At 69.8% G+C, this 88,544-nt stretch carries 83 protein-coding genes and 3 pseudogenes (1 of these 86 running past the window's edge); 43 read left to right on the forward strand and 43 right to left on the reverse strand.

Going from position 1 to position 88,544, the window contains the following annotated elements:
* Positions 1 to 462 carry the 5' portion of a hypothetical protein gene (locus AB0K21_RS08840; protein WP_343969780.1) on the reverse strand. The gene continues 165 nt to the left of window position 1, outside the view, so 462 of the gene's 627 nt are visible here — the first part of the coding sequence; it begins with the start codon at positions 460 to 462; its stop codon lies off the left edge, out of view.
* 187 nt (positions 463 to 649) lie between these two features.
* On the opposite strand from AB0K21_RS08840, the gene AB0K21_RS08845 reads away from it, so the two are divergent.
* A complete protein-coding gene (locus tag AB0K21_RS08845; protein WP_343969783.1) occupies positions 650 to 1,459 on the forward strand; it encodes a DUF4184 family protein in 810 nt (269 codons plus the stop codon).
* Complete coding sequence (locus AB0K21_RS08850) at positions 1,452 to 2,309, forward strand: RNA methyltransferase (protein ID WP_343969786.1); 858 nt, start codon at positions 1,452 to 1,454, stop codon at positions 2,307 to 2,309. Before AB0K21_RS08845 ends, AB0K21_RS08850 begins: the two co-directional genes overlap by 8 nt.
* A 71-nt stretch (positions 2,310 to 2,380) precedes the next feature.
* Here AB0K21_RS08850 and AB0K21_RS08855 read toward each other — a convergent pair whose 3' ends face one another.
* The 5 genes from AB0K21_RS08855 to AB0K21_RS08875 form a co-directional block, all read right to left on the reverse strand.
* A complete protein-coding gene (locus AB0K21_RS08855; RefSeq protein WP_364148884.1) occupies positions 2,381 to 3,124 on the reverse strand; it encodes a hypothetical protein in 744 nt (247 codons plus the stop codon).
* A 295-nt stretch (positions 3,125 to 3,419) separates the two neighbouring features.
* Positions 3,420 to 4,274, reverse strand: a complete 855-nt coding sequence (locus tag AB0K21_RS08860) for a hypothetical protein (protein WP_364148886.1) — start codon at positions 4,272 to 4,274, stop codon at positions 3,420 to 3,422.
* Positions 4,275 to 4,758: 484 nt separating this feature from the next.
* The gene (locus tag AB0K21_RS08865; protein WP_343969795.1) at positions 4,759 to 5,205 is read right to left on the reverse strand and encodes a RidA family protein; all 447 of its coding nucleotides are present in this window, start codon (positions 5,203 to 5,205) and stop codon (positions 4,759 to 4,761) included.
* A 95-nt stretch (positions 5,206 to 5,300) separates the two neighbouring features.
* Complete coding sequence (locus AB0K21_RS08870; RefSeq protein ID WP_343969798.1) at positions 5,301 to 6,227, reverse strand: serine hydrolase; 927 nt, start codon at positions 6,225 to 6,227, stop codon at positions 5,301 to 5,303.
* 154 nt (positions 6,228 to 6,381) lie between these two features.
* On the reverse strand, positions 6,382 to 6,933 hold the full coding sequence (locus tag AB0K21_RS08875) for a VTT domain-containing protein (RefSeq protein WP_364148888.1): 552 nt from the start codon (positions 6,931 to 6,933) through the stop codon (positions 6,382 to 6,384).
* A gap of 150 nt (positions 6,934 to 7,083) precedes the next feature.
* Here AB0K21_RS08875 and AB0K21_RS08880 point away from each other — a divergent pair, with 150 nt between their 5' ends.
* Positions 7,084 to 7,629 (forward strand): hypothetical protein, encoded by a 546-nt coding sequence (locus tag AB0K21_RS08880; RefSeq protein ID WP_343969805.1) that lies wholly within the window; start codon positions 7,084 to 7,086, stop codon positions 7,627 to 7,629.
* Between the two features lie 6 nt (positions 7,630 to 7,635).
* Here AB0K21_RS08880 and AB0K21_RS08885 read toward each other — a convergent pair whose 3' ends face one another.
* Genes AB0K21_RS08885 through AB0K21_RS08895 form a run of 3 tightly spaced genes read right to left on the reverse strand, consistent with a single transcriptional unit; the run spans position 7,636 to position 12,948 of the window.
* Positions 7,636 to 11,019: a BTAD domain-containing putative transcriptional regulator gene (locus AB0K21_RS08885; protein ID WP_343969808.1), complete on the reverse strand. Its 3,384-nt coding sequence runs from the start codon at positions 11,017 to 11,019 to the stop codon at positions 7,636 to 7,638.
* Positions 11,020 to 11,060: 41 nt separating this feature from the next.
* Positions 11,061 to 12,122 carry a lysylphosphatidylglycerol synthase transmembrane domain-containing protein gene (locus AB0K21_RS08890; RefSeq protein ID WP_343969810.1) on the reverse strand — a complete coding sequence of 354 codons (1,062 nt, stop codon included), beginning with the start codon at positions 12,120 to 12,122 and terminating at the stop codon, positions 11,061 to 11,063.
* Between the two features lie 34 nt (positions 12,123 to 12,156).
* On the reverse strand, positions 12,157 to 12,948 hold the full coding sequence (locus tag AB0K21_RS08895; protein ID WP_364148891.1) for a PIG-L family deacetylase: 792 nt from the start codon (positions 12,946 to 12,948) through the stop codon (positions 12,157 to 12,159).
* Positions 12,949 to 13,050: 102 nt separating this feature from the next.
* Here AB0K21_RS08895 and AB0K21_RS08900 point away from each other — a divergent pair, with 102 nt between their 5' ends.
* A complete protein-coding gene (locus tag AB0K21_RS08900) occupies positions 13,051 to 14,166 on the forward strand; it encodes a glycosyltransferase family 4 protein (protein ID WP_343969816.1) in 1,116 nt (371 codons plus the stop codon).
* Between the two features lie 209 nt (positions 14,167 to 14,375).
* Here AB0K21_RS08900 and AB0K21_RS08905 read toward each other — a convergent pair whose 3' ends face one another.
* Positions 14,376 to 14,771, reverse strand: a complete 396-nt coding sequence (locus tag AB0K21_RS08905) for a hypothetical protein (RefSeq protein ID WP_364148893.1) — start codon at positions 14,769 to 14,771, stop codon at positions 14,376 to 14,378.
* A 133-nt stretch (positions 14,772 to 14,904) separates the two neighbouring features.
* Here AB0K21_RS08905 and AB0K21_RS08910 point away from each other — a divergent pair, with 133 nt between their 5' ends.
* On the forward strand, positions 14,905 to 16,245 hold the full coding sequence (locus AB0K21_RS08910) for an APC family permease (protein ID WP_364148895.1): 1,341 nt from the start codon (positions 14,905 to 14,907) through the stop codon (positions 16,243 to 16,245).
* Between the two features lie 334 nt (positions 16,246 to 16,579).
* On the opposite strand, the gene AB0K21_RS08915 is transcribed toward AB0K21_RS08910, so the two are convergent.
* The gene (locus tag AB0K21_RS08915; protein WP_364148897.1) at positions 16,580 to 17,818 is read right to left on the reverse strand and encodes a hypothetical protein; all 1,239 of its coding nucleotides are present in this window, start codon (positions 17,816 to 17,818) and stop codon (positions 16,580 to 16,582) included.
* A gap of 99 nt (positions 17,819 to 17,917) precedes the next feature.
* On the opposite strand from AB0K21_RS08915, the gene AB0K21_RS08920 reads away from it, so the two are divergent.
* Positions 17,918 to 18,292, forward strand: a complete 375-nt coding sequence (locus AB0K21_RS08920) for an STAS domain-containing protein (RefSeq protein ID WP_364148899.1) — start codon at positions 17,918 to 17,920, stop codon at positions 18,290 to 18,292.
* Positions 18,293 to 18,391: 99 nt separating this feature from the next.
* On the forward strand, positions 18,392 to 18,757 hold the full coding sequence (locus AB0K21_RS08925) for an STAS domain-containing protein (protein WP_343969832.1): 366 nt from the start codon (positions 18,392 to 18,394) through the stop codon (positions 18,755 to 18,757).
* Between the two features lie 37 nt (positions 18,758 to 18,794).
* Here the strand turns inward: AB0K21_RS08925 and AB0K21_RS08930 are convergent, their stop codons facing one another.
* Positions 18,795 to 19,685 (reverse strand): nucleoside hydrolase, encoded by an 891-nt coding sequence (locus AB0K21_RS08930; RefSeq protein ID WP_364148900.1) that lies wholly within the window; start codon positions 19,683 to 19,685, stop codon positions 18,795 to 18,797.
* Positions 19,686 to 19,929: 244 nt separating this feature from the next.
* Between AB0K21_RS08930 and AB0K21_RS08935 the strand changes: the two genes are divergently transcribed.
* A complete protein-coding gene (locus AB0K21_RS08935) occupies positions 19,930 to 20,514 on the forward strand; it encodes an HD domain-containing protein (protein ID WP_364148902.1) in 585 nt (194 codons plus the stop codon).
* Here AB0K21_RS08935 and AB0K21_RS08940 read toward each other — a convergent pair.
* From AB0K21_RS08940 to AB0K21_RS08950, 3 genes are all read right to left on the reverse strand, one after another.
* Positions 20,492 to 20,734 (reverse strand): hypothetical protein, encoded by a 243-nt coding sequence (locus tag AB0K21_RS08940; protein ID WP_364148904.1) that lies wholly within the window; start codon positions 20,732 to 20,734, stop codon positions 20,492 to 20,494. The two genes, AB0K21_RS08935 and AB0K21_RS08940, sit on opposite strands and share 23 nt — an antisense overlap.
* A gap of 36 nt (positions 20,735 to 20,770) precedes the next feature.
* Complete coding sequence (locus AB0K21_RS08945) at positions 20,771 to 21,499, reverse strand: glycosyltransferase family 2 protein (protein ID WP_364148906.1); 729 nt, start codon at positions 21,497 to 21,499, stop codon at positions 20,771 to 20,773.
* A 267-nt stretch (positions 21,500 to 21,766) separates the two neighbouring features.
* Entirely contained in the window at positions 21,767 to 22,051 is a 285-nt protein-coding gene (locus AB0K21_RS08950; RefSeq protein WP_030912059.1) for a hypothetical protein, read from the reverse strand.
* A 232-nt stretch (positions 22,052 to 22,283) separates the two neighbouring features.
* Between AB0K21_RS08950 and AB0K21_RS08955 the strand changes: the two genes are divergently transcribed.
* From AB0K21_RS08955 to AB0K21_RS08985, 7 genes are all read left to right on the forward strand, one after another.
* Positions 22,284 to 23,732 carry a helix-turn-helix transcriptional regulator gene (locus AB0K21_RS08955; RefSeq protein WP_343969848.1) on the forward strand — a complete coding sequence of 483 codons (1,449 nt, stop codon included), beginning with the start codon at positions 22,284 to 22,286 and terminating at the stop codon, positions 23,730 to 23,732.
* On the forward strand, positions 23,732 to 24,637 hold the full coding sequence (locus tag AB0K21_RS08960) for an aminoglycoside phosphotransferase family protein (protein WP_063766221.1): 906 nt from the start codon (positions 23,732 to 23,734) through the stop codon (positions 24,635 to 24,637). The genes AB0K21_RS08955 and AB0K21_RS08960 overlap by 1 nt, the downstream gene beginning before the upstream one ends.
* A gap of 23 nt (positions 24,638 to 24,660) precedes the next feature.
* Entirely contained in the window at positions 24,661 to 25,104 is a 444-nt protein-coding gene (locus AB0K21_RS08965) for an SRPBCC family protein (RefSeq protein ID WP_364148909.1), read from the forward strand.
* 24 nt (positions 25,105 to 25,128) lie between these two features.
* Positions 25,129 to 25,875, forward strand: a complete 747-nt coding sequence (locus tag AB0K21_RS08970) for an IclR family transcriptional regulator (protein ID WP_364148911.1) — start codon at positions 25,129 to 25,131, stop codon at positions 25,873 to 25,875.
* 62 nt (positions 25,876 to 25,937) lie between these two features.
* The gene (locus AB0K21_RS08975) at positions 25,938 to 27,113 is read left to right on the forward strand and encodes a 4-hydroxybenzoate 3-monooxygenase (protein WP_343969858.1); all 1,176 of its coding nucleotides are present in this window, start codon (positions 25,938 to 25,940) and stop codon (positions 27,111 to 27,113) included.
* On the forward strand, positions 27,110 to 27,790 hold the full coding sequence (gene pcaH / locus AB0K21_RS08980) for a protocatechuate 3,4-dioxygenase subunit beta (protein WP_343969861.1): 681 nt from the start codon (positions 27,110 to 27,112) through the stop codon (positions 27,788 to 27,790). Before AB0K21_RS08975 ends, pcaH begins: the two co-directional genes overlap by 4 nt.
* On the forward strand, positions 27,790 to 28,233 hold the full coding sequence (locus AB0K21_RS08985) for a protocatechuate 3,4-dioxygenase subunit alpha (protein ID WP_343969864.1): 444 nt from the start codon (positions 27,790 to 27,792) through the stop codon (positions 28,231 to 28,233). The genes pcaH and AB0K21_RS08985 overlap by 1 nt, the downstream gene beginning before the upstream one ends.
* Here AB0K21_RS08985 and AB0K21_RS08990 read toward each other — a convergent pair.
* Together AB0K21_RS08990 and AB0K21_RS08995 are read right to left on the reverse strand one after the other, a co-directional pair.
* Positions 28,227 to 28,877, reverse strand: a complete 651-nt coding sequence (locus AB0K21_RS08990) for a response regulator transcription factor (RefSeq protein ID WP_364148914.1) — start codon at positions 28,875 to 28,877, stop codon at positions 28,227 to 28,229. The genes AB0K21_RS08985 and AB0K21_RS08990 overlap by 7 nt on opposite strands.
* Before the next feature lie 25 nt (positions 28,878 to 28,902).
* Positions 28,903 to 30,066: a sensor histidine kinase gene (locus tag AB0K21_RS08995; RefSeq protein ID WP_364148916.1), complete on the reverse strand. Its 1,164-nt coding sequence runs from the start codon at positions 30,064 to 30,066 to the stop codon at positions 28,903 to 28,905.
* Between the two features lie 136 nt (positions 30,067 to 30,202).
* Here AB0K21_RS08995 and AB0K21_RS09000 point away from each other — a divergent pair, with 136 nt between their 5' ends.
* The 3 genes from AB0K21_RS09000 to AB0K21_RS09010 all read left to right on the forward strand — a co-directional run bounded on the left by AB0K21_RS09000 (position 30,203) and on the right by AB0K21_RS09010 (position 33,375).
* Positions 30,203 to 30,877, forward strand: coding sequence for a hypothetical protein (locus AB0K21_RS09000; protein WP_364148918.1), 675 nt, complete (start codon positions 30,203 to 30,205; stop codon positions 30,875 to 30,877).
* Positions 30,878 to 31,136: 259 nt separating this feature from the next.
* A complete protein-coding gene (locus AB0K21_RS09005; RefSeq protein WP_343969877.1) occupies positions 31,137 to 31,763 on the forward strand; it encodes a DUF998 domain-containing protein in 627 nt (208 codons plus the stop codon).
* 169 nt (positions 31,764 to 31,932) lie between these two features.
* Positions 31,933 to 33,375, forward strand: coding sequence for a WGR domain-containing protein (locus AB0K21_RS09010; RefSeq protein ID WP_343969880.1), 1,443 nt, complete (start codon positions 31,933 to 31,935; stop codon positions 33,373 to 33,375).
* Between the two features lie 70 nt (positions 33,376 to 33,445).
* On the opposite strand, the gene AB0K21_RS09015 is transcribed toward AB0K21_RS09010, so the two are convergent.
* From AB0K21_RS09015 to AB0K21_RS09040, 6 genes and pseudogenes are all read right to left on the reverse strand, one after another.
* Positions 33,446 to 33,799, reverse strand: a complete 354-nt coding sequence (locus AB0K21_RS09015; protein WP_364148920.1) for a ricin-type beta-trefoil lectin domain protein — start codon at positions 33,797 to 33,799, stop codon at positions 33,446 to 33,448.
* A gap of 125 nt (positions 33,800 to 33,924) precedes the next feature.
* A pseudogene (locus AB0K21_RS09020) lies at positions 33,925 to 34,806 on the reverse strand (glycoside hydrolase family 16 protein); the annotation flags it as partial.
* 602 nt (positions 34,807 to 35,408) lie between these two features.
* Positions 35,409 to 37,781 carry a Tex family protein gene (locus AB0K21_RS09025; protein ID WP_364148922.1) on the reverse strand — a complete coding sequence of 791 codons (2,373 nt, stop codon included), beginning with the start codon at positions 37,779 to 37,781 and terminating at the stop codon, positions 35,409 to 35,411.
* Positions 37,782 to 38,070: 289 nt separating this feature from the next.
* Positions 38,071 to 38,580 (reverse strand): cellulose binding domain-containing protein, encoded by a 510-nt coding sequence (locus AB0K21_RS09030; RefSeq protein WP_343966928.1) that lies wholly within the window; start codon positions 38,578 to 38,580, stop codon positions 38,071 to 38,073.
* Positions 38,581 to 38,691: 111 nt separating this feature from the next.
* Entirely contained in the window at positions 38,692 to 39,732 is a 1,041-nt protein-coding gene (locus tag AB0K21_RS09035; protein WP_343966926.1) for a lytic polysaccharide monooxygenase, read from the reverse strand.
* A gap of 333 nt (positions 39,733 to 40,065) precedes the next feature.
* On the reverse strand, positions 40,066 to 40,548 hold the full coding sequence (locus AB0K21_RS09040) for a GNAT family N-acetyltransferase (protein WP_343966924.1): 483 nt from the start codon (positions 40,546 to 40,548) through the stop codon (positions 40,066 to 40,068).
* A 156-nt stretch (positions 40,549 to 40,704) separates the two neighbouring features.
* Here AB0K21_RS09040 and AB0K21_RS09045 point away from each other — a divergent pair, with 156 nt between their 5' ends.
* Positions 40,705 to 40,923, forward strand: a complete 219-nt coding sequence (locus AB0K21_RS09045) for an EF-hand domain-containing protein (protein ID WP_343966922.1) — start codon at positions 40,705 to 40,707, stop codon at positions 40,921 to 40,923.
* A gap of 66 nt (positions 40,924 to 40,989) precedes the next feature.
* Here the strand turns inward: AB0K21_RS09045 and AB0K21_RS09050 are convergent, their stop codons facing one another.
* A complete protein-coding gene (locus tag AB0K21_RS09050) occupies positions 40,990 to 41,358 on the reverse strand; it encodes an STAS domain-containing protein (RefSeq protein ID WP_343966919.1) in 369 nt (122 codons plus the stop codon).
* A 207-nt stretch (positions 41,359 to 41,565) separates the two neighbouring features.
* Here AB0K21_RS09050 and AB0K21_RS09055 point away from each other — a divergent pair, with 207 nt between their 5' ends.
* Entirely contained in the window at positions 41,566 to 42,678 is a 1,113-nt protein-coding gene (locus AB0K21_RS09055) for an acetate/propionate family kinase (RefSeq protein WP_364148926.1), read from the forward strand.
* 150 nt (positions 42,679 to 42,828) lie between these two features.
* On the opposite strand, the gene AB0K21_RS09060 is transcribed toward AB0K21_RS09055, so the two are convergent.
* On the reverse strand, positions 42,829 to 43,221 hold the full coding sequence (locus tag AB0K21_RS09060; RefSeq protein ID WP_364148928.1) for an isoamylase early set domain-containing protein: 393 nt from the start codon (positions 43,219 to 43,221) through the stop codon (positions 42,829 to 42,831).
* Positions 43,222 to 43,515: 294 nt separating this feature from the next.
* Here AB0K21_RS09060 and AB0K21_RS09065 point away from each other — a divergent pair, with 294 nt between their 5' ends.
* Complete coding sequence (locus AB0K21_RS09065; RefSeq protein WP_364148930.1) at positions 43,516 to 44,145, forward strand: uridine kinase; 630 nt, start codon at positions 43,516 to 43,518, stop codon at positions 44,143 to 44,145.
* 98 nt (positions 44,146 to 44,243) lie between these two features.
* Here the strand turns inward: AB0K21_RS09065 and AB0K21_RS09070 are convergent, their stop codons facing one another.
* The gene (locus AB0K21_RS09070) at positions 44,244 to 44,516 is read right to left on the reverse strand and encodes a hypothetical protein (protein ID WP_343966910.1); all 273 of its coding nucleotides are present in this window, start codon (positions 44,514 to 44,516) and stop codon (positions 44,244 to 44,246) included.
* Between the two features lie 133 nt (positions 44,517 to 44,649).
* Entirely contained in the window at positions 44,650 to 44,862 is a 213-nt protein-coding gene (locus AB0K21_RS09075) for a hypothetical protein (RefSeq protein WP_343966907.1), read from the reverse strand.
* A gap of 125 nt (positions 44,863 to 44,987) precedes the next feature.
* Between AB0K21_RS09075 and AB0K21_RS09080 the strand changes: the two genes are divergently transcribed.
* Positions 44,988 to 45,650, forward strand: coding sequence for a hypothetical protein (locus AB0K21_RS09080; RefSeq protein ID WP_343966905.1), 663 nt, complete (start codon positions 44,988 to 44,990; stop codon positions 45,648 to 45,650).
* 160 nt (positions 45,651 to 45,810) lie between these two features.
* Here AB0K21_RS09080 and AB0K21_RS09085 read toward each other — a convergent pair whose 3' ends face one another.
* The 10 genes from AB0K21_RS09085 to AB0K21_RS09130 form a co-directional block, all read right to left on the reverse strand.
* Entirely contained in the window at positions 45,811 to 46,269 is a 459-nt protein-coding gene (locus tag AB0K21_RS09085) for a PepSY domain-containing protein (protein WP_364148932.1), read from the reverse strand.
* Between the two features lie 77 nt (positions 46,270 to 46,346).
* Positions 46,347 to 47,351, reverse strand: a complete 1,005-nt coding sequence (locus AB0K21_RS09090) for a sugar kinase (protein WP_343966901.1) — start codon at positions 47,349 to 47,351, stop codon at positions 46,347 to 46,349.
* A 41-nt stretch (positions 47,352 to 47,392) separates the two neighbouring features.
* The gene (locus AB0K21_RS09095) at positions 47,393 to 48,031 is read right to left on the reverse strand and encodes a bifunctional 4-hydroxy-2-oxoglutarate aldolase/2-dehydro-3-deoxy-phosphogluconate aldolase (protein ID WP_343966899.1); all 639 of its coding nucleotides are present in this window, start codon (positions 48,029 to 48,031) and stop codon (positions 47,393 to 47,395) included.
* A 2-nt stretch (positions 48,032 to 48,033) separates the two neighbouring features.
* Complete coding sequence (gene dgoD, locus AB0K21_RS09100) at positions 48,034 to 49,179, reverse strand: galactonate dehydratase (RefSeq protein ID WP_343966897.1); 1,146 nt, start codon at positions 49,177 to 49,179, stop codon at positions 48,034 to 48,036.
* Positions 49,176 to 49,889, reverse strand: a complete 714-nt coding sequence (locus AB0K21_RS09105) for a FadR/GntR family transcriptional regulator (protein WP_343966895.1) — start codon at positions 49,887 to 49,889, stop codon at positions 49,176 to 49,178. The genes dgoD and AB0K21_RS09105 overlap by 4 nt, the downstream gene beginning before the upstream one ends.
* Complete coding sequence (locus AB0K21_RS09110; protein WP_343966893.1) at positions 49,886 to 50,623, reverse strand: SDR family NAD(P)-dependent oxidoreductase; 738 nt, start codon at positions 50,621 to 50,623, stop codon at positions 49,886 to 49,888. Before AB0K21_RS09110 ends, AB0K21_RS09105 begins: the two co-directional genes overlap by 4 nt.
* Positions 50,620 to 52,629 carry a beta-galactosidase gene (locus AB0K21_RS09115; protein WP_343966891.1) on the reverse strand — a complete coding sequence of 670 codons (2,010 nt, stop codon included), beginning with the start codon at positions 52,627 to 52,629 and terminating at the stop codon, positions 50,620 to 50,622. The genes AB0K21_RS09110 and AB0K21_RS09115 overlap by 4 nt, the downstream gene beginning before the upstream one ends.
* Entirely contained in the window at positions 52,626 to 53,471 is an 846-nt protein-coding gene (locus AB0K21_RS09120) for a carbohydrate ABC transporter permease (protein WP_364148936.1), read from the reverse strand. Before AB0K21_RS09120 ends, AB0K21_RS09115 begins: the two co-directional genes overlap by 4 nt.
* Positions 53,465 to 54,421 carry a sugar ABC transporter permease gene (locus tag AB0K21_RS09125; protein WP_343966886.1) on the reverse strand — a complete coding sequence of 319 codons (957 nt, stop codon included), beginning with the start codon at positions 54,419 to 54,421 and terminating at the stop codon, positions 53,465 to 53,467. Before AB0K21_RS09125 ends, AB0K21_RS09120 begins: the two co-directional genes overlap by 7 nt.
* Before the next feature lie 2 nt (positions 54,422 to 54,423).
* Positions 54,424 to 55,776, reverse strand: a complete 1,353-nt coding sequence (locus tag AB0K21_RS09130; RefSeq protein ID WP_364148938.1) for a sugar ABC transporter substrate-binding protein — start codon at positions 55,774 to 55,776, stop codon at positions 54,424 to 54,426.
* A 364-nt stretch (positions 55,777 to 56,140) separates the two neighbouring features.
* On the opposite strand from AB0K21_RS09130, the gene AB0K21_RS09135 reads away from it, so the two are divergent.
* On the forward strand, positions 56,141 to 56,866 hold the full coding sequence (locus AB0K21_RS09135) for a hypothetical protein (RefSeq protein ID WP_343966882.1): 726 nt from the start codon (positions 56,141 to 56,143) through the stop codon (positions 56,864 to 56,866).
* On the opposite strand, the gene AB0K21_RS09140 is transcribed toward AB0K21_RS09135, so the two are convergent.
* Positions 56,805 to 58,037 (reverse strand): MFS transporter, encoded by a 1,233-nt coding sequence (locus AB0K21_RS09140; RefSeq protein WP_343966880.1) that lies wholly within the window; start codon positions 58,035 to 58,037, stop codon positions 56,805 to 56,807. The genes AB0K21_RS09135 and AB0K21_RS09140 overlap by 62 nt on opposite strands.
* A 67-nt stretch (positions 58,038 to 58,104) precedes the next feature.
* Between AB0K21_RS09140 and AB0K21_RS09145 the strand changes: the two genes are divergently transcribed.
* The 5 genes from AB0K21_RS09145 to AB0K21_RS09165 all read left to right on the forward strand — a co-directional run bounded on the left by AB0K21_RS09145 (position 58,105) and on the right by AB0K21_RS09165 (position 62,214).
* Positions 58,105 to 59,013, forward strand: coding sequence for a LysR family transcriptional regulator (locus AB0K21_RS09145; RefSeq protein WP_364148941.1), 909 nt, complete (start codon positions 58,105 to 58,107; stop codon positions 59,011 to 59,013).
* A gap of 148 nt (positions 59,014 to 59,161) precedes the next feature.
* A complete protein-coding gene (locus AB0K21_RS09150; RefSeq protein ID WP_343966876.1) occupies positions 59,162 to 60,076 on the forward strand; it encodes a helix-turn-helix transcriptional regulator in 915 nt (304 codons plus the stop codon).
* A 157-nt stretch (positions 60,077 to 60,233) separates the two neighbouring features.
* Positions 60,234 to 61,046 (forward strand): SAM-dependent methyltransferase, encoded by an 813-nt coding sequence (locus AB0K21_RS09155; protein WP_343966874.1) that lies wholly within the window; start codon positions 60,234 to 60,236, stop codon positions 61,044 to 61,046.
* Between the two features lie 77 nt (positions 61,047 to 61,123).
* Entirely contained in the window at positions 61,124 to 61,588 is a 465-nt protein-coding gene (locus AB0K21_RS09160; RefSeq protein ID WP_364148943.1) for a hypothetical protein, read from the forward strand.
* A gap of 401 nt (positions 61,589 to 61,989) precedes the next feature.
* The gene (locus AB0K21_RS09165) at positions 61,990 to 62,214 is read left to right on the forward strand and encodes a hypothetical protein (protein ID WP_030912140.1); all 225 of its coding nucleotides are present in this window, start codon (positions 61,990 to 61,992) and stop codon (positions 62,212 to 62,214) included.
* Here AB0K21_RS09165 and AB0K21_RS09170 read toward each other — a convergent pair.
* The 4 genes from AB0K21_RS09170 to AB0K21_RS09185 all read right to left on the reverse strand — a co-directional run bounded on the left by AB0K21_RS09170 (position 62,189) and on the right by AB0K21_RS09185 (position 68,984).
* Positions 62,189 to 63,406, reverse strand: a complete 1,218-nt coding sequence (locus AB0K21_RS09170; protein ID WP_364148945.1) for an XRE family transcriptional regulator — start codon at positions 63,404 to 63,406, stop codon at positions 62,189 to 62,191. The genes AB0K21_RS09165 and AB0K21_RS09170 overlap by 26 nt on opposite strands.
* Complete coding sequence (locus tag AB0K21_RS09175; RefSeq protein WP_364148947.1) at positions 63,393 to 64,295, reverse strand: hypothetical protein; 903 nt, start codon at positions 64,293 to 64,295, stop codon at positions 63,393 to 63,395. Before AB0K21_RS09175 ends, AB0K21_RS09170 begins: the two co-directional genes overlap by 14 nt.
* A gap of 225 nt (positions 64,296 to 64,520) precedes the next feature.
* Positions 64,521 to 66,875 (reverse strand): putative Ig domain-containing protein, encoded by a 2,355-nt coding sequence (locus AB0K21_RS09180; RefSeq protein ID WP_343966864.1) that lies wholly within the window; start codon positions 66,873 to 66,875, stop codon positions 64,521 to 64,523.
* 237 nt (positions 66,876 to 67,112) lie between these two features.
* The gene (locus AB0K21_RS09185) at positions 67,113 to 68,984 is read right to left on the reverse strand and encodes an N-6 DNA methylase (RefSeq protein ID WP_364148949.1); all 1,872 of its coding nucleotides are present in this window, start codon (positions 68,982 to 68,984) and stop codon (positions 67,113 to 67,115) included.
* Between the two features lie 178 nt (positions 68,985 to 69,162).
* Between AB0K21_RS09185 and AB0K21_RS09190 the strand changes: the two genes are divergently transcribed.
* From AB0K21_RS09190 to AB0K21_RS09220, 7 genes are all read left to right on the forward strand, one after another.
* A complete protein-coding gene (locus AB0K21_RS09190; protein WP_343966860.1) occupies positions 69,163 to 69,384 on the forward strand; it encodes a hypothetical protein in 222 nt (73 codons plus the stop codon).
* A 148-nt stretch (positions 69,385 to 69,532) separates the two neighbouring features.
* On the forward strand, positions 69,533 to 71,746 hold the full coding sequence (locus AB0K21_RS09195) for a family 2 encapsulin nanocompartment cargo protein terpene cyclase (RefSeq protein ID WP_343966858.1): 2,214 nt from the start codon (positions 69,533 to 69,535) through the stop codon (positions 71,744 to 71,746).
* Between the two features lie 883 nt (positions 71,747 to 72,629).
* On the forward strand, positions 72,630 to 74,234 hold the full coding sequence (locus tag AB0K21_RS09200; RefSeq protein WP_364148951.1) for a protein kinase: 1,605 nt from the start codon (positions 72,630 to 72,632) through the stop codon (positions 74,232 to 74,234).
* Positions 74,235 to 74,680: 446 nt separating this feature from the next.
* The gene (locus AB0K21_RS09205; protein ID WP_343966855.1) at positions 74,681 to 75,253 is read left to right on the forward strand and encodes a histidine phosphatase family protein; all 573 of its coding nucleotides are present in this window, start codon (positions 74,681 to 74,683) and stop codon (positions 75,251 to 75,253) included.
* Between the two features lie 340 nt (positions 75,254 to 75,593).
* The gene (locus tag AB0K21_RS09210; RefSeq protein ID WP_343966853.1) at positions 75,594 to 76,259 is read left to right on the forward strand and encodes a YoaK family protein; all 666 of its coding nucleotides are present in this window, start codon (positions 75,594 to 75,596) and stop codon (positions 76,257 to 76,259) included.
* Between the two features lie 664 nt (positions 76,260 to 76,923).
* A complete protein-coding gene (locus AB0K21_RS09215) occupies positions 76,924 to 78,381 on the forward strand; it encodes a family 43 glycosylhydrolase (RefSeq protein WP_343966851.1) in 1,458 nt (485 codons plus the stop codon).
* A 182-nt stretch (positions 78,382 to 78,563) separates the two neighbouring features.
* The gene (locus AB0K21_RS09220; protein ID WP_364148954.1) at positions 78,564 to 80,363 is read left to right on the forward strand and encodes an RICIN domain-containing protein; all 1,800 of its coding nucleotides are present in this window, start codon (positions 78,564 to 78,566) and stop codon (positions 80,361 to 80,363) included.
* Positions 80,364 to 80,878: 515 nt separating this feature from the next.
* On the opposite strand, the gene AB0K21_RS09225 is transcribed toward AB0K21_RS09220, so the two are convergent.
* Positions 80,879 to 81,073 (reverse strand): hypothetical protein, encoded by a 195-nt coding sequence (locus AB0K21_RS09225; RefSeq protein WP_364148956.1) that lies wholly within the window; start codon positions 81,071 to 81,073, stop codon positions 80,879 to 80,881.
* Between the two features lie 429 nt (positions 81,074 to 81,502).
* On the opposite strand from AB0K21_RS09225, the gene AB0K21_RS09230 reads away from it, so the two are divergent.
* The 8 genes and pseudogenes from AB0K21_RS09230 to AB0K21_RS09265 all read left to right on the forward strand — a co-directional run bounded on the left by AB0K21_RS09230 (position 81,503) and on the right by AB0K21_RS09265 (position 88,144).
* Positions 81,503 to 82,168: a helix-turn-helix domain-containing protein gene (locus AB0K21_RS09230; protein WP_364148958.1), complete on the forward strand. Its 666-nt coding sequence runs from the start codon at positions 81,503 to 81,505 to the stop codon at positions 82,166 to 82,168.
* A gap of 74 nt (positions 82,169 to 82,242) precedes the next feature.
* The gene (locus tag AB0K21_RS09235; protein WP_364148960.1) at positions 82,243 to 83,559 is read left to right on the forward strand and encodes an MFS transporter; all 1,317 of its coding nucleotides are present in this window, start codon (positions 82,243 to 82,245) and stop codon (positions 83,557 to 83,559) included.
* Between the two features lie 372 nt (positions 83,560 to 83,931).
* Positions 83,932 to 84,294 (forward strand): hypothetical protein, encoded by a 363-nt coding sequence (locus AB0K21_RS09240; RefSeq protein ID WP_343966840.1) that lies wholly within the window; start codon positions 83,932 to 83,934, stop codon positions 84,292 to 84,294.
* Positions 84,295 to 84,416: 122 nt separating this feature from the next.
* Positions 84,417 to 85,343, forward strand: coding sequence for an ADP-ribosylglycohydrolase family protein (locus tag AB0K21_RS09245; protein WP_364148962.1), 927 nt, complete (start codon positions 84,417 to 84,419; stop codon positions 85,341 to 85,343).
* Positions 85,344 to 85,440: 97 nt separating this feature from the next.
* Positions 85,441 to 85,611 (forward strand): annotated as a pseudogene (locus tag AB0K21_RS09250) (tyrosine-type recombinase/integrase); the annotation flags it as partial.
* 335 nt (positions 85,612 to 85,946) lie between these two features.
* On the forward strand, positions 85,947 to 86,480 hold the full coding sequence (locus tag AB0K21_RS09255; RefSeq protein WP_343966834.1) for a hypothetical protein: 534 nt from the start codon (positions 85,947 to 85,949) through the stop codon (positions 86,478 to 86,480).
* A gap of 362 nt (positions 86,481 to 86,842) precedes the next feature.
* Positions 86,843 to 86,968 (forward strand): annotated as a pseudogene (locus AB0K21_RS09260) (alkene reductase); the annotation flags it as partial.
* Between the two features lie 294 nt (positions 86,969 to 87,262).
* Positions 87,263 to 88,144: a haloalkane dehalogenase gene (locus AB0K21_RS09265; RefSeq protein ID WP_343966832.1), complete on the forward strand. Its 882-nt coding sequence runs from the start codon at positions 87,263 to 87,265 to the stop codon at positions 88,142 to 88,144.
* The last annotated feature ends 400 nt before the right edge of the window (positions 88,145 to 88,544 follow it).

Raw genomic sequence — 88,544 nt, forward strand, 5'->3', positions numbered from 1 at the left:
CCCCTCGCCGGCGGTCGCCGCCGAGCGCAGCCGGATGGCCAGCCGTCGTTTGGCCACCCCCAGGAACGGCATGCCGATCGCGCTGGTCGCCGTCACAGCGATCCCGAGCAGGCTCGGCAGGGGCCGGTGCCCCGCGTCCAGGTCGTGTGCCACATGCAGCACCAGGTAGGGGGCCAGCAGCCAGAAGCTGACCGCCACCGCCTTGCGTGCCCGCTCCTCGGCGTGCGCGGAACCGGTCCTCGAACCGGTGAACCGCCAGACCACGATCAGGCTGGCCGCCGCCTCCACCAGGGCCGATGTGCCCCAGCCGATGAGGGCGACGGAGTGCGCTCCCAGCCCCGCGGCGATGCCGAGCACGCTCTCCGCGCCCAGCCAGAGGAGGGTGACCACGGAGAGCAGGCGGGCCCTGCGGGCGTCGCGCAGCCACTCGACGCTGGGCACCAGCACAGTTTGGTCGGTCACGACAACCTCCGAATCCCCGATCAACGGCGTCCGGTAATCTAGTCGTCACAGAGTGTTCGCATGTGGGGAAGTGGCAAGGCTCCCCGCCGCGCCGGCCACTCCCCTCCCGGGGGGACGGCCTCTCGCCTCCCTCGGCCAAGCCCCGGCCGCACGGCGGCGTGCCCGCGCGCTGTGTTCGTGTCACAGGATGGATCTGCCCCAGTGGATCGTCGAAGGGAAACCCGTGCCGTTCACGCCCAGTCATGTGGCCGCCGTGCTGCCGCTGGTCTCCTCGGAGCGGATGCGCCGCCTGCTTGATCCCTGGGCACTCGCTCTGGGGGCCATGGTGCCCGATCTGCCGATCTTCTTCCCGTTCCTGCCCGACTACACGATCTGGCACTCCTACGAGGGCGTCCTCACGATCGACCCGTTCGCCGTGGCCGTGCTGCTGGCGGTCTTCCACCTGGTGCTCCGCGACCCGCTGACCGCGCTACTGCCCCCCGGCCTCGCCGGGCGCGCCGCAGCCCTGACTCCCGGCATGTACGGGGTGCGGCGGCTGCCCGCCGTGATCGCCGGAGGCGCGGTGGGCGCCCTCACCCACAAGCTCTGGGACTCCTTCACCCACTCCTACAGCTCCGCGATGTGGGGCTGGAGCTGGCTGGACACCCGGGTGGCGGACGTGATTCCGCTGTTCCGCCTGCTGCAGTACACCTCCACGGTGGTCGGCCTGGCGGTCGTGTTCTGGTGGGCCTGGCGCGGGCTGTCCGGGATGGAGCCCCGGCCGGTCCCCGAGCGGCTGATCATCTCCGCCCGCGGGCGGATGGCCGTGTTCCTGGCCACCGCCCTGTCCGTCCTGCTGGGCGCGATCGCCTGGCCGATCGCCTTCCCGCCACGCGGCATGGCGGAACTCGTGACAAGGCTGGGCGCGGGAGTAATCGTCGGCTGCTCCGCCATGCTCCTGGTCCACGCGCTGATATGGCAGCTCAGGCGGGTCGTGACAGTATTCGAGGGTGCCTGAAGCCATCGACCCCCACCTGGCCGGCCCCTTGGCCGACTACGCCGACCTGCGCGACGTCGAGCTGCGCAAGAGCCTGGAGGCCGAGCACGGCCTCTTCATAGCCGAGGGGGAGAAGGTCATCCGCCGCGCCGTCGCGGCGGGCTACCCCGTGCGCTCCGTGCTGCTCACCCCCCGCTGGGCCGAGCCCCTCGCCGACCTCCTCGACACCCTCGAAGGCCGGGTCCACATCGTGGACGACGCCGTCGTGGAGGGCCTCACCGGCTTTCAGGTCCACCGGGGTGCCCTCGCCGCGATGGAACGTCTCCCACTGCCCTCCGTCGAGGAGATCCTGTCCGGCAGGGCCTCCTTTCCGGAGAGAGCGGCTCCGGAGCCGGGCATCCGGCCCCGGCGTGTCCTGGTCCTGGAGGACCTCGTCGACCACGGCAACGTCGGCGCCATCTTCCGCTGCGCCGCCGCGCTGGGAGTCGAGGCGGTCGTCCTCTCGCCGCGCTGCGCCGACCCGCTGTACAGAAGATCGGTGAAGGTCTCCATGGGCGCGGTCTTCGCGATCCCGTACGCGCGGATGACCGACTGGTACGCGGGTCTGGCCGAGCTGCGCGAAGCGGGCTTCCAGACGCTGGCCCTCACCCCCGACCAGTCCGCCACGCCTCTGGACAGGGTCGACATGGCCGACCGGGTGGCGCTGCTGCTCGGCTCGGAAGGGGACGGGCTCTCCTCCCGCTGGTTGCGTGAGGCCGACGAGCCGGTCTGCATCCCGATGAGCCCGACGGCCATGGGTCTCGGCGTCGACTCCCTCAACGTGGTCGCCGCCGCCGCCATCGCCTGCCACGGCCTGATGCGCGCGGGCTGAGCTCTACCGGCCCGGCTCCACGGTACATCCGCTCCTTTCCAGCCGGAGGTCGCCTGCGCGGCGGTCGTGGCTCAGTTTCCCGCCCCGGGAGTCGGCCACGATGAGGGCAGCGCCGTAGGAACGGGCGGCGGGGTGGCATAGGTCTCCTGGGTGACCGAGGAGACCTCCTGGATGATGACGCTGTTGCTGGTGTTGCGCACCTTGAAGGAGTCGTCGACGAAGGAGCCCCCCTTGCAGTTCATGATGAGGAACCCGGGATCGGAGAAGGTGAACGCGTAACGGAGTGCCAGGGACGTCCAGTCCTCGTCCGTGTAACCGGTCGAGAAGGAGCCACCCGGATCGGCGTGGGGCTGGGCGGCGAGGACGGTGCACTCGGCGAAGTAGGCCTTTCGGGTCTGGGTGACATTGGCCGCGAACGTCAGTTGGGCGTCGATCACATACGATCCCGCGTCCATCGGGATCCAGAGCACGTTTGTGTCGCGAAAGTTTTTGAGCTCCGGTCCACTGGTGATGTTCAGGTATCTCGTCCGCCCGCCGAGCGCGGGGCCCTGGGGGCCGGCCGGTCCCTGCCGGTTCCAGGTGAGCGGCTGTTCCCCCGCCAGGCACGAGCCCGAGGGCAGGGGGCTGGGCGTGGCCGAACCCACCGTCTCCGGGTCCGAGGCGCTCTGCACGGGGATCCTGACGGAGCCCCTGGCGTTGACGCAGGCGGTGATCGTCGTGTCGTCGCCGGCCACGTTGGCGATCGCCATCCCCGAACCGCCGACGAGCAACCCGGCCAGCACGCCGACCGCCAGCGTGCTCTTTTTCCCGCTCATGGTTCTCCCGTTCAGGCGACACCACGTCGCCGCTGGCAGGAACCTTGCAAGACAGGCTTGGTGTTCTCTTGGAAACGACCGCATCCGCTGGGCCGGGCCCTTCGCCGACCTCCGGGAAGGCCGGGTCCACGTCATGGGTTCCACCGCGATGGCCGCGGGCGTGGACTCGCTCAACGTGGTGGCCGCCGCCGCGATCGCGTGCCACGGGTTGACGCGCGGTGCCTTCGCGTGAGAGGAGCGAAGGTGGTGGCGGCCGCCCCGCACCGCTGATCTCAGCGTGCGAGGCGGTCCCGGGTCAGAGCCAGGGGTCATCCTCGTCGGGTTCACGGTGAGGGGTCGCGGACTTGGTTTCCTCAGCGGCGGGAGGCCGGACCTCCGACGCCATCTCCAGGGTGACGGCGGTGGTGGCGGCCAGGGTCGTGATGAAGACGGTCCACAGGAAGGGCGGCCAACCGGGAAAGGCGTGGCTGTTTCGCATGAGCTGAACGGACCACGCGGCTATCTCCGAGATAACGCCGAGAACGATCGCGCCCCCGAGAACAAAGGTAAGGAATCGCGTCGCGTCCAGCAGGTCCATCTCGTCTGTGATCAGTCCTCCGGCCATACGGATGACCTGGTGGCCGGTGAAAAGGAAGGCCAAAAGGCAACCGGCCGCCAGCAGCAGGCCGAGAACCGCTGTCGTCCAGGGGCTCAGGGCGGCCTTGACGAGCCACGGCCATGCCGTCTGAATCCACCAGGTCCACGCCGAGACGACCGCGGCGCGGGTGGATCCGCGGCTGATCGGTGCTATCAGCGCTATGCCGAATACGACGAGAAGATAAATCGTCACCTTCAGCAGGCTGTGCGGGCCGATCGCCCAGAACAGGATCAGGAGCATCACGGCCAGAAACGACAGGTCCATCCACGAGGACAGGTCCGCCTTGAGCAGGGGCGGCGGGAGATAGAGGAGCGGCAGGAGGTCCTGTTCGCCGCGGAGGTAGGTCGTGAAGCCCTGCGGATTGCCCTGGTAGGTCTCCCACATGTTCCAGAGCACATTGGTGGCATAGAAAAGTATGACCCATCGCGCCAGTTGTCTCCGCCGTGATGGACGGCTCGCCGTGATGGTGGACCATCCCCTTCGAATCCAGATGAATTCAAACGGCCATGTCACAGAACCGGCCAGCGACTTTGGTCGCCGCCGTCTCTGGGGTTCGACGCGATAACGCCTGGCCGCGCCTCCCCATGCCGTCCCCCTCCGCGAGGAATACCCCCGGTCGCGCAGTCTCGACTTCAGCACGGTTTCCCTCCGGGCGCGTCTCCGGGGCCTCGATACCACGTGCTTCAGTTCCTACCAGGGTATTGCCCCGGATGTGAGGGTGGGAAGAAATATCGGGCGCGCGGCCATTTCTCCATTCGGAAGATCTTGGGGACAGCGGTCACCGCCCTCCGTGCGGCCGTACCCGGAGGGGAGCCCAAGAAGATCATCCGTCAATTCGGCGACTTATTTAGGCAGTAATTGCGGAAATCTATTATTTAATGCTATTTTGTCGCATTCACGTCAGTGATCTTTTTCCGGCGGCCGGCGGGAATCTCCACACCCGGCTGACGGCGTCGTTCGGCGGCCGGACAGGTCGAGGGCCACGCGCGTTCGACGATCACGATTCCGCCGCGGGCGCCGTATCGGGCGCGACGTCATCGGCCTCAACGGCGGCCGGTGCCGCGGGGCGGCGCGCGTCCACCTCGATCTCGATCTTCATGCGGGGGTCGGCGAGGCCGCACACGAGCATCGTCGCCGCGGGGCGGACCCCGCCGAAGCGGTCGCGCAGGGTCGGCCAGCAGGGCTCGAAGTCCTCGCGGTCGGGCAGCAGGTAGCGCACCCGGACGACGTCGGCGAACGAGCAGCCCGCCTCGCTCAGCGCCGCCTCGATGTTGCGCAGGCACTGCCCGGCCTGCTCGACCACGTCGTCGGAGATCGTCATGGTCGCGTAGTCGAAGCCGGTCGTCCCGGACACGTGCACCCGGTCGCCGTCGACCACCGCCCGCGCGTACCCGATCTGCTCCTCGAAGGTCGAACCACTCAGGATCGCGAACCGCTCTGTCATGCGGCAAACCGTAGGCACTCGGCGCCGGTACGTCCAATCCTTCGTGTTCTCGCGGTACGCACGGATCGTCGGCGAGTTCGGGTCGTACCGCCTGATCACAGCTCGGGCGGCGTCTGCTCGCTCGCCCAGTCCAGGAGCCGCCTCGCGGTCTGGAAGCGCCGGTCGGCGCTGGACTCGCCGAGGATGACGCCGACGAGGCGGTGGCCGTCGCGGTCGGCGGCGAACGACAGGCAGTATCCGGCGGCGCCGGTGTAGCCGGTCTTGAGGCCCAGGACCCCGGGAGTCTTGCCGAGCAGCTTGTTGGAGTTGGTCCAGGAGTGCGCCCGATGGACCTTGGAGCTGGCCACCACGTGGCGCCTGCTGGAGGCGATGGTCCGCAGCACCGGGTCGCGCAGCGCGATCTCGGCCAGCTTCGCCTGGTCCAGGGCCGTGGAATGGCCGGGGGCCGGTTTCGGCAGGCCGTCGGCGCTGGCGTAGGCGGTGTCGACCAGGCCCATGGAGCGGGCGGTGGCGTTCATCTTCGCCACGAACCTCGTGTTGCCCGGCCCGTAGACGCGGGCCAGGGCATGGGAGGCGTCCGCGGCCGAGGGGAGCATGACCGCGTAAAGCAGGTCCCTGACGGTCAACCGCTCTCCGGCGCGCAGCGAGGCGTGGGTCGCGCCGTTCGAGGCCGCGTGCCGCACGTCCGCCGCCTGGATCGTGACGGTGTCGTCCAGCCTCGCCTCCCTGAGCACGACGTACGCCGTCATGACCTTGGTCAGGCTGGCCACCGGCATCCGCTTGCCGGCCTGCTTGCTCAGGTGGACCGCTCCGGTGCCGGTGTCGTACAGGTACGCGGCCCGCCCCGGCGCCGAGGGCACGGAGGCACGCCCTCGGCCGGCGGGTGCGGCGCTGAAAACCGGTGCGGCCGGGGCGGATGTCGGGGGTCCGGCGGCCAGGGCCGGTGCCTGCGGCGCGGTGACCAGGGCGGCCGTGGCGACCAGGGCCGCGCGGGTGATGAGGCGGATTCCCCCGTGATGCATGCGAGCCATGCTGACAGAGGCCACCGTCGATATGCGGAAGTTGGCTGTTTGGCTATGGAAAAGTTGACATCGGCGTCGGGCGGGCGAGACCGGGAGAGGCGACTCTCGGTGCCGACGCGCCGAACGGCCCGAAGGCCTCGGAGCGAACGGAGACTCAGGGAGCGGCGGCCGGGCTCTCCACCTCGCTGCGGGCGACCCGGCGCCGGCGCCGGTGGACGAACCAGGCGATCACCGCGATCGCCGCCACCGCCGCCAGGCCCGCCAGGAGCGGCGACCGCACGGCCAACTCCAGCCAGCCCCAGATCACCGAGTACAGGCCGAACGACGTCACCGGCACCCAGGTCAGGCAGCCGAGCGCGCTGGCCACGACGTACCAGGGATAGGAGATCCGCAGCACTCCGGCCACCCAGGGCAGCGTGTGGCGCAGCCCGGGCACCCAGAAGCAGGCGTAGACGGCGAGCGCGCCCCGTTTCCTGACGACCTTCTCGACCCGCAGGATGTTCTCCTGGCCGATCTTGACGCCCAGCCGGGAGGTGTAGAGCCTGGAGCCCAGGACGTGGCCGACCCAGTAGTAGACCTGGAACGCGCCGAACAGGGCCACGCCGCCGACGATCACCCAGAGCCACAGGGGCATGCCCAGAAAGGCCGCGGAAGCCGGGTCAGGGATACCCGCCGCAACAGATCGCACTCTGAACATCACCGCCATGGTTGTTCCGCCTGCTTGACTCGATATTAGGCCAGGCTTACCTCATCCGTTATGGCGGAGCCCTCTCAGGCACACAGACTGCAAGCGGACGTCAACTCCAGAGCAACCGCCCTGGCATACACCTGGGAGTAACGGAGGAAGGTGTCTGTGATGGGTTCGCGTAGCAGTGTGGCGCCGGTGGTGGCGAGTGGAACCGCGAGTGTCGCCAAGCTGCTCGTCGCCACCCTTGCCTTTACCGGAGCCTACCTGGGGGTGGAGACCGCGTACGGCACCGGCGCCCGGACCCCGGCCGGCACGGCGAGCACGGCCGGCACGGCGACGGGGGAACCGGTGCGGACCGTGGTGCTCTCCTCGCAGTCGATGCCGGCCATCACGGAGCAGGCCCCGGTGGCCGGTGAGGTCACCGTCAGCGAGATCGACGCGTTCGGTCCCTGCGACAGGCCCTACCGGGCCCAGAGCGTGGTCGGCAACGACGACCCCCGGGCCACCGTCTCCTACGGCTGGCGCCTGGAGCGCTGGAGCTCGAAGACCCACCGCTGGCACGCCTACCTGGGCACCGGCTCCGGCTTCACCGGCGAGGCCCAGGTCGTCGAGTGGCAGCCCAGGATCGTCAACAACCCCGGCTGGTACCGCGTCGTGCTCTCGGTCCCCGGCGACGCCCCGCTGCGCAGCGAGAAGTTCATGGTCGCCTGCTGAGGCCGGTCAGCCGCCGAGGGAGCGCCGCGCCGCCTCCACCCACCGGCTCACGCCGACCCGCTCGGCCACCGCGAGGGCGTTCTCGTAGTGCGGCCGCACCGCGTCGGTGAAGCCCAGCCGCAACGCCAGGTCGCCCAGGGTCAGGGCGACCGGCCAGAGTGCCACCACGCCGGTGCCGGCGCCCGCGATCCGGTCGGCGAACGGCTTCAGCGTGTCGTACGCCTCGATCATCCGCTCCCGGTCGTCCAGCAGCATGCCCGCCAGGGCCCGCCAGATCATCGCCAGCTCGTAGAGGAAGTCCGGGCGCACCGGCGTCTTCACCGCGATGACGGCTCTCGCGTCGCGATGATGACCCGCGGAGGCGAGGGCCACCGCGTAGGCGTCGAGTGTCCATTTGGCCCCGCGCTGGTGCGCCTCGGCCAGCGGCCCGACCATCTCCGCGGCCTGCCCGTTGACCAGGTTCAGGCAGAACGTGGTGATCAGCGGCAGGTCCTGGCGGCCCTCCAGCATGCCGGCCCTGGCGGTCAGCCGGGCGGCGTCGCGGTAGGCGCGCTCGGCCCCGGCGAAGTCACCGGCGATCATCAGGCGCTGCCCGGCGTACCAGGCGACCACGGCGGCCGGCGCGGACAGGCCGTACTGCCTGGCCAGCTTCTCGGTGGCGGCCACGTGCGCGTCGGCCTCGGCGAACGCGCCCGAGGCGGCCGCGCACTCCATCAGCACGAGGTGGGCCAGTGCCTGCACCGAGATCTGCCCGGTCGCCCTGCCGACCTCCAGCAGTTCCCTGCCGATGACCTCGCGCTCGCCCACCGGCGTGATGCCGTACGACTGGCGCAGCCGCCCGCTCAGCGCGGTCGCGAGCAGGGCGGGGTCACCGGACCGCCTGGCCAGTTCCTCGGCCTCCAGCGAGGCCTGCTCGCCCCGGGGGGTGGCCGACCCCTCCAACTCCAGGGCGAGCGTGGCCAGCAGGCTCGCCCGCAGCGACTGCTCACCGGCGGGCAACTCGACCAGTGCCTGCTCGGCGACGTCGACGATCTCCCAGGCGGTACGGGTGAAGTCGCGGGCCATGCCCTTGTGCGGCACCGCCAGCGAGGCGGCCACCCGGGCGGTGAGCTCCAGGTTGCCCAGCGGCAGTGCGGCGTCCATCGCCTCACGTCGCCGCCTGCGGGCCGCGGCCATGTCGCCGCAGAGCGCCAATGCCTTGATCAGCCGCAGGGTCAGCAGCAGGCGCTCCCTGGTGCTGTCGGGGGTGTGGGTGATGCCCGACCTGTCGAAGGCGGCGATGGCCTGCTCCCACAGGGTGGCGGCCTCGCGGTGGGCGAAGCGGCGCTCGGCCTGTTCGGCGGCGAGCTGGGCGTAGTGCACCGCCTTGATGGCGGTCTCGCTGGTGCCCGCCGAGTCGTAGTGGTGGGCCAGCGCGGCCACGTCACCGGGATTCCTGCGCTCGATCACCGCGGCCACCGTGGCGTGCATCCGGGAGCGGCGCAGGCGGGAGGCGTCGGAGTAAAGCGTGTCGCGGACCAGGTCGTGGTCGAACCGGAGCATGCCGGGGCCCGGCTCGGTGACCAGCCCGGCGAGCAGCGCCGCCTCCACCGCGTCGACCACGGCGTCCTCGTCGCCGGAGACGTCGACCAGCACGTCCACGTCGACATCGCGGCCGATCACCGCGGCCTGCAGCAGGATCTGCTGGGCGGCCGCGGGCAGCCGGGAGATCCGCCTCCGCAGCACGTCACGGACGCCGGACGGGACGCCGGAGATCACCTCGGCGGCCGTCGCGCGGTCGCTCACCGCTTCGGCGTCGAGCAGGCGCACCGTTTCGCGGACGAAGAAGGGATTGCCGCCGGTGCGCTCGACGATGCTGTTGACCGCGTCCTCGTCCACCTCGCGCACGCAGGTCGCCCGGACCAGCTCGGCCACCGCCTTGGTGTCGAGCCCGGTGAGACCGACCCGGACGGGACCAAGCCTGGCCAGCGCGGCCAGCACGTCGGCCTGCTGGTCACTCAGCTCGCTGTCGCGGCAGGTCACCACCAGCAGCACCCGGCTGGTGGCCAGCAGGCTCGGCAGCGCGCGGAGCAGCGCCAGCGTCTGGTCGTCGGCCCAGTGCAGGTCCTCCAGGGTCAGCAGGATCGGCGTCTCCTTGGCGACGGCGGCGAGGTAGCCGCCCACCGCCCGGTGCAGCCGGAATCCGCCGGAGGCCTGGTCGTCGTCGGGCTCGGGGGCCGCGTCGTCCAGCAGCGGGGCCAGCAGCGCGGCGTACTCGCCGGGACCGGCCGCGCTCACCAGGGTGCGCAGGATCTCGACCCAGGCCCAGCCAGGGGGGGTGGCACTGCTGTCGGGGCAGGCCCCGGAGGAGATGCCCCACCCGTCCTCGGACAGCCGCCTGTTGAGCTGGCGGACCAGGGTGGTCTTGCCCGCGCCCGCGTCACCACTGATGATCGCGACCGTGAAACGGCCGGTCCTGGCCGCGGCGGTGGTCAGCCTGCTCAGCTCCGCGTCGCGGCCGACGAACGGCTCGGGCTCCAGTGGGGGAAGCTCCACCTGGGCCACCGCCGGCCTGGGCGGCCAGGTGTCGGCGGTCACCTGCTGGCGCTGCCTGGCCGGCGGCGGGGTGGCGAGCTGCAGGCCGGGGTCCTGGGACAGGATGTCGGACTCCAGCTTGCGCAGCGCCGGGCCGGGGTCGATCCCGAGCTCCTCGGAGAGGATCGTGCGCGCCCTGCGCAGCGCCGCCAGCGCCTCGCCCTGCCGCCCGCAGCGGTACAGGCCCAGGGCCAGCAGCCGCCAGCCCTCCTCACGGAGCGGATGCTCGGTGGTCAGCGCCTCCAGGTCGGGCACCGCCTCCGCGGGCATGCCCATCCGCAGGCCGCTGTCGGCGTGCCGCTCACGGGCCACCAGACGCAGCTCGGCGAGCCGGTTGACCTCGGCCTCGGCCCACGGCTGGTCGGCGAAGTCGGAGTACGGGGTGCCGCGCCACAGGCCCAGGGCCTTCTCCAGGCGAGGCCGCGCGGAGGCGGGGTCGTCGCCCTCCAGGTGCTCTCCGGCGGTGCGGACCAGCGTCTCGAAGCGGAGCGCGTCGACCTGCTCGGGGGCGGCGCGCAGCGCGTAGCCCGAGGCCACGGTCACCAGCAGCCGGTTGGGACCTCCGCGTGGCCGGCCGGGCTCCAGCACCCTGCGCAGCCGGGAGATGTAGACCTGAAGGCCCGACTGCGCGCCCTTGGCCGCGTCGTCGTCCCACAGGTCGTACAGCAGGGAGTCGACGGGGACGACCTGTCCGCGCGCGACGAGCAGGCGTGCCAGGACCGCACGTTGCCGGAGCCCGCCCAGGTCGAGCTGGTCCTCACCGGAATGCGCCTCGACCGGGCCGAGAACTCGGAACGCCACCATGTCAGCCGCCACGCTATGTGGGCCTTCCAATCGCACACAAGGTATTTCCCAATCTAGCGGCTGATCGACTCCTTTTCAGGGGCCGGTGCGGCGTTCTCACGCCGGCGCAGGAACGACCACGCGCCGAGCGCCAGTCCACCGAAGGGGATTTCGACAGTGTAGGTCCAGAACCCGAAAAGCAGTGCGGCGGCGGTGGCGGAGTCCAGCGGCGCACCGAAGAAGACCAGCGCGCCGATGGTTCCGGCCTCCATTATCCCCGTACCGCTGGGAGTCACCAAGGCCGTGGTCAGCACCCGGGACAGGGCGAAGGCGGCGATCGACTGGGCCAGACCCGGGTAGGCGCCGGTCGCGTGCAGGCAGACGACCAGGATCAGCCACTGGAAGCCGAGGAAGAAGATCATGCCCAGGGTCAGCCCGGCCCAGCGGTTCCGCACGATCTCGGAGGTGTCGGCCCGCAGCTTGGCCAGCGCCTCGGAGGCGGCGTGGTCGCCGGGGCGGATCCGGTGGGGGAGCAGGCGGGTGAGGGCGTCGAGGACCCGGCCCAGGACGTCGGCGGCGCGGTCCCAGTAGAGCGCGACGGTCACCACGGCGACCAGTACCAGGATGGACATCGCGCCCGCCCAGCCGGCACTGGCCACCGCGGGGCTGAGCGGCTGCCCGCTGAACAGCAGGGCCACGATTCCCGCCGCGGGCAGCAGGAACCGGAACAGGGTGTTCCAGATGCCGCTGGTCAGCGTGGAGACCACGACGGCCCGGACGGAGAAACCCCAGCCCTTGGTCATCGCGAACGTCATCGCCACCCCGGCCGCGCCGCCGAAGGGGAGCAGGTTGCTCACCGCGCTGCCGCCCGCGTTCAGCGTCAGGGCCTGCAGGTGGGTCAGGCCGGGAAGGGAGGCGGTCAGCACGAACGTGTAGGCCAGCAGGCTGAGCAGCCAGACGCCGGCCATCAGCGCGACCTCTCCGGGCCCCAGCCCGGCGAACTGGGCGCCGATCTGTGACCAGGAGACGTGCTTGCCCGTCAGGGCCGCCACTATCTGGGGTAGGAAGATCACAAGCGTGGCGGCCAGCGCCAGCGACGCGACCGACAACCCGACCTGGAGCAATCTGCTCTTCACGTAACACCCCTGCCCCAGTGTGCCGCTTCCGGACTCATCCTCGGGGAGGAGTTTCGAACGGGTGCCTCAGGCGGGAACCCAGGGGGACATCCCGCCTGACGTACCACTCGGTGCCGAAGACCAGACGGTAGAGGGGCTGGGGGATCTTGAGCATGACTCCGAGCGTGCGGGTGTCGGCGCCGGTGGCCTGGGAGGCGTGGGCGGCCATGCTCGCCCGCTTCTGGCGGGCGAAGCGCCGCACGCCGACCCGGTGGGTGATCACCTCGCCGGGGGAGTAGGCCCGCTCGAAGGCGCGGATGTCGAGCTGCGGGTAGAACCTCCGGACGAGCCGCAGTCCCCGCAGCAGAGGGTCACGGTTGACCGTGGCCTCCAGCACGATCGGGGTTTTCGCGATCTCGGCGGCCCGGCCGCCGACCCGGTGCACCTGGACGTGGTCGGGGTGCCCGTAGCCTCCCGCCGGATCGTAGGTCGTCAGCAGGTCGGCCTTCTCCTCGGTGAGGACGGCGGCCAGCCGCTGGGCGGCCTCCTCCGCGTCGGCGTCGATGAAGGCGTTGTCCGGCCTGTCGTCGGCGATCCCGCCGCCGGGGGCCAGCCCGGAGTCTCCGTAGCCGAGGTTCACCACCCGGGCGCAGCCGAGCGCGGCCGCCGACGCGTAGAGCTCGGCCATCCGGGCGGCGCCCAGTGCCTCACCGGGTTCGAGGTCGGCCTGGCCTCGCTCACCCGAGGTCGCCACGACGAGCACCACCCGGTGTCCCTCGGCGGCGAGCATCGCCATGGTGCCCGCGGTCAGTAGGGCCTCGTCGTCGGGATGGGCATGAAAGAACACCGCTGTCTTGACGTTGCTGATCAGGCTGACTCCGTTCGCGAGGGCTGGATGTGCCCTCGGGGGGCACGCAGGCATGATCTCACGCGGGTCTACGCTGGCATCGTGAGGATCCTCCACATCAGTGACTGTTACCTGCCGCGCCTCGGTGGGATCGAGGTGCAGGTCGCCGATCTGATCCGGATGCAGCGGGAGGCCGGTCACCATGTCGAGGTGGCGACCGCCACCCCGGGGGAGCCTCTTCCCGGAGTGCACAGGATCGTCGCGGGACTCCCCTTCGACCTGCCGGTCCACCCGTTCGGGGTGGGACACCTGCTCCGTCTGCTGAAAGCGCGGCGCCCCGAGGTGGTGCACGTGCACACCGGCGCGGTCTCGCCGTTCGCCTGGATGGGCGTGCGGGCGGCGACGCGGGCGGGGCTGCCCCTGGTCGTCACGGTGCACAGCATGTGGGACCCGGTCACCAGGGCGCTCTACCGAGGGCTGCGGCTGCTGTTCGGATGGCACCGCTGGGGGCTGGTGGGCACCGCGGTGAGCGAGGCGGCCGCCCTGCCGATCCGCGCGGTGGCCGGTCCCGGCGTGCCGGTGCACGTGGTCTCCAACGGCCTGGACGTCTCCGGCTGGCGCGCCGTATCCCCCGCCGTTTCTGTGGATTCCGTACGGTCCGACCCGGTGCATGTCGTCGCGGTGGGGCGGCTGGCGCCCCGCAAGCAGCCGGTCCGGCTGCTGCGGCTCCTGCGGGAGGCCCGTGCCCTGGTGCCTCGGGAGACGCCGATGCGGGCCACGATCGTCGGGGACGGCCCGGCCCGATCGCGGATGGAGCGCTATCTGAGGGCCAACGGGATGACCGGCTGGGTCTCGCTTCCCGGCCGCTACAGCCGCGACCAGATCCGCGAGCTGCTCGCCGCGACGGACGTGTTCGTCGCTCCCGCGCCCCGCGAGTCCTTCGGGCTGGCGGCGCTGGAGGCCAGGTCGGCGGGGGTACCGGTGGTGGCGCGCGCGCAGAGCGGGGTGGCCGACTTCGTCCGGCAGGGCAAGGAGGGGTTGCTCGGGCGGAGCTTCGACGACCTGGTCGCGTCGGTGGCCAGGCTGGTGCGCGACCGTGAGCTGCGCCAGGCGATCGCGGCGAACAACCGGGAGACCGAGCCCGTCCGCAGTTCCTGGCCCACGGTGCTCGAAGGCTTCGAACGCTGTTACGAGCAGGCTCGCACCCGCGGGGCCTGACGGGTCCGCGGCCCCGTGCGGTCCGGTGGAACACTCGGGCCGGCGCCTTTTCGCCCCCGGTCGGGGGCGGGTGAAACGGCGAGGCCCCTGCCGCGCGGTGGCAGGGGCCTCGAGGATGTTCGGTACGGCCGCCGCGCCGCACTGCCCCCCGCAGGCGGAGCGGCGACCGTACCGGGAGTGCCCCCTGTCGCCAGGAGGCACGGATCCGGTTACGAGCAGGCGGCGACGAGCTTGTTGCTCGCCTCCTGGATCTTCGTTCCGAACGTCCCGGCGGCCGTGGCCGCGGCGGCCGGGTCGTTCGGGTCGATCTTGAATGACCCGAACGACGTGGAGAGGTCGGTGAGCGCGGCGGCCAGGTCGCCGTCCGCGGTGTCCGCCAGAGCCTTGAGGTCGGCGGCGAGCTTGGCGGTGGCGTCGTTGAACTTGCCGAGGTCACCGGCGCCCGCCGTGGCGGCGGTGCTGTAGTCCGTGAAGATCTTCGACCAGGCGGCCTCGGCGCAGATCGCGTCGTTGGTGGACGACCCGCCGCAGGCGGCGGTCATCGATATGAGAGCGGCCCCCGCGGCGGCGACGGCGATGCGGCGGGAGGAAAGGGCGCGGAACATTTTTGCCTTTCATTGCATTTCGTGACAGGCAAGACGGTAAGCATAGGGGCTTGCGCGCCACTTTCATCGTGCTTACAGAAGTGACTCAAGTGACCCGGTGTGATTTCTCCCTCGCGGTGGGTAAGAGCGGAGTATGGCTGAGGTGATCGTCGAATCCGGTTCCGGTCAGCGCTCGCTCAAGCGGGTCATCGGGCGCAGGGTCCTGCTGCTGTTCGTGGTGGGCGACATCCTTGGCGCGGGGATCTACGCGCTGGTCGGGAAGGTAGCGGGCTATGTCGGGGGAGCCCTGTGGCTGCCCTTCCTCGTCGCCTTCCTGCTGGCGGCGCTGACGGCGACCGCCTACGCCGAACTCGTCGGTAAATATCCGCAGGCCGCAGGTGCTGCGCTTTATGTGAATAAAGCGTTCAATATCCCTTTTGTTACCTTTATTGTGGCGTTCGCGGTGATGATGAGCGGGATCACCTCGGCGAGTGCCGCGGCGCGGGCCTTCGGCGGCAACTACCTCGCGCAGTTCGTCACGCTGCCGGTCGTCGTCGGCGCGTTCATCTTCCTCGGCCTGGTCACCCTGGTGAACTTCGCCGGCATCTCCGAGTCCATCAAGGTCAACGTGGTGCTGACGATCATCGAGGCGTTCGGCCTGCTGGTCATCATCGCGATCGGCATCTACGCCCTGCTGTCCGGTGACGGCGAGCCGTCCCGGGCCCTGGAGTTCCACCCGGTCAACGGCGCCTTCCTCGGCGTTCTGGGAGGCACGGCGCTCGCCTTCTACGCGCTGCTCGGTTTCGAGGACTCGGTCAACCTGGCCGAGGAGGCCAAGAACCCGCAGCGGGACTTTCCCCGGGCGCTCTTCGGCGGCCTGGCCGTCGCGGCGATCATCTACATGGGGGTCGCGTTCACGGCGACCATGCTGGTCGACACCAGGACGCTGACCACCTCGTCCGGCCCGTTGCTCGAAGTGGTCAAGGTCGCCGGGCTGGCGTTCCCGCCCAAGTTGTTCGCTCTGATCGCACTGCTCGCGGTGGGCAACACCGCGTTGATCAACATGCTCATGGCCTCGCGCCTGGTCTACGGCATGGCGCGAGAGGGGATCGTGCCGCGAATCTTCGCGTCGGTCCATTCGACGAGATCCACCCCGTGGGTGGCCATCGTCTTCACCGTGGGGGTCGCGGCGGTGCTGGTGGCCACCGGCGACGTGGGCAACCTGGCCGACACCACGGTGCTCCTGTTGCTCTGTGTCTTCATGATCGTCAACGTGGCGGTGCTGGTCCTGCGCAGGGAGCAGGTGGACCACGAGCACTTCCGGGCACCGAGCTGGATGCCCGCTCTGGGGGCGCTGGTCTGTCTCGTCCTGGCGCTGCCGGTCACCGGCAGGGGGGCGGACGTCTACATCCGAGCGGGGGCCCTGCTCGCGATCGGGATGATCCTCTGGTTCGTCAACCGGCTCTTCCTGTCAGAAGGGCAGAGTTCGTCCTGAGGGGGTGCGGAGGTCGAGGGGGGCGGGCTTCCGAGGTGGCCGGGGCTTTTGGAGGATTAGGGCCTTTTTCATGTCCTACTCCCTCTTTGTTGGAGTTCGAGAGAGACTACGCCAGCTGACTGACTTTTTCGCAGATTTTTTCGCCGAGCGCGGACCGGGCGGAGGCGGAGGTACGGGGCCGGCATCCCGGCTGTGTGGTTGATGAGGTCAGTCGTGGCGGCTTGAGGGCTGAGGCGCGTTGTGTCGGTAGAGTACGGGGCTCGTGTTTCCGGCAGAGGCACCGTCTGTTCCAGGTAGGCGACCTCGTGATCGCGCGGGGAGAGCCGGGGAGGACTCAGCGGCGGAGCACGAAGGCTCTCTCGTCGTCGCCGATGCCGACCGAGCCCACCGCCCACAGCGTGCCGGTGCCCGGCACCCGGGCCAGACCGGTGTCGCCGACGTCGTCGGTCTCGTCGTACTGCTGGGTGGCGGTGTAGGCGCGGAACAGCGGACCGTACTCGCGTGACCAGGCGGTGCCGTCGAAGCGCAGGATGAGCACCTGCCCCGGGTGGTCGGCGTCGACGCCGCTGATCCACAGGTCGCCGGGTCCGAAGGCGGTGACACCGTGCAGGACACCTCGCGAGACCGGCAGCTCGGCCCGGGTCCAGCGGCTTCCGTCCCAGCGGATGACCAGCGGCTGCGCGCCTTTCGGGTCCGGCAACGCGTCCGGGGCGGTGGAGATCCGTCCGACCGCCCACACCTCTGTCGGAGAGACCTGCCAGACCCGGTTGAGCCTGCCACCGGGGATCTGGGGCGTCTCCGTCTGCTCCCACGATCCATCCACGCCGTGCCAGACCAGCGGGGCACCGGTCTCGCCCGTCCCCGCCACCCAGACATGTCCCTTCCTGAAGGTGACCGCCTCGAGGATGCTCTTCTCGATGTTCAGCGCGTTGCGGAACTCGCCGTCCCGCCATTCCACGACGACGGCCCCCGAGGGGCCGTTGGCGACGAACCACGCGGTGCCGCCGCTCGTCGCGACGTCCGCCAGCCGGTAGTCCTCGGCCACCCCGAAGGGCCGGTGCGTGCTCCACGCCCGCCCGTTCCAGTGTGCGGCGAACGGGCTCGAGCCGTTGCCCGCCACCCACACGTCGTCGGGGCCGCCCGCGCTGACCGCCTCCAGGTGGTAGGCGTCGCCCTCGCCCAGGGGCACCTGTCGCCAGCGACTCCCGTCCCAGCGGAGGATCGCGGGCGTGCCCTCCCGATCCTCCGCGCTGTCCTGGTATCCCACGGCCCAGGCGTCCCGGGGGCCGGTCGCCGCCACGTCGAGCAGTGCCGTGGCGCCCGACAGCTTCGAGCCTCCCGCCTCCACCGCCCACTCGGCGGACGCGGCGATCACCGTGTTCGCCGGGGGAGTCGCCGCGGGATTCCGGGACCCGGCATCGGGAGAGGCGGTGGCCGGGAGCGTCAGGCTCTGGGAGTCCGGACGATTCGGCGTCGGTGTAAAGCTGGGTTCGGGCGCCGTCCGGCCCGCACCGCACGCGGCGACCAGGAGCGTTCCGATGACCGTGACCGCCATCGGACGCGGTTTCAACATGTCGTCATTGTTCCTTATATCACCATCGGTTGGTCGTGCCCGCCAGGATTGGAACCGCCTGTTCGGGGGCACCTGGCACATAGTCAGGAGGGGATACCGATGTCGAGGGGCGAAGACGGTGCGGGATTCCACATCCGGGCCGACAGGCACCGTCACTTCACAACCCTGTACGCGGCGGGGGCACTGGACTACGGGTCCGCGCCCCTGTTGAAGGAGCAGGCCGACATCGCCCTGCGGGCGACCGATCACCCGCGCCTGGTGATCGACCTCACCGAGGTCACCTTCTGCGACTCCACCGGGTACGGCGTGCTGATGTACGCCCTCACCCGCGTCCGTCGCCTGACGGGCTCGCTCGTCCTCGTCGGCCTCTCCGCCGCGATGAGGAACCGGCTGAGCCGCCTCGGAGTGGCAGAGCTGTTCGACACCCGCCGTACGGTCGAGGAGGCGAAGAAGGTGTTTCCCAGGACGACGTGAACGACCGGTGAGACCGGCGTGCTCCGTGGTCTACCGGGGGGGTTCACGGCGTATGAGACAGTTGTGTTGTTTGGGACAAGGTAGGTCAGAAGGTTGGTCATGTTCGTGGGAAATGAGGCGGAGCCTGCTTTCACCGCCACCTCGGGGTTGCACGGCACCGCGCTCGTCGTGCGGGCGAGTGGAGAGCTTGATCACTACCACACGCGCGTGCTGCGGGAGGAGATGGGAAGGGCGTGGGGTGTCCTGCCCTCGCAGCTTCTCATCCTCGACCTGTCGGCCCTGACCTTCTGCGACTCCTCGGGGATCGGCGAGTTGCTCCAGGTTCGCCACCACGGCCTGAGCGAGGGGGTGCGGGTCATCCTCACCGGCGTTCAGGGCAACCTCGCCCGGCGGCTCAACCTGGCCGGTCTGACCCAGGTGTTCGAGATGTTCCCCTCCGTGGCCGAGGCGCTGGAAGCGGCCTGAGGCGGGGTTCCGCACGACGCGCGACCACCGTGCGAGATCAAACGGTGCCCTCGCCGACGAAGGTCTCGAAGAGCCGATCGTGATCGAGCGTGGTCGTGATGAACGTCTGGCTGCCGGCGGCCGGCCACGCGCCCCACGCGCCGCCCTCCTCCCGGACCATCTCGACCTCCGCCCAGCCGGCGATGGCGTGGTCGATGGCCACGCAGGCCGCGGTGGGGTCGTGCAGAAGCTTTCCCCCCGGCTTCTTGCGCAGGTAGTGCTCCATGCCCGAGAACACCAGGGCGAGTCCGGCCGTGCGGTCCCGGTACGGCCGCAGCCGCTCGTGGAACTCCCGGTCGTAGCGAACTCCGTGGGTGACGTTCTTGGACACCAGTTCGCGCCGGGCGATCCGGTCGCCGGACGACAGCGCGAGCCGGGCCGCCCCGGGGGCGCCGTTGAAGTTGAACGTCGGGCACGCGGTACGGCCGTCGAACTTCGGCAGCCGGTGCTCGGGCGGCACGACGTTGTCACCGGCGAACCCGCCCTGGGCCACCCACCGGCTCAGCCTCACCCCCGCCTGCTCGTCGAGGAACCGCCGGAGGTTGTGAAGCGGTCCGCCGGTGAGAAGCGTGGCCCGGGGGTGGTGCTCCAGGGTCTGGGCGATCAGGGCATCGGGCGGGGCGTCCGGCAGAGCCGGCACGGGAGTGCCGAGCCAGCGGTGATGGAAGGCGGACACGTGGTCCTTGCCGGTGCCGGGATCACTGGCGCCCACCGGGACGTCGTCCCGGCCGACCAGCCCGAGCACACGCCGGACCAGCCCGACCTGGGCCGGTGATCCCGGGGTGACGGTGACGGCGCGCAGCCGTACCGCCGGATGGGTCGCGACCAGGCACAGGGTCAGCACGTCGTCGGGATCCTGGGTCTCCAGATCGAACAACAGATCCAGCATCGCGTCTCGCGACCTTCCTGTGTTGTGGTGAAAAGTCCACTGATCGTATGAACCCGCGAGGAGATGACGCGAGTCATTTAGCGCGATCATGCCGCTCGGTCAGATCCCTGGTCGATTGTCCGGCATGTCATGAAGTGTCAACTCTCGCGCCGCTCAGTCGGTGCGACGGGAAGAATCCCCGGGGTTCAGACCGGGTAGGAGTTCAAGCTCCAAGTGTGATCCACCGAGGGGGAGAGGGGCTTCCATGGCCGAGGAACCGTCGAGGCTGGCCGGCCTGCTGTATGAGATCGGGCTGCTCAAGCGCTACCGGCGCACGGGCTGGCTGGTCGCGGGAGTACGGGACCCGGAAAGCATCGCCGACCACTCCTTCCGGACAGCGATCATCGCGAGCGTGATCACCGCGTTGGAAGGCGGCAACCCCGAGCGGGCGGCCTTCATGAGCCTGTTCCACGACACGCAGGAGTCGCGGGTCACCGACATCCCCTACCTCGCCAAGCCCTACCTGAAGGCGGCACAGAACGAGGAGGTCACCGCGGACCAGGTGCGCGGTCTCCCCGGGCCCGTGGCGGAGATGGTGAGCGGCGCGGTCGAGGAGTACGAGGAGAAGACCAGCCTCGAAGCCGTCTGCGCCCGTGACGCGGACAAGCTGGAGTGCCTGATCCAGGCGATCGAGTACCGCGAGCAGGGGTATCAGAACATGCAGCCGTGGATCGACAGCTCTCTCGCCGCGCTGAAGACGCCGTCCGCCAAACGCCTCGCGGACGAAGCACTCGGCACGGGGTCGCTCGAGTGGGTGACACGCGTGCTCAACGGGGATCAGGACACCTGACGCTCACCGGACGGTCTCGGGCGGGGAGCGCGCTGGGCGTGTCCACAGCCTTGAGGAAGGTTCCGGCGGAGTACGGGCCGCTGCCCCGGCCCTCGGGCCGGGGGAACTCCTCCTCGCCATCCCGGCCGGAGGCGGCGAGAAGGAAGTGTCCGGAGCCGGAGGTGCCGCCTTCGAGGCGACGGTGCTCGGTGATGTCGATCTCTCCGTAGCGGGGGATCATCCGCGGGTCTTCGGACGATCTCGCCGGACGAGGAGGTCAGGCGGCGACCTGCTCCCGGCGGAGCCGGACGCCGCCGACGCGGCCCTCGCGCTCGCGGAGGATGGTGCGGAGCACCCGAAGGCCGTCGCGGACGGCGTGCAGGTTGCTGGCGCCGTGGATCCGGCTGCGCTCGTGGCTGGGAACCTCGCGGATGACGAGTCCGGCCTGGGCGGCGCGGATGTTCATCAGGGTCTCGATCTCGAAGCCGTCGCAGTCGAGGTCGAGCGCGTCGAGGTGGCGGGCCCAGAAGGCGTTGTAGCCGTAGCACAGGTCGGTGTAGCGGGTGCCGTACAGCCGGTTGGTCATCTTGGTCAGCACCGTGTTGCCGAGCGAGCGGATCGGGCTGATGTCGTCGGATCCTCCGCCGGGGGCGCAGCGCGAGCCCTTGGCGAAGTCGGCGCCCTCGACCAGCGCGGTCACGAAGGCGTGGATCTCCTTGCCGTCGGTCGATCCGTCGGCGTCGATCATGACGATGATGTCACCGGTCGCGGCGGCGAAACCCTCGGTGAGAGCGTTGCCCTTGCCTTTGCCGGTCTGCCTGACGACGCGCAGCCCGGGCCGGAGGGCCTTGGCCACGGCCACCGTGTCGTCGATGGAGTTGCCGTCGACCAGGATCACCTCGTCGATCCAGGACGGCAGGGTCGCGAAGACGTGGGGGAGGTTCTCAGCCTCGTTCATGGCGGGGACGACCACACTGACACTGAAGGCGAAAGGGGCGCTGTTCATGCGTATAAGGTCTACCGAACCGCCTGCAGAACGCTTGAAAGCCCCTTGCAAGTCCGTCTGGGATGGAAGACCCCGCCCATGGGTGTGCGGGGAGGGTCTCTTCGCCGACGGTCAGAAAGGGAGCGTACGACCCGAGGGGCTGCGCAGGTCGAGCGGTACCGGGTTGCGGGGGGGACGGGGGCGTTGCACGACCAGGATCCTTTTCACGATGCCGCTCCATTCTGGGCTGGATCATCGGGTGTTACCCATGTCAGCCCCAAGAATCACCTATCTCCGTATCACATGAAGAACACTGGCCACACGCTCCGCGGCCGTGGCGACGTCCTCCGCGTGGCCGATGCGACCGGCCCAGGACAACCAGAACCACCACTCGCCGTCGTCCTCATGGGCGGCTAGCACGTCCTCGGTCCTGGCGGGGGCCATCGGGTTGATCACATGGAGCCTTGGATAAAGCCCCGCTGCCGACCTCAGGCGTACCTGGAAGGCGTGTGCCTCCAACTGGGCTGCCAACCGACGCAGGTGGTCGACGGCCTCGCCGCGTTCTGCCATCATCCGGATCACTCCTGGCGGACACTCGTGACTTGCCTCTTTGCAGAGTGCGGTTTCGTGGCACTTGAGGCAATCGGTCCTTCCGCAAACCCCCTCGGGATCAGTGGAATAGACCGGAAAGTCATGGATGTTCCGTGGAGAAACCGCGAATAAAAGGAATCCAGCGCACGGACGCGTTTACGCTGTGGTGCGCCCTTGTTAATGTTGCGTAAACAGCGACCGGGAGAGGGACGCCGTGGCCCGAGGTGAGCACTCGCCCGCATGCGCGCGACGCTGGCGCGAGCAGGCGGCGTCCAGGCAGTGGACCCACTGGCAGACCGCGCAGGCCATCCACGGTTGCTGCGGGGTGAGCCTGCTCAAGGCGCACCGTTTGGCCAGGGGATGGTCGGCCAGGCAGTCCGTTCAGGAGCTGGAGGAGCTCTGTGAGCGCCAGGACCTGGGCGAGGCGCGGGCCAGCATCGACCTGCTCAATGCCTGGGAGAACAACCGGGCCAGACCGCGCCCGCAGACCATCGATCTGCTGGCCCGACTGTACCGCGCGAACGCCGTCAGGTTGGGCCTGGCCGGAGACTACTGCGAGGACGGCGGAGGCGCCAAGGTCGTGGTCGTCTCCGGCGGCGAGGGACGCTCGCCCTACCAGGCCGAGGAGCGGGAGCGGTCCGAAGACGACATCGAGCGACGGGCGCTGTTCCACCAGGCCCTGCTCGGCTCGCGGTCCGTGATGACGGGCCGGCTACTGGCCGAGGTGGAGCGGACCCGTCAGGACCTGGACCGTACGCTCGCCATCTCCACCGTCTCCGAGGAACAGCTCGACCGGCTCGACGAGCAGGTGCTGCGCTACCGGCGCGAGTACATCAGCAGCGCGCCGGTGCCGATGCTCTACCGGCTCATGCTGGAGCTGTCGGACGTCAGGACGCTCTCCCTGACCCGTCAGCCCGCGATGGCCCAGCGCCGCCTGCTCAACGCCACGGTCATGCTGGCGCTGCTGTCGGCCGACGCGCTGATGAAGCTCGGCGACACCCGTCAGGCCCACGCCTGGTACGGCACCGCGCGCAACGCCTCCGACGACATGGGCGACGTGCGGCTGCGCGCCCTCGTCCGGGCACAGCAGGCGATGCTGCCGTACTACTACGGAGACCTGGCCGAGACCGTGCGGCTGGCGCGCGAGGCCAGGATGCTCGCGGGGAGCGCGCCCAGTTCCCCGGCGGCGCTCGGCGCGGCGGCCGAGGCGCGGGCACTGGCCCGGATGGGCGAGCACAAGGCGGCCAGGGTCGCGCTGGCCGAGGCGGAGCGGATCTTCGCCAGGATGCCCCCCGAGGGCCACGACCACCTGGCCTTCCGCTTCTCCGAGCGGCGGCTGCAGTTCTACCGGATCGGCACCCTGATCGAGCTGGGTGAGGATGTCGACTGGAAGCCGGGGCCCACCAGCCCTTCGGAACCGTACGCCATCGACCCGGTGCTGATCCTGCTCGACCAGGCGGCGCACCTGGTCCGCGACGGCAAGGTCGACGACGCCTGCCATCTGGCGGAGAAGGCACTGCTTCAGGTCCCGCCGGAGCACCGCACCTCCATCGTGCTCAACCGTGCGAGGGCGCTGCTGTCGGAGGTGCCGCAGACCAGGCACAGGGTGGCGGCGGTGCGCCGCCTGAACGACCTGGTCGCCGGCGCGGCTCCGGTCAGCTGATGGGGTCGCTCGCCGAGGAGGCCTTCACCGTCCTGCGGGAGGTCTGCGAGGATCTCGGCATCGATCACCGGGACGCGGAGTTGCTGCGGGTGCGCAGCAACGCCGTCTTCAAGCTGCGCAGTGAGATCGTGGTCAGGATCGCCACCGCGCCCAACGCGCTGACCCGGCTGCCGCTGGTCCTCGCGGTGGCCCGCTGGCTCGCCGAGCAGGGGTTCCCCGCGGTGCGCCCGGCCGATGAGATCTCCGAGCAGCCCGTGGTGCACGAGGGCAGGGTCGTCACGTTCTGGCACTACGTGCCGGCCAGCGGCCGCCCCACCACCACGGAACTGGGTGAGATCCTGCGCAGCCTGCACCTGCTGCCGGTGCCGCCGATGGCTCTGCGGCGGTTCGTCGATCCGCTGTGCGAGGTGCGCCGCGCCGTGGACCGCTCCGAAGAGCTAACTCCCGGCCAGCGGGCCTGGCTGCGCGACCGCATCGCGGAGCTGACGGAGCGCTGGCTGGACCTCGGCGTGGAGGACGAGCCCGTGCTGCTGCACGGTGACGCCTGGATCGACAACCTGCTGCGCTGCACGGACGGCCATGTGGTGCTCTGCGACTGGGACGGCGTCGCGGTCGGCCCTCGCGAGTGGGACCTGGTCCACACCTACCACGGCCAGCGGCGCTTCGGGCTGACCGCCGCCGACGTGGACGCGTTCGCCGACGCGTACGGCAGCGATCTGCGTTCCTGGCCGGGATACTCCACCCTCATGGAGGTCAGGGACATCTACGCGGTGGGGATCCACATCCGCAACGCCGCCGCGGATCCCTTCTCCCGGCGCGAGTTGCCTCGCAGGCTCGATTCCCTCACCCGAGGTGAACAACATGCTCGCTGGTACATGGCGGAACCCGCTAGTGTCTCCCAATAAAGATCTTCAAGCGGGGACAGAGCATGCCAAAGGTCACGCTTCGCAATACTTTTTACGTCCGTAACACCCCGGAGGCGCTCCGTGCCCACCTGAGCCAGCCGCAGAGCTACATAGGGCTCTCACCCATGGTGGTCGCGGTCAAGGACATCGAGCAAGGGGAGACCGAGACCCGCTACACCTCGGTGGAACGCTTCAGGTTCCTCGGCGTCGTCAAGTACGACAACATGATCAAGGTGACGTTGCGGAACACGCCGCGTACCGTCGAGGGCGAGGTCGACAGTCCCGGCGGGGTGCGCCTGGACTACCGGTTCACCCTCAGCGAGAAGAACGGGGGCACCGAGGTTGAGGACATCCTCGTGGTGCACGCCTGGGTCAGGCCGATGCTGGGCTACGCCGCGAAGAAGGCCCGCGAGGTGCAGCTCGCCCGTGCCGGGATCCTGGCCACCCGCCTGGGCTCCGCCCCCTAGGCCTCGGCGGCCGGAGCGGGACGCGTGAGAGCGCCCACGGTCACCGGAAAGGTGATGGCGATCCTCGGCGCGTTCCTGCCGGGAGACGTGCGGCTGACGCTCACCGAGATCTGCCACCGGGCCGAGCTGCCTCCCGCCACCGGCCACCGGCTGGTCGCGGAGCTGGTGGCGGGTGGATTCGTGGAGCGGCTCCCCGACGGCTCATACCGGGTCGGAATGCTGCTGTGGCAGATCGGCGCCCAGGCGGCGGAACCTCGGGAGCTGCGCGAGCTCGCCCTGCCGTACATGGAGGACCTCTACGCCGCGACCCGCGACAACGTGCAGCTCGCGGTGCTCCGTGACGACCGGGCGCTGTACCTGGAGCGACTGCGCGGGCCCACCTCCGTGCCGATCGTCTCGCGGGTGGCCGGAGGGCTGCCGCTGCACGCGACCGGGGTCGGCAAGGTCCTGCTGGCCTACGCGGACCCGGAGACGGTGGAGCGGGTGCTCGCCGGGGAGCTCACCCCGCACGCGCCCAACACGGTGGTGGACCCCACGCGGCTCCGTGCCGAGCTGGAGGAGATCCGCCGGACCGGGATCGCCTGTACGCAGGAGGAGATGTCGGTGGGCACCTGCTCGGTCGCGGTGCCGGTACGGGGGGCGGCCGGCCGGGTGGTGGCGGCGCTGTCACTGGTGGCCTGGCGGCACAACGCCGATCAGCGCCGGCTGGCATCCGCCGTGCTGACCGCGGCCGGGGCCCTCTCCCGGGATCTCGCCGCCCTGCGGAGCTGAGAGATTTCCGCTGAGCGGAAGAGTGACGCGTGCGGGGGTGGACGGTGCGGAATGCTCGACGCATGCGAACTCAGGTCGGGATCGTCGGAGCGGGCCCCGCCGGGCTGCTCCTCTCCCATCTGCTCCACCTGCGGGGCATCGACTCGGTGGTCCTTGAGGCACGGAGCAGGCACTACATCGAGCAACGGGTGCGGGCCGGGGTGCTGGAGCAGGGCACGGTGGACGTGCTCAACGAGGCGGGCGTCGGCGACCGGATGCGCGCCGAGGGGCTGCCGCACCACGGCATCGAGCTGCGGTACGGCGGGGCCGGGCACCGCATCCCCTTCGAGGAGCTCGTTCCCGGCCGGGCCATCACCGTCTACGGTCAGCAGGAGGTCGTCAAGGACCTCGTCGCCCGCAGACTGGCCGACGGAGGGAAGATTCTCTTCGACGTCCCGGACGTCGCCCTGCACTCGTTGGAGAGGGACCCCTACCTCACCTTCCAGGGTGAGCGCCTCGACTGTGACGTCATCGCCGGGTGCGACGGCTTCCACGGCGTCTCGCGGCGGTCGATCCCCGAGGGCGTCCTGACGGTCTTCCAACGGGACTATCCCTTCGCCTGGCTCGGCATCCTCGCGCGGATCCCTCCGTCGGCCAAGGAGCTGATCTACTCCCACACCGAGCGGGGCTTCGCGCTGCACAGCATGCGTTCTGAGGAGATCAGCCGCTTCTACCTGCAGGTCCCCCCGGACGCCTCGCTCGACGACTGGCCGGACGAGCGGATCTGGGCCGAGCTGCGGGCACGCCTGGAGACGGTCCCCGGTTTCACGCTGGCCGAGGGGCCGATCATCTCCAGGGACATGTCGGCGATGCGCTCGTTCGTCGCCGAGCCCATGCGCCACGGCAACCTCTACCTCGCCGGGGACGCCGCCCACATCGTGCCGCCCACCGGGGCCAAGGGACTCAACCTGGCGGTCGCGGACGTCCGGCTGCTGACCGAGGCCCTGACCGAGTTCTACGCGACGGGCTCCGGCGATCTGCTGGACGCCTACTCCGGCAACTGCCTGAAACGGGTCTGGCGTGCCCAGCACTTCTCCTGGTGGATGACCACGCTGCTGCACACTTTCGACGCCGACGACCCCTACGGGCGGCGCCTGCAGACCGCACACCTCGACTACGTCACCTCCTCAGAGGCCGCCGCGACCACGCTCGCGGAGAACTACGTCGGCCTGCCCTTCGATTTCGGAGCCCATCCGTGACCCTCACAGATCCGCACCCGCACCACCTCACCCCTGGCTATCTCAGCACCCTGCTTCGCGCTCCCTCGTACCCGCCGGTGCGACCCGCCCTCGATCCGGAGGCGGCGGAGCTGCTCGACCCGGTCTACGGCCACCGGCCGGTCGGGCCGCTGGACCACGACCTGACCAGGCAGCACGCGGGCGAGCCGATCGGCGAGCGCATCATCGTCACGGGCCGGGTCCTCGACAGCCGGGGCCGGGCGGTGCCGAACACGCTGCTGGAGGTCTGGCAGGCGAACGCCACCGGCAGGTACGCCCATCCGGTGGACCAGCACCCTGCCCCGCTCGATCCCAACTTCACCGGATTCGGCCGCTGCCTGACCGACGCCGAGGGCCGCTACCGGTTCGTCACGATCAAGCCGGGGTCCTATCCCTGGCGTAACCACCCCAACGCCTGGCGTCCGGCGCACATCCACTTCTCGGTGTTCGGCACCGCCTTCACCCAGCGCCTGATCACCCAGATGTACTTCCCCGGCGACCCGCTGTTCGCCTACGACCCGATCTTCCAGTCGGTCCCGGAGCCGAAGGACCGCGAACGGCTCGTCTCCGCCTTCGACCTGGATGTCACCGAGCCCGAGTGGGCGCTCGGCTACCGCTGGGACGTCGTGCTGGGTGCGACCCCCTTTGAGGAGGAGTGATGTCGCAGACCCCGTCGCAGACCGTGGGCCCGTTCTTCTCGTTCGCCCTGCCGTACGAAGAGGGACCCCTCGTCGTGCCGGAGGACCATCCGGACATGATCGAGCTGCGCGGCAGGCTGCTGGACGGCGCGGGCGAACCGGTGTCCGACGCGCTGCTGGAGATCTGCCAGCCGGGGCTGTTCGGTCGCTGCGAGACCGGGGCCGACGGCTCCTACCGCTTCCGCACGGCCAGGCCCGACGGCTACATCCCTCTGCTGATCTTCGCACGCGGCCTGCTCAAGCCGGTCTGGACCCGGGTCTACCTCACCGCTGAGGCGCCGTTCCCCGCCGAGGTGGATCCGGTGCGCCGGAGCACGCTCGTCGCGGTGCCGGAGGGGGAGCGGTCCTACCGGTTCGACGTCCGCCTCCAGGGTGACGGCGAGACGGTGTTCTTCGCCTACTGATCCCGGTGCTCGCCGGGGCGGACGAGGCCGTGCTCGTAGGCGTACCTGACCGCCTCGGCGCGGTCGCGCAGGGCGAGCTTGGACAGCAGATGGTTGATGTGGGTGCCGACCGTGGACTCGGCGACGAACAGGGTGGCGGCGATCTCCGAGTTGTTCAGGCCGCGGCCGATCAGGGTGAGGACCTCCCGCTCCCGCTGGGTGACGGTCCGCGGGAGGGGGGAGGTGCCCACGTACCCCGCCATGACCCGGGTGGTGATGGCGGGGTCGAGCGCGCCCAGGCCCCGCGCCGCGGTGCGGATCGCGGTGAACAGCTGTTCGGGCGGCGAGGTCTTGAGCAGGAAGCCGCTCACCCCCGCGCGCAGGGCCCCGTCGAGGTTCTCGTCGGTGTCGTACGTCGTCAGGATGAGGATCTTCGGCGGGGCCTGGTCGGCCAGCAGTTCGCGGGCCGCGGCGATGCCGGACATCCGGGGCATCGAGATGTCGAGCAGCACCAGGTCGGGCCCGAGGCGCCTGGCCGTCTCCACGGCCTCGCGCCCGTCCGCGGCCTCGCCGATCACCCGGATGTCCGGCTGGGTGCCGATGACGAGCCGTAGCCCACGGCGGATCATGGCCTGGTCGTCGGCCAGCATGACGGTGATGGTCATTCGGCTCTCCTTCATGGTCTCCCGCTCAGTCCGCGGGTCTCTCCCCGCTGACCCGCATCGCCAGCGGGAACGAGGCGCTGACGCTGTAACCGCCGGCCGGCAGCGGCCCGGTGGCGAGCCGCCCGTGGAAGAGCGCGACCCGCTCCCGCATGCCGATCAGACCGTGCCCGGCACCCTGGGGACCGACGTGGCCGTTTCTGGGGCCGTCGTCGACGACCTCCAGGTTGAGCGTACGAGGCAGGTGGGAGACGGTGACCGTGACGCGCGCCGGGCCCGCGTGCTTGAGCGTGTTGGTCAGCGCCTCCTGAATGATCCGGTAGGCCGACAGCTCCAGCCCGGCCGGGAGCGGCCGGGCCTCGCCCCGCACGGTCAGCTCCACCTCCAGCCCGGCGGCGCGTACCTGCTCTACCAGGTCCTCCAGCCGGGCCAGGCTGGGCTGCGGGGCCAGCCCGTCCTCGCTGGAGTCGGTGCGCAGCAGGCCGAGCATGCGGCGGAGCTCCTCGACCGCCTCGCGGCCGGCCTCCTCCACCACTGTCAGCGTCTCGCGCTCGACCAGCTGGTCGGGGCGGAGCATCAGCCTGGCCGCGCCGGCCTGCATGACCATGACGCTGACACTGTGGGCGACCACGTCGTGCAGTTCGCGGGCGATCCGGGTGCGCTCCTCGGCCACGGCCTCGCGGGCGAGCAACTCGCCACGTTCCCGCGCCTGAAGCGCGAGCTGCCGGTGCCGCCACACGGCGAGGCCCGTGCCGCCGGCGATCGAGGCCATCACCACGGCCACCGCCACGTCTCCGGGGCCGGAGGGAAGGTCGCCGATCAGCACCATCGACCCGATGAAGAGCCCGGTGACCACGAGCCCGCCCACGGTTCTGGGATCTCGCGGGGGAACCTCGCTGACCAGGGTGAACAGCAGGATGAGCTGGGTGTAGAACTGCCAGGCGGCGGCGAGGTCGCCGAAGTACGCGAAGCTCGCCGCGCTCGCCAGCGAGTAGACGGTCAGGACCGTGAACGGGGCACGGCGCCGTACGAGCACCAGTGCCGCCGCGGCCAGCACCGCGATCAGCCACCACGGGGACTGCTCGTGGTCGAAGGCCGACGTGCGCTCGCTGAGCTCCTCGGCGAGCCCGAACACGGCCATGACCGCCGCGATCAGCCAGTCGACGGCGGTGGGCGGAAAACGGCGGCTCATGACGCGGGGGGAGGGGGGTGCGGCATGACGTGAGGGTAAGGGGCGGGAAGGGCGGTTGACATCCATCTTCGGGGGGATTGCGGGTCAAGGCGGGCCTTGATGACGGAGATGGGGCCCGGTTCGTAGTTTCCGAGCCATGTTCACTCTTACCGATCCTGACGCGTTCCGTCGCGGGGCCGCGGGCGTCAGCCTGATCCTCGCCCCCCTCTGCCTGCTGCTGGGCATGATCGTCGATCCCCTGGAGTTCGGAGTCGAGGACACCCTCGGCTATGCCGAAAACCCCGGGGCCACCGGGGTCAGCGCGACGCTCCTGCACTACGCCTGGGTGCTCTGGGTGCCCGGCGTGATCGGCATGGTTCACCTCGTCCGGCGCAGGGGTGTCGTCCTCGCCCACCTGGCCGGGGCGGTCACCGTGCTCGGCCTGATCAACTTCTCCGCGCTGATGATCTCCGACTTCTTCGACATCGTGCTCTACCAGCAGCTCCCGGTGGAGACGGCCACGAAGATCCTGCAGGACGCCGCCCAGCCCGCGCTGATCGTCGCCTGGCAGATCCCGGGTATGGCCGGCTCCTTCCTCGGCCTGGTCCTGGTGGCCGTGGCGTACGCACGCGCGGGGCGGGCCGGGTGGTGGTTCCCGGCCGGCGTGTTCGTCGGGCTGGTGGTCTGGCTGGTCGGCGCCCGGCTCTGGAATCCGCTGCTCGGCTACTCGGGGCCGCTTCTCCTGCTGGTCGTCTTCGGTGCCGTGGGCGTGGCGATGATCCGGATGAGCGACGAGGAGTGGAACCCGCACCGCGCGCCGGTCGGTGCGTGACCGCCTCCCGACGGGCGGCGTGCCCGCGGGAGACGGGCCTCGTCCCGGGGGCGACCCTGATGAGGGCCGCCCTACCACCGCGGGTTTTCGCGCAGGTCAGGGAGATGTCGCGGGGAGCGCCCCCGGAAGGACGGCACTACCTGGCCCCGAGATCCTTACGGGGCCGTTCAGGGACGTCAGGGGGCTCTCTCCGATATTCCGGAATCTTGATCGTCGCCATCGTTGAGGCATGGGAAGTCAGGCGTTCACGGGATCTGCGATGGTATTCGGCGGTTACGCGGCGATCGGCGCCGGGGCCGCCACGATGCTCGGGTTGCATGTGGTCACCGGTCTCGACCCGGTGCACACGGTGATCAGCGAGTACGCGTTCGAGGCGGACGGCTGGCTGCTGCCCCTGTCGCTCACGCTCTTCGCCGCCGCCGCGACCGTCATCGGGGCCGTGCTGGCCCGGCGGGACGAGGACCGCGCGGCGGCCCTGCTGGTCGGAATCTGGGGCCTGTGCATGCTGCTGATCGGCGCCTTCCCCACCGACGAGCCGGGCGTGCCGCTGTCGATGTCCGGTGGCATCCACAGGTACGCGGCGTTCGTGGCCTTCCTGACGATGCCGGTCGCCGGACTGCTCCTGGCCAGGCGGCACGCGGCCGGCCCGTACGCCCGCGCGATCCGGCTGCTCAGCCTGGCCTCCCTGGGCGTGCTGGTCCTGGTGGTCCTCCCGTACGTGGTGCGGATGGCAGGCGTGGACCTGGCGGGCGAGGACATCCCCGCCGGGGTGACGCAGCGGCTGGTGGTGGGCTTCGAGGTGGCGGTGCTGGCCATGCTGGGCCTGATGGCCGGAGCCCGGTGCGGCCGTACCCGCCGCCCACTCCCGGTGGCCGCTCGCGGCTGACCCTCTCGCGATCCGGGGTGACGTACTTCCGGTCAGGGGAGACCGGAGCGCGGAACACGGACGGTCCGGCCGCTGATCGACCACCATTCCTCTACTTTCCTGACTTTTTCTTATTTGTCGTACAGCTGCTCTACGCTCCGGAAGCGACGATCAACGGAGAGGGTGGAGCATGACCGCGCGGAGCACGTACCTGGAACTGTCCGAGGACGGCGGGAGCTCGCACAAGTTCTACGAGGTGGTGCTCGACGGAACCCAGGTGACGATCAGGTACGGCCGCATCGGCGAATCCGGCCAGTCCAAGGCATCGGCCTTCGCCAGCGTCGCGAAGGCCGAGGCGGCCGCCGCGAAGAAGATCAACGAGAAGATCCGCAGGGGTTACGCCCCCGCCGTGCAGGGAGTGCGCCAGCGCCGCGCGGTCACCAGGCGCAGCGTGGAGAGCGCCCGCTCCACCGCGGCCCAGGCGCCGGTGCTCTGGCGCTTCGCCAGCGGTGCGGCGGCGTTCGGCATCTTCGTCGACTCCGAGCGCTGCTGGGTCGGCAACCAGCGCGGTGACGTCTACACCGTCACCCACGGCGGCACCGTCACCGGCCGCTTCCGGCTCCCCGACGGGGTCAAGTGCATCGTCGGCGACGACTTCTGGATCTACGCGGGTGCCGACGACGGCAAGGTCTACGACCTCGGTGGAAAGGTCCCGAGGGTCGCGTACGAGATCGCCGAGGACGTCGACATCTACTGGCTGGACATCCACGACGGCGTGCTGGGCGTCTCCGACCGTGCTGGGCGGATCACCACGATCGACCACGAGGACGAGTTCCAGTGGGCGCGCAAGGGCAAGGGCGACTCGGCCTGGATGGTCCGCTGTGACGACGAGGCCGTCTACCACGGACACTCCAACGGGGTGGCCCGCTATGACGCCGCGGACGGCGTGCCGGTCTGGGAGACGCCCATCAACGGCGCGGTGCTGTTCGGCTGGCAGGAGACCGGTTCGGTCTACGCCGGCACCTCGCGCGGCGCCGTGCACCGGCTGCGCAAGTCGGACGGCGTCAGCCAGGCGGTCTACCGCTGCGACGCCACGGTCTTCTCCTGCGCCACCGCCCCCGAAGGCCGCTACGTCTTCGCCGGTGACAACCACTCCTCGATCTACTGCTTCGACCAGGGCGGCGAGCGCCTGTGGAAGCTGGCCACCGGCTGCGGCTCCGCCTTCTCCATGCAGTATCTCGACGACCGCCTCTACATCGTGACCACCGACGGCACTTTGGCCTGCATCGACGTGAGCGAGGAGGCGATCGTGGCGGCCCAGGGGGGCAGCGTCCCCGAGTCCGTCGACGTCAAGGCGTCCGCCGGGCTGGCGGTGGTGGAGCCCACCACCGAGTTGGAGACCGTGGTGCTCGACACGGTCTCGCACACCGGCGAGGGCGTGGTGGTGGAGTGCTTCCGCGAGGGCGAGCGGCTCCGGGTGCGGGTGGTCAGCGAGGGCTACGACGTGCGGCGGAACGTGCAGTTCCCCAAGGGCGTGCGCGAGGCCGGGGCCCGCTACCTCGTCGAGGGCGTCCGCTTCTCCGAGCGGGGCGGTTTCTACCGGGCCTACGGCGACATCAGGCGCCTGCTCTGACCGAGGGGCGACATCGGCTCCACGGCCGAGCCCGTCATGGGCCGAGCGCTCCCGGCCCATGACGGGGTGGTCAGGCCGCCGGGACGGTCCACTTCTGGTTGGGGTTGCCGCTGCACTCCCAGATCTGCAGGCGGGTGCCGTTGGCGCTGGACTGGCCGGTGGCGTCCAGGCACTTGCCGGCGGCGGGGTTCACGATGTCGTGGGCCGCGGTGTGGACCCACTGCTGGGCGCCGGTGCCGTTGCAGTCGTAGAGCTGGATCTGCGTTCCGTTGGCGGTGCCGGCGGCGGTGACGTCCATGCACTTGCCGAGGGCGCGGATGGTGCCGTCGGTGCCGATGGTCCACTGCTGGGCGCCGGTGCCGTTGCAGTCGTAGAGCTGGATCTGCGTTCCGTTGGCGTGCCGGCGGCGGCGACGTCGACGCACTTGCCGGCGATGCCGGTGATCTGCCCGGTACGGCCGCCGCTGCCGCCGCCCTGGGCGTAGACGCGGACGTAGTCGATGGTCAGCTGCTGGGGGAAGGTCGTGGAGGCGTCGGGCGAGCCGGGCCAGTTGCCGCCGACGGCCAGGTTGAGGATCATGAAGAACGGGTGGTCGTAGACCCAGGGGTTGCCCCGGGTGTCGGCGGGAGTCTTCCTGGAGTACTGGATGCCGTCGACGTACCAGGTCACCGAGCCGGGCTCCCAGTCGACGGCGAAGGTGTGGAAGGCGTCGGCGAAGGCCTGACCGCCCGGCAGGGTGTAGCTGCCGCTCAGCGGACTGCCCCCCGAGTAACCGGGGCCGTGCAGGCTGCCGAGCACCTGTCCCGGCACGCTGCCGACGTTCTCCATGATGTCGATCTCGCCGCTCGCGGGCCAGCCGACCGACCCGATGTTGTCACCCAGCATCCAGAACGCCGGCCACATGCCCTTGCCCCGGGGCAGCTTCATCCGCGCCTCGAAGCGGCCGTAGGCGCGGGTGAAGGTCGCGGCGGTGGTCAGTTTCCCCGAGGTGTACTCACAGGAGCCGTACCAGCAGGAGTAACCGGCGGGGTTGCCCTTGCGTGCGGTGATGACCAGGTTGCCGGCGCCGTCGTGGGCGATGTTCTCGTTGCCGGCGGTGTAGTACTGCCGCTCGTTGTTCCCGAAGCCGCCGCCACCGACGTCGCGGCGCCACTTGGTGGTGTCGGGGCCGGTGCCCGCGGCGGCGTCGAACTCGTCGGACCAGACGAGGGGGCCGGGGGCGGCGGCGACCTGGGCGGTGTTCTGGACGGTGCCGCCCTGGACGGTGCTGCCCTGGACGGCGGTGGTCTGGGCATCCGCGGCGGAGGGGACGAGGGCCGCGGAGGTGAGGAGCATCGCCGCGAGGAGGCCGCCGACTCGTGCGAGCGGGGTTCGCGGGCGTCGCGCGCCGCCGGGTGGTTCCGGCAGGGGGCGCGGGCTGGTGGAGATCATCGCTGATTCCTTCCGTCCTGGGGGGCGTGCGAGGGCCGGACGTGACGAGCGTGCTTTCGCGAGTGGCCGTACGCGACCCGGTGGGCCTGACGTGTGACGGCACGTCGCTCGGCGTGTCCTGGGGGCCTGCCGCGACGGATACGGCAGGGGGAGGCGAGGTCCTGCCCGGACGGAGAGCGGCCGGCGCGTCTCGCGTCCGCCAACGCCCCGCGTTGCAGAGAGCGAGTCATGGGGGGTCCCTTCAAGGCAAGATCTCGCTTGCCCGGGACCCTAGGTCAGACTTCGTTCTCCAGTCAATGCAAGAGGTAAAAAAAGTCGTGCGGCCTGGTTCGCCTCCCTGTGCGAAGCGCCCTGATCTGTGTGGGGGCGGGAAGCGGGAGGTCGGAGAGGGGGCCGTTCCAGGAGTCGTCCCTGTCAGCGGAACGCGTCAGAACGCCCGCGATGCGCTGACGGCGCGTGGGGGATCGCGCGGCACCGGTGGCCTCGTTCGCGGAGGCCGCCGGGCCCGTCCTCGTCCTGGCCGCGTGCGGTGCGGCGGTCTCCTCCCGGAAGCCGCCGCACGAGGGTCTCCTACCCGGTGTCCGGACCGTCCCGGTCCGGGGTCAGGGGCGACCGCCGGAGCCGTCGAGCCCGGCGCGGCGCAGGGCGTCCGCCATCGCGCCACTCGGCGCGTTACGCTGCCGGCCCCCGCGGTCCTGCCGGTCGCCGCGTCCTTGCCCGCCGCCCTGCCCGCCCCCCCGCCGGCCGCCGCCGTCGCCCTGGCGCTGACCGCCACCGCCCTGCTGGTCGCGCTGGTCGCGCGGTCCTCGCGGGCCGGACGGCTTGACGTCGTCGTCCAGGCGCAGGGTGAGCGAGATGCGCTTGCGGGGGATGTCGACGTCGAGCACCTTCACCCGGACGATGTCACCGGGCTTGACCACCTCGCGCGGGTCCTTGACGAAGTTGTGCGACAGCGCCGACACGTGCACCAGGCCGTCCTGGTGCACGCCGACGTCGACGAAGGCGCCGAAGGCCGCCACGTTGGTGACCACGCCCTCCAGCAGCATGCCGGGGGTGAGGTCGGAGAGCTTCTCCACGCCCTCCTTGAAGGTCGCCGTCTTGAAGGCCGGGCGCGGGTCACGGCCCGGCTTCTCCAGCTCGGAGAGGATGTCGGTGACGGTCGGCAGCCCGAAGGTGTCGTCCACGAACTCCGCCGGGCGCAGGGCCCGCAGCACCGTACCGTTGCCGATCAGGGTGGTGATGTCGCCGCCGGTGCTCTGCAGGATGCGCCGCACCACCGGGTAGGACTCCGGGTGCACGCTGGAGGTGTCGAGCGGGTCGTCGCCGCCGCGGATGCGCAGGAAGCCCGCGCACTGTTCGAAGGCCTTCGGGCCGAGCCTGGCCACGTCCTTCAGCGCCTTGCGGGACCGGAACGGACCGTTGGCGTCGCGGTGCTGGACGATGTTCTCGGCGAGTCCGGAGCCGATGCCCGACACCCGGGTGAGCAGCGGTGCCGAGGCGGTGTTGACATCGACGCCGACCGCGTTCACGCAGTCCTCCACCACGGCGTCGAGGGAGCGGGAGAGCTTGGTCTCGGCGAGGTCGTGCTGGTACTGGCCGACGCCGATCGACTTGGGGTCGATCTTGACCAGCTCGGCCAGCGGGTCCTGGAGCCGCCGGGCGATCGACACGGCGCCGCGCAGCGACACGTCCATGCCGGGCAGTTCCTGCGCGGCGAACGCCGAGGCGGAGTAGACCGAGGCCCCGGCCTCCGACACCACGACCTTGGTCAGCCCGGGGACCAGCTTCACCAGCTCGCCCGCGAGCTTGTCGGTCTCGCGCGAGGCGGTGCCGTTGCCGATGGAGACGAGCTCCACGTCGTACTTCTTCGCCAGCGCGGCGAGGGTGGCCAGCGACTGGTCCCACTGGCGGCGCGGTTCGTGGGGGTAGATCGTGTCGGTGGCCAGCACCTTGCCGGTCGCGTCGACCACCGCGACCTTCACGCCGGTGCGCAACCCGGGGTCCAGCCCCATGGTCGCGCGGCTCCCCGCGGGCGCGGCGAGCAGCAGGTCGCGCAGGTTCGCGGCGAACACGCGGACCGCCTCCTCCTCGGCGGCCTGCCACATGCGCGTCCGCAGGTCGATGCCGAGGTGGACGAGGATGCGGGTGCGCCAGGCCCAGCGGACCGTGTCGGCCAGCCACGCGTCGGCGGGCCTTCCCTGGTCGGCGATGCCGAAGCGGTGCGCGACGCGGCCCTCGTAGGTGCCGGTGGGCTCGGGCTCCGGCTCCAGGGTGAGGGTGAGGACCTCCTCCTTCTCCCCCCGGAACATCGCCAGGATCCGGTGCGAGGGCAGCTTGGTGAACGGCTCGGCGAAGTCGAAGTAGTCGGAGAACTTGGCGCCCTCCGCCTCCTTGCCCTCGCGGACCGCCGCGACCAGGCGTCCCTTCGTCCACATCCGCTCGCGCAGCTCGCCGACCAGGTCGGCGTCCTCGCCGAACCGCTCGACCAGGATCGCGCGGGCACCGTCAAGCGCGGCGGCGGCGTCGGCCACCCCCTCGCCGACGAAAGCCTCCGCCGCGGCCCGCGGGTCGACCGACGGGTCTGCCAGCAGGCCGTCGGCGAGCGGTTCGAGCCCCGCCTCCCTGGCGATCTGCGCCTTGGTCCGCCGCTTGGGCTTGTAGGGAAGGTAGATGTCCTCCAGGCGGGCCTTGGAGTCGGCCGCCATGATCTGTGCCCGCAGGGCGTCGTCGAGCTTGCCCTGGCCGTCGATCGACTCCAGGATCGCGGTGCGCCGCTCCTCCAGCTCCCGCAGATAGCGCAGCCTCTCCTCCAGCGTGCGCAGCTGCGTGTCGTCGAGCATCTCGGTGGCTTCCTTGCGGTAGCGGGCGATGAACGGCACGGTGGCGCCGCCGTCGAGCAGGTCCACCGCCGCCCGCACCTGTCGCTCGCGCACACCCAGCTCTTCGGCGATCCGCTGATGAATAGACGTGGTCACGATCTCTCTTCCTTCTTGATGGCGGTCCCCAAGCTACCGCCTCACCTCCCCGGCGGGTCGGAGAGCCGGAGGCGGGAATCACGCGAGAGCCGGAAAAGAGCCGAAGGGGAAGGACGCCCGGGACGCCGCGGTCTCGGTGCCTCTGAGGTGGATTCCGCCGCCGGTGCTCCGCGCGCCGCCGCCCGGCGCGCGGGGAGCTGATCGCCGGCGGTTCGAGGCCCGGGCGGAGACGTCGGCGGACGCGTTCGGCCTCGGCCGACCGGCCGCGGGCGCCCAGCCCGGGGTGCCGCTAACCGCAGGTGATCTCGGTGAAGGTCGGGGGTGTCGCGGCGGCTCCCACGAAGCCTATGTCGGTGGCGGTCGCTCCCGGCCGCAGCGGCGGTTTGTCGCCCAAGGCGTGGATCATCGCGACGGGGCCGCTCTGCATGTGGGTGCCGTTCCACGCCTGGGTGAGGGTCGCGCCCTGTGGCAGCATCCACTGGATGTACCAGCCGCCCAGTGGCTGCTCACCGTCGTTGGTGATCGTCGCGGCGCCCCGGTAGCCGCCGGGCCACGACTCCACCAGGGTGACCGTCGCCCGGCACTTCGCCGCGGCCGGGAGCGCGGCCGGGGTGTCCGGCCGGACGGCAGGGGAAGGCGGTGGCGCCGAGGTGGCCTGACGGGGGATCGGGGAGGGGAGGTGCGCCGCGGTGTGCCCGCCCTCCGGCGTCCGGCCTGCGCAGGCCACCGCGATCAGGGCCACCGCCGCGCCGAGCGAGACGAGACCCAGCAGTTGCGCGATCTTCGTGGTGGGCGGCACGGGAATCCCTTCCGCGAGGACACGGGCCCGGTACGGACATGGCGGGGTGAGACGGGGAAACGCGTGTGGTCCCGCCGGCGCCCGTCGGGGCACCGGCGGGACCATGTCCCGTTATGGGCTGGTACAGGTGACGGTCGGGGAGCCGCTGGTGCCCGAGGCGGTGAACCCGAAGGTGGTCGAGCCTCCGGCCGCTATCGTGCGGTTCCAGTCGGCGTTCTTGGCCGTGACCGTGGACCCCGATGTGGTGTGCGTGCCGTTCCACAGGCTGTTGATGGTGCTGCCGCTGCCGAGCGTCCACGTCGCGGTCCAGCCGTTGATGGCGGCGGAACCCGGGTTGCTCACGGTCACCTCGGCCTGGAAGCCGCCCGACCAGGAGCTGACGGTCTTGTAGGAGGCGGTGCACGCCGCGTTCCCCGGCGGCGGCGTCACGGTCGGCGTCACGGTCGGCTGGGGGCTGGGGCCCGCCCGGCCGACACCGGTCACCTCGCCGTTGCCGCCGTCGAAGACCACGTCGGAGCAGTTGTAGAAGGTCTCGGCCGAGTCGGAGCGCTTCCACACCGAGTAGATGATGTGGCGGCCCGTCTTGTTCGAGGGCAGCGTGGCGTTCCAGTAGTAGTGGGCGTCGTTGGTGCCCGGCGAGCCGACGCTCTGCGGGTGGTCGGCGGTGTGGAAGGGCGTGCTCTCCAGGTCACCCCAGGTCAGTGCCCGGTTGGGGTTCCAGCCGTCCTTGGTGATGTAGAGGTAGAACCAGCCGGGGTGGGCGGCCCACTTGTTGTACTTGAACTGGATCTGCGCGCCCGAGGTCAGGTGCGTCACCGGCCAGTCGGCGTTCGGCAGGTCATACCCGCTGTAGCCGGGGTTGCCGCCGCTGCACGCCTGTCCGTCCGGGATGAACCCCTGGGTCCGCCCGGCGCCGTCGGAGCGCAGCACACTGAACCAGTTGTAGAGCGAGTTGGCCCCGCTCTGGGCCACCGCCGCCGAGCAGGCCGGGTTGATGGGCACGATGTTCCCCTGCGGGGACAGGCCGTCCTGCCAGCAGAAAAAGGTCCGGCTGCCAGGCGTCATCATGGCGCCGTGCGCCGAGGCCGACTGGGGAACGAGGACGACGGCGAGCAGTGCGGTCATTAATGTGGCCACACTGGCGATGGCCATACTTCGCCATTTACTCACAGAATTACCCTCCCTTTCGAGGGGTGACGAGTAGTTGATCAATGGCGGTGCGGCGCCCACGCGAGACGGACTCTAGGTCGTCGATCCCGGGGTGTAAACGGAGTGCCTTTCCACGGGTTCGAGGACAGGCTTTCGTAGCAGGTCGGAGGGGTGAACGGCGGTTCCGCGAGATGAAAGGTTCACAGTCCGAGCGTGTTCCGGTGAGGTTTTCACGCGAGGGCTTCCGATGGTTCGGGGAATGCCACGCGAAAAACGCCAAGACCGGCCGGAATGGTGTTCCGGCCGGTCTTGGCGGCGAGGACGCACCCGGTGTGGCTACCGCTTTCTCTCCGTCGTGGCGAGCTTTTCGAGCGCGGGGCCCGCGAGCCGGTACCTGTCCCACTCGTCTTGCGGTTCCGCACCGAGCGACCGGTAGAAGTCGATGGCGGGGGCGTTCCAGTCGAGCACCGACCACTCGAACCGGTCGTAGCCGCGCTCCACGCAGATACGGGCCAGTTCGGTGAGCAGTTCCCTGCCGTACCCGCCACGCCGGTGCTCGGGGCGGACGAAGAGATCTTCGAGGTAGACCCCGTGCGTGCCGGTCCAGGTGGAGTAGGAAACGAACCAGATCGCGAACCCCGTGGCCCTGTCCCCGTCGGTGGCCATGTGGCAGAAAACGCTGGGGGAGGGGCGGAAGAGCGCCTCACGGAGCAGGTCCGGGGTGTTCTTGACCTGATCCGGGGCCTTCTCGTACTCCGCGAGGCCGTGGATCATGTCGATGATCGTCGGAATGTCATCCGGTGTTGCGGGGCGAATCATGCTCGCAGTCTAGGCGCGGGGTACGGAGGGACTGCGCCAGCAAAGCGGATTTTTGATAATAAAACATGACATATGTGGCGGTGTAGCTGTGTGAGTGGCTCCTCCCGTAAGTTGGCTGCTGATCGAAGTGCGGGTCGTTGAGAGAGGCGGGTCACCATGTCGACAGAGCCCACGGGGGAGCGGTTGGCGGAACTCAGGCAGGCGTTCGCGGCCATCGACGCCGACGGTGACGGATTCGTCACGGAGGCGGAGTTCCGCGGGCACTTCCCCGACCTGCCCGCGGAGGCCATCGGGTCACTGAACCGGGTCGGTGACTCCGACGGCGACGGTCGCTTCTCGTTCGAGGAGTTCGTTCGCCTGGTCTACCGCGGCTGATCCGCCCGCCCGCTCTCCTCGGAGAGCGGGCGTGCCCAGGGCCGATCACCGGAGGGCGTCCGGGAATCAGCGGGAGGCGATGACGCTCCCACCGGAGAGTTCGTGCACCGACTCCTCGACCGTGGAGGCGATGGGAAACGCGTCTCGCAGTTTGGTCAGATCGAGCAGGCGGCCGAGGAATCCGTGCACGCCGACGAGACGCAGCCAGCCCTTCCGCTCGTAGGCGCGCCGCAGGCTCGTCAACAGCACCCAGATGCCCGTGGAGTCGCAGAATCCCAGCTCCGTCGTGTCGACGACCAGGCAGACATGACCCCGCCTCATGAACTCCGCGATCCTCTCCTCCAGCAGTGGAGCCGATGATTTGTCCAGATCGCCGATCAGGGTCACTACGGAGAACTGCGGACGCGCGTCCACGGTGACGGAAAGCCGAGTCATATCGCCCCGCTGTCTACGGCAGTTGGAGACAGCGCCCTGTCGGGAGCCGTGCAAGGACCGGTGCCAATGACACCACCGTACGCCCGTGGCTTGTGACAGTTCAACGGGTGACCGTGAAACGGCGGATGTCAGGACGGCGCCCGACGCGAAGCGGACCGGCTCGGGGAGGCGCCGTTTGCCCGTCCCCCTCCAGGGCAGGCCGGGAAAATGGGAACCAAAGGACTGGCAGTGCTCACCGTCAACGCGGGATCGTCGAGCCTCCAGCTTCACCTCGTCCGCGACGGCGAGGTCCTGCGCACCGAGCACAGCGAGCGGAGTCCCGACTCCGGGGCGGCGGAGCGGACGATCGGGGACTTCCTCGCCGACACCCCGGACGGAGACCTCGCCGCGGTCGGCCACCGGCTGGTACACGGCGGCGAGGCCGTACGGAGGCCGACGGTCGTCGATGACGATGTGCTGGACGCGGTGGGAAAGTACGCGGACCTGGCCCCGCTGCACGTGCCGCCCGCGCTCGCGCTCGTCGAGGCCGCCCGGCGCCGGCTGCCCGGCCTCCCGCACGTGCTCTGCCCCGACACCGCCTTCCACGCCGCGCTTCCGGACCGCGCCGCCACCTACGCGCTGCCCGCGCGGTGGAGGAGCCGGTACGGCCTGCGCCGCTACGGCTTCCACGGCCTGTCCTACGCCTGGGCGCTGGGGCGGGCCGCGGAACTGCTCGACCGGCCCGTTCGCGCACTCCAGGTCGTCCTGACCCACCTCGGCGGAGGCTCCTCGGTGTGCGCGGTACGCGAGGGCCGCAGCGTGGACACCTCGATGGGGTTCACCCCGCTGGAGGGAGTGCCGATGAGCACGCGTTCGGGGAGCGTCGACCCCGGCATGCTGCTCTGGCTGCTGTCCGGTTCCCGGCTCACACTCGACGAGCTGCGCGACGGCCTGGAACACCGGTCGGGACTGCTCGGACTCTCGGGCGGGAAGTCGGGCGACACCCGGGAACTGGTCGCCTCCGGCGATCCCGCCGCGGCCCTGGCCCTGGAGGTGTTCGCGTACCGGGTGAGCCGGGAGATCGCCGCGGCCGCGACGAGCCTGGACCGGCTGGACGCGCTCGTCTTCACCGGGGAGATCGGCTGGGATCAGCCGGAGGTCCGCGAAGCCGTCTGCCGCGGGCTCGCGCTGCTCGGGGTCGAGCCGCCCGTCCGCACCGACCTCGACGTCGACGGGATGGTCAGCGCACCCGGCGTACCCGTGCCCGTGCTGGGGATCCGTCCGAGAGAGGAGCTTCAACTCGCCCGCGACACCCTCGGCGTGCTCGGCGGCCGTCCGTGAGAACCCGGTCACCGTCCGCGGGCGGGGCGGCCTGCCTTTCCACGCCCTCGCAGGGACGGGAAGGGGCAGGTCACCCCGATGATCGCGGAGACGGCGCAACGGTCTGTCCCGTGAGCGGGATCCCGTTCCATGCGTGGTTGTTGCCAGGCCTTACGAGGCGGATACCGAGTTCGTGACCGGCTGTCCCGCCGTGAGCGTCTGCCGCATCGGCTTGCCGACGCCGGGCGCCGAGGTGATTCCTTCCGGCGCCTCCTGGACGTCCACCGGGTTGATCCGGCCGCCGTGCTCGTCGTGGTGATCGGCGTCGGCGTCGTCGAACCACACGCCGCCGTCCGCGAGATAGCGGAAACGGATGGGCTGCCGTGCGGGGACGATCAGGCTCACCTGGTAGGTGCCGTTCTCCTTGCGTTGCATGGGGTGGGCGTAGGGGTCCCAGCCGTTGAAGTCGCCGACCAGTGAAACCCCTCCCCTGGCCGGGCCGTCCGTTATGGTGAAAGTCAGCTTGACCTGGCCATTCTTGGTCGGCTTACCGCGCTTGATCACTGAAATCCTCCTGACATCACTGTCTCCGTGCGTAACGTGCCGTGATCTCGGTTGCGGAAAGACGTGAAGATCACGCCAACCACCGGGCCGCGCCGACAGGGACGTGACGCGACCGGGAGGCCGACGCCCGGTCACGGCCGAGCCGTCGATCCCATATGGATCGTTACCGCCGGTAGCGGCGGGACAACCCGGGCAGGCCGACTTTTGATCGGCATCACGTCCGACCTTGACCCGGGCATGGCCGTCGGCCGATCAACGGTCGGGGACAGGTCGGGTGTCGGCCAGGATGGTGGAGTGGACATAACGCCGATCTCGCCGTCGTCACTGGTGGAGGAAGTCGCGGACCGGGTGGACGCGGAGCCCCGCGACTCCTGGGTGCGCGTCGCGCTCGACGGAGCGCCGGCGGCGCAGCCCGGGGATCTCGCCGACGCGCTGGTCGACCCGCTCCGGCTCCGCGGCCGGGAGGTGCTCCGTGTCCTCTCCGCCGACTTCCTGCGCCCGGCCTCGCTCCGTTTCGAGTACGGCAGGACCGATCCTGAATCCTTCTACACCGACTGGTTCGACTACAAAGGGCTGGTCCGCGAGGTTCTGGGGCCGCTCGCTCCCGGCCGGTCGGGGAAGGTGCTGCCCACGCTGTGGGACAGCACGATCGATCGGGCCACCCGTGCGCCCTACGTCACCGTCGCCCCGGGTGGGGTGCTGCTGCTGGCCGGCCCCCTGCTGCTGGGCAGGGGGCTGCCGTTCGACCTGACCGTGCACCTGAGGCTCTCACCGGGCGCGCTCGCCCGGCGCACCCCGGACGAGGAGCGCTGGACGCTGCCCGCCTACGCGCGCTACGAGGCGGAGGTCGCACCGGCGCGGGTCGCCGACCTGGTCGTCCGCGTCGACGACCCGAGACATCCGGCCCTGGTCACAGCGCCGTGACCGGTCTTTCGGCAGGACGGGGCGACAGGTGGGCCGGGTACGAAGGCGGGGCGCGTCCCGGAAGGACGCGCCCCGCCTTCGATCATCCGGCAGCGCCGCTAGACACCCGCGCGCGAGGGCATCCTGCCCTCGGCATACGTGCCGTGCAGCATCTCCTGCTCCGTCGGCCGCATCTCGTCGCGGGTCTCCTCCATGCGCAGCGCGATCCCGATCCCGAAGAAGGTGGGCGCCCACTCGCCGATGAAGATCCCCCACCGGTCCGCCCGGTCGATGCCTGCCTTCTCCGCCGAACTCGATGCCAGCCACGCCGCGAAGGACAGGCCGACCGAGGCGATCCCAGCGATGTACATCGCGTTGGACTTCACGCCCATTTTGTGAAGCGTACTGATCATTTCATCCCCCTGATGGTGGTTCGCTGTTATGGTTACCCTGGGAAGTCAGAGATAACCAAATGTGACGAATCACAGGTAGGGGCCTCTTGGTGTCGGGGTTCCGTCGTGCCGTTCACTCCTTGCCGATGCGCTTGAGGAGGTCTTCGCGCCTGGCGTCGAGCTCGTTGACGAGGATCTCCTGCTCGTCGGCCTGGTTGATCATCATTGATCGTTCGACGGGGTCGGTGGGGCCGAGCTCTCCGACCTGCCTGCGCATCTCGGCGACCTCGCTACGCAGTCTCTCCAGATCCTCTTCGACCTGCCGCAGTTCTTCCTGAAGGCTCATCTGCTGTCCATACCCCTGCTTTCGGCCTCGACTCCCGGCCGCGGCCGCCTCGCCGGGTCCGCCGCTCCCACCTCGCGCCCACCCGGTGACGGGAACCTGACCGGACCGGCCGGTGTACCTCCCGCATGAGACGAATCCTTGTCCTCCTGGCGTTCATCGTTCCCCTGCTGACCCTGGCCGCACCGGCGAGGGCCGGAGGCTGGGCGATCACCGTGATGGACCCGGTTCCCGCGAAGACGGACCCGGACACGACGTACACGCTCGGCTTCTGGCTGCTCCAGCACGGCACCCACCCGTACCTGGGCGACGACCTGGGTGAGGTCGCGCTGAGGTTCACCGACGGGAAGAAGAACCTCAAGTTCGTCGGGGTGGAGCTGACGGAGCCCGCCCACTACGCCGCCGCGATCTCGCTGCCCAAGGGAACGTGGGAGGTGGAGGCCGTCCAGGGCTGGTTCGCGCCATACCGGATCGGCACCCTCACCGTGCCGGGAGGGCTGGAGATCGCCCCGGTTCCCAGTGAGCTCAGGCAGTCGATCGCCGCCCAGCCGCCGCAGGAGCACTGGGGGGCGATCCGGCCGCCGGCCGTCCCCCTGGGCGATCCCGCCTCCGGCGCTCCCGCCACACCCGTCGCCACCCCGGCGGCGGTGCCCGCGGGGGGTTCGCCCGGCGGTACGACCACCGTGGCGGTCATGGAGCGCGGCTCCTGGTGGCGGCCCTCGTACCTGGTCGCGGGGCTCCTGGGGGTCACCGCCCTCGCGGCGCTGGCCTACCGGGTGCGGCGGCGCTGACGGCCGCGTTCTCCGCGGCGGCCCTCACCGGGCAGGGGGCACCTCTGGAAGGCGTCGCCGAGGACGTCGGGCGGGGTGTCGAGGGCCGTTCCCCGCGGCCCTTCGGCAGGGGAGCCCGTGACACCGGGGCGCCACGGGCTCCTCAACACCGGCCGGCCGGTCAGTCATCGTCCCGGTCGTCGTGGTCGTCGTGGTCGTCCCGGTCGTCCCGGTCGTCCCTGTCGTCGGCGTCGTCGTCCGCGGTCTCCCGGTCCTGCTCCAGGATCGCGCCGGTGGTGGCGTCGATGTCGAAGTCGTGCTCGACATCGCCTTCGCGGAGTTCGACCTCCCAGTTGGCGGGAGTCTCGTCGCCGTCGAACTCGATTTTGACGAGCTTGGCGCCGGGCACCTTCTGCTGAGCGATCCTGACGGCCTCGTCCCGCGAGATCTTGGCCTCCGCCTCGCCGGGCGCGGGGGTGCTCTCGGTGCCGGACGTCGGGTTCACCGGGGCGGGAGTCGTCGCGGTGCCGCTGGGGGCCGGGGTGGGGGTCAGGGTTCCGGCGGAGGCGACCGCGCCGCCTCCGGCGATGACGGCGAGAAGTCCGGTGGCGGCGATGGTGAGTTTCGTAGTGTTTCGCATGCCCACGAGCCTGCCGGGTGCCCCGTTAGTGGCACGCTGCGCCAACCCTAAAAGCAGGTTAAGGCCCGCCGGTCGGTTCAGCGGACGGTTTCGCCCGCCGCGAGGGAGAGCAGGCCGAGTTCCTCGCGGGTCGGCAGGCCGTGCCAGTCGCCGTGGGTCGCCACCGCGAACGCACCCAGGGTGACGCCGCGGTCCAGGCGGCCCGCCGGCGGCAGGCCGTCCAGCAGCCCGGAGAGGTAACCGGCCACGAAGGCGTCCCCCGCACCGATCGTGCTCGCCACCGGGACCGGACGGGCGGGCAGCGCGACACGGTCGTCGGCCGTCCAGACCTCGGCACCCGCCGCCCCGTGCTTGACGACCACCTCATCCACCCCCGCCAGGAGCGCGCCCTCGGCACCGCCGGACACGACGAGCGCCAGCTCGCCGTCCGAGGCGACCAGCACGTCCACGTACGGCAGCAGGCCGCCCAGCACGGCCGACGCCTCCGTGGTGTCCCACAGCCGGGCGCGGTGGTTGACGTCGAGGCACACGCGCGCGCCGAGCTCGCGGGCCCGCCGCACGGCGTGTTCGATCGCGGCCCGGGGCTCCGGGCCGAGTGCGGGGGTGATGCCGGTGACGTGCAACACCCTCGGCGTCCCCCCGCCCACCTCACCGTCCCCGCCCGAGCCCCCGCGTCCGTCAGAGGTCAGCGCGGCCGCCACATCGGCGGGGTTCAACCGCGATCCGGCCGATCCAGACCGGTAGTAGTGGACACGGGCGACGTCGCCGATCCGGTTCTCCTGAATGAGCAGGCCCGTCGGGTGCTCGGGGTCGACCCGGACCGCGCGGACGTCGACGGCCTCGGCCCGCAGCGTGCGCAGCACCAGTAGCCCGAGCTCGTCGGCTCCGATCACGCCCGCCCAGCGGGCGGTGTGGCCGAGCCTGGCCAGCCCGATCGCCACGTTCGCCTCCGCCCCGGCGACCGAGAGCCCGAGGCTGCCCCCGAGACGGAGCGGACCCGCACCGTGCAGGGAGGCCATCGCCTCTCCGACGGTCAGCACGTCGATCATGTGCCGCCCGCCGTTCCCGTCCGGTGTCGTCACCGGTTCACCGCCTCCGGCAGGCCGTCGGGTCTCATCGAGTGTCAAGGCCGCACCGCTTTCAGGAAGCCGCGGGCGCGTTCCCGCAGCGCGGCCAGATCGCCTCCGTGCGGGGCGTCGCCGACCAGGGGAGAGCCCACCCCGACGGCCACGGCCCCGGCGTCGAGGTAGGGGCGGACCTGGTCGGCGCGCACGCCGCCGACCGGCACGAGCGGCACACCGGGAAAGGGGTCGAGCAGCGCGGAGAGGTAGCCGGGTCCGCCCACGGAGGCGGGGAACACCTTGACGGCGGTCGCTCCGGCGGTCGTCGCGTTCCACACCTCGGTCGGCGTCATCGCGCCGATCAGGGTGGGAAGGCCCAGCTCGATGGCGTGGGCCGTCCCTTCGCCCATGGCGGGGGTCACCGCGAAGCCCGCTCCGGCCGAGGCGGCGGCGTCCGCGTCGGCAGCGGTCAGCACGGTTCCGGCGCCGAGGACCACGGCGTCTCCGAACTCGGCACGTACCCGGGCGATGACGTCGAGCGCCCCGGTGCCGGTGAGCGACACCTCCAGGACGTCGATCCCCTCCTCGACGAGCGCGTACGCCGTGCGGAACGAGCCCTCCGGGTCGCGGCCCCGGACGATGGCCAGCAGGCGCCGCTCCCGGAGCAGTTCGAGGAGGCGGGCCGTTTCCGGGAATTCCATGATCACCACTCCGCCATCGAACCGTCGTCGTGCCGCCACAGCGGGTTGCGCCACGCGTGGGGCCGCTTGTCCGCCCGCCGTACCGCCTGCTCGTCGACTGTCACGCCGAGGCCGGGCAGCGGGGTGCGGTGGGCGTACCCCTGAACGAAGGCGAACGGCGTGGGGTCGAGGACGTAGTCGAGCAGCTCCGCGCCCTCGTTGTAGTGGATGCCGGCGCTCTGCTCCTGGATGAGGAAGTTCGGCGTGGCGAAGGCCACCTGGAGGCTGGCGGCCAGTGCGATCGGCCCGAGCGGGCAGTGCGGCGCGAGCTGTACGTCGAACGTCTCGGCGAGCGAGGCGATGCGCCGTACCTCGGAGATGCCGCCCGCGTGGGAGAGGTCGGGCTGTGCCACGGCGAGCCCGGAGCCCAGCACGGGCAGGAAGTCGGAACGGGAGTACAGGCGCTCGCCGAGCGCGATGGGCACCTCGGTCGACGCGGTGAGCTCGCCGAGCCGGTGCAGGTACTCCGGCGCCAGCGGCTCCTCGACGAACATGGGGTGCAGGTCGGCGATCGCGGCGATGATCCGCCGTGCGCTGGCCGTTCCGGCGCGGCCGTGCAGGTCGACGGCGAAGTCACGGGAGGTGCCGAGCGTCGCCCTGGCGACCTCGGCGCGCTCGACGACGGCGGCCAGGCCCGCCGCGCCGATCGACCGGTCCATCAGGCCGGACCCGTTCATCTTGATGGCGGTGAACCCGGCCTCGACCTGCTTCTCGATCGCCTCGCGCAGCTCGCCGGGGTCATCGCCGCCGACCCACGCGTACGCCCGGACACGGTCCCTGACCGGTCCGCCCAGTAGCGCGTGCACCGGCGCCCCGTAGTGCTTGCCCGCGATGTCCCACAGCGCCTGGTCGAGCCCGGCCACCGCGCTCGACAGCACGGGACCACCCCGGTAGAAACCCCCCTTGGTCAGCACCTGCCAGTGGTCTTCGATCCGCAACGGGTCCTGGCCGAGCAGGTGTTCACCGAGGACCTCGACCGCCGCCCGCACGACCTCGGCCCTGCCCTCGACGACGGGCTCCCCCCAGCCGACGACGCCGTCGTCGGTCTCCACCCGGCAGAACAGCCAGCGCGGAGGGACGAGGAACGTCTCGATCCTCTCGATCTTCACTTTCCCTCCAGGTGTAGCCGTTCGACGTCGTTCCACGCCTTGGCCAGCAGATCCCGCATCGCGGCCTCGGCCGCGGCCTCGTCGGCGGCCCTGACGGCGTCGAGAACCGCCAGGTGGCTGGGCACCGGGTCGTCGCTGTCGCGGGAGCCGTGGACGAGCCGGTCGCGCCCGGCGAGCCCGGCGCCCATCACGACCTCCATGCGTACCAGCAGCTCGTTGCCGCCCGCCGCGAGCAGCGCGCGGTGGAAGAGCAGGTCGGCCTCGACGACGGCGCCGGGATCGCCCGCGTCCCCCGCCTCGGCCATCCGGTCCAGCGCGGCCTGCAGTTCCTCCAGCTGCCCGGGGGTACGGCGTAGCGCCGCCAGGCGGGCGACCGGCGGCTCGACGATGGCCCGCAGCTCATGCAGGTCGCGCAGGAAGCCGTGGTCGGGGCGGCCGGCGAACTTCCACCGGATCACGTCGCCGTCGAGCAGGTTCCAGTCGGAACGCGGACGCACGTACGTGCCCAGCTTGGGCCGGGCGGAGATGAGCCCCTTGGCGGTGAGGACCTTCATCGCCTCGCGCAGCGCGGTCGAGCTGACGCCGAGCCTGTCCTGCAGGACGGACACGTCGAGGGGGTCGCCCTCGCGGCACTCACCGCTGAAGATCATCGCGGCGATCGCCTCGACGGTCTGTCCGTGGAGGCCCCGTCCGCTGTACACAGCCATCATGCCGAGTCCTTCACTATGCTCCATCCGCCGTCGACGACCAGCGACGCGCCCGTGACGAACGAGGCCTCGGACGACGCCAGGAAGGAGATGACCGAGGCGACCTCCTCGGGCGAGCCGAACCTCTGTAGCACGGTCGCCCTGACACTGCCGGCACGGCCCTCCTCGTCGACCCGGTCCCAGGCCGGGGTCATGATCGGCCCGGGGATGACGCAGTTGACGCGTACGGCCGGGCCGTACTCCACCGCGAGCTGCCGGGTGAGCGCCGTCAACCCGCCCTTCGCCGCCGCGTAGGCGGGATGTCCGGGAAGCCCGACGAGAGCGTGTACCGATGAGGTGATTACCATGGCGCCACCGGTGCGAGCAAGATCGGGCAACAGCCGGCGGGCGGCCAGGAAGGTCCCGGTGAGGCTGACACCGATCTGCCGGTTCCACGAGTCGAGCGACGTCTCGTGCGCGGGCGCCACCTCGACGGTGTACGCGTTGCTGACGACCACGTCGATCGGTCCCCGTCCGGCGATGCGGTCCCAGGTCTCCTCGCGGCTCACGTCGCCCGCCAGGAAGGTGGCCTCGCCACCCGCCGCGCGCAGTTCGGCGACCAGCGCCTCCCCGGCCTCGGACACGTCGACGACCAGCACGGAAGCGCCCTCGGTGGACAGCTGCCTGGCGGTCGCCGCGCCGATGCCCGACGCGCCTCCGGTCACCACGGCGCTCCTGTCGGCGAAGCGGCCCGTCACGCGTCCTCCTGGCGGATCACCGTGACGTCGTGGGGCGCCAGCTCGACACCCGCGGCGTGTACCGGACGGTCTCCGTGGTTGAGCAGGAACAGGAATCGGCGGCCGTCTCCGGCGACCCGCGCCACCGCCTCGACGCCGTCGGGGAGGTTCGGCAGGACGGGGGAGACCTCGGCCAGGCGGAGCGCGTCGCGGACCAGTTCGCGCATGGTGTCCTCGTCGGGGCGGGTGCCCAGGTAGGTCGCGGTGCCCGAGCCGAAGGTGTGCCGGGTGACCGCGGGCAGCCCGGCCAGCGGTCCGTCAGCGTAGGCGGCGAGCTCACTCGCGCCCTCCGGCACGATGTGGTCGGCCCACAGGTCGGCCGTCCCCCCGAAGCCTCCGGCGTTCCCGGTGCCTTCCCGGTCTTCCGGGCCGCCCGGGACCAGCTTGACGCGCTCGCCTTCGCTCAGCGGCCAGAACTCCTCGATCCGCAGTCCGAGCGGTTCGCGCAGTGCCCCCGGGTAGCCGCCGAGGCGTACCCGGTCGCACTCGTCGGCGATGCCGCTGAAGAAGGACACCAGCAGGTGCCCGCCCGCCCGCACGTACTCGCGGAGGTTCGCCGCGGCGGCGTCCGAGCACAGATAGAGGTTGGGCACGACCACCAGCCGGTAGCCCGACAGGTCGGAGTCCGGCGGCACCACGTCCGCGGTGACGTTCTCCCGCCAGAGCGGCGTGTAGTGCGCGCGCAGCCGCTCGGGCAGCTTCAGCTCCCCGGGTCTGGCGTCCAGTTCGAGGGCCCACCAGTTCGCCCAGTCGTGCACGATCGCCACGTCGGCGTGGACCCGTGAGCCCGTCACGTCGCGCAGTTCGCCGAGCTCGGCCCCCAGCGCGGTGACCTCGCGGAAGATCCGGTTGTCGGTTCCGCCGTGCGAGACGATCGCCGAGTGGAACTTCTCGGCGCCGCCCGCGGAGGCGCGCCACTGGAAGTACATGACCGCGTCGGCGCCCCGCGCCAGCGCCTGGTGGCTCCAGAGCCGGTTCAGACCGGTGTGCTTGGGCCGGTTCGGCGGCCGGTAGCTGATCGCTCCCGCCGCGCTCTCCATCATCAGGTACGGCTGCCCGCCGCGCAGCGAGCGCATCAGGTCGTGGAAGAGCGCCGCGTCGACGTGGGCCCGGGGGTCCTTGGGCTCGGGGTAGATGTCCAGCGCCACGATGTCGAACTCGGCGGCCCACGAGAAGTAGTCGACGGACCGCCACAGGCCCATGACATTGGTCGTCACCGGGACGCCGGGGGTCAGTTCCAGCAGCGCCTCGCGCTCGGCCCGGTAGCAGGCGAGCAGGGCGTCGGAGCTGAAGCGCCGGAAGTCGAGCTCCTGGGCGGGGTTGGTCAGCGTCGGGGCCGTCCTGGGCGGGTGCACCTCGGCCCAGTCGGTGACGCGCTGGCTCCAGAAGGTCGTCGACCAGGCGGTGTTCAGCGCGTCGAGGTCGCCGTACCGCTCGCGCAGCCAGCGCCGGAAGTCCGCCGCGGAGACCTCGCAGTAGCACTCGTCCAGGTGGCAGCCGTACTCGTTGCCGACGTGCCAGAGCGCCAGGGCCGGGTGCTCGCCGTACCGGACGGCCAGCCGCCGGGCGAGCGCCACGGCGGCGTCGCGGTAGACGGGGGAGCTGGGGCAGTAGTGCTGACGCGACCCCGGCCACAGGGTGACGCCGTCACGGGTGACGGGCAGGGTCTCCGGGTGCAGCCGGGGCAGCCAGGAGGGCGGCGACGCGGTGCCGGTGGCGAGGGACACCGCGATACCCGCCTCGCCGAGCAGGTCCATGACCTCGTCGAGCCAGCCGAAGTCGTACTCGCCGGGGGTGGGCTCGACCGTGGCCCAGGAGAAGATGCCCAGGGTGACGAAGTTGACCCCGGCCTCGCGCATCAGCCGGACGTCCTCGCGCCAGACGTCCGGGGGCCACTGCTCGGGGTTGTAGTCGGCGCCGAAGCCGAGGCCGTCCAGCCGGTCGTAGAGGTGGGTGATCCTGTTCAACCCTTGACGCTCCCTGAGGTCAGGCCCGCGCGCCAGAAACGCTGGAGCGAGGCCATGGTGAGGATGAGGAGGAGCGCGGACACCGCCGCGCCGGTGACCGTGAGCTCGTAGAAGGCCGGGTCCCTGAAGGTCTGCGAGTTCCACTGCGCCAGGCCCAGGGTGACCGGGTAGAGCCGTTGGTCGGAGAGCATCACCAGGGGCAGGAAGTAGTTGTTCCACACGCCGATGAACTGGAACAGGAAGATCGTGACGAGCGCCGGACTCATGATCTTGAGGACGATCCGGAAGAAGATGCGGTACTCTCCGGCGCCGTCCAGCCGCGCCGCCTCCAGCAGCGCATCCGGGATCGCCGCATTGGCGTGGATGCGCGCGAGATAGACCCCGAAGGGACTGACGACGCTGGGCAGCAGCACCGACCAGAAGGTGCCGGTGATCCCCACCTCGCTGAAGATGAGGTACGTCGGCAGCGCCAGCACCGTGGCGGGCACGAGGACCCCGGCGAGGACCAGGTTGAACAGCACCTCCCTGCCGGGGAACGGATACTTGGCCATGGCGTACCCGGCGCCGGCCGACAGCAGGGTGGCGACCAGCGCACCGGCTCCCGCGTACAGGAAGCTGTTCAGGATCCAGCGGCCGAACAGGCCGTCCTCGGTGCCGAACAGGCGGCCGAGGTTGGTGCCGAGCTGCGGCTCCGGCGACCAGAGCCCGAAGGTGCCGAACAGGTCGGCGGAGCTCTTCGTCGCGGCGATCAGCACCCAGACGACCGGCAGCAGGAAATAGACCGCCGCCGCGCCCAGCAGGGCCAGCACCACGACCGACGAGGGACGGATCCGCCTCACCATGCCCGGTTCCCCTTCCTGTTGACCATGCGCAGGAACCCGAACGAGATGACGAACGACATGATCGCGATCAGCGTCGCCTCCGCGGACGCGAGGTGGATGTTGCTCTGCGCGAAGGCCTGGTTGTACGCGGCCAGGTTCGGGGTGTAGTCGCTGTTGATCGCCGTGGTGAGCGGTTTGAGGACCAGCGGTTCGACGAAGAGCTGGAGCGTTCCGATGAGGGTGAACACCGTGATCAGGACGAGCGGGGCACGGACCAGGGGGATCTTGACATGCCAGGCGATCCGCAGCTCGTTCGCGCCGTCCACCCTGGCCGCCTCGTACAGCTCCTGCGGGATGGCCTGGAGACCGGCGATCAGCACCAGCATGTTGTAGCCGGCGAACTGCCAGGTGGAGATGTTGGCGATGGCCAGCAGCACCGTGTCGGGACCGAGGAAGTCGTGTGGCAGGCCCGCCGCGGCCAGCAGGTCGATCAGCGGGCTGGTCTGCGGCACGTACAGGAAGCCCCACAGCAGGGATGCGATCACGCCGGGCACGCCGTAGGGGAGGAAGAAGGAGACCCGGAAGAACGCCCGGAAGCGCGCGCGGGCGGAGTCCAGGAGCAGGGCCAGCGCCAGCGCGCAGACCACCATGATCGGCACTTCCATCAGGCTGAACAGCAGCACCCTGACGATGCTCCCGACGAAGGCGGGCGAGGTCAGCGCGGTGACGTAGTTGTCGAGACCGGCGAAGTCCAGGGTCGGCTCGGTCAGCCCGAGGCCGCTGCTGGTGAGCTTGAAGAAGCTCTGGTAGACCGCGTAGCCGATGGGCGCCAGAAAGAAGAGCGCGAAGACCACGAAGAAGGGTATGACGAAGACCGCGACGTGTGACCGGGAGCGGCGGGGGTGCCGCGGACGCGTGTGGTCCGCCTCCGCTCCGGCCTTCGGCGTCTCCCTCTGCAGCACCCCCGTCACCGTCAGCCTCCCGTCACCACGTTGAGGCCCTTGGCCTTCAGCTGCTCGACCATCGCCTGCTGGCTCTTGGCGAACGCGTCCGCGAGCGTGCCCTCGCCCTGCACCGCGGCCTTGGCGTTGTCGGTGACCGATGCGTACAGCGCCTCGCTGACCGGAGGCCAGCGCCAGTCGCCGCTGACGGCCGCGTCGGCCTCCTTGAAGACGTCCCAGATGTTCTGGCCGCCGTAGAAGGGGAAGACGGTGTCGTCCTGCTGCAGGTTGGTGATCTGGCCGGTGTCCTTGACCGACGGCCAGCCGTACCCGGCCGACAGCAGGATGTTGACGCTCTGCGGGTCACTGTTGAGCCATACCGCGAAGGCGGTGGCCTCGGCGGGGTGCTTGGTGCCTTTCAGCACGGCCGAGGAGGAGCCGCCGGCCCAGCTGGCCGAGGCGAACCCGGTGCTGCCCGCCCACTGGGGCATCGGGGCGACGGCCCACTTGCCGGAGGTCTTCGGCGCGTTGCCGCGGATGATCGCGTCTCCCCAGGAGCCGCCGATCCAGCCGACGACGCCGCCGGTCTGCAGGTCCTTGTACCAGGCGTTGGACATGTCGGCCTCGGTCTTGACCAGCTTGTCGTCGAGCATCTTCTGCCAGAAGTCGGCCACCTTGCGGGTGTCGGGGTTGTCGATCGTCACCTTCCAGGCGTCGCCCTCGGTGCCGAACCAGCCCTGCCCGGCCTGCTGGGCGAGGGCGATCAGCCAGGGAGCCTGGTTGGCGGCGAAGGTGGAGATGTAGGAGTCCTTGTCCTTCTTCCGGATCGTCCTGGCCGCGGCGGCGAAGTCGTCCCAGGTCTTCGGGGCCTCGATGCCCCACTTGTCGAACAGGTCCTTGCGGTAGTAGAAGCCCATCGGCCCGCTGGCCTGCGGGATGGCGTAGACCTTGCCGCCGAAGACCCCGGTCTGCCACTGCCAGTCGACGAACGTCGACGCGTGCCGCTCCGCGTGCTGGGTGATGTCCTCCAGCGCCCCGTTGACCAGGAAGGAGGGCAGGGAGTCGTAGCCGACCTGGGCCACGTCGGGCGCGTTGCCCGCCTTGACGCCCGCGAGCATCTTGGCGTAGCCGCCGTCGGGGCCGGCGGTGATGGTCTCCAACTGGACCTTGATGCCGGGGTGGGAGGTGTTGAAGGCGTCGACCGCCTTCTGGATGTTGGGCACCCAGGACCAGAACTTCAGGGTGACCGGCTGGGCCGGGTCACCGCTCGCCGGACCTGCGGCGGGCTCGCCGGACGCGCCGCCGCAGGCCGCGGTCACGCCCAGTGTCACGGCCGCGGCGGCCACGGCCGCAAGCCGCGCCACCCTCGGCATCTTCGATCCCATGTTGACTCCCTGTGAACGGAGGAGATGCCCGGTGGACAGCTTCCGGGCAGTGCCTGGCAGACCTGCAGGATCCGATTACCGAGGGACATTAGTCATATTTTATTAATAATACAAGAGTGTTTCCGAGTCGTTACCTTACGTTGCCTGCTTGTCGTTAGATGCCACTTGACCTGCTCTTATCCATGGATCGCCAGGCGTGGCCGAGATCGTCGCGCCGGATGCCGGGCGGCCAGGTGAACTCGGCGCCCGGATCCTGCGTACCTGCCGGTGAGAGCCACATCGAACACCGGCGTGCGAGCCGGACCCCGGCTCACGGCTCGCGCACGCCCTTGACGGTGCACATCCTCACGCTGGAAGGATCGGGATGGACATCACTGCCTCTGTCAGGACTTCTCGCCCCCACATCGAGGCTCCGTGCCCTCCGTGGTGCGAGCGTGCGCACTCCACCGCCTACGTCACCCACGCGGCCGACATCGCCGAGGTGCGCAACCCCGACGGGTCCACGGTGACGGTCACGCTCTCCCAGCACCTCCAGCCCGGGTACGTGGGGGAGCAGGTCGTGCGCGTCTACACCCGCCTCGGCGAGGAGACCGGCATCGCCGACCTGTCGCCCGACTCGGCCGAGGCCGTCGGGCGTTCGATCGTCGCCTTCTCCCCGGACGGGGCCATGCGCCTGTACGGGCTGGCCCTGCAACGGGCCGCCGCGCACCTGCTGTTCGGTGGGCTGGAGGCGCCCCGGGACAGAGGGGAGGCGGCCGGGCGGGCCGCCGCCGAGTCGCCCTCGCAGGAGAAGCTGTTCCGGATCGCGTTCCTGTCCGGCTACCTCAACGCGACGAGGGCGCCGGGATCGTTGAGCGGGGGAGCGGTCGAGCGCCGCCTCAGCCGGGTGCTGTCGCCGAGGGAGACGAGCGAGCTGTGCGACATCGTGCGCGGCATGTTGTCCCGCCGTACCGCGGCCGGCCGGGATGTCGCACATGACGACACCTGCGACCTCGCCTCGGGCCGGTACCGAGGAAGAAAGCCGGAGATCACGACTCCGGTCTCGGCGATGAACCCGTCCGGCAGGTCGAGCCGGCGACGGCCGCGCTGATCACGGCGAGCGCCGCTCCCACCCACATCACCGCGGAGATCGACACGCTGTCCACGATCCGGCCGCCGGCGAACGAGCCGAGCGCGATGGAGACGTTGAAGGCGCCGACGAAGAGCGCCGTGCCCATTTCGCCGCCGCCCGACCGCATGATCCAGAGCTGCAGGGTCACCCCCACGCCGCCGTAGCCCAGGCCCCACACCATGAGCACGATCAGGGGCAGGCCGATCAGGGGCAGCGCCGCCATGGAGAGTGCCATCAGCACGGCCAGCGTGACCAGGACCGGCTTGGGGTTCCTGGCCACCCGTGCGCCTGCCGCGAAGTTGCCGGCCACGCCCGCGGCGCCGTACAGGAGGAGGGCGGTGCTGACGAGGGCGGGACCGGCGTGCGAGACCTGCTCCAGGAACGGCCGGACGTAGGTGTAGGCCGCGAAGTGACCGGCCACGATCAAGACGGTCAGGACGAGGACGACCTTGAGCGGGCCGGAGAGCCACGTGAACCGCCCCTCCGACGCGCGGGCCGGGGCCTCGCGGGGCAACGGCTCGGACGCGTGGGCTCGGGGTTCGCCGGGCAGAGGCGGCAGGGTGGCGGCCAGCAGCGCGAGTAGGACCAAGGCCAGCACCCCCATGGCGATGAACGCGGTCCGCCACCCCGCGAACGACGAGATGAACGTCGCCACGGGCACCCCCAGTACCGACGCCACCGACACCCCGGCCAAGATGATCGACGTGGCCCGCCCGACGGACCCTTCGGGCACCAGTCGCAGGCCGAGTCCGGCCGCGAAGGCCCAGAACCCGCCGATGCTCACCCCGGTCAGCACCCGGGCGGCCAGCATGACGGGGTAGTTCGGCGCGAACGCGCCCGCCAGGTTGGCCACCGCCAGCAATGCCATCAGCCCCAGCAGCGTGATGCGCCGGTCGAGCCGTCGGGCGGTGATCGCCAGCACGGGCGCGGAGACGGCGGCTACCAGCCCGGGCGCCGACATCATCAGCCCGGCCGTCCCGTCGGAGACGCCGAGGGTGGCGGCGATCGAGGTCAGTAGGCCAACGGGCAGCATCTCGCTGGTCACGATGGTGAAGGTGCCCACCGCGACCGAGGACACGGCGAGCCAGCGCGCCCGGGGAGCGGCGGAAACATCGGTCATGGTCATGCCGGCCAGCTTTCTGCCGGTCACCAGCGGGAACAATGGCGAAGGTCGAAGGCTTGGTTTAGGTGGACTAAACGATCAGGTGGAGGTGGGGATGGAGTTCAGGGAGCTGGAGTGCTTCGTCGTACTCAGCGAGGAGCTGCACTTCGCGCGTACGGCCGAGCGCCTCTACCTGTCGCCCGGCAGGGTGAGTCAGCTCATGCGCTCGCTGGAGACCAGGCTCGGCGGCGGGCTCTTCCACCGGACCAGCAGGCGCGTGCGCCTCACGCCCCTGGGCGAACGTTTCCTGGCCGACCTGCGCCCCTCCTACGACGGCCTCGCGAACGCGGTCAGCCGGGCCAAGGCGGCCGCCCGCGAGGTGACAGGCGTGATCAGGCTCGGCTTCCTGGCCACGCCCACGGATGTCGTCACCGGCAGCGTGCGTGCCTTCGAGCGCTGGTACCCGGGGTGCGAGGCGGAGTTGGTGGAGATCCCGCTCTCCGACCCCTTCGGCAAGTTGCGGGCCGGGCAGGTGGACATCGCGTTCACGCTGCTCCCGGTGGACGAGCCCGATCTGGCGACGGGTGAAGGGCTGAACCGGGTCTCGTACCGGCTCGGTGTCTCCTCGCGCCACCCGTTGGCCGCCCGTGCGAGCATCGGCGCCGAGGAACTGGCCGGCGTATCTCTGATCGGCCTGGACGGCCCGGCTCCGCGCACGTGGCGCGAGCATGTGGCACCGTCCGCGACCCCTTCCGGCCGTCCCATTCCCCGGGCCGGTACGGTGGCCACCAGCCAGGAGGGACTGACCCAGGTGGCGCTCAACCGGGGCGGCATGTTGTTCTGCACACCCACGGCGGCTTACCACGGGCGCCCGGATGTCAGCTTCGTCCCCGTCACAGGGTTGCCTCCCTCGATCCTCGGCCTGGCCTGGGTGAAGGCGGCGGAGACGGCGGCGATCCGGGCGTTCAACGAGGCGGCCGTCGGGCACGCGCTCGGGGTACCGGTTTCGGACACGGGTTCCTGAGTCGGAAAATGGGCTGTAAAGGAAGATTTGTCTATGTATGCACATGCGATTGCAAGTGCATACGCAAGTGCGTGCCTAGCGGGACTGTGAGATTCGCACTGTATATGTGAAACTGTGGCACCGTAGGAAGGTGCGACAGGGAGCCGGCATGGCCAGAGGGACCGCCGAGAACAGCGGCGCGCAGAGCGGTGTTCTCAGCTACGCGGGAGGTGGCGGCCCCACCGTCCTGCGCATTCTTCTCGGTGCCCAGCTGCGGAGGCTGCGCGTCGCCAAGAACATCACCCGTGAACAGGCCGGCTACGCCATCCGCGCCTCGCACGCCAAGATCAGCCGGCTGGAGCTCGGGCGGGTCGGTTTCAAGGAACGCGACGTCGCGGATCTGCTGACGATGTACGGGGTGACCGATACCGAGGAAAGGGCCCCGCTGCTGACACTGGTCCGTCAGGCCAACGCGCCCGGTTGGTGGCACAAGTACAACGACCTGCTCCCCAACTGGTTCGAGGTCTACGTCGGGCTCGAAGAGGCGGCCTCGACGGTCCGGACCTACGAGGTGCAGTTCATCCCCGGCCTCCTGCAGAGCCCCGAGTACGCGCGGGCCGTCATCATGCTCGTGCACGGCGGCGCCTCGGCGAGCGAGGTCGACCGCCGGGTCTCGCTCCGTATGGCCCGTCAGCAGCGGCTGATCAGGCCGGACGCTCCGACGCTCTGGGCGGTGATGGACGAGGCCGTGCTGCGGCGGCCCATCGGCGGGCCCCAGGTGCTGCGCGCCCAGGTGGACCACCTGCTCGAAGCCGTCGAGATGCCCAATGTCAGGCTGCAGATCATGCCGTTCGACCGGGGCGGTCACGCCGCGGCTGGCGGTCCGTTCTCCATCCTGCGCTTCCCCGAGCGGGAACTGCCCGACGTGGTCTACATGGAACAGCTCAACAGCGCCCTCTACCTGGACAAGCTCGACGAGACCGACCACTACATGCAGGTCATGGACCGCCTGTGCGTCCAGGCGTACTCCTTCGCCGAGAGCCGGAGGTTCCTGGAGGACCTTCGTGAGGAGCTCTCGGGCTGATACGGGACCGCAAGGGCTGTTCGCCGGCGGTTCCGGGGGAATGCGCTGCCCGGGAGTTCGGGGCCGTCCTAATTTTCGATCAGATGATATGTCGTTTCATGATCTGAAGTACCGGCCACTCGTCTAGCATGCGCGAAAGAGTGGTGAAGGCGAGGATATGACTGAGCGCGAGCAGGCACCGGCGGGAATCGACCCCACGGTCCCGAGTGTGGCCCGTATGTACGACTACTACCTGGGAGGCAAGGACAACTTCGCCTCCGACCGGGCGGCCGGTGACAGGATCGTGGAGCTTGTCCCCAACGTGAAGGACGTGGCGCGCTCCAACCGCGCCTTCCTCGGGCGCACCGTGCGGCATCTCGCCGCCGCGGGGATCCGCCAGTTCATCGACATCGGCGCCGGCCTGCCGACACAGGAGAACGTGCACCAGGTCGTCCTGCGCGAGGCGCCCGACTCCCGGATCGTCTACGTCGACAACGATCCCATCGTGCTCGTGCACGCCCGCGCGCTGCTCGCCGACAACCCGCAGACCACCGTGATCTCCGGGGACCTGCGGGAGCCGGACGCGATCCTGGATCACCCGGAGGTCCGCGAGCGCATCGACTTCGACCAGCCGGTCGCCGTCCTCATGGTCTCCATCCTGCACTTCGTCGCGGACGACAAGGAGGCCGCCGACATCGCCACCTCCTTCGGGCGGCGGCTGGCCTCGGGCAGCCACGTGGTGATCTCCCACGTCACCTCCGGCGACCTCAGCGAGGAGCAGGTCCGCCAGGGCCGTGGTGTCTACGGCACGACCACCGCGGGCGGTGTCTTCCCCCGCACCCTCACCCAGATCCGCGGACTGTTCGACGGGCTGGAGATCCTCGAACCCGGTCTGGTGCCCGTCTACGACTGGCGGCCCGACCCCAGCGACGTCGTCATCCCGCCGGGAGCCGGCGCCGTCACGGTGGGCGCCGTCGGCCGGGTTCCCTGACCGGCGACGCGCCTTTCCCCAGGCGGCCAACCTGGGCGGGCGGTGAACTTGTCGGGGCGGACGTGCGTATCTCCAGGATGTTGACACATTCGTGCCAGTCCGGTGTCGTCAGGAACGCGCGCGCGATCGCCGCGGCGATCCTCGCCCTGTCGTTCTCCATCGCCTGCAGCGCGGACCGGCCCGCGGGTCCCCCCGCCGCCGTGGCGGCGGGCGACGCGGTCCCCGCGGGGCCGCCGCCCACGGTCGAGCAGCTCGCCAGGAAGGTCGGCTGCAAGGCCGAGATCCAGGTCGACGCGGTCGACATCCGTACCGGAGCCTGCGAGACCTCCGCCGGCCGGTTCTTCATCAGCACCTTCGTCACCCAGCACGGCAAGGACCAGTGGATGGACCAGGCGCCGGAGTACAACCCCCATCTCGTCGGGGAGTTGTGGACCGTACTCGGCGCCAGGCAGGTCCTGGACGAGCTGCGCGAGACGCTCGGAGGCGACCTGCACCTGACCGACCACCGGGTGACCCCCACCCCCACACCGCCCGCCGGGTGACGGCGGAGACACGGGCCCGTGCCGGGCGGGCCCGGGGTCTCCGTGCGGCCCGGGGCGGCCCGGGGCGGCCCGGGGGCAGCCCGGATGCCGGACGAGCGGGCGCGTCGTCTCGTCCGGGGCCGGATCACTTGCCGTAGCGCCGCTAGATGTGCGAGCCGCGATATTTCTGTCAGAGATCTCTTGTCTAGCACTACTAGAGTCGGCGGGACGTCCACGGGCGGGCCGGCGAGAAGCCGCTCCCCTCGGGAGCGGAGGAGACACAGGGGGAGCGCCGTGGCGCGACGGCATCGGCTGATCGTCACGGTCGCCCGCGAGCCGGCCGAGACGGAGGGTGAACTTTATCCCTGAATGAAATGGATACGGCATTGCCTGCGGATTCGTCGATCCGTAGCATCCGTCACATGTCCATCACGCGTGAGTTCGCCTATGCCTCGCCCTCGCGTCCCGCTGACGGCGAGTGCGTGTGGTACCGCTCCAAGGGTGACGTCTACGACCTGATCCGTACGGGCAGCGACGGGGACTTCAGGTATCACGCCTTCCATGCCCGTGACGGCCGCTACCTCCAGGCGTTCGCCTCCTGGCAGGACGGCATGGAGTGGATCAGGGAGCGCGTCGAGGCCGAGTAGGGCCGCCTGCCGCGGACGCGTCGGGCACGAGGCGCAACGCCGGGCGCGGGTCGGGCAGGTCGAGCAGCTCACGCACCCGGGAGACCGGCCAGGCCAGCTGGGTGGCGAGCCGCTCCATGGTGAGACCGGTCTCGCCGACGGCCAGGTCGAAGGCCTGGCGCAGCAGCACGGGCTGCTCGCCGGGGTAGCCGCTTATCGGCTCGGCGGCGAAGCCCGGCTGGTCGCGGAGCGTCTTGAGCCGCTGGTAGGCGCGGCTCGCCGCCGAGTCGGAGATCAGACCGACCTCGCGGCAGCGGTACAGCAGGGAGTCGACGGACACGCCCCAGGTGCGCTTGAGCTCGACCAGCCTGCGCAGGTCGAGGCGGCCGGGCAGCTCGGGCAGGATGCTGTCGCGCGGGGTGAGGAACTCGGCGGCGAAGACGTCGGCCTCGCGCTCCTGCTGGGCGTCTCCCGAGGCCGCGTCACCGTGCAGCACCAGATGGCCCAGCTCGTGGGCGGCGGTGAAGCGGTAGCGGTGGATGTCGTCGAACCGGTTGGCGGTCAGCACCACGATCGGGCGCGGCAGCTGGGAGGTGGAGAAGGCGTCCACCGTGGTGGCGTCCTCGTCCGGCGGCGGGAGGACCACGACGATCCCCTGCGCCTCCATGTGCCGTACGACGTGCGACAGCGGGCCGGTGCCCAGCCGCCAGAGCCGCCGCAGGGCGCGGGCGGCCTGGACGGGGTCGCGGGGCAACTCGACGCCGGAGTGGACCTCGCCGCCGGAGAAACCGGGAAGGGCCACGTCCGGCAGCCTGACCTGCTTCTCCAGGGCGTGGGCCAGCTCCCAGACCTGCTCGACGAAGGCCGCGGCCTTGGCGCGCTGGTGGGCACGGGTGGAGCGCAGGCTCCTGAAGTGCGCCATGGACCCGTCCAGCTTGCCGTGCGGGCGGCCGAGCAGGAAGAACGCCGGTGGCACGCCGAGCGCGTCGGCCAGGCGGGGAACGAGCTCGGGGCGTGGACGGGTCATGCCCGTCTCGTACTGCCCCACCGCCGCGGGGGTGACGCCGATCCGCTCGGCCAGGTCCTTCTTCGTCATCCCCGCCAGCTGCCGCGCCTGGGTCAGCCGCGCCTGGTCGAACGCGTCGGTAACGGCCTGCGGGCTCGGGCCGCCCTCGGCGACGCCGAACAGGGGGGGCTGGTTACGGTTGCTCATTGTCGCCGGTGACCACGGTTTCCTCTGGTGCCTCACTGCCTACGGGGAAGATCTTGCCATTCTTCCGCTCGGCCGAAGACCGCGTGCTCAGCGCGAGGTCGGGCAGGAGACCGCCGTCGAAACGCGACGCGGCACCGGGCTCCGTCGCCCACGGGCCGGCGAGGGGACCGGCGGGGGCGGCCGGCAGCGGGATCGGCTCGTGGTGCAGCCAGCGGATCCTGCCGAACTCGTCGACGAGCTCCGCCTCGCCCCAGTAGAGCCGCAGCAGGCCGGCCTGCGCGTTGCCCGCGTAGGCGACCGGGACCAGCCGGGTCTCGTCGGGCAGCCCGGTGAGCGCGGGGCGGACCGTGGCCGGACCGTCCGCCCCCGCGGACAGGTCCAGTCCCTCCTGGGCACCGTCCCCGTCGAGTGCCAGGTCCAGTTCCTCCTGCCGGTAGGAGGTCGCGGGGCCGAACCGGTCGAACAGCTCGCGGACCAGCGAGGAGATGCGGCCGTCGCTGATCCGGGCCTCGGAGATCGGCGTGCGGTCGTCCTCGGCGTAGCGGAACGGCAGCAGCAGGTTGCCGCCGAGCACCACCAGGTGGTGCGGCGAGCCGTGCGGCCTGACCAGCCGGAAGCCCGGTTCGTCGCGCAGTCCCTCGGCGAGCGCCTCGTAGCGCCTGGCCATCATGGTGAAGCCGTAGGTGTACCGCTTGTCGCTGTGCGCGGAGCTCTGCGCGTCCTGCGCGTTGCCCATCGCCTCAAGCAGCGAGACGGCCAGTTGCCGCCGTACGACCTCGGCACGCTCGCCGAACCGCTCGCTCGCCCAGCCTGACCCCACTCGCGCCGACCCCGCCCGGCCCGGTGACAACGCCCCCTCGCCCATCGACGACCTCCGCTCACGCTTCACCCGGTGTCAGACGGTCATCGCCGACACTTCATTTCCGTGCATCGTACTCCCGCACGGGCTCTATTTGATGTTGTCTGTCTCCCATGTCGCCGACGGCCCCGCTCGGCGGGCGTGAGGACGGCAGGCTTTGGCCACCGAGCGAAAGCGATCATGAGAGATGCGGAGCACCCGCGTGCGTGGTGATGTGCATCGCCTTCGCGGGGCGCCTGGATCCGGTTGTCTCACCTACCTGTTGTGGGAGGAACCTTTCCCGCCCTCTTTTCCATTGCCCTTCGTGTCGTTCCTGGAAGGCTTGATCTTGATGACCGCACTCTGCGTGGCGGCCGGGGCGACCTCGTTCGTGGCGGTGACGGTGAAGGTGGCCTTGCCGGGTTTCACCGGCTTGCCGGAGAGCATGCCGGACGCGGCGTCAAGGGTGAGCCCCTTGGGCAGTTTGCCGGCGGTGACCGTGAAGCTCGCCTTCGGAAACGCCGAGGCGGTGAAGGTGTGGGAGTACGCCTTGCCGACCTGGCCGCCTGCCGGAGCCGAAGAGGTGATGACGGGGGCGCGGTAGAGCTCGCTCTCGCTGTTCACCGCCGCGAACGGCGCGTTGGCGTCGCCGGTCCACCGGTAGAGCGTGAGGTCGGAGGTCTGCTGCCCGTTCCTGGTGCCGTTGCGCGCGAGGTAGAAGAGTCCGTCTCCGAGCGACTCCATGCCCACGTCCGCCTTCTGGACCCAGCCGCGGACGCCGCCGGCCTCGTGCGTGCGGCCGTCCTCCGCCAGCGGGATCAGCAGGCCCTGCTCCCCGCCGTTGCCGACGAGCTCGCCGGGCACGGGCCGGGTCGCGGCGTCCACCGCGAAAAGCGTGTAGTTCGGGAAGGTCGGCTTGGCGCCGGCATACACGCCCATGAACCAGCGCCGCAGGAAGTCGTCGTACTCCAGGTTCTGCACACCGTACGTGGTGTTGCCGGTACGGACGAAGTACTTGCCCGGTGCCTGTTCTGGGCCGCTGTGGTGGGGGGCCGCCTCGACGAGCGGCTTCTCGTAGCCGGCCCAGTCGCTCGTGTCGTACTGCAGCAGCACCTGGTGGTCGTTGTCCGTGCGGTTGAGGTTCGAGTAGACGCCGTAGGCCACCGTCAGGTACTGCTTGCCGCCGGTCGTGCCGAACTTGGGGCCGAAGCCGACGCCGTCGATGCCGCTGCTGCCGTAGCGGTGGTCGGGGGTGTTCCCGATGTCGCCGTCGAAGATCCCGTTGCCGTCCATGTCGGCGGTGAAGTCATTGACCACCTCGCTGAGGTAGACGGTCTTCACGATCTCGGAGTTCTGCGCCGCCATCCCGATTCTGTCGATCGCGTCGACGTCGATGACGGCGATGTAGAAGGCCTTCTGCGCCTTGTACTCCAGCGAGCCGTAGACGCGGCCGTCGGCCTCGTTGAAGTCGAGGTCACCGAGATGTCCGGTGAACCCGCCCACCGTGCCGACGACGTTGCCCTCAAGGTCGGTCTTCACGAGCAGCGTGGTGAACGAGTGGTAGATGTACCCGTTCGTCTGGTCGATGGCGATGCCCTGCACGTGGCCCGCGCTCCAGGCGCCGCCGCTGACCGCCTTGTTGAAGCCCTTGATCTTGGGAACCCCCGGCGATGCGGTCGCGCTCGCCGGCTCACTCACCTTGCCCTCGCTGTTGACGGCACGCACCCACAGCTTGTAGACACCGGCCTTGGAGGGGGTGAAGGTGTGCGCGGTTCCAGCCGCCGGAGACCAGGCCAGACCGGCCGGGTCGGCTTCGGTGGTGCCGATCGCGACCTCATAGCCGGTCACGGTCGCGGGCGTTCCCGCGGGGGTCTTGCCCGCGTCGGTGGGCGCGGACCAGGTCAGCGTGGCCTGGGTGTCGTTCTGCGAGACGTGCAGGCCCGGTGGCGTGCCCGGCGGGGTCGCCTCGGGGGCGAGTCGAGTGACCTTGATGTCGTCGAAGGCGACGGTGGAGTTGTTGACGACGAGGCCGAGGGTTCCGTCGGCGCGGAACATGTCCTTCGTCGACAGGTACGGGACACCGTCGATCGAGAGGGTGGCCCGCGTGCCGCGCACCTCAAGCGAGAGCGCGTGCGTCTCGTTCGTGTTGAGCGCGACGCCCGCGGCGGCGGTGACGGGGGACGCGTACGCCGCGCCGGCCGCCTTGCTCACCGCGTACTCGAGACCGTTGCTCAGCTTGGTGTTGCTGCGCACCACGAACACCGAACCGTAGTCCTGCGCACCGTGGAAGTCCGCGGCCACGTTGAGCCAGCGGGAGTCGTTCGCCACCTGCAGGAAGTTCGCCGTGGCCTCAAGCCGGTAGTTCTCGTAGCTGGTGCCGAACGTGACGCGAGCACGCTGTCCGTTGACGGAGGTGCCCTCAAGGCGGCCGTTCTTTACCTGCCAGGTGCCGAGGTGGCTGGTCCACCCGCTGGGAAGCCGCCCAGAGGAGAAGTCCTCGGCGAGAACAACCGTGTCACCGTCGGCCGCCAGAGCTGGGACGGTGCCGAGACCCAGCATCGAGGCGATGAAGGTCGAGGTGGCCCACACCGCCACTCTCCTGGTACGGCGCGTCATCCTGTTGCCGCGCATGCGTCACTCCTTCACAACATCGCCCACGCCTCGGCTGGGGCGTCCGGTCGCGGTGGCCGCGAACGGCTGCTCATCTATCGGTGACAGAGTGGCCGGGCTGATTGAACGGGAGTTATCGCTTTGCCGACAAATCATCAAAAAGCGGACACATTGGCGTCGGCAACGCGTCAGCCTCGGCGGTGTCGACCCCGCAGCTGTCGGCAGGGCCGGGTCGTGCCGCCCGTACGGGAGGACACCTCAGGTCGGGGGAGCGAGGGTTCCGGCGGCGAGGGCGTGGGTCAGGGCGGTGGCGGCGGCCTGGCCCGAGGCGGTCAGCTCCCGGAGTTCGGTCTCGAAGGTGAAGATCCCGCGGAAGGTGTCGCCGTACCTCCGCTGCTCCTCGACCGAGAGGCGCGGCACCTGGGCGCGGCGCGGGTCGAAGCGGGTGGAGCCGGACTGGGTGCCGGTCGTCGCACCCGGGGAGAGAGCCCGGACGAAGCCCGCGAGGAAGAACGGGTCCAGCCGGTCGGGGTCGGGGCGCAGCAGGACGAGCCGGGGACCGAGCAGCAGGCCGGGCTCCTCGATCACCCGGGTGGCCAGGCCGCCGGTCCCGATGGCGGTGACCACGTCTCCGGGCTCGATCCTGATCCGGCCCTCGGGGCGGGTGCGGGTCTCCACCGCGCCCCCGTCCAGGACGTGCCGGTCGGTCAGTACCGGATCGCCGGAGCCGTCGATCTCGAAGCGCCCCGCCTGCCAGACGGCCAGCGCCCCGATCCGCTCCAGTTCCGCCAGCGTGACGGACGGCAACTCCTGGCCGGTGCCGGGGACGGCCTCGGGGACGAGGGTGGCCAGCCGCCCGAGCCGCTCGGCCAGCCGCTCGCGGAGCAGGAGGTAACCCTCCGCGGAGACCTGCTCCTCGGTGCCGAGATAACGGGAGGGGGTGACGTCGACGTCCTCGTCGACCAGCTCGATGATCGGGACAGTGCGGCTCTCGCCCGGCCTGTCGACGTCGAGGTCGGGATCCGCGCGGAACTCGCGCCACCGCTCGGCCACCGCGTCGAGGTTTCCCAGGTCGGCCTCGGCCATCAGAACGCGGGACGGGGTGGGGTCGTCGGCGGTGGGCTTGCGCAGCACCCAGATGTGCACGGGCAGCGCGGTGCCGCCCGACGCGACCTTCGGGGGGAGGCCGATGACGGCCCGCAGGGTCCCGCGCCGCAGCAGGTTGCTGCGGATGCGGCGGCCCGAGCGGCGGTTGGCGGCGATCGCGGGCATCAGCAGCACCGCGACGCCGCCCGGCGCCAGGTGGGCGAGCGCGTGCTGGACCCAGGCCAGCTCCGACTCCATCTTGGGCGGTAGCCCGTACTCCCAGCGCGGGTCGCTCGTCAGCTCGTCGTATCCCCAGTGGCGCTCGTTGAACGGGGGATGGCACACGACGGCGTCGACGGTCAGGTCGGGCCAGGCGTCATGGCGCAGCGAGTCGCCCGCCCTGACCTCGCCACCGGTCTCCGGCGCCCCACCCGCTCCGGCCAGTGTCAGGCGTGACCGCGCCAGCCGGGCCAGGGAGTCGTCGTACTCCTGCCCGTACGCGCGCCGCCCCGGGGCCGCCGCGGCGAGGAGGACGCCGAGGCCGCAGGCGGGGTCGAGGACGGACCGCGCGCCGGGCCCCGCCAGGTGGGCCATGAAGTCCGCGATCTCGGCGGGTGTCTCGGCCAGGCGGCGCGAGTGGACGTCGGCGTAGCGGTCCAGCAGGAAGCGGACGGCCTGGGGGCCGCCCTCCTCCTCGGCGTACCGCCTGATCAGCTCCCACGCGGGGGCCGGGACGGTGTGGGGCCTGCCCTGGCCGAGCAGGAGCTCGGCGGCCTCGGCGACGACCTCGCCGAGCCTGAGGTCGTCGCCGGCGGCGCGGACCTGTTGCCAGACGCGCTCGCGTAGCGGGAGCTCGGCCACCTTGCCCTGCTGGAGCAGCCACGCCTCGACGGCGCCGAGCGAGAAGGTCGGGCTGGTCGCCGTCCCGCCCACGGGCTCGGGGAAGTCCTCGTGCCGTCGCCGCCAGTTGCTCACGGCCGCGCGGCCGACGCCCGCCATCCGTGCGATGTCGGCGGCGGTGACGCTCGCCTCGTCCCCTGCCATCGCCAGCCTCCGTTTTCCCACGTCAGCCCATTTGACATGTGGACGACAACTTATCTCACAGCGTTGACGGGCGTCGATCGGCGGTATCGAGTACGTGTATTTGGTTCACGTGACGAGGGCGCCGGGCGTAAAAAAGGACCTGCGAATTGTCGGTGGGGCAGGCAAGGATGACCCCATCATGGTTATCCACCCGTCTCTCCCGTTCACCGCCACGACGTCCCCGAGCGGGGACATCGTGGTCTTCTACGTCGGCACCGAGCCCCGGATGACACCGGAACAGGCACTCGCGTTCGCCGACCAGCTCCGCGACCTCGCGGCCGGCGCGTCGCGCCCGGGTCGCCCGGAGCACTGGTCGGTGGACGCCGGATGTCCTGACCGTGCCATGGCGTATTCGCGGTAATCCCTTTCACTCTCCGTGGTCATTGCGTAACGTTCTGCCTGTCGTGGCCTCTGGAAAGAGGGGCCACCTCATCGATTCGCCGTGCTCCTGACGCCCGATGCCCAGGGCGCCCCCGGACGCGTCGACGTCGGATACGGAAGGACAGAACATGCAACCCTTCGAGCTCCCCGACTTCTACCTGCCGTATCCGGCCAGGCTGAACCCCCACGTGGAGACCGCGCGCGAGCACACCAGGGTTTGGGCGCACGACATGGGCATCCTCGATCCCGACCTCGGCATCTGGGACGAGGACAGGCTGGAGGCGATGGACTACGGCCTGCTCTGCGCCTACACCCATCCCGACGCGCCCGCCCCCGAACTCGATCTCATCACCGACTGGTACGTGTGGGTGTTCTTCTTCGACGACCACTTCCTGGAGGCCTTCAAGCGCAGCGGTGACCTGGCCGGGGCCAAGGAATACCTCGACCGGCTGGCGGCCTTCATGCCGGTGCACCCCACCGGGCCCGCTCCCGAGCCGGAGAATCCGGTGGAGCGCGGCCTGGCCGACCTGTGGGCCCGGACCATCCCGGCCATGTCCGCCGACTGGCGGGCCCGGTTCGTCGAGAGCACGAAGAACCTCCTCGACGAGTCCCTCTGGGAGCTCGCCAACATCAACGCCGGACGCGTCGCCAACCCGATCGAGTACATCGAGATGCGGCGTAAGGTCGGCGGCGCCCCCTGGTCGGCCAATCTGGTGGAGCACGCCGCGGGCGCGGAGGTCCCGGCCGCCATCGCCGCCAGCCGGCCGATGCGCGTGCTGAGGGACACCTTCTCCGACGGGGTGCACCTGCGCAACGACCTCTTCTCCTACGAGCGGGAGGTCGGCGACGAGGGCGAGCTCAGCAACGGGGTGCTGGTCTTCGAGCGCTTCCTGGGCTACGACACCCAGCAGGCGGCCGACGCGGTCAACGACCTGATCACCTCCAGGCTGCACCAGTTCGAGAACACCGCCCTCACCGAGTTGCCGGCCCTCTTCGAGGAGCACGGCCTGGACCTCAAGTCCCGCATCGACGTCCTCGCGTACGTCAAGGGACTCCAGGACTGGCAGTCGGGTGGCCATGAGTGGCACATGCGCTCCAGCCGCTACATGAACGGGACCTCGCAGACCTCAACGGTCGCCCCGGCCCTCCTCGGCGGTCCCACCGGCCTGGGCACCTCGGCGGCGCGCATCAGGCTGGCGCCCGGCATCACCGGCCCGGGTGGGATCAGGAGCCACACCCACGTCCCCCTGCGGAAGGTGGGGCCGGTGCCGCTGCCCGAGATCTACATGCCGTACCAGGCCAGGATGAACCCCAACCTGGACAGTGCCCGCCGCCACGCGGTGGAGTGGGCGCGCGAGATGGGAATGTTCGAGCAGCTACCCGGCTTCCCCGGGCTGGCCGTCTGGACCGAGCACAAGCTCGACGGCTACGACTTCGCCGTCTGTGCCGGGGCGATCAACCCGGACGCGCCCGGCCCCGAGCTGGACATCTCGACGTTCTGGCTCACCTGGGGGACCTACGCCGACGACTACTTTCCGGTGGTGTTCGGGCCCCGGCGTGACATGCTCGGCGCGAAGGTGTTCAACGAGCGGCTGTCGGCGTTCATGCCGCTCGACCTCTCCGCCACCCCGCCGCCGGCCAACCCGATCGAGCGTGGCCTGGCCGACCTGTGGTTCCGTACGGCGCCCCCCATGACGGAGAGCGCGCGCGCCAGGTTCCGCCGGGCCGTCGAGGACATGACGGAGAGCTGGCTGTGGGAGCTGGCCAACCACATCCAGAACCGGGTTCCCGACCCGGTCGACTACATCGAGATGCGCCGCAAGACCTTCGGCTCCGACCTCACCATGAGCCTGTCCCGGCTGGCCCACGGCCAGTCGGTGCCGCCCGAGGTCTACAACACCCGGACGATGCGCGGGCTGGACGACTCGGCCGCCGACTACGCCTGCCTGGTCAACGACCTCTGCTCCTACCAGAAGGAGATCCAGTTCGAAGGCGAGCTGCACAACTGCGTGCTGGTCGTCCAGGACTTCCTCAACTGCGACCTGCGACAGGCGGTCGCCATCGTCAACGACCTGATGACATCTCGAATGCGGCAGTTCGAGCACACCGTCGCCACCGAGCTCCCGGCTCTGTTCGACGACTTCGACCTCGACGAGGAGGCTCGGGAGACACTCAACGGATACGTGGCGGAGCTGCAGGACTGGATGGCGGGCGTCCTGCTCTGGCACATGAAGACCCGCCGTTACGACGAGTCCGAGCTGCGCCACCCACCCGCCACGACCCGCCCGGTCGGCGGTCCCACCGGGCTGGGGACCCTCGCCGCCTACGTCGGCGGGAGCTGAACGACACACCCACCGTGACCGGTCTCCGGTCGGGAAGCCCGGCCGCGGGCCGCCGAAGGGGAAGTTCACCGTGCGACCGCGTTCCGGTCCGGAGTGAGGTTCATCGTACGGCCGGGCCCCGGTCAGGAGCGGGACCCGGCTCTGTTCCCTCTCGCTCGGTTCCGTATGACGGCATCAGGCGAGTCGGAGGCCAGGCACGGCCCGGTACACCTACCGGCTGCGTCTGTCATCAATCAGCGGCGACGACCACGACCTGCCCCCCCGCCGAGCACGGCGGGAAACAGCCCGGTGGCCGGCCCGCCACCAGAAGATGATGGTCAGGCGGAAACCGAAGCGCGGACAGACCCTGTCGAAGGGGTGCCGGTAGGGATGAGAACTCCGCCCGCGTGATGCTCGTCCGGGCTGGTCTCAACCCGGCTGGTGTTGATCGTGGAAGACCTGACGGGTCCGCCGGTCCGTCAGACGGCGTGAGCCAGGAGTCCCCTGCTTTCAAGCGGGGGAGGAGTCAAGCCCGCTCGCTGACATGGTTGACATCATGCGGGGGCCGGCGACGCCGGTCGGGTACATGGCCGTCGCGTTCAAGGTGACGGTCCATGCGCTGGGCGAATGCGGACTGCGATATCCGAGCCTGGGCCGGCGGTTTCGCGAATCTCTGCCGGGCGGAAGGGCACGGTGTGACCATTCCGTCCTCCACGGGATGTCAGGTTGAACACTTCTTCTTTGTTCGGGGAATCCCTCACCGTCATACGGATGATCGCGGCCGGGGAGTTTAGCCGCCATCTCCGGAGTGTGGTCTCTGGGGGCGCCGACCTGTGCTGTCGTGGCCGATATTTATGTCGAACAGTTCATATCCGGCGAAGGGCGCATGAAGGATGATCAATCTATGGAATCAGGGGAGCCTTCGCGAATCAGCGTTTATCGCATTGTTCGGAAGATCGGGGAAGGTGGGCAGGGCGTCGTCTATCTGGGCGAGACGGATTCCGGCGCTCTCGTGGCCATAAAGCTGTTCCATGTCCGGCTCGGTCGAGACAGCGCCGTCCGTGACGACTTCGAGCGCGAACTGGAAGTCGCCAAACGGGTCGCTCGTTTCTGCACGGCACAGGTCCTGGATTTCGGCATCTCGGGGAACCGCCCGTACATCGTGAGCGAGTACGTCCCGGGCCGCGCGCTCCAGGAGTTGGTGACCGAGGAGGGGCCGCGTTCGGGCAGCGCTCTGGAACGCCTGGCCATCGGCACGGCCACCGCCCTGGTCGCCCTGCATGACGCCGGAATCGTCCACCGGGATTTCAAGCCGCAGAACGTGCTGATCGGCCCGGACGGCCCCCGGGTCATCGACTTCGGCATCGCCCGCGACCTCGCCGGGACCGGCCCGGTGACCAGCAGGATCGTGGGAACACCCGCCTACATGGCCCCCGAGCAACTGAGCGCCGGTCGGCCCGGTCTCGCCCTGGACGTGTTCGCCTGGGCCTCCACCGTCGCCTTCGCGGCCACCGGCCGGCCGCCGTTCGGTGACGACGCCATCCCCGTGGTCATCAACAGGATTCTGAGCCTCGATCCCGACCTCGACGGGATCGAGACGCCGCTGCGAGACCTGCTCGCCGAATGCCTTGCCAAGGACCCCGGCCGGAGGCCCACGGCGCAGCAGATCCTCGATCGGCTGGTGCGTGGGAGGGGGCCCGCTTCTGACGGCTCACAGGAGACCCGCGCTGTCCCCCGCCTGGGCACTCCCGGGGGAGACGGCGCTCCGCGATCACCGGTCCGGGCAGGGAGGTCGGGCTCGCCGGGCGGGAACGGTGGAGATGACTCGTCGGTCCGGGACGCGGAGTCGGGTTTCCCGACCAGGGGCGGAGCGGACGCCTCCGGCGTCATGGGCGCCGACACGGACCCGGACGCGCGCGGGAGGAGGCGTACGACGGTTCTCGCGGTCCTCGCGCTCCTCACGGTCGTCGCCGGGGCCTCCGTTGCTCTGCTACCCGTCGGAGACTCGACCGTGCCGGGGACCTCGCGGGTGTCGGCCGGCGCGATGGGAACGCCGGAGGACGTCACCGGCCGTGTTTCTGCCTCCGCCGGTACGGGGGTGGCCTCTCCTGAGGCGCCGGCACCATCGGTGTCCGCTCCCGTCGGGAGCAGTCGCCCCGCGACGGAGTCGGCGGTGCCCCCGTTCTCTCGCGACCCCTCCGCCTCCACCGGCCCCGAACCCTCGCCCGGAGACTTGCGGCCCGGACGGTCGTCGCCCGAACCGGCATCGGCAGGACTCGTCGAACTCGGCCCCGGGCGTTTCACCGGCTACTGCAGGGCGATCGGCTGGGAGTGGGTGGAATACCGGAAGATCCCCAGGCCGGGCGCCTACTGCGTCAGGCGGAAGGGAGACCAGACCATGTATCTGACCCAGGCCCGACGTGACGCCGGCTGCCGGTGGCGGTTCGACAAGCCGAAAGCCGTCCACCGTTTCAAGAACAGTTCGAACTACTGTTATGTCCCCCGCTGACGGGGCCGCGAGCGGTCGTCGGACGTCCCGCTCGGTCACGTCGTGCGCCGGTCGTGGGACGTCCGGGCGGCCACGCCGCCAGGCGACGCCCCACCTGCACCGAGGCGATCACCGCCTTGGTTCCGACGAAGGAGGGGAGGAGGAGCGGCAGCACCGTACCGAAGATCGCCCAAGAGGGGACTTCGCGGAGGGGCTGGGGGCGGTAACGGCGGCCTGTGCCATGGAACCGTCTCCTTCGGGAATGCCACGTCCCGATCGTGGGGAGGCTACGACGATGCGCAGACGTGGTCCAGAAGGCCGCAACGGTACGTTCACAGTGGCATGCCGGCTCAGATCCGACCGATTCCACTCGCCGTCGTAGTCAGGTTGATGACAACGTACGATGCGAGTCCGGCTCCGTCCGTGGGCCGTAAGGAAATCAAATGCTCACCATTCGGAGCCGCCGTGTGACGATCCGTTTGATCTTGGTCTGTCATGGTCCCACCGTCGCACTCTCCCGGGCGTCCTTCCCGGCCGACGAACCGCTCACCGAACGAGGTGGGCAGGCGGCCGGGAACGGGTGGGAGTCCGCGGCGACGGCCTGGTGCAGCCCCGCCGCCGCGGCCAGGGAGACCGCGGCGGCGCTCGGACTGGACCCGTCGATCGAGCCCGCGCTGCGTGACTGCGACTACGGGCGCTGGCGTGGTCGTAGGCTCGCCGAGGTCCAGGTCGCCGAACCCGAGGCGATCCAGGACTGGCTCACCGATCCTGCCGCCAGGCCGCACGGCGGGGAGTCGGTCGTGGATCTGATCGAGCGGACCGGCGACTGGCTGGCGGGCCTGTGGCGGGACTCCTTCCACGGCCGCGCGGTCGCGGTGACGCACGCCGCGGTCATCCGGGCCGCGCTGGTGAACGTGCTCGCCGCGCCTCCTACCTCGTTCTGGCGCGTCGACGTCCCGCCGCTGGCCCGGGTTCGGCTCACCGCCCACCACGGCCGCTGGCAGCTGCGCGCGACAGAGCCTGACCGGCCGCCGGTCTGACAGCGAGCCACGACCTCAGGCACGGTGCTGAGAGACCCCGCCGTACGGCCCGACGTCCAGCATTGCGGTCGCGGTACCGGGATCGACCGGTGGCCTGACAGCCGGATAGTGCTGTTCGCGGTCATCCGAAAATGCTGGCCAAAATTCGACGAGCCCGGGTTTCGGTATGGCCTTCTCCTTCCGCCTCGGGTGGAGAGTGTCCGCTCAGAGGCAGCCGACGCGGGTACCGGGCAACGAGAGGTTCGACTATGCCGTCCAGGGGAGTTCACGCCCGGCCGCGGGGAAGCGCCGTGACAGGGGGCACCGGCGCCCACGGATTCCCTCGGTCACGATGCCGGAGGTGAGGGACGGTCGGCCGTCCGACGTGTCGCTGGCCGGCCTGACCGCCATCAGCGGACTCGTGGACGCGATCAGCTACGTGGGCATCGGTCAGGTGTTCATGGCGAACATGACGGGGAACCTGCTCATCCTCGGCTTCGCCGCGGGCGACCCGTCCAAGTTCCCGCTCGTCGCGACGGCCATCGCCGTGCTGGGTTTCTTCCTCGGGGCCGGGCTGGCCGGTCGGCTCACCGACAGGGTGTCGAACGTCCGCCGCAGGATGGTCCTCGCCATGACCATGGAGACCAGCCTGTTCGCCGTCACCACGGTGGGCTCGTTCCTCCTGCCCACCACCCAGGCCGGCCGCTACCCGCTGATCGTCGCCCTGGGACTCGCCATGGGCGGACGGAACACCGTCGTGCGCCGCCTCAAGATCCCCGAGATCAGCACGACCGTGGTGACCGGTACGTTGGCCAACCTGGCGGCTGATTCGGTGCTCGGCACCGGAAAGCGCACGCGGGCCCGCCGGCGCGCGGGGGAGATCGTCTCGCTGGTCCTCGGAGCCTGTGTGGGTGTCCTGCTACTGCGACACTTGGGGTTCAACGCCACGCTGGCGGCGTTGACCCTCCTGATGGCCGTGATAACCGCCCTCTACGCTTGGCGCACCTCGCCGACACGTGCCCGCTGACTCGCTACCGGTCTCACCGGCCGATCAAGTAGCCCTGGACCACCGATCCGTCCGCCGCGATGACACGCCGGCCTTTTCTTGAACGTGGGCAGCGCCAACCATAGGCCGCCACCGCCGTAGAGGCCGTCGTCTCAGGAGTTCCAGTGAATCGCCTCGGGAGGTGCGGGGCGGTCGGCGGGTCTTTCCGCAGAGTGCCCGGCTGGGGTCTGCCGGGTTTCCCGGCGACCGCCACATCCGGTCGGAACGGCAGGGGCGGTGTCGGCCACGGCGGCGCCGGGTCACCCAGGTGTACGGAGCGGCTCGGCCGGTCGCGGCGGTGCGGCAGCGCATATGTTTGTGGGCGACCGTCGCCGACGAAAGCGTGGAGAGCGTGGCAGAAGATCCGGCCTGCCGCACTTGATCACGGCCTGGCAGCCGAGGCCGGTGGCGGCCCGGATTCTCACCACCCTGCGAAGTGCGGCGGGGAATCGACGCCCGCTCTTGACGTCAGCAATGTTTGCGTTAACGCTTTGGGCGGAAACCTCCGTGAAATCCCCTCATGACTTTCGCGGCCCGCCACCTGCTTTTTTGTTAGCGTTAACATGCGTTAGGAGATTACCAGCATGCTGCGCATCACCCCCCGCGCGGCGGTCGACGTCGTGACGATCGGGCAGGCGGGAAGCCGATGAACAGGCTCCTGCGCCGCCCGTCGCGGCCGGCGGCGCTGACCGCCATGGTCGTGCTGAGCCTGATCGCCGCCCTGCTGACGGCCCCCGCGGCCCACGCCACACCGGCCGTCCAGTACACCAACCCCCTGGCCACGCAACGAGCCGATCCCCACATCTTCCGGCACACCGACGGCTACTACTACTTCACCGCCACCGTTCCCGAGTACGACCGCATCGTGCTGCGCCGGGCCACCACCCTGCAGGGCCTGTCCACCGCGCCCGAGACGGTCATCTGGCGCAGGCACGCGAGCGGCGAGATGGGAGCCCACATCTGGGCACCGGAGATCCACTTCATCAACGGCAAGTGGTACGTCTACTTCGCCGCCGGCCGTGCCGACGACGTCTGGCGGATCCGGATGTACGTGCTGGAGAGCGGCGCCGCCAACCCGCTGACCGGCACCTGGACCGAACGCGGCCGGATCGCCACCCCCTGGGACACCTTCGCGCTGGACGCCTCGACGTTCGTCGCGGGCGGCGTCCGGTACCTGACCTGGGCGCAGCAGGAACCCGGCATCGCCACCAACTCGAACCTGTACATCGCCCGGATGGGTGCCAACCCGTGGACCATCACCGGGTCGACGACGCGGCTGACCGTGCCGACGCTGGCCTGGGAGACACGCGGGTACAAGGTCGCCGAAGGGCCGACGGTGATCCAGCGCAACGGCCGGATCTTCCTCACCTACTCCGCCAGCGCCACCGACGCCAACTACTGCCTCGGCATGCTGACCGCCTCGGCCTCGGCCGACCTGCTCAACGCCTCCTCCTGGACCAAGAGCCAGAACCCGGTGTTCGCCACCAACGCCACGACCGGCCAGTACGGGCCGGGCCACAACTCCTTCACCGTCTCCGAGGACGGGCAGAGCGACATCCTCGTCTATCACGACCGCAACTACCGGGACATCTCCGGCGACCCGCTCAACGATCCCAACCGGCGTACCAGGCTCCAGAAGGTGTACTGGACCGCGGACGGCACCCCCAACTTCGGCATCCCGGTACCCGACGGGATCACACCGGTGCGGCTGAGGTCCTACGACCAGCCCGATCGTTTCGTCCGGCACTGGGAGTTCCGGGCCCGCCTCGACGCGAACGTCTCACCGCTGGCTGACTCACAGTTCCGGATCGTGCCGGGCCTGGGCGGCGGGGGAACGGTGTCGCTGGAGTCCGTCAACTTCCCCGGCTACCACCTGCGCCATCGCGGCTTCCAGGCATGGGTGGAGCGCGACGACGGCTCGGCGACGTTCCGTGCCGACGCCACCTTCACCCGCCGGGCCGGCCTGGCCGACGGTTCGGCGGTGTCGCTGGAGTCCGTCAACTTCCCCGGCTACTACTTGCGCCATCGTGACCTCCAGATGTGGGTGGAGCGCGACGACGGCTCGGCGGCCTTCCGTACCGGCGCCACCTTCACCCTGGAGTGACCCGCCGGCCTGGTTTCCCGGGCCGCCCATGCTCGATGCGGGCGGCCCGCTGCTCCCGCCACACCCATTCCGAAGCGTTTCCAGGAGCCCCCATGTCGCGAAAAAAGGGCATCATTGGCGCAATCTGTGCGCTTCTTCTCAGTCTCAGCTGCATAGCCGCCCTCACGGCGCCCGCCCAGGCGGTGGGGGAGACCACTTTCCGCAACCCGCTGCTGGCCGACGGCGCCGATCCGTGGCTGCAGTACCACCAGGGCAACTATTACCTGGCCGGCACCACCTGGAACTCCCAGCTGGTGATGCGCAAGTCACCGACCCTGGCGGGCCTGCGCACCGCCGCTCCGCAGTACGTCTGGTCGGACACCTCCGCCGGCGCCTGCTGCAACTTCTGGGCGTTCGAGTTCCACCGGCTCAACGGCCCCAGTGGAACCCGCTGGTACATGATGTACACCTCCGGGCAGAGCGGCACCCTCGACCGCCAGCACCTCAGCGTGCTGGAGAGCGCCGGCGACGACCCGCTGGGGCCTTACAGCCTCAAAGGCTCGCCGATGCCGAGCACCTGGAACATCGACGGTTCCTATCTCCAGCTGAACGGCCAGCTGTACCTGCTCTGGTCGGAGTGGCAGGGAGCGGACCAGAGCATGTGGATCGCGCGGATGACCAACCCCTGGACCATCACCGGCTCCAAGGTGCTCATCTCCCGGCCCACCTACGGCTGGGAGACCGTGGGCGGTCGGGTCAACGAGGGCCCGGAGGTGCTGCAGCGGGGCGGGAAGACCTTCATCGTTTACTCGGCCAGCTCCTGCAACACCCCGGACTACAAGCTCGGCATGCTGACGCTGACCGGCAGTGACCCGCTCAGCGCCTCGTCATGGACCAAGTCCGCCAACCCGGTCTTCCAGCAGGGCAACGGCGCGTACGGCCCCGGACACAACGGCTTCTTCAAGTCCCCGGACGGCTCCGAGGACTGGATCGTCTACCACGGCAACGCCTCCACCGCCCAGGGGTGCGGGAACACCCGCTCCACCAGGGCGCAGAAGTTCGCCTGGAACGCGGACGGCACCCCCGACTTCGGCACGCCCGCCGCCACCACCGTCGACCTGCCGGTGCCCTCCGGTGAGCGCGGCCCGCTCACCGCGGCGGTGAAGGGGGCCGCGTACACACTCGTCAACCGCAACAGCGGCCTGTGCCTGGCCACCACCGGTGGCTCCGGCGCCGACGGCGCCAACGTCGCCCAGCACTCCTGCGCCGGCTCCGCCGCCCAGTGGGTGCTGGACTCCACCGCCGACGGCTACCACCGCCTGGTCAACAAGCAGAGCAACAAGGTGCTCGATCTCGCCGACTGCGGCACCGCCGACGGCGTCAACGTCCGGCAGTGGGCCTGGTTGGACAACACCTGCCAGCAGTGGCAGCCGATCACCACGACCGACGGCTGGCTACGGCTGCAGAGCCGTAGCAGCGGCAAGGTGCTCGACGTCGCCGACTGCGGCACCGCCGACGGCGCGAACGTCCGGCAGTGGGCCTGGCTGGGCAACACCTGCCAGCAGTGGCGGCTGCAGCCGGTCGGCACGGCCGCCGTCGCCAGCGCGCAGAGCGGCAAGGTGCTCGACGTCACCGACTGCTCGACCGGCAACGGCGCGAACGTCCGGCAGTGGCCCTGGCTGGGTACCGCCTGCCAGAAGTGGACCTTCACCCACACCGACAACGGCTACCAGCGGATCCAACCCGCCCACAGCAGCGGCAGCTGCCTGATCGTGAACGCGGCCTCCACCGCCGACGGCGCCGATGTGGCGCAGGGGTCCTGCTCCGGCACCAACGCCCAGTGGCGCCTTGAGGTGCTCGCCGACGGCTCGGTCAGGTTCCTGGCACGGCACAGCGGCAAGGCACTCGACCTCGCCAACTGCGGGCTCGCCGACGGCACCGACATCGTGCAGTGGTCGTGGCTGAACAACATCTGCCAGCGGTTCCACCTCCGGGCGACCTGACCGGTCCGGCGGGCGACGGGCACCACCGGGACCGGCTGTCTCCGATCGAGGTCTCCAGACCCGAGCAGGTCCTCGCCCGCGCACGATCTCAGCCTTCTGCGCCTTCGGACATGCGGACCCGGGAGCCTGATGGCACACCGCCGGTGTCCGAACTACTGAGGGAACCTCAGTATGGCGTTGTGCGCAACGATGTCCTCGCGTTCGAGCGCGTCACGGTAGGGCCTGTCCGAGTGCAACGTCACCACGTCGACTCACTGGATCGACCCGGCGGTACGGGTGGAGAAGGTGGCTATCTGACCGAGTTGCGGGTCGCGCGTCGTCGTGCGTGCTGAAAGCGCGGTTCAGGGGTGTTGGAGGGGCCCGGATCCCGCTCGGCGGCGTGCGGCCACCATGGGCGAAGGCCAGTGGCGGGCCGGGGGTGCCCCCATCACCCGCCACCGGTAGACGTGACCCCTCCGCCGCGCTTTTCCTCCGACGGTGAGCAGCCAGGTGTGACCGGGTCCTTGCGGTTACCCCTAGAGGATGCCGATGCCGATGTTGCCGTAGTCGAGGGGCATCCCGTTCCCGACCCCGTCTCCGATTCCGATCCCGAGTCCGTCCCACGGGTCGGAGGGGGAGGCCGTCGCGTGAGCCGGACCGGCGGCTAGCGCGGGCGCGGCCAGGACGGCGCCGAGAGTGATCAGCCCAGCGGCGATCGTGGTGCGGTTCATCGCGGTCTTCTCCTTTGGGCGAGGGCGGCCCACCTGCTGCGGGCCGCCTCTCCATTGCTGTGCGCACTCATATGACTACCTGGAGAGAGCCGGTTCAACTTTGCGCGGCATCCGGACAACGGTTGAAGTTCGGGACACTCCCGCAGCTGTCCGGCCTGAGTCGCGACGGGAAGGGGCTTCCGCTATGTATCGAACACGCGTCCCCGTTCGCGCCACCTTTCCGGGGAGGAACCGGTCCGACACCGGAGGGTGCGGGTGGTCCGGCCGCCGGCACCGTTAGCCGCCCATCTCGTCCCACCGGTCAGAAGACCTGGAGGTCCAACTTTTTTGCGTACGGCCGGTTCCGGTGCTCGGCCGGGACCGCAAACCGCGAAGACTTGTTCGCGAAGGAATCTTTGCGAAGAAGTCTTCGCAGTTTAGGGTGACGGTATGACTGCCCCGAGAGTGAAGCTGGATGGTCCGCAGACCGAAGCGGACGCGGTTGTTCTGGACGCCAAGGGGCTGCGCGCCTTGGCGCACCCGGTGCGCGTGCAGTTGGTCGGGCTGCTGCGGAAGTACGGCCCGTCCACGGCTACCCGCCTCGCGGAACGGCTGGGCGTGAATTCCGGCACGGCCAGCTACCACCTGCGTCAGCTCGGCGCGGCCGGTTTTGTCGAGGAGGACACGGAACGCGGTAACGCGCGAGAGCGCTGGTGGCGCTCGGTATACCGGACGACCTGGTTCAATGACCCGGACCTGGCCGAGCGAGAGCCCGAGGCCGCACTGGCCTACCTGCGGTCTGTCGCCGCCATCTACACCCTGCGCACTCAGCAGACGCTGAACGAGCTGCAGACGATGCCTCGCGCGTGGCGGGATTCTTTCGACATGAGCGACTGGGCCCTTCGGCTCACGCCCGAGGAGACCGCCGCTCTGTACCGGGATTTGCGGGACGTCATCGCCCGCTACCGGCGGGATACGCCGGAGATGGCGGCGAGGGCCCCGGAGGGAGCCGAACGGGTCGCCCTTATCACCTACCTCCTGCCTGAGCTGGACGCGCCCGCAGCGGCGGCAGTTCAGGCCGGTCCCGAGAATGCGGCAGGAACGGAGAGGTTATGAGGGAGGGGGTTTCGGGCGCTGGCCGGATATCCGGCCAGCGGTCCTTACGGCCGCTGGGTGGGGTGCTGGCGGCCATGGCCGTGTCGCTGACCGGTACTCGGATCTCGGCCGTGGCATTGCCCTGGTTCGTGCTCGTGACGACCGGCAGCGCCACCCAGACCGGGCTGGTCGCCTTCTTTCAGATGGCTCCATATGTGGTGGTCAAGGCGTTCACCGGGCCACTGGTGGACCGGATCGGCCCACGGCCTGTTTCCTGGACCACGGATCTGGTCAGCGCGGCCGCCGCTGCCATGGTTCCTCTGCTCCACGCCCTGCACCTGCTGTCCTTTCCGCTCCTGCTGGTCTTGGTCGCGGTGATTGGCGCGGCCCGTGGCCCAGGCGACCTGGCCAAGGAAGTCATGGTGCCGGAAGCGGCTGAGCGCGGTGGAGTACCGCTGGAGCGGGCCACCGGTCTGTCCGGCGTGATCGAACGGCTTGCTTCCACCGTCGGTCCAGCAGTCGGCGGCTCACTGGTGGCGCTGCTCGGCCCTTTGACAGGGCTTGTCGTCAACGCGGGCTGCTTCGCTCTCGGATCAGTGATCATCGGACTGGCGTTGCCTCGCGGTATGGGGCACGCAACCGAGGAAGCCTTGTCGCAGGAAGACGAAACGGGACCGGGCTACTGGCGACGATTCGGCGAGGGCTTCACCTTCCTGCGCGGCGAGCCGTTGCTGCTCACCATCATCGTCATGGTGGGGATCACCAACCTGCTGGACGCGGCGATCAACGCGGTGCTCATCCCCGTCTGGGCCAGAGAGTTCGGCAACGGGCCGACCGCGATCGGCCTGATGGGCAGTGTGATGGGAGCCGCGGCGGTCGCCGGGAGCCTGATCGCTGCGGCGGCCGCGCACAGGCTGAATCGCAGGGTGGTGCTTCTCGCCGGATTCCTGTTGGCCGGGGCACCGAGATTCCTGATCCTCGCCTTCGATGCCCCGCTGTGGGCAGTATTGACCGTCTTTGCCGTCAGTGGGTTCGGGGCCGGCTTCATCAACCCAGTGCTGGGGGCAGTCCTCTTCGAACGGGTGCCGCGCCGCATGCTTGGCCGGGTCAACGCGCTCGGTGACTCGCTGGGCTGGGCCGGGATCCCTCTCGGCGGCCTGCTCGCTGGGGCGGCGGTGGCCGCTGTCGGACTCGCGCCGGTACTGCTCGTCTGCGGGACCGTGTACTTTCTCACCACGAATCTGACGGGACTGCGGCCGGAGTGGCGCGAGATGGACCGTACGGGTGGGCGGGGCAGCCTGAAGCCACGCTCCAAGGAAGACGCCTCACAAGGCGGTGTGGATGTGGCGACTGGTGAACAGCACCACGGCGTTGAGTGCCGGGCCGAGGGCGGCCGGTCTCTCCAGGCATGAAAGCCCGACTCCGAGACGCTTGAACGCGGCAGCGGACCTGGATGGGAAGTCCTTCGGCGGCCATCACCGCGACCCTCCCAGCGGGAGGCGACGGGATACCACTCTCCGCATACCCGTTCGTCGGGCCATGGTGGAGCATGAACTGTTCGGTCTACCTTGCGCTGGGCGTAGGTATACAAACCGGGCAGGTCGCGTCTGTCTGGTAGTGAGCCGTATCGAGGGATGAAGCGCGCATCGTCGACCGCCCTAAACCGCGTACGGAGACCACCCGGCATCAGGGATCGTAAGGGCGATACAAATCGCCGACGGGTTTACAGCCCGTGACCGTTTCTTGCGCCCCATGGTCGCCGGCCTACGGCGGCACTTCTTTCCATGGCGGCGACCGCCTCGATCGTTGCAGGTCAAGGCAGACGCGTCCCGAGATCCATCCATTGTTCGATCTGCGTTCGCAGCGGTCCCGCCGTCAATCCGTCGGTCCTCGCCTCGACCGCGCTCCTGTGCGTAGAGCAGGTTGGCCTGATACACACCCAGCCACTGGTTGACACGGTCCTCGGTGAACTCGGCACCACCACCGCTCCCCATGCCACCATCTCCATGCTCTACTGCCCGGCCTCCGGCATGGGAGGTGATGCCGTAGTAACCCGGGCCGGCGACCAGGACCTTGTCGAAACAGGTATAGCGCTCACGCTCTTCTGCGTCAGGTTGATCGACAGCTCCGGGACGGTACAACTGTGATTTCGAAGCGGTCCCGTAGGACGTTCACCACCCGCTCGGCCGGTATGGAGAACACGTCCGTGCCCAAGGGCCGCTTCTCCCGTCATGACGGTGAAGATGCGGCGTACCCCACAATGAAGGAGATGTCCTCCAGCCTTCTTGTGCGTGCTACCGCGTCTCTTCACGGCCTGGCTTTGGGCGACGCCTTCGGCTCCCAGTTCTTCGTTCCGGCCAATCGACAAGCCTTCTCCGACCGCTTGCTTCCGCCCGCTCCATGGCAGTGGACCGATGACACAGAGATGGCGTGCTCCGTCTACCGAGTCCTGGCCGACCACGGCACCATCGACCAGGATCGGCTCGCCGTCGGCTTCGCCACCCGTCACGACTTCGACCGCGGGTACGGCCCGGCAACCAACCGGATGCTCCGTCTCGTCCGCGAAGGTGGTGACTGGCGGACGCTCTCGGCCGAACTGTTCGACGGCAAGGGGTCGTGGGGCAACGGCGCCGCGATGCGGGTGGCGCCGCTCGGCGCCTGGTTCGCCGATGATCTCGCGCGCGTCGTCCACCAGGCCGCCCTGTCGGCGCAGGTCACCCACACCCACCCTGAAGCAGTGGCCGGCGCGATAGCCGTGGCCGTGGCCGCGGCGACGACCGTCACGGAGCCTCATCTCTCAGCAGGGGGTTTCCTGGACAGGATCAGGGAACACGTGCCCGCGAGCATGGTCCACGACGGCATCGCCGAGGCCCGGCGACTCCTCACCATCGATGATCCCGACCTCGCCGCCACGATGCTGGGCAACGGGCGGCAGGTCAGCGCGCACGACACAGTGCCCTTCACCCTCTGGGTCGCCGCCCGCGAACGCCAGGACTTCGAAGCGGCCATGTGGACCACCGCGGCGGCAGGTGGTGACATCGACACCACCTGCGCCATCGTCGGCGGCATCATCGCGGCTTCAGGGAGCGCCCGTCCGCCTTCGGAGTGGAGAAGGCGATGCGAGCCGCTACCGGACTGGGCGGATGTCCCACCACTCAGCCGTGAACCGGGCGCCTCAGGCGGTTCCCAACCGTAACGCTGGGGGTGATGATCGATCCTGATCACGTAGGAAGGCATTGGGAAGGATCAGATCACGCTTGTTGGTGGGGTTCCACTGACTAAGGCTTCACGATCTACGCCATGCCTGCGCCTCGTTTCTCCTCGCCTTCGGCGCCTCGCTTGGAGCCGTGATGAAGACACTGGGGCACAGTCAAATCGGACTGACCGTGAACACGTACACGCACGCGCTCCCGGACATCGAACGGGCGGCCGTCGACGTGGTCGCCAAGAAGCTTTTTGGGTGATCAAAGACATGCTGATGGCCGGACTCTTGGCGAGGTTCGGCCCTCATGGCTGTCAAAGGCTGCTGTCATCGCCCTTTAAAGCAGGATCGATAACTGCTGTTTTCGCAGGCAGGGAGCCTGGGATTCGAACCAAGAACCTACGGATTAAAAGATCGGCTTCGCGCTGTTCCGGACAGTTCAATGCAGGCCGGCGGACGTGTGCGGTCCATCCTGAACGGCTCTGAACGCCCCTGTATTGCAACCCGAAGTGCAACCCCGGATTGGCGTGGTGATCAGGAGGCAGGTGCGCGGCAGCGCAGTGATCTTGTCGGTGGAGCCCCCTATGCTCCTCGGCCATGGAAAGAGACGAAACTCCTACGGTGGAAACCGCACAGATGGACGTCGAAGTGCACTACAGACATGCTTACCTCCTCGATGAGGATGACGACTGCTATCCAGACGGCATGTTGGACGACTCTCCAGCTCACCCCGTTGGGATCATCCGAGTGGAAAAGGGCATCGCCTTCCTGATCACCGGTCTTCACACGGGCACGGTGAGTTTCACCGTAGCTGTAGCCGATCAGGATCCGGGTGCCGACCTTGAGGGCTATGAAGACATAGTAGAGATCAGCTTCGAGTCGCCGTCAGGTTACATCTCGCTGTATGAATCGGGGGGTGCAGGCGTTCACGGCATCCCTTCGTTATCCGCCGGCCCCGGGACGTATCGCTTCCGGTATCACGCGCGTGGAATGGACGCCGCCCGTGAAAAGAATTTTTCCGATGTGGTGATCGATCACTACTTTCTTCAAATTTGGCCGGCGTTGCACAGTGATCCCGTCGTACTCAAGTCCACCAGCTCATATTTCCGATACTGGCTGAGCGCCGGGTGATGCGGTAAGGCCGGCACGGAAGAGATCGGGCGGCGTCATCAGCTTGGGAAGTCTCTATCGTGCCTGGCTGTTGAGCTGGGAAGACGCTGACGTGCGGAGGAGCAGGGCGAGTGACCGTGATTCTCCGTGAGTCCTCCTTGATCACTTCTCTGACGGGCACGCAACGGGCACGGACACTGCTCTGTCCTCACCGGTACTGCGGCTGAGGTCGGTCACGTCCGCCGAGGCGGTGTATCGCCGATCTTCTCGGCCGCGGCTCCTTCGACATCACCTGCCGTCATGCCCTGCCCATCGAAGTCGACAAGGCGGCCGCCCTGAACGCCCTCGTCATCGACCACACGGAAGGAATCCAGTCCAGCCTCATCGGGCAGTCCAACCCGGGCACCCCGGTACTGCACACCGACGCCCAGGTCACGGCCTGGCTGCCGGTCACCGATGCGGTCCACACCAACGGCGGGCGTATCTTCGCTCAGATCATGCACGCGGGCCGCGCCTCCCACCCCGACACCACGGGAACGCGGCCGGTGGGTCCCTCGGCCGTCCCCGCCGTCGGGCAGGTGTTCACTCCGGCCGGGCCCAAGCCGGCTCCGTGCCGCGGGCGTTGGACACCGGTGCACGTCGCCGGCCGCGGCCTGGAACAGTGCCTCGAAGGTCGCCGGGTTCTCGTGAGGTCAAGGCTGACAGCGGTCGCACACTATGGCGCATCGGGGGGCTTGTGGCAAGACCCGGGTCGTGCTGCAGAATTTCCGACCGAAGCAAGAACCCGCGAAATGAGGAGAGTCATGATCTCGACTGAGGAACGATATCGGAAGCGTCGTATTGAGGTCGATGGGCTTGAAATGGCATACGTCGAGGAGGGAGAAGGTGATCCGATCGTCTTTCTTCACGGCAACCCGACTTCGTCGTACGTGTGGCGGAATGTAATCCCGTATCTGGCGGACAAAGGGCGCTGCATCGCCCCGGATCTGATCGGGATGGGCGAGTCCGCGAAACTTCCGGCCAGCGGGCCGGGCTCATACCGCTTCGTCGAGCATCGCCGCTATCTCGATGCGTTCCTTCAGGCCCTCGACGTACGTGAGCGGGTGGTCATGGTGCTGCAGGACTGGGGTTCGGCCCTGGGTTTCGATTGGGCGTACCGTCAGCCTTCCGCACTCCGGGGTATCGCCTACATGGAGGCGTTCGTGGCTCCGATTCCCTCGTGGAGCGACTGGCCGGAGCCTGCGGTTGCGCTCTTCCAGGCGATCCGCTCCACTGCAGGTGAAGAGATGGTCCTCGACCAAAACTTCTTCGTTGACGACGTCTTGCCTGCAGAGGTGCTGCGAGGGCTGTCGGAGGCGGAGATGGCCGTCTACCGTCGTCCCTACACGGAACCGGGCGAGTCACGCCGACCGACGCTGACTTGGCCACGCGAGGTTCCCGTTGCGGGCGAACCACGCGATGTTCACGATGTCGTCACGCGTTATGCGGAATGGCTCGCTAAGTCTTCGGTTCCCAAGCTGTTCATCGAGGCGGTTCCAGGAACAATGTTTGAAACACACCGGGCCATCGCCCGGTCGTGGCCGAATCAGGCACACATCACGATCACGGGTGGCCACATGGTTCAAGAAGACGCTCCCGATCAAATCGGGGCGGCCATCGCCTCCTGGCTGCGAGATCTCTCCTGAAAAGTCCGTGTAGTAGCGGTCGAAGACGGCGGAGAAGCGCTCGGGCTCCCGCCAGGACTGCTCGATGATCACGGCGTCCGCGGTTTGCGCGGGTGCGGAAGGTGTAGGAGATCGTGACCTCCCGCGGCTCCGTTTCCTTGCTGGTTCCAGTGGTCACGGTGAAGACCTGGCCCTTGGCCCGTCCGCTGCGGCGGATGTTCCTGTCCCGGCCATCTACCGTGAACTGCACCAGCTCGCCGGTCAGACCTGCCGCCGGCGGGAAGAACCAGACGAAGGTAGACGAGGGATCTTCGAGCAGCTCGCGGTACCGAGCATGAAAGCCGGGGGTTATGCCAGATCAGAGATCGTGAGCCCGGTTTCGGCGATGAAACCGTTCAGCAGGTCGGGCCGGTACTGCAGG

Origin of the sequence: Streptosporangium sp. NPDC049248, assembly GCF_040678965.1 — a bacterium.
Taxonomy (GTDB): Bacteria; Actinomycetota; Actinomycetes; order Streptosporangiales; family Streptosporangiaceae; genus Streptosporangium; species Streptosporangium fukuiense.

What these genes read in the sequence shown, in the direction of transcription:
- AB0K21_RS08845 (WP_343969783.1), top strand. Translation starts at nt 650, where the DNA reads ATGGATCTGCCCCAGTGGATCGTCGAAGGGAAACCCGTGCCGTTCACG.
- AB0K21_RS08855 (WP_364148884.1), bottom strand. Translation starts at nt 3,124, where the DNA reads ATGAGCGGGAAAAAGAGCACGCTGGCGGTCGGCGTGCTGGCCGGGTTG.
- AB0K21_RS08865 (WP_343969795.1), bottom strand. Translation starts at nt 5,205, where the DNA reads ATGACAGAGCGGTTCGCGATCCTGAGTGGTTCGACCTTCGAGGAGCAG.
- AB0K21_RS08870 (WP_343969798.1), bottom strand. Translation starts at nt 6,227, where the DNA reads ATGCATCACGGGGGAATCCGCCTCATCACCCGCGCGGCCCTGGTCGCC.
- AB0K21_RS08875 (WP_364148888.1), bottom strand. Translation starts at nt 6,933, where the DNA reads ATGGCGGTGATGTTCAGAGTGCGATCTGTTGCGGCGGGTATCCCTGAC.
- AB0K21_RS08880 (WP_343969805.1), top strand. Translation starts at nt 7,084, where the DNA reads ATGGGTTCGCGTAGCAGTGTGGCGCCGGTGGTGGCGAGTGGAACCGCG.
- AB0K21_RS08905 (WP_364148893.1), bottom strand. Translation starts at nt 14,771, where the DNA reads ATGTTCCGCGCCCTTTCCTCCCGCCGCATCGCCGTCGCCGCCGCGGGG.
- AB0K21_RS08910 (WP_364148895.1), top strand. Translation starts at nt 14,905, where the DNA reads ATGGCTGAGGTGATCGTCGAATCCGGTTCCGGTCAGCGCTCGCTCAAG.
- AB0K21_RS08915 (WP_364148897.1), bottom strand. Translation starts at nt 17,818, where the DNA reads ATGTTGAAACCGCGTCCGATGGCGGTCACGGTCATCGGAACGCTCCTG.
- AB0K21_RS08920 (WP_364148899.1), top strand. Translation starts at nt 17,918, where the DNA reads ATGTCGAGGGGCGAAGACGGTGCGGGATTCCACATCCGGGCCGACAGG.
- AB0K21_RS08925 (WP_343969832.1), top strand. Translation starts at nt 18,392, where the DNA reads ATGTTCGTGGGAAATGAGGCGGAGCCTGCTTTCACCGCCACCTCGGGG.
- AB0K21_RS08930 (WP_364148900.1), bottom strand. Translation starts at nt 19,685, where the DNA reads ATGCTGGATCTGTTGTTCGATCTGGAGACCCAGGATCCCGACGACGTG.
- AB0K21_RS08935 (WP_364148902.1), top strand. Translation starts at nt 19,930, where the DNA reads ATGGCCGAGGAACCGTCGAGGCTGGCCGGCCTGCTGTATGAGATCGGG.
- AB0K21_RS08940 (WP_364148904.1), bottom strand. Translation starts at nt 20,734, where the DNA reads ATGATCCCCCGCTACGGAGAGATCGACATCACCGAGCACCGTCGCCTC.
- AB0K21_RS08945 (WP_364148906.1), bottom strand. Translation starts at nt 21,499, where the DNA reads ATGAACAGCGCCCCTTTCGCCTTCAGTGTCAGTGTGGTCGTCCCCGCC.
- AB0K21_RS08950 (WP_030912059.1), bottom strand. Translation starts at nt 22,051, where the DNA reads ATGATGGCAGAACGCGGCGAGGCCGTCGACCACCTGCGTCGGTTGGCA.
- AB0K21_RS08960 (WP_063766221.1), top strand. Translation starts at nt 23,732, where the DNA reads ATGGGGTCGCTCGCCGAGGAGGCCTTCACCGTCCTGCGGGAGGTCTGC.
- AB0K21_RS08965 (WP_364148909.1), top strand. Translation starts at nt 24,661, where the DNA reads ATGCCAAAGGTCACGCTTCGCAATACTTTTTACGTCCGTAACACCCCG.
- AB0K21_RS08975 (WP_343969858.1), top strand. Translation starts at nt 25,938, where the DNA reads ATGCGAACTCAGGTCGGGATCGTCGGAGCGGGCCCCGCCGGGCTGCTC.
- AB0K21_RS08985 (WP_343969864.1), top strand. Translation starts at nt 27,790, where the DNA reads ATGTCGCAGACCCCGTCGCAGACCGTGGGCCCGTTCTTCTCGTTCGCC.
- AB0K21_RS08990 (WP_364148914.1), bottom strand. Translation starts at nt 28,877, where the DNA reads ATGACCATCACCGTCATGCTGGCCGACGACCAGGCCATGATCCGCCGT.
- AB0K21_RS08995 (WP_364148916.1), bottom strand. Translation starts at nt 30,066, where the DNA reads ATGAGCCGCCGTTTTCCGCCCACCGCCGTCGACTGGCTGATCGCGGCG.
- AB0K21_RS09000 (WP_364148918.1), top strand. Translation starts at nt 30,203, where the DNA reads ATGTTCACTCTTACCGATCCTGACGCGTTCCGTCGCGGGGCCGCGGGC.
- AB0K21_RS09005 (WP_343969877.1), top strand. Translation starts at nt 31,137, where the DNA reads ATGGTATTCGGCGGTTACGCGGCGATCGGCGCCGGGGCCGCCACGATG.
- AB0K21_RS09010 (WP_343969880.1), top strand. Translation starts at nt 31,933, where the DNA reads ATGACCGCGCGGAGCACGTACCTGGAACTGTCCGAGGACGGCGGGAGC.
- AB0K21_RS09035 (WP_343966926.1), bottom strand. Translation starts at nt 39,732, where the DNA reads ATGGCCATCGCCAGTGTGGCCACATTAATGACCGCACTGCTCGCCGTC.
- AB0K21_RS09040 (WP_343966924.1), bottom strand. Translation starts at nt 40,548, where the DNA reads ATGATTCGCCCCGCAACACCGGATGACATTCCGACGATCATCGACATG.
- AB0K21_RS09045 (WP_343966922.1), top strand. Translation starts at nt 40,705, where the DNA reads ATGTCGACAGAGCCCACGGGGGAGCGGTTGGCGGAACTCAGGCAGGCG.
- AB0K21_RS09050 (WP_343966919.1), bottom strand. Translation starts at nt 41,358, where the DNA reads ATGACTCGGCTTTCCGTCACCGTGGACGCGCGTCCGCAGTTCTCCGTA.
- AB0K21_RS09055 (WP_364148926.1), top strand. Translation starts at nt 41,566, where the DNA reads ATGGGAACCAAAGGACTGGCAGTGCTCACCGTCAACGCGGGATCGTCG.
- AB0K21_RS09070 (WP_343966910.1), bottom strand. Translation starts at nt 44,516, where the DNA reads ATGGGCGTGAAGTCCAACGCGATGTACATCGCTGGGATCGCCTCGGTC.
- AB0K21_RS09075 (WP_343966907.1), bottom strand. Translation starts at nt 44,862, where the DNA reads ATGAGCCTTCAGGAAGAACTGCGGCAGGTCGAAGAGGATCTGGAGAGA.
- AB0K21_RS09080 (WP_343966905.1), top strand. Translation starts at nt 44,988, where the DNA reads ATGAGACGAATCCTTGTCCTCCTGGCGTTCATCGTTCCCCTGCTGACC.
- AB0K21_RS09085 (WP_364148932.1), bottom strand. Translation starts at nt 46,269, where the DNA reads ATGCGAAACACTACGAAACTCACCATCGCCGCCACCGGACTTCTCGCC.
- AB0K21_RS09095 (WP_343966899.1), bottom strand. Translation starts at nt 48,031, where the DNA reads ATGGAATTCCCGGAAACGGCCCGCCTCCTCGAACTGCTCCGGGAGCGG.
- AB0K21_RS09105 (WP_343966895.1), bottom strand. Translation starts at nt 49,889, where the DNA reads ATGATGGCTGTGTACAGCGGACGGGGCCTCCACGGACAGACCGTCGAG.
- AB0K21_RS09120 (WP_364148936.1), bottom strand. Translation starts at nt 53,471, where the DNA reads ATGGTGAGGCGGATCCGTCCCTCGTCGGTCGTGGTGCTGGCCCTGCTG.
- AB0K21_RS09130 (WP_364148938.1), bottom strand. Translation starts at nt 55,776, where the DNA reads ATGGGATCGAAGATGCCGAGGGTGGCGCGGCTTGCGGCCGTGGCCGCC.
- AB0K21_RS09135 (WP_343966882.1), top strand. Translation starts at nt 56,141, where the DNA reads ATGGACATCACTGCCTCTGTCAGGACTTCTCGCCCCCACATCGAGGCT.
- AB0K21_RS09145 (WP_364148941.1), top strand. Translation starts at nt 58,105, where the DNA reads ATGGAGTTCAGGGAGCTGGAGTGCTTCGTCGTACTCAGCGAGGAGCTG.
- AB0K21_RS09150 (WP_343966876.1), top strand. Translation starts at nt 59,162, where the DNA reads ATGGCCAGAGGGACCGCCGAGAACAGCGGCGCGCAGAGCGGTGTTCTC.
- AB0K21_RS09155 (WP_343966874.1), top strand. Translation starts at nt 60,234, where the DNA reads ATGACTGAGCGCGAGCAGGCACCGGCGGGAATCGACCCCACGGTCCCG.
- AB0K21_RS09160 (WP_364148943.1), top strand. Translation starts at nt 61,124, where the DNA reads ATGTTGACACATTCGTGCCAGTCCGGTGTCGTCAGGAACGCGCGCGCG.
- AB0K21_RS09165 (WP_030912140.1), top strand. Translation starts at nt 61,990, where the DNA reads ATGTCCATCACGCGTGAGTTCGCCTATGCCTCGCCCTCGCGTCCCGCT.
- AB0K21_RS09170 (WP_364148945.1), bottom strand. Translation starts at nt 63,406, where the DNA reads ATGAGCAACCGTAACCAGCCCCCCCTGTTCGGCGTCGCCGAGGGCGGC.
- AB0K21_RS09180 (WP_343966864.1), bottom strand. Translation starts at nt 66,875, where the DNA reads ATGCGCGGCAACAGGATGACGCGCCGTACCAGGAGAGTGGCGGTGTGG.
- AB0K21_RS09185 (WP_364148949.1), bottom strand. Translation starts at nt 68,984, where the DNA reads ATGGCAGGGGACGAGGCGAGCGTCACCGCCGCCGACATCGCACGGATG.
- AB0K21_RS09190 (WP_343966860.1), top strand. Translation starts at nt 69,163, where the DNA reads ATGGTTATCCACCCGTCTCTCCCGTTCACCGCCACGACGTCCCCGAGC.
- AB0K21_RS09195 (WP_343966858.1), top strand. Translation starts at nt 69,533, where the DNA reads ATGCAACCCTTCGAGCTCCCCGACTTCTACCTGCCGTATCCGGCCAGG.
- AB0K21_RS09200 (WP_364148951.1), top strand. Translation starts at nt 72,630, where the DNA reads ATGGAATCAGGGGAGCCTTCGCGAATCAGCGTTTATCGCATTGTTCGG.
- AB0K21_RS09215 (WP_343966851.1), top strand. Translation starts at nt 76,924, where the DNA reads ATGAACAGGCTCCTGCGCCGCCCGTCGCGGCCGGCGGCGCTGACCGCC.
- AB0K21_RS09225 (WP_364148956.1), bottom strand. Translation starts at nt 81,073, where the DNA reads ATGAACCGCACCACGATCGCCGCTGGGCTGATCACTCTCGGCGCCGTC.
- AB0K21_RS09230 (WP_364148958.1), top strand. Translation starts at nt 81,503, where the DNA reads ATGACTGCCCCGAGAGTGAAGCTGGATGGTCCGCAGACCGAAGCGGAC.
- AB0K21_RS09235 (WP_364148960.1), top strand. Translation starts at nt 82,243, where the DNA reads ATGGCCGTGTCGCTGACCGGTACTCGGATCTCGGCCGTGGCATTGCCC.
- AB0K21_RS09240 (WP_343966840.1), top strand. Translation starts at nt 83,932, where the DNA reads ATGGCGGCGACCGCCTCGATCGTTGCAGGTCAAGGCAGACGCGTCCCG.
- AB0K21_RS09245 (WP_364148962.1), top strand. Translation starts at nt 84,417, where the DNA reads ATGTCCTCCAGCCTTCTTGTGCGTGCTACCGCGTCTCTTCACGGCCTG.
- AB0K21_RS09255 (WP_343966834.1), top strand. Translation starts at nt 85,947, where the DNA reads ATGGAAAGAGACGAAACTCCTACGGTGGAAACCGCACAGATGGACGTC.
- AB0K21_RS09265 (WP_343966832.1), top strand. Translation starts at nt 87,263, where the DNA reads ATGATCTCGACTGAGGAACGATATCGGAAGCGTCGTATTGAGGTCGAT.